Origin of the sequence: Micromonospora sp. A200 (genome assembly GCF_029893845.1) — a bacterium.
In the GTDB taxonomy this organism is placed as follows: domain Bacteria; phylum Actinomycetota; class Actinomycetes; order Mycobacteriales; family Micromonosporaceae; genus Micromonospora; species Micromonospora purpureochromogenes.
Window position 1 is genome coordinate 1 of record NZ_JARXXY010000004.1, and the last position, 113,152, is coordinate 113,152.

The 113,152-nt window shown below is 72.7% G+C and carries 106 protein-coding genes and 1 pseudogene (1 of these 107 cut by a window edge); 54 read left to right on the forward strand and 53 right to left on the reverse strand.

What is annotated here, in order from left to right; all coding sequences use genetic code 11:
• The first annotated feature begins 458 nt into the window (after nt 1-458).
• The 9 genes from M2302_RS05135 to M2302_RS05175 all read left to right on the forward strand — a co-directional run bounded on the left by M2302_RS05135 (nt 459) and on the right by M2302_RS05175 (nt 5,335).
• Entirely contained in the window at nt 459-1,118 is a 660-nt protein-coding gene (locus tag M2302_RS05135) for a hypothetical protein (RefSeq protein WP_280836827.1), read from the forward strand.
• Nucleotides 1,119-1,192: 74 nt separating this feature from the next.
• Nucleotides 1,193-1,399, forward strand: coding sequence for a hypothetical protein (locus tag M2302_RS05140; RefSeq protein WP_280836828.1), 207 nt, complete (start codon nt 1,193-1,195; stop codon nt 1,397-1,399).
• On the forward strand, nt 1,396-1,569 hold the full coding sequence (locus M2302_RS05145) for a hypothetical protein (RefSeq protein WP_280836829.1): 174 nt from the start codon (nt 1,396-1,398) through the stop codon (nt 1,567-1,569). Before M2302_RS05140 ends, M2302_RS05145 begins: the two co-directional genes overlap by 4 nt.
• A complete protein-coding gene (locus M2302_RS05150; RefSeq protein ID WP_280836830.1) occupies nt 1,566-1,802 on the forward strand; it encodes a hypothetical protein in 237 nt (78 codons plus the stop codon). Before M2302_RS05145 ends, M2302_RS05150 begins: the two co-directional genes overlap by 4 nt.
• Nucleotides 1,799-2,581 (forward strand): ABC transporter permease, encoded by a 783-nt coding sequence (locus M2302_RS05155; RefSeq protein WP_280836831.1) that lies wholly within the window; start codon nt 1,799-1,801, stop codon nt 2,579-2,581. Before M2302_RS05150 ends, M2302_RS05155 begins: the two co-directional genes overlap by 4 nt.
• The gene (locus tag M2302_RS05160) at nt 2,578-2,727 is read left to right on the forward strand and encodes a hypothetical protein (RefSeq protein ID WP_280836832.1); all 150 of its coding nucleotides are present in this window, start codon (nt 2,578-2,580) and stop codon (nt 2,725-2,727) included. The genes M2302_RS05155 and M2302_RS05160 overlap by 4 nt, the downstream gene beginning before the upstream one ends.
• The gene (locus tag M2302_RS05165) at nt 2,720-2,914 is read left to right on the forward strand and encodes a hypothetical protein (RefSeq protein WP_280836833.1); all 195 of its coding nucleotides are present in this window, start codon (nt 2,720-2,722) and stop codon (nt 2,912-2,914) included. The genes M2302_RS05160 and M2302_RS05165 overlap by 8 nt, the downstream gene beginning before the upstream one ends.
• A gap of 2 nt (nt 2,915-2,916) precedes the next feature.
• Nucleotides 2,917-4,932 carry an FtsK/SpoIIIE domain-containing protein gene (locus tag M2302_RS05170; RefSeq protein ID WP_280836834.1) on the forward strand — a complete coding sequence of 672 codons (2,016 nt, stop codon included), beginning with the start codon at nt 2,917-2,919 and terminating at the stop codon, nt 4,930-4,932.
• Between the two features lie 142 nt (nt 4,933-5,074).
• Nucleotides 5,075-5,335 carry a hypothetical protein gene (locus M2302_RS05175; RefSeq protein WP_280836835.1) on the forward strand — a complete coding sequence of 87 codons (261 nt, stop codon included), beginning with the start codon at nt 5,075-5,077 and terminating at the stop codon, nt 5,333-5,335.
• 262 nt (nt 5,336-5,597) lie between these two features.
• Here the strand turns inward: M2302_RS05175 and M2302_RS05180 are convergent, their stop codons facing one another.
• The 11 genes from M2302_RS05180 to M2302_RS05230 all read right to left on the reverse strand — a co-directional run bounded on the left by M2302_RS05180 (nt 5,598) and on the right by M2302_RS05230 (nt 15,307).
• Nucleotides 5,598-8,429: a hypothetical protein gene (locus tag M2302_RS05180; RefSeq protein ID WP_280836836.1), complete on the reverse strand. Its 2,832-nt coding sequence runs from the start codon at nt 8,427-8,429 to the stop codon at nt 5,598-5,600.
• A gap of 322 nt (nt 8,430-8,751) precedes the next feature.
• A complete protein-coding gene (locus tag M2302_RS05185; RefSeq protein ID WP_280836837.1) occupies nt 8,752-9,123 on the reverse strand; it encodes a hypothetical protein in 372 nt (123 codons plus the stop codon).
• 142 nt (nt 9,124-9,265) lie between these two features.
• Nucleotides 9,266-9,907 carry a hypothetical protein gene (locus M2302_RS05190; protein WP_280836838.1) on the reverse strand — a complete coding sequence of 214 codons (642 nt, stop codon included), beginning with the start codon at nt 9,905-9,907 and terminating at the stop codon, nt 9,266-9,268.
• Nucleotides 9,908-9,925: 18 nt separating this feature from the next.
• The gene (locus tag M2302_RS05195; protein ID WP_280836839.1) at nt 9,926-10,549 is read right to left on the reverse strand and encodes a hypothetical protein; all 624 of its coding nucleotides are present in this window, start codon (nt 10,547-10,549) and stop codon (nt 9,926-9,928) included.
• A gap of 17 nt (nt 10,550-10,566) precedes the next feature.
• Nucleotides 10,567-10,992, reverse strand: coding sequence for a helix-turn-helix domain-containing protein (locus M2302_RS05200; RefSeq protein WP_280836840.1), 426 nt, complete (start codon nt 10,990-10,992; stop codon nt 10,567-10,569).
• Nucleotides 10,989-11,222, reverse strand: a complete 234-nt coding sequence (locus M2302_RS05205; protein ID WP_280836841.1) for a hypothetical protein — start codon at nt 11,220-11,222, stop codon at nt 10,989-10,991. Before M2302_RS05205 ends, M2302_RS05200 begins: the two co-directional genes overlap by 4 nt.
• Nucleotides 11,219-11,854 (reverse strand): hypothetical protein, encoded by a 636-nt coding sequence (locus M2302_RS05210; RefSeq protein WP_280836842.1) that lies wholly within the window; start codon nt 11,852-11,854, stop codon nt 11,219-11,221. The genes M2302_RS05205 and M2302_RS05210 overlap by 4 nt, the downstream gene beginning before the upstream one ends.
• Nucleotides 11,851-12,057, reverse strand: a complete 207-nt coding sequence (locus M2302_RS05215) for a hypothetical protein (protein WP_280836843.1) — start codon at nt 12,055-12,057, stop codon at nt 11,851-11,853. Before M2302_RS05215 ends, M2302_RS05210 begins: the two co-directional genes overlap by 4 nt.
• Nucleotides 12,054-12,527 (reverse strand): hypothetical protein, encoded by a 474-nt coding sequence (locus M2302_RS05220; RefSeq protein ID WP_280836844.1) that lies wholly within the window; start codon nt 12,525-12,527, stop codon nt 12,054-12,056. The genes M2302_RS05215 and M2302_RS05220 overlap by 4 nt, the downstream gene beginning before the upstream one ends.
• Nucleotides 12,524-14,872, reverse strand: coding sequence for an AAA family ATPase (locus tag M2302_RS05225; protein WP_280836845.1), 2,349 nt, complete (start codon nt 14,870-14,872; stop codon nt 12,524-12,526). The genes M2302_RS05220 and M2302_RS05225 overlap by 4 nt, the downstream gene beginning before the upstream one ends.
• A 249-nt stretch (nt 14,873-15,121) precedes the next feature.
• Nucleotides 15,122-15,307, reverse strand: a complete 186-nt coding sequence (locus tag M2302_RS05230; RefSeq protein ID WP_280836846.1) for a helix-turn-helix domain-containing protein — start codon at nt 15,305-15,307, stop codon at nt 15,122-15,124.
• 106 nt (nt 15,308-15,413) lie between these two features.
• Between M2302_RS05230 and M2302_RS05235 the strand changes: the two genes are divergently transcribed.
• Nucleotides 15,414-15,869: a helix-turn-helix transcriptional regulator gene (locus M2302_RS05235; RefSeq protein WP_280836847.1), complete on the forward strand. Its 456-nt coding sequence runs from the start codon at nt 15,414-15,416 to the stop codon at nt 15,867-15,869.
• Nucleotides 15,862-17,001 carry a site-specific integrase gene (locus M2302_RS05240; protein WP_280836848.1) on the forward strand — a complete coding sequence of 380 codons (1,140 nt, stop codon included), beginning with the start codon at nt 15,862-15,864 and terminating at the stop codon, nt 16,999-17,001. Before M2302_RS05235 ends, M2302_RS05240 begins: the two co-directional genes overlap by 8 nt.
• On the opposite strand, the gene ychF is transcribed toward M2302_RS05240, so the two are convergent.
• Nucleotides 16,991-18,076, reverse strand: a complete 1,086-nt coding sequence (gene ychF / locus M2302_RS05245) for a redox-regulated ATPase YchF (RefSeq protein WP_280836849.1) — start codon at nt 18,074-18,076, stop codon at nt 16,991-16,993. The two genes, M2302_RS05240 and ychF, sit on opposite strands and share 11 nt — an antisense overlap.
• Nucleotides 18,077-18,180: 104 nt before the next feature.
• Between ychF and M2302_RS05250 the strand changes: the two genes are divergently transcribed.
• Nucleotides 18,181-18,765 carry an exonuclease gene (locus tag M2302_RS05250; protein ID WP_280836850.1) on the forward strand — a complete coding sequence of 195 codons (585 nt, stop codon included), beginning with the start codon at nt 18,181-18,183 and terminating at the stop codon, nt 18,763-18,765.
• Between the two features lie 46 nt (nt 18,766-18,811).
• On the opposite strand, the gene M2302_RS05255 is transcribed toward M2302_RS05250, so the two are convergent.
• The gene (locus M2302_RS05255; protein WP_280836852.1) at nt 18,812-19,546 is read right to left on the reverse strand and encodes a peptidase E; all 735 of its coding nucleotides are present in this window, start codon (nt 19,544-19,546) and stop codon (nt 18,812-18,814) included.
• Nucleotides 19,547-19,614: 68 nt separating this feature from the next.
• On the reverse strand, nt 19,615-20,154 hold the full coding sequence (locus M2302_RS05260) for a MarR family transcriptional regulator (protein ID WP_280836853.1): 540 nt from the start codon (nt 20,152-20,154) through the stop codon (nt 19,615-19,617).
• A 52-nt stretch (nt 20,155-20,206) separates the two neighbouring features.
• On the opposite strand from M2302_RS05260, the pseudogene M2302_RS05265 reads away from it, so the two are divergent.
• A pseudogene (locus M2302_RS05265) lies at nt 20,207-21,028 on the forward strand (EamA family transporter); the annotation flags it as partial.
• Nucleotides 21,029-21,105: 77 nt separating this feature from the next.
• Here the strand turns inward: M2302_RS05265 and M2302_RS05270 are convergent.
• Complete coding sequence (locus M2302_RS05270) at nt 21,106-21,555, reverse strand: hypothetical protein (RefSeq protein ID WP_280836854.1); 450 nt, start codon at nt 21,553-21,555, stop codon at nt 21,106-21,108.
• A 174-nt stretch (nt 21,556-21,729) separates the two neighbouring features.
• On the opposite strand from M2302_RS05270, the gene M2302_RS05275 reads away from it, so the two are divergent.
• The 8 genes from M2302_RS05275 (at nt 21,730) to valS (ending at nt 32,945) form a co-directional block, all read left to right on the forward strand.
• Nucleotides 21,730-22,239 (forward strand): SigE family RNA polymerase sigma factor, encoded by a 510-nt coding sequence (locus M2302_RS05275; RefSeq protein WP_280836855.1) that lies wholly within the window; start codon nt 21,730-21,732, stop codon nt 22,237-22,239.
• A complete protein-coding gene (locus tag M2302_RS05280) occupies nt 22,236-22,715 on the forward strand; it encodes a hypothetical protein (protein WP_280836856.1) in 480 nt (159 codons plus the stop codon). The genes M2302_RS05275 and M2302_RS05280 overlap by 4 nt, the downstream gene beginning before the upstream one ends.
• Before the next feature lie 156 nt (nt 22,716-22,871).
• Nucleotides 22,872-24,365, forward strand: coding sequence for an AlkA N-terminal domain-containing protein (locus tag M2302_RS05285; RefSeq protein ID WP_280836857.1), 1,494 nt, complete (start codon nt 22,872-22,874; stop codon nt 24,363-24,365).
• Nucleotides 24,362-24,871 (forward strand): methylated-DNA--[protein]-cysteine S-methyltransferase, encoded by a 510-nt coding sequence (locus tag M2302_RS05290; protein ID WP_280836858.1) that lies wholly within the window; start codon nt 24,362-24,364, stop codon nt 24,869-24,871. The genes M2302_RS05285 and M2302_RS05290 overlap by 4 nt, the downstream gene beginning before the upstream one ends.
• A gap of 37 nt (nt 24,872-24,908) precedes the next feature.
• Nucleotides 24,909-26,714 (forward strand): ABC transporter ATP-binding protein, encoded by a 1,806-nt coding sequence (locus M2302_RS05295; RefSeq protein WP_280836859.1) that lies wholly within the window; start codon nt 24,909-24,911, stop codon nt 26,712-26,714.
• Nucleotides 26,711-28,585 carry an ABC transporter ATP-binding protein gene (locus M2302_RS05300; protein WP_280836860.1) on the forward strand — a complete coding sequence of 625 codons (1,875 nt, stop codon included), beginning with the start codon at nt 26,711-26,713 and terminating at the stop codon, nt 28,583-28,585. Before M2302_RS05295 ends, M2302_RS05300 begins: the two co-directional genes overlap by 4 nt.
• A gap of 192 nt (nt 28,586-28,777) precedes the next feature.
• Nucleotides 28,778-30,325 carry a trypsin-like serine protease gene (locus tag M2302_RS05305; protein WP_280836861.1) on the forward strand — a complete coding sequence of 516 codons (1,548 nt, stop codon included), beginning with the start codon at nt 28,778-28,780 and terminating at the stop codon, nt 30,323-30,325.
• A gap of 55 nt (nt 30,326-30,380) precedes the next feature.
• Complete coding sequence (gene valS, locus M2302_RS05310) at nt 30,381-32,945, forward strand: valine--tRNA ligase (RefSeq protein ID WP_280836862.1); 2,565 nt, start codon at nt 30,381-30,383, stop codon at nt 32,943-32,945.
• Between the two features lie 116 nt (nt 32,946-33,061).
• Here valS and M2302_RS05315 read toward each other — a convergent pair whose 3' ends face one another.
• From M2302_RS05315 to M2302_RS05330, 4 genes are read right to left on the reverse strand one after another with little or no spacing between them, the layout of a single operon-like run.
• On the reverse strand, nt 33,062-33,772 hold the full coding sequence (locus M2302_RS05315; RefSeq protein WP_280836863.1) for an ABC transporter permease subunit: 711 nt from the start codon (nt 33,770-33,772) through the stop codon (nt 33,062-33,064).
• Nucleotides 33,772-34,731: an ABC transporter ATP-binding protein gene (locus tag M2302_RS05320; RefSeq protein ID WP_280836864.1), complete on the reverse strand. Its 960-nt coding sequence runs from the start codon at nt 34,729-34,731 to the stop codon at nt 33,772-33,774. Before M2302_RS05320 ends, M2302_RS05315 begins: the two co-directional genes overlap by 1 nt.
• Complete coding sequence (locus M2302_RS05325; protein WP_280836865.1) at nt 34,728-35,609, reverse strand: ABC transporter permease subunit; 882 nt, start codon at nt 35,607-35,609, stop codon at nt 34,728-34,730. The genes M2302_RS05320 and M2302_RS05325 overlap by 4 nt, the downstream gene beginning before the upstream one ends.
• Nucleotides 35,602-36,516, reverse strand: coding sequence for an ABC transporter ATP-binding protein (locus tag M2302_RS05330; RefSeq protein WP_280836866.1), 915 nt, complete (start codon nt 36,514-36,516; stop codon nt 35,602-35,604). Before M2302_RS05330 ends, M2302_RS05325 begins: the two co-directional genes overlap by 8 nt.
• 177 nt (nt 36,517-36,693) lie before the next feature.
• Between M2302_RS05330 and M2302_RS05335 the strand changes: the two genes are divergently transcribed.
• The 4 genes from M2302_RS05335 to galT all read left to right on the forward strand — a co-directional run bounded on the left by M2302_RS05335 (nt 36,694) and on the right by galT (nt 40,888).
• A complete protein-coding gene (locus M2302_RS05335; protein ID WP_280836867.1) occupies nt 36,694-37,272 on the forward strand; it encodes a DM13 domain-containing protein in 579 nt (192 codons plus the stop codon).
• Between the two features lie 97 nt (nt 37,273-37,369).
• The gene (gene cysC, locus M2302_RS05340; protein WP_280836868.1) at nt 37,370-38,899 is read left to right on the forward strand and encodes an adenylyl-sulfate kinase; all 1,530 of its coding nucleotides are present in this window, start codon (nt 37,370-37,372) and stop codon (nt 38,897-38,899) included.
• Between the two features lie 109 nt (nt 38,900-39,008).
• The gene (locus M2302_RS05345; protein WP_280836869.1) at nt 39,009-39,815 is read left to right on the forward strand and encodes a DeoR/GlpR family DNA-binding transcription regulator; all 807 of its coding nucleotides are present in this window, start codon (nt 39,009-39,011) and stop codon (nt 39,813-39,815) included.
• The gene (gene galT / locus M2302_RS05350; protein ID WP_154942079.1) at nt 39,812-40,888 is read left to right on the forward strand and encodes a galactose-1-phosphate uridylyltransferase; all 1,077 of its coding nucleotides are present in this window, start codon (nt 39,812-39,814) and stop codon (nt 40,886-40,888) included. The genes M2302_RS05345 and galT overlap by 4 nt, the downstream gene beginning before the upstream one ends.
• Nucleotides 40,889-41,278: 390 nt before the next feature.
• On the opposite strand, the gene M2302_RS05355 is transcribed toward galT, so the two are convergent.
• Nucleotides 41,279-42,496 carry an NADP-dependent isocitrate dehydrogenase gene (locus M2302_RS05355; RefSeq protein ID WP_280836870.1) on the reverse strand — a complete coding sequence of 406 codons (1,218 nt, stop codon included), beginning with the start codon at nt 42,494-42,496 and terminating at the stop codon, nt 41,279-41,281.
• 135 nt (nt 42,497-42,631) lie between these two features.
• On the opposite strand from M2302_RS05355, the gene M2302_RS05360 reads away from it, so the two are divergent.
• Nucleotides 42,632-43,459 (forward strand): MBL fold metallo-hydrolase, encoded by an 828-nt coding sequence (locus tag M2302_RS05360; RefSeq protein WP_280836871.1) that lies wholly within the window; start codon nt 42,632-42,634, stop codon nt 43,457-43,459.
• Nucleotides 43,460-43,498: 39 nt separating this feature from the next.
• Here M2302_RS05360 and M2302_RS05365 read toward each other — a convergent pair whose 3' ends face one another.
• The 3 genes from M2302_RS05365 to M2302_RS05375 form a co-directional block, all read right to left on the reverse strand.
• Nucleotides 43,499-44,566 (reverse strand): FUSC family protein, encoded by a 1,068-nt coding sequence (locus M2302_RS05365; protein WP_280836872.1) that lies wholly within the window; start codon nt 44,564-44,566, stop codon nt 43,499-43,501.
• 247 nt (nt 44,567-44,813) lie between these two features.
• The gene (gene mdh / locus M2302_RS05370) at nt 44,814-45,764 is read right to left on the reverse strand and encodes a malate dehydrogenase (protein ID WP_280836873.1); all 951 of its coding nucleotides are present in this window, start codon (nt 45,762-45,764) and stop codon (nt 44,814-44,816) included.
• A gap of 101 nt (nt 45,765-45,865) precedes the next feature.
• Entirely contained in the window at nt 45,866-46,726 is an 861-nt protein-coding gene (locus M2302_RS05375; RefSeq protein ID WP_280836874.1) for a bifunctional methylenetetrahydrofolate dehydrogenase/methenyltetrahydrofolate cyclohydrolase, read from the reverse strand.
• A 414-nt stretch (nt 46,727-47,140) separates the two neighbouring features.
• Between M2302_RS05375 and M2302_RS05380 the strand changes: the two genes are divergently transcribed.
• The 5 genes from M2302_RS05380 to M2302_RS05400 all read left to right on the forward strand — a co-directional run bounded on the left by M2302_RS05380 (nt 47,141) and on the right by M2302_RS05400 (nt 52,772).
• Nucleotides 47,141-48,745 carry an ABC transporter substrate-binding protein gene (locus tag M2302_RS05380; RefSeq protein ID WP_280836875.1) on the forward strand — a complete coding sequence of 535 codons (1,605 nt, stop codon included), beginning with the start codon at nt 47,141-47,143 and terminating at the stop codon, nt 48,743-48,745.
• A gap of 79 nt (nt 48,746-48,824) precedes the next feature.
• Nucleotides 48,825-49,763, forward strand: a complete 939-nt coding sequence (locus M2302_RS05385; RefSeq protein ID WP_154941917.1) for an ABC transporter permease — start codon at nt 48,825-48,827, stop codon at nt 49,761-49,763.
• A complete protein-coding gene (locus M2302_RS05390) occupies nt 49,756-50,712 on the forward strand; it encodes an ABC transporter permease (protein WP_210779652.1) in 957 nt (318 codons plus the stop codon). The genes M2302_RS05385 and M2302_RS05390 overlap by 8 nt, the downstream gene beginning before the upstream one ends.
• Nucleotides 50,713-50,719: 7 nt before the next feature.
• Entirely contained in the window at nt 50,720-51,757 is a 1,038-nt protein-coding gene (locus tag M2302_RS05395) for an ABC transporter ATP-binding protein (protein WP_210779651.1), read from the forward strand.
• A complete protein-coding gene (locus M2302_RS05400; protein WP_280836876.1) occupies nt 51,741-52,772 on the forward strand; it encodes a dipeptide ABC transporter ATP-binding protein in 1,032 nt (343 codons plus the stop codon). Before M2302_RS05395 ends, M2302_RS05400 begins: the two co-directional genes overlap by 17 nt.
• Before the next feature lie 154 nt (nt 52,773-52,926).
• Here the strand turns inward: M2302_RS05400 and purH are convergent, their stop codons facing one another.
• Together purH and purN are read right to left on the reverse strand one after the other, a co-directional pair.
• Complete coding sequence (purH, locus tag M2302_RS05405; protein ID WP_280836877.1) at nt 52,927-54,498, reverse strand: bifunctional phosphoribosylaminoimidazolecarboxamide formyltransferase/IMP cyclohydrolase; 1,572 nt, start codon at nt 54,496-54,498, stop codon at nt 52,927-52,929.
• On the reverse strand, nt 54,495-55,115 hold the full coding sequence (purN, locus tag M2302_RS05410; RefSeq protein ID WP_280836878.1) for a phosphoribosylglycinamide formyltransferase: 621 nt from the start codon (nt 55,113-55,115) through the stop codon (nt 54,495-54,497). The genes purH and purN overlap by 4 nt, the downstream gene beginning before the upstream one ends.
• A gap of 178 nt (nt 55,116-55,293) precedes the next feature.
• Between purN and M2302_RS05415 the strand changes: the two genes are divergently transcribed.
• Together M2302_RS05415 and M2302_RS05420 are read left to right on the forward strand one after the other, a co-directional pair.
• On the forward strand, nt 55,294-55,599 hold the full coding sequence (locus M2302_RS05415) for a CD225/dispanin family protein (RefSeq protein ID WP_280836879.1): 306 nt from the start codon (nt 55,294-55,296) through the stop codon (nt 55,597-55,599).
• A 26-nt stretch (nt 55,600-55,625) separates the two neighbouring features.
• Nucleotides 55,626-56,261: a DUF4190 domain-containing protein gene (locus M2302_RS05420; RefSeq protein ID WP_280836880.1), complete on the forward strand. Its 636-nt coding sequence runs from the start codon at nt 55,626-55,628 to the stop codon at nt 56,259-56,261.
• Nucleotides 56,262-56,521: 260 nt separating this feature from the next.
• Here M2302_RS05420 and M2302_RS05425 read toward each other — a convergent pair whose 3' ends face one another.
• Nucleotides 56,522-57,988 carry a DUF6350 family protein gene (locus tag M2302_RS05425; RefSeq protein ID WP_348529404.1) on the reverse strand — a complete coding sequence of 489 codons (1,467 nt, stop codon included), beginning with the start codon at nt 57,986-57,988 and terminating at the stop codon, nt 56,522-56,524.
• A 156-nt stretch (nt 57,989-58,144) separates the two neighbouring features.
• On the opposite strand from M2302_RS05425, the gene M2302_RS05430 reads away from it, so the two are divergent.
• Nucleotides 58,145-58,408, forward strand: a complete 264-nt coding sequence (locus M2302_RS05430; protein WP_154941910.1) for a DUF4190 domain-containing protein — start codon at nt 58,145-58,147, stop codon at nt 58,406-58,408.
• Nucleotides 58,409-58,516: 108 nt separating this feature from the next.
• On the opposite strand, the gene sucD is transcribed toward M2302_RS05430, so the two are convergent.
• The 3 genes from sucD to M2302_RS05445 all read right to left on the reverse strand — a co-directional run bounded on the left by sucD (nt 58,517) and on the right by M2302_RS05445 (nt 61,529).
• Nucleotides 58,517-59,404, reverse strand: coding sequence for a succinate--CoA ligase subunit alpha (sucD, locus tag M2302_RS05435; RefSeq protein ID WP_280836881.1), 888 nt, complete (start codon nt 59,402-59,404; stop codon nt 58,517-58,519).
• A gap of 2 nt (nt 59,405-59,406) precedes the next feature.
• Nucleotides 59,407-60,585: an ADP-forming succinate--CoA ligase subunit beta gene (sucC, locus tag M2302_RS05440; protein ID WP_210778428.1), complete on the reverse strand. Its 1,179-nt coding sequence runs from the start codon at nt 60,583-60,585 to the stop codon at nt 59,407-59,409.
• Between the two features lie 539 nt (nt 60,586-61,124).
• Nucleotides 61,125-61,529 carry a cobalamin B12-binding domain-containing protein gene (locus M2302_RS05445; protein ID WP_154941907.1) on the reverse strand — a complete coding sequence of 135 codons (405 nt, stop codon included), beginning with the start codon at nt 61,527-61,529 and terminating at the stop codon, nt 61,125-61,127.
• A gap of 387 nt (nt 61,530-61,916) precedes the next feature.
• Here M2302_RS05445 and M2302_RS05450 point away from each other — a divergent pair, with 387 nt between their 5' ends.
• The 3 genes from M2302_RS05450 (at nt 61,917) to M2302_RS05460 (ending at nt 64,533) form a co-directional block, all read left to right on the forward strand.
• A complete protein-coding gene (locus M2302_RS05450; protein WP_280836882.1) occupies nt 61,917-62,633 on the forward strand; it encodes a M23 family metallopeptidase in 717 nt (238 codons plus the stop codon).
• A 262-nt stretch (nt 62,634-62,895) separates the two neighbouring features.
• Nucleotides 62,896-63,669 carry a M23 family metallopeptidase gene (locus M2302_RS05455; RefSeq protein ID WP_280836883.1) on the forward strand — a complete coding sequence of 258 codons (774 nt, stop codon included), beginning with the start codon at nt 62,896-62,898 and terminating at the stop codon, nt 63,667-63,669.
• 117 nt (nt 63,670-63,786) lie between these two features.
• Nucleotides 63,787-64,533, forward strand: a complete 747-nt coding sequence (locus M2302_RS05460; RefSeq protein WP_280836884.1) for a hypothetical protein — start codon at nt 63,787-63,789, stop codon at nt 64,531-64,533.
• 255 nt (nt 64,534-64,788) lie between these two features.
• Here M2302_RS05460 and pcrA read toward each other — a convergent pair whose 3' ends face one another.
• Nucleotides 64,789-67,194, reverse strand: a complete 2,406-nt coding sequence (gene pcrA, locus M2302_RS05465; protein ID WP_280836885.1) for a DNA helicase PcrA — start codon at nt 67,192-67,194, stop codon at nt 64,789-64,791.
• A 201-nt stretch (nt 67,195-67,395) separates the two neighbouring features.
• Here pcrA and M2302_RS05470 point away from each other — a divergent pair, with 201 nt between their 5' ends.
• Complete coding sequence (locus tag M2302_RS05470; RefSeq protein WP_280836886.1) at nt 67,396-69,249, forward strand: bifunctional metallophosphatase/5'-nucleotidase; 1,854 nt, start codon at nt 67,396-67,398, stop codon at nt 69,247-69,249.
• A gap of 261 nt (nt 69,250-69,510) precedes the next feature.
• Nucleotides 69,511-69,852 (forward strand): chorismate mutase, encoded by a 342-nt coding sequence (locus M2302_RS05475; RefSeq protein WP_280836887.1) that lies wholly within the window; start codon nt 69,511-69,513, stop codon nt 69,850-69,852.
• Between the two features lie 188 nt (nt 69,853-70,040).
• Here the strand turns inward: M2302_RS05475 and M2302_RS05480 are convergent, their stop codons facing one another.
• From M2302_RS05480 to M2302_RS05515, 8 genes are all read right to left on the reverse strand, one after another.
• Nucleotides 70,041-71,054, reverse strand: coding sequence for a dipeptide ABC transporter ATP-binding protein (locus M2302_RS05480; protein WP_280836888.1), 1,014 nt, complete (start codon nt 71,052-71,054; stop codon nt 70,041-70,043).
• Nucleotides 71,047-72,075 carry an ABC transporter ATP-binding protein gene (locus M2302_RS05485; RefSeq protein WP_280837041.1) on the reverse strand — a complete coding sequence of 343 codons (1,029 nt, stop codon included), beginning with the start codon at nt 72,073-72,075 and terminating at the stop codon, nt 71,047-71,049. Before M2302_RS05485 ends, M2302_RS05480 begins: the two co-directional genes overlap by 8 nt.
• Before the next feature lie 26 nt (nt 72,076-72,101).
• Nucleotides 72,102-73,079, reverse strand: coding sequence for an ABC transporter permease (locus M2302_RS05490; RefSeq protein ID WP_210778421.1), 978 nt, complete (start codon nt 73,077-73,079; stop codon nt 72,102-72,104).
• A gap of 72 nt (nt 73,080-73,151) precedes the next feature.
• Entirely contained in the window at nt 73,152-74,078 is a 927-nt protein-coding gene (locus M2302_RS05495; RefSeq protein ID WP_210778420.1) for an ABC transporter permease, read from the reverse strand.
• Between the two features lie 143 nt (nt 74,079-74,221).
• Nucleotides 74,222-75,862 carry an ABC transporter substrate-binding protein gene (locus M2302_RS05500; RefSeq protein ID WP_210778419.1) on the reverse strand — a complete coding sequence of 547 codons (1,641 nt, stop codon included), beginning with the start codon at nt 75,860-75,862 and terminating at the stop codon, nt 74,222-74,224.
• A gap of 723 nt (nt 75,863-76,585) precedes the next feature.
• A complete protein-coding gene (locus tag M2302_RS05505) occupies nt 76,586-77,758 on the reverse strand; it encodes a thioester domain-containing protein (protein WP_280836889.1) in 1,173 nt (390 codons plus the stop codon).
• Between the two features lie 184 nt (nt 77,759-77,942).
• Nucleotides 77,943-78,629: a response regulator transcription factor gene (locus tag M2302_RS05510; RefSeq protein ID WP_210778416.1), complete on the reverse strand. Its 687-nt coding sequence runs from the start codon at nt 78,627-78,629 to the stop codon at nt 77,943-77,945.
• A gap of 2 nt (nt 78,630-78,631) precedes the next feature.
• Nucleotides 78,632-79,870 (reverse strand): ATP-binding protein, encoded by a 1,239-nt coding sequence (locus tag M2302_RS05515; protein ID WP_280836890.1) that lies wholly within the window; start codon nt 79,868-79,870, stop codon nt 78,632-78,634.
• Between the two features lie 198 nt (nt 79,871-80,068).
• Here M2302_RS05515 and M2302_RS05520 point away from each other — a divergent pair, with 198 nt between their 5' ends.
• The 3 genes from M2302_RS05520 to M2302_RS05530 all read left to right on the forward strand — a co-directional run bounded on the left by M2302_RS05520 (nt 80,069) and on the right by M2302_RS05530 (nt 83,990).
• Nucleotides 80,069-81,667: a PspC domain-containing protein gene (locus tag M2302_RS05520; protein WP_280836892.1), complete on the forward strand. Its 1,599-nt coding sequence runs from the start codon at nt 80,069-80,071 to the stop codon at nt 81,665-81,667.
• Nucleotides 81,664-82,470, forward strand: a complete 807-nt coding sequence (locus tag M2302_RS05525) for a hypothetical protein (RefSeq protein WP_280837055.1) — start codon at nt 81,664-81,666, stop codon at nt 82,468-82,470. The genes M2302_RS05520 and M2302_RS05525 overlap by 4 nt, the downstream gene beginning before the upstream one ends.
• A 272-nt stretch (nt 82,471-82,742) precedes the next feature.
• Nucleotides 82,743-83,990 (forward strand): phosphatidylserine decarboxylase, encoded by a 1,248-nt coding sequence (locus M2302_RS05530; RefSeq protein WP_280836893.1) that lies wholly within the window; start codon nt 82,743-82,745, stop codon nt 83,988-83,990.
• 142 nt (nt 83,991-84,132) lie between these two features.
• Here the strand turns inward: M2302_RS05530 and M2302_RS05535 are convergent, their stop codons facing one another.
• The 3 genes from M2302_RS05535 to M2302_RS05545 all read right to left on the reverse strand — a co-directional run bounded on the left by M2302_RS05535 (nt 84,133) and on the right by M2302_RS05545 (nt 87,369).
• Nucleotides 84,133-85,050 (reverse strand): CDP-alcohol phosphatidyltransferase family protein, encoded by a 918-nt coding sequence (locus M2302_RS05535; RefSeq protein WP_280836894.1) that lies wholly within the window; start codon nt 85,048-85,050, stop codon nt 84,133-84,135.
• A 349-nt stretch (nt 85,051-85,399) separates the two neighbouring features.
• Entirely contained in the window at nt 85,400-86,311 is a 912-nt protein-coding gene (locus tag M2302_RS05540) for an NUDIX hydrolase (protein WP_280837042.1), read from the reverse strand.
• 110 nt (nt 86,312-86,421) lie between these two features.
• On the reverse strand, nt 86,422-87,369 hold the full coding sequence (locus M2302_RS05545) for an NUDIX hydrolase (protein WP_154941892.1): 948 nt from the start codon (nt 87,367-87,369) through the stop codon (nt 86,422-86,424).
• A gap of 144 nt (nt 87,370-87,513) precedes the next feature.
• Here M2302_RS05545 and M2302_RS05550 point away from each other — a divergent pair, with 144 nt between their 5' ends.
• Complete coding sequence (locus tag M2302_RS05550) at nt 87,514-87,882, forward strand: PspC domain-containing protein (RefSeq protein WP_280836895.1); 369 nt, start codon at nt 87,514-87,516, stop codon at nt 87,880-87,882.
• Nucleotides 87,883-87,892: 10 nt separating this feature from the next.
• Here the strand turns inward: M2302_RS05550 and guaA are convergent, their stop codons facing one another.
• Together guaA and M2302_RS05560 are read right to left on the reverse strand one after the other, a co-directional pair.
• Nucleotides 87,893-89,449 (reverse strand): glutamine-hydrolyzing GMP synthase, encoded by a 1,557-nt coding sequence (gene guaA / locus M2302_RS05555; RefSeq protein ID WP_280836896.1) that lies wholly within the window; start codon nt 89,447-89,449, stop codon nt 87,893-87,895.
• Between the two features lie 155 nt (nt 89,450-89,604).
• Nucleotides 89,605-91,302 carry a GMC family oxidoreductase gene (locus tag M2302_RS05560; protein ID WP_280836897.1) on the reverse strand — a complete coding sequence of 566 codons (1,698 nt, stop codon included), beginning with the start codon at nt 91,300-91,302 and terminating at the stop codon, nt 89,605-89,607.
• Between the two features lie 138 nt (nt 91,303-91,440).
• Here M2302_RS05560 and M2302_RS05565 point away from each other — a divergent pair, with 138 nt between their 5' ends.
• Nucleotides 91,441-92,565 carry an LCP family protein gene (locus tag M2302_RS05565; RefSeq protein ID WP_280836898.1) on the forward strand — a complete coding sequence of 375 codons (1,125 nt, stop codon included), beginning with the start codon at nt 91,441-91,443 and terminating at the stop codon, nt 92,563-92,565.
• On the opposite strand, the gene M2302_RS05570 is transcribed toward M2302_RS05565, so the two are convergent.
• The 4 genes from M2302_RS05570 to guaB all read right to left on the reverse strand — a co-directional run bounded on the left by M2302_RS05570 (nt 92,562) and on the right by guaB (nt 98,241).
• Complete coding sequence (locus tag M2302_RS05570) at nt 92,562-94,010, reverse strand: M1 family metallopeptidase (RefSeq protein ID WP_280837043.1); 1,449 nt, start codon at nt 94,008-94,010, stop codon at nt 92,562-92,564. The genes M2302_RS05565 and M2302_RS05570 overlap by 4 nt on opposite strands.
• A gap of 61 nt (nt 94,011-94,071) precedes the next feature.
• The gene (locus M2302_RS05575; RefSeq protein ID WP_280837044.1) at nt 94,072-95,442 is read right to left on the reverse strand and encodes a M1 family metallopeptidase; all 1,371 of its coding nucleotides are present in this window, start codon (nt 95,440-95,442) and stop codon (nt 94,072-94,074) included.
• An 89-nt stretch (nt 95,443-95,531) separates the two neighbouring features.
• Entirely contained in the window at nt 95,532-96,650 is a 1,119-nt protein-coding gene (locus M2302_RS05580; protein WP_088960331.1) for a GuaB3 family IMP dehydrogenase-related protein, read from the reverse strand.
• A gap of 28 nt (nt 96,651-96,678) precedes the next feature.
• A complete protein-coding gene (gene guaB, locus M2302_RS05585; protein ID WP_280836899.1) occupies nt 96,679-98,241 on the reverse strand; it encodes an IMP dehydrogenase in 1,563 nt (520 codons plus the stop codon).
• Between the two features lie 196 nt (nt 98,242-98,437).
• On the opposite strand from guaB, the gene M2302_RS05590 reads away from it, so the two are divergent.
• Entirely contained in the window at nt 98,438-98,848 is a 411-nt protein-coding gene (locus M2302_RS05590) for a DUF5319 domain-containing protein (protein WP_154941884.1), read from the forward strand.
• Nucleotides 98,849-98,883: 35 nt separating this feature from the next.
• On the opposite strand, the gene M2302_RS05595 is transcribed toward M2302_RS05590, so the two are convergent.
• Nucleotides 98,884-99,708: a helix-turn-helix transcriptional regulator gene (locus tag M2302_RS05595; protein ID WP_280836900.1), complete on the reverse strand. Its 825-nt coding sequence runs from the start codon at nt 99,706-99,708 to the stop codon at nt 98,884-98,886.
• Nucleotides 99,709-99,962: 254 nt separating this feature from the next.
• Here M2302_RS05595 and M2302_RS05600 point away from each other — a divergent pair, with 254 nt between their 5' ends.
• Nucleotides 99,963-100,346: a WhiB family transcriptional regulator gene (locus M2302_RS05600; RefSeq protein WP_280836901.1), complete on the forward strand. Its 384-nt coding sequence runs from the start codon at nt 99,963-99,965 to the stop codon at nt 100,344-100,346.
• A 216-nt stretch (nt 100,347-100,562) separates the two neighbouring features.
• On the opposite strand, the gene M2302_RS05605 is transcribed toward M2302_RS05600, so the two are convergent.
• The 3 genes from M2302_RS05605 to groES form a co-directional block, all read right to left on the reverse strand.
• Nucleotides 100,563-102,212, reverse strand: a complete 1,650-nt coding sequence (locus M2302_RS05605) for a molybdopterin-dependent oxidoreductase (protein ID WP_280836902.1) — start codon at nt 102,210-102,212, stop codon at nt 100,563-100,565.
• A 128-nt stretch (nt 102,213-102,340) separates the two neighbouring features.
• Nucleotides 102,341-103,981, reverse strand: coding sequence for a chaperonin GroEL (gene groL / locus M2302_RS05610; RefSeq protein ID WP_280836903.1), 1,641 nt, complete (start codon nt 103,979-103,981; stop codon nt 102,341-102,343).
• A 70-nt stretch (nt 103,982-104,051) separates the two neighbouring features.
• A complete protein-coding gene (gene groES, locus M2302_RS05615) occupies nt 104,052-104,366 on the reverse strand; it encodes a co-chaperone GroES (RefSeq protein WP_088960325.1) in 315 nt (104 codons plus the stop codon).
• 287 nt (nt 104,367-104,653) lie between these two features.
• Here groES and M2302_RS05620 point away from each other — a divergent pair, with 287 nt between their 5' ends.
• From M2302_RS05620 to M2302_RS05655, 8 genes are all read left to right on the forward strand, one after another.
• Nucleotides 104,654-105,841: a methyltransferase domain-containing protein gene (locus tag M2302_RS05620; RefSeq protein WP_280836904.1), complete on the forward strand. Its 1,188-nt coding sequence runs from the start codon at nt 104,654-104,656 to the stop codon at nt 105,839-105,841.
• 29 nt (nt 105,842-105,870) lie between these two features.
• Nucleotides 105,871-106,350, forward strand: coding sequence for a Cys-tRNA(Pro) deacylase (gene ybaK / locus M2302_RS05625; protein WP_280836905.1), 480 nt, complete (start codon nt 105,871-105,873; stop codon nt 106,348-106,350).
• 245 nt (nt 106,351-106,595) lie between these two features.
• Complete coding sequence (locus tag M2302_RS05630) at nt 106,596-107,693, forward strand: substrate-binding domain-containing protein (protein ID WP_280836906.1); 1,098 nt, start codon at nt 106,596-106,598, stop codon at nt 107,691-107,693.
• A gap of 33 nt (nt 107,694-107,726) precedes the next feature.
• On the forward strand, nt 107,727-108,551 hold the full coding sequence (locus M2302_RS05635; RefSeq protein WP_280836907.1) for an ATP-binding cassette domain-containing protein: 825 nt from the start codon (nt 107,727-107,729) through the stop codon (nt 108,549-108,551).
• Nucleotides 108,548-109,807, forward strand: a complete 1,260-nt coding sequence (locus M2302_RS05640) for an ABC transporter permease (RefSeq protein WP_280836908.1) — start codon at nt 108,548-108,550, stop codon at nt 109,805-109,807. The genes M2302_RS05635 and M2302_RS05640 overlap by 4 nt, the downstream gene beginning before the upstream one ends.
• A gap of 19 nt (nt 109,808-109,826) precedes the next feature.
• Entirely contained in the window at nt 109,827-111,008 is a 1,182-nt protein-coding gene (locus tag M2302_RS05645; protein WP_154941874.1) for an ROK family protein, read from the forward strand.
• Between the two features lie 44 nt (nt 111,009-111,052).
• On the forward strand, nt 111,053-111,349 hold the full coding sequence (locus M2302_RS05650; RefSeq protein ID WP_280836909.1) for a DUF1707 domain-containing protein: 297 nt from the start codon (nt 111,053-111,055) through the stop codon (nt 111,347-111,349).
• A gap of 135 nt (nt 111,350-111,484) precedes the next feature.
• The gene (locus M2302_RS05655; protein ID WP_280836910.1) at nt 111,485-112,222 is read left to right on the forward strand and encodes a DUF4142 domain-containing protein; all 738 of its coding nucleotides are present in this window, start codon (nt 111,485-111,487) and stop codon (nt 112,220-112,222) included.
• 58 nt (nt 112,223-112,280) lie between these two features.
• On the opposite strand, the gene M2302_RS05660 is transcribed toward M2302_RS05655, so the two are convergent.
• Both M2302_RS05660 and tsaD read right to left on the reverse strand, forming a co-directional pair.
• The gene (locus M2302_RS05660) at nt 112,281-112,535 is read right to left on the reverse strand and encodes a hypothetical protein (protein WP_280837045.1); all 255 of its coding nucleotides are present in this window, start codon (nt 112,533-112,535) and stop codon (nt 112,281-112,283) included.
• A gap of 23 nt (nt 112,536-112,558) precedes the next feature.
• Nucleotides 112,559-113,152: the 3' portion of a tRNA (adenosine(37)-N6)-threonylcarbamoyltransferase complex transferase subunit TsaD gene (tsaD, locus tag M2302_RS05665; protein ID WP_280836911.1), read on the reverse strand. It continues 453 nt past the right edge of the window; the window shows 594 of its 1,047 coding nt (coding positions 454-1,047); its start codon lies off the right edge, out of view; its stop codon occupies nt 112,559-112,561.

The following is a 113,152-nucleotide window of genomic DNA, read 5'->3' on the forward strand; positions in this document are numbered from 1 at the left end:
GCGCAGGGCAGCAGCGGAACGGTCACCTCGTTGGCCATGCCCCCCTTCCTACGCAGGTCGGGGTGCCGGTCGCACATGGAAATAGCCGTTCGCCCTGCCCAGCCACCTGATCGTCCGAGGTGCCAGTGTGCGGGCCAGTGTGACCCAGAGCGACGGCCCAACCGCCTGACCTGCCAGAACGGGCCGCAATCAGACGTTGAAGCGGAACTCCGTACGTCGGATTTGTGAGCTGCTGTGATGGTTCTGCACCCGCTCTGACCTGTGCTTGTTCTGCTTGGTCGAGTTGGCTCGCGTTGGTCATCTGCGGAGAACTTGCGGACTTTCTGCGGACCGATGCCCGGAAAGCATTGCAACTTATGCGCCTGTCGCATAGAGTCAACGTATTCAACAAAGACGGGCCGGGCAGGAGCGCCAACTCCTGTTACCCCGGCCCTTGATCGCCTAGTAGGAGGCGACCCGTGGGAATCATCGCATCCGTCCCCGTCCCCGCCGGTAACCGGCTCATCGACGCCGACACCGCCGACCTGGCCGCTATCCGCAGGGCGGACAACGTCGGCCGCTTCCCGACCAATCAGCCGTACACCGGCCGCGCCGCCGTGCTGGTCGAGCCGCCGGCCGCGGTGATGGAGCTGGCCCGCAAGGTCGACCGGCTGGTCGTCGGAACCGACCTCACCGACGACGAGGTGGCCGCCCGGTTGGGCGTGACCGCCGACGCGGCGTTCGACGCCTACGAGGCGTTCGACAAGTACCGCCAGGCCTTCCGCCCGGCCGGCTGCCCGCCGTACTGCTCGGAGGACCACCGCGGCGAGGTGACCGAGGTCGACGGGTTCACCATCGGCCTGGTCCACGAGCGGATCCTGGCCGAGCTGACCGGGCAGGACCCCGGCTGGCACCGCGACCACCCGGCCACGGCCGTGGTGCGGGTCGAGAGCACCAGCGAGGCCAGCGTGGTCACCACCCCGACCCGTGTGGTCCTGTCCGTCTCCGAGGGCGACGAGGGCGCGTACGACGGCGAGGACACGCAGGCGTGGACTGGCACCGTCGAGCAGGCCGAGCAGCTCGCCCAGGCCCTGCTCGCCGCCGTCAGCATCACCCGCACCGCCGGCGGCACCCGGTGACCGCCCCGACCGAGCACCCGCGCTGGTGCGACCGGAGGGACTGCGAGCGTCGCGCTGAGCACCGTTCGCCGGCGGTGCACGTCGACACCAACCGGCCCGAGGCGTCGGTGGTGGACGTGGCGCTGATCCAGGGGCTGCACCCGCTCGCCGAGCCGATGGTGTCGCTGACCTCGATCGGGGGACCGGCGGCCGAGCACATCGTCATGAGCACCAGCCAGGCCCGGGTGCTGACGTACAAGGTGCGCCAGCTGCTCGACGGCGCGAAGGGTGGTGCCCGATGAACGACGCCGCCCTGTTCAACCTGCTGCTGGCCATGTTCGGCCTGCCCGTCGTCGTCCTGGTCGTCTTCCTGGTCGCCCGCGCCCTGGTCTACCGGCACGCCGACGAGTACGCCCTCGCTGCCCGCCGCGAGCTGGCCGCCATCAACCGCCGTAAGGAGCTGACCCGATGACCACCCACGGGGAGCGTCCGGCCGAGCCGGGCGAGGTGTGCACCTGCGGGCGACCCGCGGTGAAGGTGTTCACCGGCGGCCCGTGGGGCGACACCGGCTACTGCGGGCTGCCGGTCGGCGGCCAGAGCGGCCCGTGCGCGTTCTGCGGCGGCCCGCGTCACGAGAGCGAGCGGTGCCCGAGCTACCAGGTGCGGCCGTCCGCCGCCGAGCAGACCGGAGGTAACCCCCGATGACCGCCCCGACCATCAACGGCACCCGCTACCCGCAGCCCGTCGACGAGCTGCTGCCGGCCGCGCGGACGCTCGCCGACCAGCTCGGCGAGGTCCCGTCCCGTAACCGGCTCATGCGGGAGTTCCGCATCGGTGCGCCGAAGGCTGACGAGCTGCGCGCCCGGCTCGTCGACGAGCCGCCGGCGGACCCGTGGCAGTACGCCGAGGCGATCGGCCCGGATCCGCTGCCGGCCCCGGTCGTACCCGAGTCTGTGCCGCTGGTGCAGCCGGCCCCGGTCGAGCGGCCCGCTGAGCCGTCCACCGAGGTCACGCCGGCCGGTCACCTGGGTACGTCCACCCCGGCCGAGCCGGGCCGCCGGGCGGTCGCCTGGCCGGTGATCCTGCTGGCGCTGCCGGCGTTCGTGGCCATCTGGTCCGGTTGGGTCGGGCTCGGCGGACTCACCGGGTTCGGGGTGGTGCACCCCCTGCCGGGCATCGCCGACTCGGTGAGCCTGAACACCGCCATCACGCTGCCGGTCGGCGTCGAGACGTACGGCGCGTACGCCCTCTACGTGTGGCTGTCCGGTCGGGTGCCGGCCCGCGCCAAGCGGTTCGCCAAGTGGTCCGCCATCGGGTCGCTGGTCGTCGGCGCGCTGGGCCAGGTCGCCTACCACCTGCTCGTCGCTGCCGGCGTCGAGTCGGCCCCGTGGTGGATCACCACGCTCGTTTCCTGCCTGCCCGTCGCCGTGCTCGGCATGGGCGCCGCCCTCGCCCACCTCGTACGAGAGGACGTGACCAAGTGAGCGCCATCGCAGCGATCCTCGCGGCCGTGTCCGTGGCCGCCAACCTGACCGGACACCCGGCCGTCGCCATCGTCACCGGCTTCGCCGCCGCGGCGGCCGGTGTCGCCTACCACGTACGTCGCCGCCGGGAGCAGACCCGTGGCTGACGCCGATTGCACGTACTGCCCGACGTTGCAGGCGCGGCTAGCCGGTGTTGCCGGCGGGCTGCGCGCCCTGGCCGCGCTCATCGAGCGCGAGCTGACCGAAGAAACCACCATGTCCCGCCGGGAGCTGCTCGACGTGGCCGCTGTGCGGGTGTCCAACCTCGCCGACCAGGCGCAAGGGGGGTACTGACCATGACCACGCTTCCGATCGAGTACGACGACGAGCGGCACATCATCGAGGCTGACAAGGTGGGCGGCGCTGTCGACCCGGCCGACCGGCGGGCCACGTTCGCCGACGTCGTGTCGCGCACCGACCAGCGGCGCCCGATCGTGCCGGCCGTGCTCCGCTCCCCCGACGCCCGCCGGGCGCTGGTCCGCTGGTCCGCCGGCTACGGCGGACACACCGCCCTCTACCACCTGACCCGCACGCCGAAGTACGCCGCGAAGGTCAGCCTGTACGCGCCCCGCGGGGCGTGGCGGGCCTCGGCGGCGGTGGTGTGGTGGGCGGTCGGCGGGCGGGAGAACTTCCACCTGCGGCAGGAAGCGGCCAGCAAGAACGACCCGCACACGTGGCAGCAGCTCGACCGCCGGCGGGAGAAGGCGTCCGGCGCCCGCTGGTGGGCGGTCGGTGCCGGCGTCGCCCTGGTGCTGCTGCTGGTCGCCGCCGCGGTGGTGTCGGACATGCCGCCGGTCGGCTGGTATGCGCTGGTGGCCGCGCTGGTGCTGGTCGCCGCCCGGCACGGACGGCCCGCCGATCGGCCGATCGTCGACCGGGTGACCACCCGGGCGGCGTTCACCAAGCTCACCGGCGAGATGGTCCGCGCCGCGGTCGTCGCGCTGGGCATCGGCGTCAAGGAGCCGGGGCAGATCACGTTCCCACCGCCCGGTATCCACAAGGACGGGCCGGGCTGGCTGGCCCGCTTCAACCTGCCCGGCGCGATCGTCGCGACGAAGGTTCTCGAGAACCGCGACGGCCTCGCGGCGGCGCTGCGGCTGCCCGTCGACCAGGTGTGGCCGGAGGTTGGCCCCGACCACCCGGGGCAGGTCGACCTGTGGGTGGGCTACCAGCCGTCGTCCAAGATGGGCCAGCCGCGGTGGACGCTGGCCAGCGACACGGCGCGGACCAGCATCTTCGAGCCGCAGCCGTTCGGCACCGACGCCCGGCAGCGGCCGGTGTCCACGGTGCTGTTTGAGCGGAACGTGCTCATCGGTGGGCAGCCGGGCTCCGGCAAGTCCTACGCCGCGCGCACCCTTGCGACCATCGCCGCCCTCGACCCGACGTGCGAGCTGAAGATCGCCGAATTCAAGGGCACCGGCGACTTCCTCGACATGGCCGACCTGTGCAGCACCTACGCCTGCGGCGTCGACGACGAGGCGCTGTCGACCGGGCGGGACATCATCGCGTGGGCACTGGCCGAGTGCGAGCGGCGCGGCGAGCGGATCAAGCGGGCACGGGAGCGCGGCGAGGCACCGCTAGGGAAGGTGACGCCGGAGCTGGCCGCGAAGCGCGGCAGCGGCCTGCACCCGGTGTTCGTCCTGCTCGACGAGGTGCACGAGCTGTTCCTGGCCTACCCGGACGCCGCCGACATGGCCGAGCGGGTCGCCAAGCGGGGCCGGGCGCTGGGCATCATCCTCGCGCTGGCGACGCAGATCGCCGACCGGGACAGCGTCCCGCCGAACATCACCCGCTGCGTGGTCACCCGCTGGTGCCTGTCGGTCGGTGGCCAGGTCGAGAACGACATGATCCTCGGCACCGGGGCGTACAAGAAGGGCCTGACTGCCACCGTCTACCAGCCCGGCACCGACGCCGGGTGGGGCGTCATCACCGGCAACGGGCGGCCCGGGTCGGTGCGGTCGTTCTTCCCGGACCCGAAGACGGCTGCGGCGATCGTGGCCCGCGCCGCCCAGCTGCGCGGCCAGGTCATCGGCGAGGACGTCGAGCGGGTCGAGGCACGCGACATGCTCGCCGACGCCCGCGCGGTGCTCCGGCCCGGTGAGTCGGGTCTGCCGTGGGCGGTGCTCGCCGCCCGGCTGGCCGAGCAGTGGCCGGAGATGTACGCCGGCGTGACGGCCGACATGGTGCGGGAGTCCCTGGCCCGGTACGGCGTCGACAGCCAGGACGTGAAGGTCGGCCGGAAGAACATCAAGGGCGCCCGGAGCACGGCGCTCGACGCCGCCCAGCAGCGCCGCGAGATCGAAGCCGAGTAGGTCGCGCGGCTGGTCGCGGGTGTGCCCCTGGTCGCGGAAGTGCGACCAGGGGTGCGACCAGCCCCCACCAGCACAGACGCCCGTTGGTCGCATGGTCGCGGCACCCGCGACCAGCCCCCGAAACCGCCCCAGGAGGCACCTGATGAGAGGCACCCTCACCGCGACCGGCATCGTCCTGGTCGTCGCCCTGGTCTACGCCAGCTCGTGCATCATCCGGCCGTTCCGCGACTGCTGGTTGTGCGACGGGAAGGGCCACCACCGCAGCAAGCGGAAGTCGAAGTTGTCCCGCCCGTGCCGCTGGTGCAACCACACCGGGAAGCGGCTGCGGATCGGCCGGCGACTGTGGAACCGAGCCCGGCGGGTACACCGAGATGCCGCGGCCGGTGCGAAGATCGCCCGGTGAGAAGCCTCTACGGATACCCGGGCTACCCGCCTCCCCGGAAGCCCGGCCGCACGCGTCGAATCGTGCTCGCCATCGCCCTCCTCGTCCTGATCGGCCTGTGGCTCGCCGACCGGTAGCCTCCACCCATGCACCCGCTGACAGAGGGCGTCACCGGTCGTGGTGACGCCCTCTGCGCGTTGGGTCGGCCTGGCCGCCCGTCGCGGTGCCTGCCTCGACGAGCTGGCCGCCCGGGACGCGCGGCACAAGCTCGGACGCGGTTCAGCTACCGGCTCCTCCCGAACCTGGCCCGCAGCGCCTGCCGGTGCAGTGCCGCCTCAACCTCGGCGACCGTCGCCCGGGTGTCGTAGAGGTTGACCGTGGGCGAGCTCTGGGCCGCGGCCAGCGCCGCGATGTCCGCCGGGTGAATGCGCATCGCCCCGCCGTTCGGCACCACCGTCTCCGGGCCCCGCTCGGCGAAGGAGTAGGTGCGGCCACTCGCCCCGACACCGAACACCGGCTCCGGGATCACCCCGCCGTTGGCCATGGCGAAGTGGTCGTGGGCGTTGCCGCCGCTCCAGTTGTGCTGCCGCCACACGGCGCCGGTGAAGGTGTGGTCACGCCCGTTCAGCACGTTGTACTGCGGGAACGGGGTGATCGCTTCCTTCAACCGACCCTTGTAGTTCTGGTACATGTACCGCGCCAGCTCCCGGCTCGGCGCGTAGTCCACCGCCCGGTTCAGGGCGTGATACGACTGGCCGCCGCTGAGCGTCGTGGCGCCCGGCCGGTATCCCGAGATCAGGCTCAGCGCGGGGAACGCCTGCTTGATGAGGGCCACCATCCACGGCGCGGTCGCACCGCCCGCCGGCGGCGCCGCAACCACTCGCTTCGCCGCGTCGGACTTGGACATGACGTGCGTCTCGGTGAGGTCGATGGGGTACCGCATCCGGTCGCCCCAGTTCTTCCCGGCCAGCTGGCCGATCGCGCCGCCCGTGGCGTGCTTCGCCGCACCGGCGAACGCCCCGTCGAGGGCGGCGCGGCGTAGCTCCATCATCGCGCCGTGGCCGCCGGCGGCCTGCACCTCGCGGGCGGTCCACATGTGCTCGCCGGACGACGCCCAGATCGGCACCGAGTCCGACGTGCCCGTCCCCGGGCCGGTGATCTCACCACCGGTCGCCTTGAACGCCCTAGGGGAACCCGCATACCCGCCGAACAGGTCGCTGCGGACCTGCGCCAGCGTGCGGCCCGTCGCCAAGCTGCGCTGGAAGATGTACAGGTCGGTGAGGGCCTTGCCGATCTCCTTGAACCCGTCCAGGAACAGATCCGTGCCCTTCTTGGGCGGAATCTGCCCGTACGTGTCGATCAGCTTCTGCGTCTCAACCTTGTTCAGGCCGAGCCGCCGCGCTTCCTCCTTGACCGCCTTGATCCGGTCCTCGTGCTTCTTGGTGGCGCCCTCGATCGAGGTGCCGGTCTCGATCTCGGCGTAGAACAGCTCACCCGTGCTCTTGAGCAGGGCTTGCAGCATGTCTCGGTTGTTGCGTCCCTTGGCGTTCTGGTCGCTCAGGCTGCGGCCGTTCTTCTCGACCGCCCCGGACAGGTTGTCCCACGACGCCTCGTAGCCCTCGTTGGCCTCTGAGGCGTTGATGGCGGCGCCGTACATCTTCTCGTGCGCATCCCGCAGCAGGTCCGCCATGGCCCGCTGGGCGTCCATTGCACCCGTCACAGCCCCGGTGCGGGTCAGCAACGCGTCCATCTGCTGCCCGGCAACCGACTGCACCTCGCCCAGCAGCGCCGTGCGCTCGTTGAGTTTGTCGGCCGCGGTGGTCGTGTCGGTGTAGTACGTCGCCGCGTCACCCAGCACCCCGTTGACCTCGTCGAGGCGCGACATGTAGGTGCCCGAGGCGTCCGCGCCGGCGATCTCCGCGTCGGTCAGGCCAGCGGCCTTCAACGTCGCGAAGTCAGCCGCCTCCGCGGTGCCGATGGTGGCCTTGCGGAACGCCTCGGCTTCCTTGCTGCCGTAGGCGAACCCATCCGCCGTAAGGTCCAGCGCCGGTCCAATTTGCCTCAGGTCTTCAAGCCAGTACCGGCCCTTGTCGAGCGCCACGTCGAGGCTGTCGGAGTACCCCTTCACCGCAGCCCCGGCGTGGATGATCCCGCCACTCACCCGGATGAAGTTCGACACCGCCAGGGACATGTCGTCGATCGCCGATGCGCCCTCGTCGGCGTCCTCCGCCAACGTCGAGAACACGTCACCGGCGGCGTCACCCACCCGGTCCATGGCGGCAGCGAACGCCCCGATCACCGGGTCGGCCTTGTCCACCGCGTCAGCGAGACCGGCGATCAGCTTCCGACCGCCCGACACCGCCCCAGCGACCAGCGGATCCACGAACCGCGACGACCCGAAGATCCGATCCAGGTCAGGACCAAGGTCACGCCACCCGGCGCGGATGTCGTCGATACCGCCCAGCACGGCCGGGACGAAGTCCGCGGCCCGGCCCTCCAGGTCGCCGACGATGAACGCGCCCAGGTCCGCGCCGGCGGCCTTGACCCGGTCGTCGCGGGCCGCCAGGAGCACGCCGCCGATGACACCGCCAACACCGACGCCGCCGACCACCGCGCCGGAGATCCCAGCGGCGAGGGTGGGCGCGAGGGCCGCCGCCAGCACGCCAGCGCCGACCCCCACCGCCGCGGGCGGCGCCTTGAACGACGTGCTCAGCGACGCGAAGAACCCCTGGGAGGTGGAAACGCCGAGGGTGGTGCCGAGGTCAGGGCCGAAGTCGCCGAGCGTCTTCCGGAACCGGCCCAGGTCGCCCAGCGCCTTGTTCGCCTGCAGGCGCAGCTCAATGTTGTCCGCGTCGTCGCGGAGCTCCTCCAGCTTGCGGCTGGTCGACTCGATGGCCTTGATGGCGTCCTTCGGGTCGCCCTTGAGTTCCAGCTTCGGCAGGTCGAACGCCTTCAGCTCCCGGTCGATGCGCCGGGTCAGACTCGACGAGAACTCTTTGCCGACCTTGTCACCCTCGGGCTTGGTGTCGGTCTTCTTGAGCTTGTCCTTCAGTTCCTTGTCGAACGTCGAGGTGTCGGGAGCGACCTTGACGAATGCCTTTCTCAGGATCGCCATCAGGCGCCGCCTCCCGCCCTATCCAGCCCCACCGTCACCGCTCGTCTCATGCCCTACCCCTCTCCCTGTTCCGCCGGGCCGCCCGCCTTCTGGCAGGCCTCCGGCACCGTGCCGAACACCTCGCGGCATGTCTTCGTCCCTTGCCGGTGGCAGCCGTTCTCGGCGCACCAGCGGGCCCTCTCCCGCCTTAGGTAGGGCCACAGGTCCTCCAGGCCACGCTTCCCCGTCATCTCCTGGGCGTGCCGCAGGCCAGCGGTCAGGTTCTGCACCCACAGCGGCGTCGCACCGGCCACCCTCGCCGGCCGCGGCGCTTCCCGGCGCCTCACGAAGCCACCACGCCGCGGATGCCGTGCACACCGCGCACCCCGGTACGCCGCTGCGGCCGGCGGCCCTGCACCTGGTCGCCCTCGTCACCCGACGGCATCCGCAGCGCGGCCAGGATCCGCGCCAGCGCTATCCGCTGCTGCCGGGCCTCCACCGCCGCCGGGTGCGCCTTCATGCCCTGCGGGCTGTTGATGACCGCGCCGTCCTGCCGGATGCGCCGCTCCAGCTCGTCGAGCAGGTCAACGGTGCGGGTCGCCTCGACCAGCAGCGCCAGCTCGTGCTCGTCGAGGTCGTAGTCAGCCGTGATCGCGTGCCACAGCCGGCGACCCGGGTCGCGCAGGTCGATCGGTGGTGTCACCGTCTCCGACATCGCTCACTCTCCGTTACGGACGGTCGATAGGTCGACTTGTTCCAGGGCGGCCGACCAGCGAGCCACCTCACCGGCGGTCCTGCTCAGTGCCTCCATGGGGGTCACCCCCCACCCCGTCACGCTTCGTCACCTCGACGGACGGTCACGCTGCGTCATCAGCGAAAGCGAGCCTGAGCCGGGCCTGCGGGCTCGGTCGTACCGCGTACTCCTGCGCGGCGGTGAGCCTGGCCCGCTGGGCGTCGATGTCGGCGCGGATGCGTGCGGCCTCGCCGAGCTGGTCGGGCAGGGCGGGCGCCATCGTGGTGTCGACGGTGAGCAGCATCCGGCGGGTGTGCTCAGCGGCCAGGGCCTGCTCACCAACGGGCAGGGTGGCGGCGATCCACGCGGGTACCTCGTCGCGCAGCGCCTGGTAGGCGTCCACGTCGCCGCTGGCGGCGAACACCTCGGCGGCTTCGGCGGGGTTCTTCCCGGCGTCGAGCAGGCGGGTGACGCGGCCGGCGGCGCGGTGCTTGCGGTTCTCCTGCTCGGTGTCGCTGCGGTCGCCGGCGAGGATCCGGGCGGCGCGCTGGTCGGCCTGGTCGAGCTTGTCGTTGACCTTGGCTGACAGGTCGCGTACCTGGGCGTGGAACTGGTCGGCGGCGGCCCGGGCTCGGTCGCGCTTGGCCTCGGCGGTGTAGATCTGCGACGCGTTGATCTGCTCGACGGTCTGCCGGTGGGCCTCGGTGGCCTCGGACAGTTCGTTGATGTGCCGCTTGGCGGCGCTGTAGAAGATGTCTGCGGTCATGGTGTGTCTCCCTACTGGTCAGGCGGCCTGGGTGAGTTCGCGGCCGTCGGCGACGGCCAGCAGGTGCATGTCGTCGACGTCGGCCAGCTCGGCCGGCTTGGTGACGGGGTAGTTCATCTCGCGGCGCATCCGCTCAACGCCGGCCTGCGTGGGGTTCTTGTCGGTGGGCATCTGCCACAGCTCGGCCAGGTCGGGGTCGAGGTGGGGGCGGGCGTCGCTGTAGGCGTCGACCACTGCGGTGTCGCGCTTCTCGTATCCCCACTGGACGATCGCGCGGGCGAGCTGCTCGTCGCCGGAGGTGAGGGCGCGGCGCAGCAGGGCCAGGGCGTCGTCGGTGCTGGTGATGCGGGCGGCGCGGTCCATGGCGTCGCGGTGGCCGATCATCATGGTGGCCGGGTCGCTGGCCAGGCCGGTGAGCTTCGGCATGCCGAACAGTCGGCGCTCCAGCTCGCGGCGCCGGTCGGCGCGCTGGGTGTCCTCGCTGGCGAAGATGGCGTCCATGCGCTGCCGGGTGTTGAGGTAGGTGCGGGCGAGGTCGGCGCGCTTGCCCTCACGGCTGGCGGCCTTGTTCCCGCGGATCCGCTCGACGGTCTCGCTGTACTCGGTGAACAGCTTCTGTGCCTGTTCCTGCGCGGTGGCCATAGGTGCTCCCTGACGTGTCAGGCGGCCCGTCCTGCCCGGAAGTGCTCCAGGTCTTCCCGGTCGATCAACCACTGGTCGCCTACGCGTTGCGCGTTCAGGCGTTGTGCCGCGATTGCCGCGCGCACGCCCCGGTCGGTGATGCCGAGTCGGTGGGCCGCTTGTGTTGTTGTCAGGGGTGATCCTGTCTCGGTTTCCGGCTGTTTCCGCTGGTCAGTGCCGTGATCGGAACTGATGCCGGCCTGTTGGCGCCAGATGGCGGCGGCGGTGGCGAGGGCGACTAGGACGGAGTCGACCTCGGGGTCGGCGCCGCGGTGGCGGGTGCGCAGTTCCCACAGGTTGCCGGTGCGCTCCAGCCAGGCGGCGACGCGGGCGGGTACGACGACGGTGGGCCCGTCGAGCCCGTGGACGTAGGCGGCGGGTGGGCGCCACTCCCGGCCGGTCACTCGATCACGCCGCCGGCGAGCAGGGCGTGCACGTACGCCAGGTCGGCGTACACCTGGGCAATTGCGGTCGGGTTGAGTTGGCCGTCGGTGATGGCCGTGTCGATCCGGTCGAGGATCGGCTCGACGACTGCGGTCAGGTCGGGGTTGCCCACGGTGCGGAGCACGCGGCGCAGCCAGGCGGACTGTTCGGCCACGCGGTACAGCAGCTCGTCGCCGGCGGTGGCGGTCACCGCTGGCCGCCCTTCCCGCGGCTGCGGCCTCGCCTGGTGCGCGGTTGGACCCTGCCCGTACCCCTCGGCGTGCCCTGTTCGGCCGGCAGCGGGCCGCTCAGCGGGTTTCCGCTGGCGATGGTGGGTCGGCAGTCGCCGCAGGTTCCGTACTGGTAGATCAGCGGTCCGAGCTGGACCATGCCGGGGTAGATGCCGTCGTCGTGCTCGACTCCGGCGCACTGCCGGCCGCAGCTGTCGCAGACCGCGTCGGCGACCGGGTCGTGCTTGAGGCTGAGCAGGTGCGCGCAGCCAGGGCAGACGACCATGCCGGGTCGCCACGCGGCGGCGAGCACCGGCCGGGGCCGGGTCGCGTCGGGGTTGTGCCGGCAGGTGGTGGCCCGGCCGGCGGCGAACGCGCTGAGGGTGTCCAGCAAGCCGAGGCGCAGCCACCCGGGCAGGTCGCCGGCGGACATGCCCTTGCCCTTGCCGTCCGCGAGACGCACGGCGGCATCGGCGAGGATCGCGTGGGCCTCGGTGGCGGCGGCGTCGGCCTGGTCGACGAGCCCGACCGGCATGACGGTGCGGGCGTACTCGACGAACCGGTCATAGGCCGGGTGGAGCATCAGCCGCTCCAGCGCCAGGGCGGGGGTCATCGGTTGGCCTCCGGGTCGATGGGCCGAAGCTTCGCGGTGATGGCCTCGACAAGCTCGTCGGTGTGCGCGTTGAGCCAGGCGGTGATGGCCCGCTCGGCGGCGTCCTCGATGACCTGGGGCACGGTCACGTTGTGCTGGCTGAGCCAGAAGTCGAACGCTTCCGCTACGCCGGCGCGGGTCTGGTCGGTGCGCTTGTCGGTCACGGTCGCGCTCCTTCTGTGGTCTGGTCGGCCTGCTCGGCGCAGACCTTGTGACAAGGTCGGCCCTCGCCGTCGCGCATGAGGGCTGGGCGGCGACAGATGCGGCACGGCGCCGGGTCGCCGGTGGCGTGGCTCGACCACACGAGCCCGCTGCCCGTGCGCTCAGGCTGGGCGGTGGCCGGTGCGGCTGTCTGCTGGGGCGGTGCCGGGCTGGGCGGCTGGTCACGCCAGTACGTCGGCGAGGTGGGGCAGAGCTGGCAGGCGTTGACCAGTGGGGCGCCGGCGGTGCCGGTCGCCCGCTGGCCGCAGCAGGTGGCGCCGGTGAGGTGGCTGATCACCTCGGGACGGCGGGCCAGCAGTGCGCGGGCGAGATCGCCGGCTTCGCGCGGGCCGCGAATGGTGAGCTGACCGCCCTGCATCTCCAGCCGGAGACCGGCGGCGCGCCCACGCCCGATGAGTTGACCGATGGTCATGACCAGACCTCCTCAGCGTCCGAAGGGAGCGAAGGGAGCGAAGAGTGCGGCTCCTGGGAATCCGCTCCCTTCTCTGCTCCCTTCGTCGTGCCGGGGTCCGAAGGGAGCGCGAAGGGTGCGGTTCCTAGGGCGTCTGCTCCCTTGCTCCCTTCGCTCCCTTCGCGCTCTTCGGGGGCGTCCTTGAAGCGCCACATCCACCCGGCGTCCATGCCGGTCTTCTCGGACTTCACCCCGGCCGGCTTCTTGGCCCGCTTGAGCGCGTCCTTGCTGAAGCCGACCTTCTCGCCGGCCTTGAAGACGTCGACGGCGGCGGCCTCACCGCCGTTGTCGGTGAGGTAGCCCTTGAGCCACTCGGCGGCGTCCTTGCGCTCCTCCTGGTCCTCGGCGTCGCCGCGCTCGTTGAGGATGTCGGTGACCGACCTGTCGGAGTGGCCGAGCCAGACCAGGCGGCCGACGTGCGCGGGACCATGCCGGGTCGGCACGTCGGTGCCCTCGATCTGGTAGCTGAGCGACGGCAGGTCGAGGCGGCCGAGGCTGTTCTTGGTCTGGGTCATGACCCGGTCGCCGTCACCGTCCTTGGCGAAGCCGAACACCGACCGGGGCACGTTCTTGAAGGCACCCGACCCGGTGATGAGCGACGACGGGTCGGTGCCGGAGCCCTTGTTGAAGTGCGCGATGCCGAGCACCACGCACCGGGACCGGTCGGCGAGTCGGGCCAGCGGGTCGAGGGCGACCCGGACGTCCCGCTCCCGGTGGGTGTCGATCCCCGCGCCGATGGTCGACATGAGCGGGTCGAGCACCAGCAGCGCCGCCCCGACCCGCTTGATCTCGCGCTCGAGCAGCGAGTTGTCGGTCGGCAGGGACAGGGTGACGCCGTCGGCTTCGTCCTCGACGACCTCGACCCGGAACACCTTGTTGAGGTCCGCGCCGGCCGCCATGAGGCGGGGCACCAGTGTGTGCTTCCAGGAGTCCTCGACGGCGGCGTAGATGACCGCCATGGGTCGGCCGTACAGGGCGCCGGGCAGTTCCCCCCGCGTGATCTTCGCGGCGAGCCAGATGCCGAAGCTGCTCTTGCCGGTCCCCTCCCGGCCCGCGGACACGGACAGGGAGCCGAGCGGGATGCGGCCGCTGTTGGGCGTCAGCCCGTCCGGGTCGTCCTCCCACGCCCAGACCACCGGCTCGGGCTCGATGTCGGACGCCGGGGTGAGCACCAGCCGCCGGCGGCTGGCCTTCTCTTCCGGCCCACCGTCGGTGGTGGCCATGGTGGCGCTCCTGTCTCGCCCGCCGGTGAGCTCCGCGATGGCGGCACGCTGGTCGGCGGCGTGGTTGCTGGTCGGCGTGCCGTAGCCCTGCCGGGCGAGATCCCGGGCGGCGGCCGAGTGGTCGCCGCCGTGGTTGAGCAGGGCGTACGCGCCGAACTTGGAGTAGGACTGCTCGGCGTCGAACGGGTGCGCCGAGGTGGAGAAGTTGTGGAACCGGTCGGTGCCGCGGGCGTTGGTGGTGGCCGAGATTCCGACCGCCTTGTCCGGCCGCCGCCAGTAGCGGACCTGGCCGCCGCCGGGCCGGTGAACCTCGGTCCAGCCGTGGGGCTCCAGCACCTCGGGCCAGTCGACCTGGGCGGCGAACGCGTCGCCGGGGCTGGTCGACCCGTCAACCCGGGGCCGGGGCACGCGCGGAGCGTCGACCTGGCGCTCAGGCTCCGGCATCCGGTCGAGACACCGGAACACCCGGTGCAGTTGCTCCCGCTCGGCAGCGGTGACGGTCGGCACCTGGCCAGCGCGGCCGATGGTGACCTCCCACGGCAACCCGGTCGGGTGGGTCGGGCCGTGGGACGGGGCCACCACCACGTAGCCGCCCTCGCCGCGCGTCTCGGCCAGCACCTTGATTCGCTCACGCGGCGCCGTGGCGAGTTCCGCCTCGGTGGCGGGCCGCCGGGCCAGCGCTGTATTCCCGGGGACCGGCGCGTCGGTGATCCGGTACAGGATGTGCAGCCCGCCGGACGGGGTCCGCTCGATGTACGCGCCCGGGTCGGCGGTGAGGCGGAGCCACAGCCCGGTGAGGCCGGCGGCGGTCACGAGGTCGTCGAGTTGCGCGAGAGCGCCCTCGGCGACGGCGCGACCCTCAAGCTCCAGCATCTCCAGCCCGCCGGAGACGGCGCCGCACACGAGCCCGATGCCGGGGACGTTGACGCCGGCCAGGCTGGTCCGGGGGTACTGCTCGTGCTGGTACTGCGTCCAGGAGCCGACGCCGGGCCGCTTGCTGCCGTCCGCCGCGGTGGGCAGGACGCAATACCCGGCGTCGTGCCAGGCCAGCGCGGCAGCCCTGATCGCGTCGAGGTTCGTCACGCGGCCACCGCCAGGATGTATTCGCGCTGGCCGCAGCCGGCGGTGCGGGTGGCGCCGTCGAGGCGCAGGCCGCGGTGCAGGTGGGGGCGACGGCAGAACGGGCAGCGGGTAACGATGGCGACCGCGAGGCGCCGTCGACCAGCAGGCGGAAGGACAGACGCCGGTGCTACCGTGAGTTCGGTCGCCGTGACCTTTGATGACCCCCCGGATGCCTGCCCAGCGCCGGGGGTTCGTCGTATCTGCGTCATCTCAGGCGGCCACCTTGGTCTCGTCGTCCTCGGCGAGCCAGGCGGCGACGTCGCTCTCGGCGTACAGGACCCGCTTCCCGCGCTTCACTCCGCGCGGGCCCTTGCCGATGTGCCGCCAGTACCGCACGGTGCTCGGCGTGCTGCGGGTGATGGCGGCGACCTCTTCGGTGGTCAGGTACTTCTCCATGACGACTCCAATGCGTCTGCCGCATGAGCGGCGATGCGTTCTGCTCATGAACTCAAGCACGACCAACGCTTGCCGTCAAGCTGACGGCGCATCTAGAGTCATGCGCGTGACGCATACCGACACTTCATCAGCAGAGCAGCGCTTCGGCGCACAGGTCCGCGAGGCACGCGAGGTGCGAGGCTGGAGCCAGGAGGCTCTAGCGCGGCACCTGCGGGAGTCAGCAGGGATCGAGCTCCACCAGACCGCCGTTGCGCGGTTGGAGCGCGGCGAGCGGACGATCCGGTTCAACGAGGTAGCCGCGCTGGCCAAACTGCTCGGGCTCGACCTCCAGGCCTACTCGGCCGAGCTGCCCACCCTGACCGATGACGAGTACGAGCACGCCAAGGAATCCCTTGAGCGGACCCGCGCCCAGGAAGAACAGGCGACCCGTGACCTGCTGCGCGTACAAGACCAACTCACGGCGGAGATGCGCGACCTCACGCAGGAACGGCGGACACTCGTCGAGCAGCGGCAGGCGTTGGAAGCAATGATCCGGGCGTACGAAGAGCGCCGGGATGGGTAACGTCGCCAAGCGGCCCGATGGGAAGTACCGGGCCAGGTGGCGCGACCTGTCCGGCAAGGAGCACGCCAAGCACTTCACCAAGAAACGCGACGCAGACGCCTGGCTGGCCATCGTGGAGGGCGACAAGCTGCGCGGTCAGTACGTTGACCCGACCGACCGCACGACCGTGGCACAGTACGCCCGCCGGTGGGCTGCCGCCCGGCCCCACAACCCCCGCACCGCCAAGCGGGTCGACTCGCTGATCCGTACGCACATCGAGGGCACCAGCATTGGGTCTCGCCGACTCGTTCAGGTGCTGCCGTCCGACGCTCAGGCGTGGGTGACGGAACGCGCCCAGGTGCTCTCACCCTCGACGCTGCGGCTCCTGGTGTCGCTGGTCCGCTCGGTGTACGCCAGCGCGCAGCATGACCGTCTGGTCGGGTCCTCTCCGTTCGCGGCCCGACTGACCATGCCGGAGGCGCATCAGGAGCGGATCATCCCGCTGACCGTCGACCAGGTGCACCAGCTCGCCGACGCGATGCCGACGCGGAACCGCGCGATGGTGCTCACTCAGGCGGGGCTCGGGCTCCGAATCGGGGAGCTGCTGGCGCTGCGCCTGGTCGACGTCGACTTCCTGCGCCGGACCGTCCGGGTGGAGACGCAGATAGCGCCGGGTGAGCGGACCCGGACGGCGCCGAAAACGAGCTGGTCACGGCGTACGGTGCCGCTACCGGCACCGGTGGCGGAAGCGCTCGCTGCGCACATCGAGGGCTTTCCGCCGCCGGCGGACGGCACCCTGTTCACCACGCGGTTCGGCAAGCCGTACCGGCACGACTACTACGGCACGCGGATCTTCCAGGCCGCAGTGGCGGCGGCTGGGCTCCCGTCCAGCACGACACCGCACGACCTTCGCCACCACTACGCGAGCATCCTGCTGCACGCTGGCGAGTCGGTCGTTGCGGTCGCCGAACGGCTCGGGCACAAGAACGCCAAGCTGGTCCTGTCGACGTACGGACACCTCATGCCAGACTCCGAAGAGCGGACCCGGAAGGCTGTCGAGAATGCTTGGCGGAAGGGAGGCGCGGACTCTGCGCGGACCAGCGCTCGCGTAGAGAGCCGTAACCGCAGGTCACGGCGTTTCGTCAGACGTTGAAGCGGAACTCCACCACGTCGCCGTCCTGCATGACGTACTCCTTGCCCTCGATCCGGACCTTGCCGGCGGCCTTGGCCGCCGCCATCGATCCGGCCTCGACCAGGTCGGCGTAGGAGACGACCTCGGCCTTGATGAAGCCGCGCTGGAAGTCGCTGTGGATGACGCCCGCGGCCTCCGGCGCGGTCGCGCCGACCGGGACGGTCCAGGCGCGCGCCTCCTTGGGGCCCGCCGTCAGGTACGTCTGCAGCCCGAGCGTGCGGAAGCCGACCCGGACGAGCTGGTTGAGGCCGGGCTCGTTCTGCCCGATCGACTCCAGCAGCTCGCGGGCCTCCTCCTCGGGCAGGTCCACCAGCTCGGACTCGATCTTCGCGTCCATGAAGACCGCCTCGGCGGGCGCGACCAGCGCGCGCAGCTCGTCGAGGAACTCGGCGTTGGCCAGCTCGGCCTCGTCGACGTTGAAGACGTACAGGAAGGGCTTGGTGGTGAGCAGGTGCAGCTCGCGCAGGTGCTCCAGCTCGATCTTCGCGGCGGCGGCGCCGGCGTAGAGGGTGGTACCGCCGTCGAGCACGTCGACGGCGGCCTTGGCGGCGGCGACCGCGGCGGCCCGGTCCTTGCGGAGCTTGGCCTCCTTCTCCAGCCGCGGCAGCGCCTTCTCCAGGGTCTGGAGGTCGGCGAGGATCAGCTCGGTGTTGATCGTCTCGATGTCGTCGGCCGGGGAGATCTTCCCGTCGACATGCACCACGTTCGGGTCGGAGAACGCGCGCACCACCTGGCAGATCGCCGAGGCGTCGCGGATGTTGGCCAGGAAGGCGTTGCCCCGGCCCTGCCCCTTGGAGGCGCCCCGCACCAGGCCGGCGATGTCGACGAACGACACCGGCGCCGGCAGCACCTTCTGCGAGGAGAAGATCTCCGCGAGCGTGGCCAGCCGCTCGTCCGGCAGCCCGACGACGCCGACGTTGGGCTCGATCGTGGCGAACGGGTAGTTCGCGGCGAGCACGTCGTTCTTGGTGAGCGCGTTGAACAGGGTGCTCTTGCCGACGTTGGGCAGGCCGACGATGCCGATGGAGAGACTCACGACGAGCCAGCTTACGCCGGTGTCCGCCGACACCCGGCAGGTAGGCCCACCAGCCCGGCGAAAAGACGTCCCGGGTACGCCCACAGCGTTGCTAGCCTGCCCCGATGACGAACGGGGCGGACGAGCGGCTGCCGGAGCTCTACGTGGCGGTGGACGTCGAGGCGGACGGCCCGATCCCCGGCCCGTACAGCATGATCTCGCTGGGCATGACGGTGGCCTGGCGACCGGACCTCACCTTCTACACCGAGCTGAAGCCGATCTCCGAGGAGTTCGTGCCGGCCGCCCTCGCGGTCTCCGGGCTCGACCGGGACCGGCTGCTCCGGGAGGCGCCCACCGCCGAGGAGGCGATGGGCGCGGCCGCGAGCTGGGTCAACGGGCTGCGCCGGATCGGCCGGCCGGTCTTCCTGGCCGCGCCCGCCGTGTGGGACGGCATGTTCGTGCACTGGTACTTCGTCCGGTTCACCGGCCGCAGCCCGTTCGGCGCGACCGGCTCCGGCGTGGACCTGCGTAGCTGGTGGATGGGGCGGACCGGCTGCGAGTGGGTGCGGACCCGCAAGGGGATCATCAAGCACGAGCTGGGCCTGACCGACGTGCCGCACACCCACCACGCCGGGGAGGACGCGGCCGAGCTGGCCCAGGTCTTCGCCGCCGCGCTCCGGCACCGCCCCGGGCGGGCCGAGGCGGGCTGAACCGGGCCGCACCGTCCGCGTACCCGAAGGGGCCGGCGACCGGCGCTCAGGCGGTGAGCAGCCGGGGTTCGATCCGGGTCTCCCGGGCGCCGCCCGCGCCGTCCGGGGTCAGCTCGTACGCGGCGACGCCCTCGCGGTCGGCGACCGCCTCGGCCAGCCGGGTACCCCGGTAGACCAGCCCCACCCCGTCGTCGGTGCAGTGGCTGACCGGCAGGGTGCCGTCGCCGACCAGCCGGTGCATCAGCGGGCGGCGCTGCTCCTCGCTGTCGTAGTGCACCCCGTTGCCGTACGGCAGCCACCCGAGCCCGTCGGTGAAGGCGCGCAGCGTGCGGCCGAAGCTGTCGGTGGCACCGCCGACGTGCCAGCAGATCGAACCGGCGGAGACGCCGCCGAGCACCATGCCGGCCTCCCAGCACTCGCGCAGGATCTCCGGCAGGCCGTGCACCCGCCAGACGGCGCAGAGGTTGGCGACGCTGCCGCCACCGACCCAGATGATGTCCTGGGCGAGCAGGTGGGCGCGGATGTCGTCGACGGTCGGCATCGGGAACAGCGCCAGGTGGGAGGGGCGGAACCGGGTGCCGGCGAAGGCGCCGTAGAAGACGGTGAACGCGGTCGGCTGGTCGCCGACCGCCTGGTTGAGGTAGCAGATCTTCGGCTCGTCGGCCCCGGCCAGCTCGGCCATCAGGTCGAAGACCGGCCCGGGCTTCGCGTCCCAGGGGCCACGGTCCCGGCTGCTGAAGCCCATGCTGGTCGCGACGATGGTGGGTTCGCTGGCGGGCACGGATGATCCTTCCGTCGGGCGGGTGACGCCCCCATCCTGCGTCATCGCCGGCCCGGCCGTCGGCCCGGTCAGCCCGCTTCGGCGGCGGCGAGCAGCGCGCGCAGCAGGTCGCCCAGGCGGGTCTGGTCCGCCGGGGGCAGCGCGTCGAGGATCCGTCGCTGCACCGCCAGGCCCGCCTCGGCGGCCTCCTCGACCGCGCGCCGGCCGCTGTCGGTCAGGGTCACCCGCAGGCCCCGCCGGTCGGCGGGGTCGGGCGCGCGGCGCAGCAGCCCGGCCCGTTCCAGCCGGTCGAGTCGGCCGGTCATCCCGCCCGAGGTGAGCATCAGCGCGGCGGCCAGCTCCTTCGGCGCCAGCGTGTACGGCTCGCCGCTGCGGCGCAGCGCGGCCAGCACGTCGAACTCGCCCCGGCCGATGCCCCAGTCGGCGTAGACCCGCTCCTGCGCGTCGCCGACGATCCGGGCCAGCCGGTAGATCCGGCCGAAGACCGCCATCGGCTCGGGCCGCATCCCGGCGCGCTCGCGGCGCCACTGCTCGACGATGAGGTCGACGTCGTCCCGGTCGGTCACCCCCGGATTGTGCCCCACGTCGCCCTTCCGCTTTTCGCTCACGGGTGATTAGCTTAGTACTAAGCTACTTACTGCAAAGGGAATCGAGTGCCCGATGAGCCGTCGCCGCACCGACATCGCGTTGACCGCCCTCGCGCCCACCGTCTGGGGCACCACCTACCTGGTCACGTCCGAGCTGCTGCCGCCGGACCGGCCGCTCTGGTCCGGCGCGCTGCGGGCCCTGCCCGCCGGGCTGCTGCTGCTCGCGTTGACCCGCCGCCGGCCGCACGGCTCCTGGTGGTGGCGGGCCGCCCTGCTCGGGGCGCTGAACATCGGCGCGTTCTTTCCGCTGCTCTTCCTCGCGGCGTACCGGCTGCCGGGCGGCACCGCCGCCGTGCTCGGCGCCGCCCAGCCGCTGCTCGTCGCCGGCCTCACCGTGCTGGTGCTGCGGGACCGGCCGCACCGGCTCGCCCTGCTGGCCGCCGTGGCCGCCCCGCTGGGCGTCGCGCTGGTCGTGCTCCGGCCGGACGCCGGCACCGACCCGCTCGGCGTGGCCGCCGGCCTGGCCGGCACCGCCGCGATGGCCACCGGGCTGGTGCTCACCCGCCGCTGGGGCCGCCCGGCCGGGATCAGCACCCTCGCCGCGACGAGCTGGCAGCTCACCGCCGGCGGCCTGCTGGTCACGCCGGTCGCCGTCGCGGTCGAGGGCGCGCCGCCGGCCCCGGACGGCCCGGCCCTGCTCGGGTACGCCTGGCTCGGGCTGGTCGGCACCGCGCTGGCGTACGTGCTGTGGTTCCGGGGCGCGGCGCGGCTGCCGTTGACGCAGGTCTCCGTGCTCGGCGCGCTGAGCCCGCTGACCGCCGCCGCCTTGGGCTGGATCGTGCTGGACCAGGCGCTGAGCCCGACCCAGCTCACCGGCTTCGCGCTGGCGGTGGCGGCGATGGTGGTGGCGCAACTGCCCGCCCGCCCTGGTGGCGCGGCGCCCGGACCCGTCGGCCGCCTCGGCGGGGCGGGTCAGCCGGCCAGGCGCCAGTCCGCCCCGAGGGCGTCGGCCTCCGGCAGCGCCCCGGTGGGCAGCTCGGCCGCCGCGGCCAGCGGCAGGGTGAACCGGTGCGCGGCGGACGGGCCGGCCGCGTACGACTCGCCGAGCATCCAGCGCACCTCGTCGGCCGTCCAGCCCAGCCCGCGCCGGCCGGCGATCTCGCGAACCAGCCGCAGCCCCGGGCGGGTGTCGTCGTCGTAGAAGCGCATGCACCAGTGGTGCGCCCACATGCCCAGCGCCCGCACGCCGGCCGGATCCAGCGACGCGGCGAGCCGGCCGCACGCCGTCTCCCAGAAGGGGCGCCCCGGCTCACCGACCCGGTCCCGCTCGATCGCCCCGTACGCCGCCGGCGCCACCGCCCGCATCCGGTCGTAGAAGCCCTGCACCACCGCGCGGTCGAGCCGTGCCCGCCCCGACCGCATCAGCGGGCACCCCGCCCGGCCACGCTCGCCATCGCCCCCGCACCCTTCTTGAGTTGGTGGCCGGACCTTACCGACCACTACCGACAATTTCTCGCGTGCGATTCCTTGCCACGCAACGGATAGCTGGCCCGAGCTGCGGCGTCTGTATCGGTAGGAGCGGACCGGGGAGGATGCGTGGACGAGGACGAACGGGCCCGGCTGGCCGAGTTCGTGGCGAGCCGTACGCCGGCGCTGATGCGGGTCGCGTACCTGCTCACCGGCGACCGGCACGCGGCGGAGGATCTGGTCCAGTCGGCGCTGGCGCGGACGATCCCGCGCTGGCGGACGCTGCGCAACGCCGACCCCGAGGGCTACCTGCGCGCGGTCATGTACCGGGAGCAGGTGAGCTGGTGGCGGCGGCTGCGCCGGTACCGGGAGTCGCTGCTCACCGGCGCGCACGAGGTGCCCGCCGCCGATCCCAGCGGCGGCACCGACCTGCGGCTGGCGATGCGGGCGGCGCTGCGGCACCTGCCGCCGGCGCAGCGGACCGTGGTGGTCCTGCGCTACTACGAGGACCTCACCGAGACCCAGGTGGCCCAGGTGCTGGGCTGCTCGGTCGGCACCGTCCGCAGCCGTACCCATCGCGCCGTCTCCCGGCTGCGCGAGCTCCTGCCGGATGTCGAACTCCTGGAGGTACGGCGATGACGTCCCCCCTCGAAGACCTGATCCGCGACACCCTGACCGACCTTGCCGAGGAGGCCCCGACAGTGCAGGACCAGTTGCCGCCGGCGGAACGACGAGCCCGGACCCGACGCCGCGCCACGGTGACCATGGGCGCGGTGGGCACGCTCGCCGCCGTCCTGATCGCCGCCCCGCTCGCCATCGCCCAGGCCGGCTCGGACGCCCCGCGCCCGGCCGCTCCCACCGCCCCGACCCCGTCACCGCGCTCGGCCGAGCCGGTCCCCTCCCCCAGCTCCGACCCGACACCCGCGCCCCGGCCACCGCTGCCCAGCCCGACCGCTCCGCAGACGCCCCCGCCGCCGGGCGTCCCCAGCCCCGCCAGAGCCGTGCCGTCGGAACCGCCGGCGGCCAGCCCGGCGCACCCCGGCGCGCCCCAACCGCCGGGGGTGCCGAGCCCGATCGGCACCCGGACGCCGGGCCCCACCCCGTCCCCGCGCTGACCCCCCGCGAGTGCGCTCCCGGTCGAACCTGCGCCGGGGGCGCGAACGGGATGCGCCATGCGCCCCGGCCGACTCCCGGCCGGGGTGTCGGGCGTCGCCACGCCCAGGTCCGATTCCCGCGAGCCATCGGCCTGACCAGCGGGCATCATCGGTGGCGTGGAGTTGGACTTCGAACGGTGCTACCGGGCCGTGGACAGCCGTGACCAGCGCTTCGACGGCTGGTTCTACACCGGCGTCACGTCGACCGGGATCTACTGCCGGCCGTCCTGCCCGGCGATGACGCCGAAGCGGCAGAACGTCCGGTTCTTCCCGTCGGCCGCAGCCGCGCAGGGCGCCGGACTGCGCGCCTGCCGCCGCTGCCGCCCGGACGCGGCGCCCGGCTCGCCGCAGTGGGACGTCCGGGCCGACGTGGTGGGCCGCGCCGTCCGGCTGATCGCCGACGGGGTGGTCGACCGGGACGGCGTACCGGGGCTGGCCACCCGGCTCGGCTACACCGAGCGGCACCTGCACCGGATGCTCCGCGCCGAGTTGGGCGCCGGCCCGCTGGCGCTGGCCCGGGCCCAGCGGGCGCAGACCGCCCGCACCCTGATCGAGACGACCGGGCTGGGCATGGCGGAGATCGCCTTCGCGGCCGGGTTCGGCAGCGTCCGGCAGTTCAACGACACGGTCCGCGAGGTCTTCGGCACCGCCCCGTCGGAGCTGCGGGTGGCGCGGGGCGGCCGGCCGGTGGCGGGCGGCGCGGGGACGATCACGCTGCGGCTGGCGTACCGGCCACCGCTGCACGCCGCCGCGCTGCTGGACTTCCTCGCGGTCCGCGCGCTGCCGGGCGTGGAGGAGGTACGCGACGGGACGTACCGCCGGGGGTTGCGACTGCCGCACGGCGCCGCGGAGGTGGCGCTGACCCCGGCGGCCGGTCACGTCTCGGCGACCCTGCGCCTGGCCGACATGCGCGACCTGGCCCCCGCGGTGGCCCGCTGCCGCCGGCTGCTCGACCTCGACGCGGACCCGCAGGCCATCGACGAGACCCTGGCCGCCGACCCGGCCCTGGCCGCCGCGGTGGCGGCTGAGCCCGGCATCCGCCTGCCCCGCGCGGTGGACGGCTTCGAGGCGGCCCTGCGCGCCGTGATCGGCCAGCAGGTCTCCGTCCGCTCCGCCCGCACCACCCTCACCCGCCTCCTCACCGCCGCCCCCGTCCCGCAGCCCTCCGTCGATCACGAGGTCGACGGTGATGTGGAGTTCCAGAACCCCGGTCCACCTCATGATCGGCCGGGGCTGCGGGGGTTCCTCCGGGCGGAGGAGGTGGCGGGGTTGCCGGACTCGGCGTTCGGGATGCCGGCGGGGCGGCGGGAGACGGTGCGGGCGCTGGCCCGGGCCGTCGCCTCCGGCGAGATCGACCTCGACCCGGGCGGGGACCGGGAGGAGGTGGTCCGGCGACTGACCGCCGTGCCCGGGATCGGGCCGTGGACCGCCGGCTACGTGGCCATGCGCGCCCTCGGCGACCCGGACGTCCTGCTCCCCACCGACCTGGCGGTACGCCGGGGCGCCGCCGCCCTCGGCCTGCCCACCGACCCGAAGACCCTCGACACCCACGCCGAACGCTGGCGCCCCTGGCGCTCGTACGCGGTGATCCGACTCTGGAGAGCAGCATGAGCATCGACAGCACCGTCATCGACACCCCGGCCGGCCCGCTGAGCATCCTGGCCGGCCCGGACGGGGCCGTCCGGGCGGCCGGCTTCACCCCGGCCCCGGAGAACCTGCTCCCGCTGGTGCACCCGAGCCTGCGCGGGGCGCTGCGGCACCGCGCCGACCTCGGCCCCGTCACCGTCGCCGTCCGGTCCTACCTGGACGGCGACCTGGCGGCCATCGACGGGGTGCCGGTGCGGCAGCACAGCGGCGGGGCGTTCATGACCCACGCCTGGGACGTGCTGCGCGAGGTGAAGCCGGGCGAACCGGTGACGTACACCGGGTTCGCCGGGCTCGCCGGCCGGCCGGCCGCCGTACGGGCGGCGGCCGCCGCCTGCGCCCGCAACGCCGCGGCCCTCTTCGTCCCCTGCCACCGGGTGCTGCGCACCGACGGGACCCTCGGCGGCTACCGCTGGGGGCTGGACGTGAAGAAGTGGCTTCTCGGGCATGAGCGGGGGTTGACGGCAAGCTGACACCGGCACCGCTCCCATTTGACGCTACGGTCGGGTAGTGCCTGCGCAGCGTGACGGCGACCCCGCCACACCGGTGCAGGTCCACCCGCGCCCGCTGCACAACCTCCGGCGACTGAGCCCCTACCTGCGCCCGTACGCGGGCGAGTACTGCTGGCTGCTGCTCGCGGCGCTGGCCGCCACCGCGGCCAGCCTGGCGGTGCCGCTGGTGGTGCAGCGGGTGGTCGACGGCCCGATCGCCCGGCACGACGCCGACGGGCTGCTCCGCCTCGGCGGCCTGGCCCTGCTGCTCGGGCTCGCCGAGGCGGTGCTGATCTTCATCCGGCGGTGGACCCAGTCCTCCTCCTCGGTGGGCATGGAGTCGGCCATCCGCGCCGACCTCTACGCCCACCTGCAACGGCTCCCGGCCAGCTTCCACGACCGGTGGCAGTCCGGCCAGCTGCTCTCCCGGATCACCAGCGACCTGTCGGTGATCCGCCGGTTCCTCTCCTTCGGCCTGCTCTTCCTGGTGCTCAACCTGGTCACCTACCTCGCGGTGGTGGCCCTGCTGATCCGGCTGCACGGCCCGCTGGGCCTGCTGGTGGCGGCCAGCGCGGTGCCGCTGTTTTTGATCAGTCGCCGGTTCGCCCGGCACTACCACGCCGCGTCCCGCCGGATGCAGGACCAGCAGGGCGACGTGGCCACCCTGGTCGAGGAGACCGCGCAGGGCCTGCGCACCATGAAGGCGTACGGGCGGGGGCCGGAACTGGCTGCCCGGTTCGGCGAGCGGGCCCGCGCGCTGCACGACACCGGCGTCGACAAGGCCCGGCTGCTGGCCCGTACCTCCGCGCTGTTCGACCTGGTGCCCAACCTGACCCTCGGCGTGGTGCTGGTCTGCGGGGCGGCGCTCGCCGCCCGGGGCACCCTCACCATCGGCGAGCTGGTCGCCTTCGTCAGCCTGCAACTGATGCTGATCTGGCCGGTGCAGTCGCTGGGCTGGATCATCGCGAACGCGCAGGAGGCGGCGACCGCGGCCGACCGGATCCAGGAGGTGCTGGACATCCCGCCGTCCATCGTGGACGCGCCGCACGCGGTCACGCTCGCCCCGGCGGCGGTGCGGGGCCGGCTGTGCTTCGAGGGCGTCTCGTTCCACTATCCCGGCGCCCCCGAGCCGGTGTTGCGGGAGATCGAGCTGACCGTGGAGCCGGGCGAGACGCTGGCGCTGGTGGGCGCGACCGGCACCGGCAAGAGCACCCTGCTCTCCCTGGTGCCCCGGCTGCACGAGGTGACCGGCGGGCGGATCACGCTGGACGGGCACGACCTGCGCGACCTGCGGCTGGCCTCGCTGCGCCGGCTGGTCGGGGTGGCCTTCGAGGAGCCGACGCTCTTCTCCATGTCGGTCTGGGAGAACCTCACCCTGGGCCGCCCGGACGCCGACGAGGAGGAGGTCCGGGCCGCGCTGGCGCTGGCCCAGGCCGACTTCGCGTACGACCTGCCGTGGGGGCTGGCGACCCGGGTCGGCGAGCAGGGACTGTCGCTCTCCGGCGGGCAGCGGCAACGGCTCGCGCTGGCCCGGGCGGTGCTCGGCCGGCCCGCGCTGCTCGTGCTGGACGACCCGCTCTCCGCCCTGGACGTGCACACCGAGGCGCTGGTCGAGGCGGCGCTGAGACGGGTGCTGCGGGACACCACGGCGCTGCTGGTGGTGCACCGCCCGTCGACCGTCGCGCTGGCCGACCGGGTGGCGCTGCTCGACGGGGGCCGGATCGCCGCGGTGGGCCGGCACTCCGAGCTGCTCGCCACCGTGCCGGCGTACCGGGCGGTGCTCTCCGCGGAGCCGAACTCCGCGCCCGGTCTGGTGCACTCATGACACTCCGGCTGCCCCGGCAGCGGGCCGAGCCACCCGAGGAGTCCCGCTGGCGGGGGCTGGCCACCGACCCGGACGCCGACCGCAGCCGCGCCGAGGACACCGCACCCGAGGCGGTGGCCCGGCTGCGCGCCCGCAGCCGGGTGCTGCTGGGCGAGCTGCTGCGCCCGCACCGCGGCCGGCTGGGCCTGGCGGTGGGCCTGCTGCTGGCGCAGAACGCGGCCGCCATGTCCGGGCCGTACCTGGTCATGCTCGGCATCGACCGGGCCATCACGCCGCTGCGGGCCGGCGACGCGCGCCCGCTGGCCGCCGTCGCCGGTGCCTTCGTGGTCGCGGCCCTGACCGAGTACGCGGCCCGGCGCGGCTTCCTCACCCTCTCCGCGCGGATCGGCCAGGCCGTCCTGCTGGAGCTGCGCCGGCGGGTGTACGGGCACTTCCTGCGCCTCTCCGTCGGCTTCCACGAGCGCTACACCTCCGGCCGGGTGGTGTCCCGGCTGACCAGCGACCTGGAGTCCATCGCCGAGTTGGTCGACGGCGGCGTCGACAGCCTGGTGACCGCCGCCCTGACGGTGCTCTCCGTGGCCGCCATCCTGCTCTGGCTGGACCTGCCGCTGGCCGCGGTCACCCTGCTCGCCTTCCCGTTCCTCTACCTGCTGTCGCGCTGGTTCGCCCGCGCGTCGGCCGACGCGTACCGGCGCAGCCGGGAGGCGGTGGCGCTGGTCATCGTGCACTTCGTGGAGTCGCTGCGGGGCATCCGCGCCGTGCAGGCGTACCGCCGGGAACCGCGCAACCAGCAGATCTTCGGGGCGGTCAACGACGGGTACCGGCGGGCCAACCTGCGGGCGTTCCGGCTGATCGCCACGTACTCGCCGGGGATCAAGGTGATCGGCAACGTCAGCGTCGCGGTGGTGCTCGGGTACGGCGGCTGGCGAGTGCTCGGCGGCGCGACGGAGGTGGGGGTGCTCGCCGCCTTCCTGCTCTACCTGCGCCGCTTCTTCGAGCCGATGCAGGAGCTGAGCCAGTTCTACAACTCGTTGCAGTCGGCGACGGCGGCGCTGGAGAAGCTGGCCGGGGTGCTCGACGAGCGGCCCGGCGTACCCGAACCGGCGCAGCCGGTGCCGTTGCCCACCGGGTCGGGACGCGGGGCGGTGGCGTTCCGGTCGGTCTCCTTCGGCTACCGGCCGGGCACGCCGATCCTGGTCGGCCTGGACCTGCGGGTGCCGGCCGGGCAGACGGTCGCGCTGATCGGGCCGACCGGGGCGGGCAAGTCCACCGTCGCCAAGCTGCTGGCCCGCTTCCACGACCCGGACAGCGGGAGCGTGGAGCTGGACGGGATCGACCTGCGCGACCTGGCCGACCCGGAACTGCGCCGCGCGGTGGTGCTGGTGACCCAGGAGAACCACTTGTTCAACGGCACGGTGGCGGAGAACATCCGGTTCGGCCGCCCCGGCGCCGACGACGCGGCGGTGCAGGCCGCCGCGCGGGCGATCGGCGCGCACGACTTCATCGCCGCGCTCCCCGACGGGTACGCCACCGAGGTGCACCGGCGCGGCGGCCGGCTCTCCGCCGGGCAGCGGCAGCTCGTCGCGTTCGCCCGGGCGTTCCTGGCCGACCCGCGGGTGCTGATCCTCGACGAGGCGACCTCGTCGCTGGACGTGCCGACCGAGCGGCTGGTGCAGCGGGCGCTCGCCACCGTGCTGCGCGACCGCACCGCGCTGGTGATCGCGCACCGGCTCTCCACGGTCGAGACCGCCGACCGGGTGCTGGTCCTCGACGGGTGTCGGGTGGTGGAGGACGGACCGCCCGCGCGGCTCGCCGCCGCCGGTGGCCGGTACGCCGCCCTGCACCGGCAGTGGCGCGACTCGCTGGTCTGAACCGCCGGTCCCCGGGCGCTGTCGCGACGACGCGGGCAACCCGGGTACTCGTCGCCCGGCTAGACTGCCGGGCGTCGATCGGCCCGGCGATCGCCCGAGGGCGACGTCCGGTGGGACCGGTCAGGCACAGCCGACACACGGGGAGGTTGCGGCGTGCGGATCCGACGACGAGTGGTTGTCGCGGCGGCATTGGTGATCAGCACGGTGGGCGCGGGGACTGTCGCGCTGACCAGGGAGGGCGACGCCGGTGCCACACCGACCGCCGTCTCGGCGGCCGGCGACCTGTCGGCGACGACCGGGGCCGCCCCGGCGGACACGCCGCCCAGCGCGGACAGCGGCATCGGCAGCCGGGCCGGGGCGACGCGCTCCACGTCGGACGCCCGGCCGGTCACCGCGGTCGGGCGGCCCGCCGTTGAGGTGGCGAAGGACGCGCCGGCCTCGGTGGCCTACCTGAGCGACCGCTACCGGGTCAGCCAGGACGAGGCGGCCCGCCGGGTCGCCCTCCAGGAGCTTTCCGCGCCGCTCGCGACCACGCTCGCCGCGAGCTACCCCGCCGAGTACGCCGGCATGTGGCTGGACCAGGCCGGCGGCGGCGTCCTGACCATCGCGGCCACCGACCCGGCCCCGGTCGCGAAGGCGGTCGCCGGGGTGCCGGACGCCACCCACGTAAAGGTCGTCCCGGTGCGCCACTCGCTGCGCGAGCTCACCGAGGCGGCGGCCCGCGTGGCCGGCGCGCTCGGCGTGACCGCCGGCACCGACGTGGTGGTCGACGAGCAGGCCAACGAGGTCCTGGTCCTCACCGGCGGCGCGGTCGCGGCGGACGACGCCCGGCTGGCCGGCGCGCTTGAGTCCGCCGGGGTGCCGGCCCGGACCCGGCAGCTTCCGCCCTCGATCCAGAAGTCGTGCGACCCGCGCTACTGCGCCCAGGCGCCGATGCGTGGCGGCATCCGGCTGGACGTGCCCCGGGACGACGACACGGTCGGCGGCTGCACCAGCGGCTTCAACCTGCGGGCGCGGTCCGGGCGGTACTACGTGCTGACCGCCGGGCACTGCGTGGTCGGCGGGCGGCACCAGGAGGTCGACCGGACCTGGCACCAGTTCCTCGGGCCCAAGGTGCCGGTCGGCGTGGAGTCCACCAGCCCGGTGCTCGCCGAGAACACCCCCACCTACGACTACGCGGTGATCCCGTACCAGGACGGCGCGATCAACCGGTGGGCGTACCCGCGGCGGAGCGGCGGTGACCAGGCCAGCCTGGTCAACTACTGGTGCGTGACGGGCAACCCGGCCCCGGCCTGCGCCACCAAGGGCAGCCACGACGTGAAGATCACCGGGTACACCGCCTACAGCGCGGTGCAGATCGGTTGGGTCGTCTGCGCGACCGGATCGGCGTACACGCCGAAGGCGGGCGAGGTGTACGTCGACTCGGGAGCGGGCGCCGGTTACGTCCCGGGCACCCGCTGCGGCACGGTCACCAGCAAGACCAACGGCCGTATCAACGTGCGGGTCTGCGCCCGCCCCGGTGACAGCGGCGGCCCGCTCTTCACCGAGTCCGACGGCCGGGCGCTCGGCATCCTGAACGACGGGGACCCGGGCAGCGGCGCCTGCACGAACCCGAACGAGCAGAACTACTACATGCCGGTCTCCACCATCCTGGACCGGGTGAACGCCAACACCGGCCTCGGCATCCAGCTCGCCACCCGCGGCCCGCTGCTCAACCCGATCGGCTCCTCGAACCGTTAGGCGACACCCCGGATAAGCCGTGGGCAGGTCGACGTGGGCTGCCTACGATCGACCGATGACTGATACGGCGAGGACGGCCCGCGCCGGCGTCCCCGAGCGTCCGACCCTGGACGGGCTCGAGGAGACCTGGGCGCGCCACTGGCAGGAGGAGGGCACGTACGCGTTCGACCGCTCAAAAGAGCGGTCGGACGTGTACGCGATCGACACGCCGCCGCCGACCGTATCGGGCGAGCTGCACATGGGGCACGTCTTCTCGTACACGCACACCGACATGGTGGCCCGCTTCCAGCGGATGCGCGGCCGGACGGTCTTCTACCCGATGGGCTGGGACGACAACGGCCTGCCCACCGAGCGCCGGGTGCAGAACGTGTACGGGGTGCGCTGCGACCCGTCGCTGCCGTACGACCCGCACTGGCAACCGCCGGCGACGCCGGTGAGCGAGGAGCGGCGGAAGGACCCGACGCCGATCGACCGGCGCAACTTCGTGGCGCTGTGCGAGCGGCTGACCGCCGCCGACGAGCAGATCTTCGAGGCGCTGTGGCGGCGGCTCGGGCTGTCGGTGGACTGGTCGCTGACGTACACGACGATCGGGCGGGTGGCGCGGGCGACGAGCCAGCGGGCGTTCCTGCGCAACCTGGCCCGGGGCGAGGCGTACCAAGCGGAGGCGCCGACGCTCTGGGACGTCGGCTTCGCCACCGCGGTGGCCCAGGCGGAACTGGAGGACCGGGAGCGGCCCGGGGCGTACCACCGGCTCCGGTTCACCGGGCCGGGCGGGCGCGAGGTGCTGATCGACACCACCCGGCCGGAGCTGCTGCCGGCCTGCGTGGCGCTGGTCTGCCACCCCGACGACGAGCGGTACGCGGACCTGGTGGGCCGCTCGGTGCGCAGCCCGCTCTTCGCGGTCGAGGTGCCGGTGCGCGCCCACCCGCTGGCGGACCCGGCCAAGGGCACTGGCATCGCCATGGTCTGCACCTTTGGCGACCTGACGGACGTGACCTGGTGGCGGGAGCTGCAGCTGGACACCCGGGTGGTGATCGGCCGGGACGGCCGGCTGCTGCCGGAGCCGCCGCAGGGGGTGCCGGCCGAGCCGTACGCCGCCCTGGCCGGGCAGACCGTCAACGGGGCCCGGCGGACGATGGTGCAGCTGCTGGCCGACGCCGGTGACCTGGTCGGCGAGCCGCGCGCGATCACCCACCCGGTGAAGTTCTACGAGCGCGGCGACCGGCCACTGGAGATCGTCTCGACCCGCCAGTGGTACCTGCGCAACGGCGGACGGGACGCCGGCCTGCGGGAGCAGCTGCTGGCCCGGGGCGGCGAGCTGCGCTGGGTGCCGGAGCACATGAAGCACCGGTACGACCACTGGGTGGGCGGGCTGACCGGTGATTGGCTGGTCAGTCGGCAGCGCTTCTTCGGGGTGCCGGTGCCGGTGTGGTACCGGCTCGACGACGTTGGCGAGCCGGACTTGTCCCACCCTCTCACACCGGACGAGGCGATGTTGCCGGTCGATCCGTCCAGCGATCCGGCCCCCGGTTTCGAGGAGTCGCAGCGCGGGCTGCCGGGCGGCTTCGTCGGCGACCCGGACGTGCTGGACACCTGGGCGACCTCCTCGCTGACCCCGCAGATCGTCGGCGGGTGGGAGACCGACCCGGACCTGTTCAGCCGGGTCTTCCCGATGGACCTGCGCCCGCAGGGGCAGGAGATCATCCGGACCTGGCTCTTCTCCACGGTGGTCCGTGCCCACCTGGAGCACGGCGTGCTGCCCTGGCGGGACGCGGTGCTCTCCGGCTGGATCCTCGACCCGGACCGGAAGAAGATGTCCAAGTCCAAGGGGAACGTGGTCACCCCGATGGCGCTGCTGGAGCAGCACGGCTCCGACGCGGTGCGGTACTGGGCGGCCAACGGCAAGCCCGGCATGGACCTGGCCTTCGACCCGGCGCAGATCAAGGTGGGCCGGCGGCTCGCCACCAAGCTGCTCAACGCCTCCCGGTTCGCCCTGGGGCTGGGCGCCGCGGACGCGTTGCGCGCCCCGGCGACCGCTCCGCTGGACACCGCCATGCTCGCCGAACTCTCCGGCGTGGTCGCCGCCGCGACGTCCGCCTTCGACTCGTACGACCACACGGCGGCGCTCCAGGTCACCGAGGCGTTCTTCTGGCGGTTCTGCGACGACTACATCGAGTTGGTGAAGGAGCGCGCCTACGGCTCCGGGCCGGGTGCCGAGTCGGCACGGGCGGCGCTGGCCACCGCGCTGTCGGTGCAGTTGCGGCTCTTCGCCCCGGTCCTGCCGTACGTGGCCGAGGAGGTCTGGTCCTGGTGGCGGTACGGCTCGGTGCACCGGGCCACCTGGCCGACCACGTACGAGGTGGGGCGGGCGGTCGAGGGCACCGCCGACCCGCACCTGCTGCGGCTGGCCGGGGACGCGCTCGGCCAGGTGCGCCGGGCCAAGTCGGAACGGAAGCTGTCGATGAAGGCGGAGGTGCCGCTGGCCGAGGCGCTCGGCCCCGCCGCCCTGCTGGAGCAGCTCACCCTCATCGCCGACGACCTCCGCGCCGCCGGCCGCATCGCCAAACTCGACCTCCTCCCCGACCGCACCCCCGAACTCGTCATCGCCTGCGCCTTCTAACCCCCACCCCCACCCCCGAGATGCGCGCAGTTTCAGAGAAAGAGTGGCCATTCAGCGCGCTGAGGCCACTCTTTCTCTGAAACTGCATCCCGGGGTGGGCGTGGGGGTGGGTGGGGTCAGCTGGTTTCGCCGGCCATGGAGAAGGAGCGGAGGCGGTCGATCGCCAGGACGGTGAAGCCGACCGCGACGACCCCGGTCAGCACCGCCGCGACGGGGACGGAGACGGTGGTCGACAGCAGGTCGGTGGGGGCCATCCGGTCGGCCATGGCGACCACCCACTGCTGCACCGAGAGCACCTTCGTGCCGCTGACGAAGTTGCCCAGCAGCCCCTCCCAGATCAGCACGTAGACCAGCCCGAGCAGGACGGGCCGCCGGGTGATCAGGCTCAACGCCAGGAACAGCGCCGAGTACGCCAGCGCGCCGAGCGCCGAGGCGGCGGCGAGGGCCAGCCCGAGGCGTACCGAATCGGCGAGCACGCCCGCGACGAAGAGCGGCACGGCGACGGTGGTCGCGCTGACCACGGTGGCCACCGCGAGCTTCGGCAGCACGATCTGCCAGCGCGGCAGCGGCTTGGTGAGGATGTGCACCACGGTGCCGTCGTCGATCTCGGCGCCCAGCACGCCGGTGCCCACGATCAGGGCGACCACCGGCAGCACCACCGCCAGGCCGAGGCCGACCAGCACCGGCGGACCCCAGTCAGCCGGCTCCACCCCGAGCGACCGGCAGAGCATCGCCAGCCCGAGCAGCAGGAGCGGCAACGGCAGCAGGATCAGGAAACGACGCCGGCCGAACAGCCCGCGCGCGGTGATCCAGGAAACGGTCGACATCAGGCCTCCACCAGGTAGGAGAAGACGCTCTCCAGGGACTCGTCCTCGGGCAGCAACTGCCGGACCCGGACGCCGTGGGCCAGCGCGATCTTCGGCAGCGCCCGGGTGAAGGCGCCGTACTCGCCGGCCTTGACGGTCAGGCCGGTGCGGTCCAGCTCGACGCCGGTGACCGAGGGCTCGGCCATCAGCGCGACCGCCAACGCCCGGTCGTCGGTGGAGCGGACGGTGAACACGTGCGGCCGGTTGGTCATCAGCCGGCGGATGGTCCGGAAGTCCCCGGAGGCGGCCAGCCGGCCGGCCACCATCACCTGCACGGTGCCGGAGACCTGCTCGACCTCCTCCAGGATGTGCGAGCTGAACAGGATCGTCCGGCCCGCGTCGCCGAGGGAGTGCAGCAACCCCATCATGTGCAGCCGCTGGCGCGGGTCCATCCCGTTGAACGGCTCGTCGAGCAGCAGCACCTGCGGGTCGTGCACCAGCGCCGCGGCGACCCGGGCGCGCTGCCGCATGCCCTTGGAGTATGTCCCGATCCGCCGGTCCTGAGCCCCCTCCAGCTCGACCAGGGCGATCGCCCGTCGGGCTGCCGCCGCCGGGTCGGGCAGCCGGTGCAGCTTCGCGCTGGCCAGCACGAACTCGTACGCGGTCAGGAAGGTGTACACCGCCTCCCGCTCGCTGACCAGCCCGAGCCGGCGGTAGACCTCCGGGTGGCGCCAGGTCGGCTTGCCGTCCAGGGTCACCGCGCCCCGGGACGGGGCGAGGAAGCCGGCCATCATGTGCAGCAGGGTCGTCTTGCCGGCGCCGTTCGGGCCGAGCAGGCCGGTGACCCCGGGGCCCAGCCGCATGGTGATGTCGTTGACCGCCACCACGTTGCCGTACCAGCGGGACACCCCGGCCAGGTCGAGGGTGCTGGTGGCGGTGGTCGGGACGCTCGCCGTGGGATCGGCGCTGATCGTGGTCATCGGGCGGCCACCTTCCGGTATCGCAGCAGCAGCAGGGCGACGCAGCCGGCGACCAGCAGCACGGCGGCGAGGGCATAGACCGGGCCGAAGCCGCCGATGTCCGGTCCACCCTGGTCCTCGGAGACCAGCAGGTCGCCCAGCGACCAGATGCCCACCCCCTGCACGATCGTCGACGGCGAGCCGAGCCCGGCCAGCTCGTTGACGGTGCGGGAGGGCAGGATGGACAGGGTGCCGACGATCGGGGTGGTCATCAGGAAGACCGCCACGATCCCGCCGGCCGCGAACGCCCGCTTGCCGGTGAGCGAGGCGACCAGCAGGCCGACCGAGGCGAAGACGACCGCCCAGAGGCCCGCGTAGAGCAGCCCCGGCAGCAGGTCGAGCAGCTCGTTCCAGACGCCGCGCATCCCGTCCCCGGTGGTGAACGCCGCGCCGAGGAACATCACCAGCTGCGGCGCGCCGAGCAGCAGCCAGAGCGCGCTGACCAGGGCCAGCAGCTTGGCCAGGGCGTAGTCGCCGCGCGGCAGCGGCCGGGAGAAGTACAGCGGCAGCACGCCACTGCGCAGGTCGCGGGAGACCAGCTCCGGCGCCGCCACCGCGGCGAAGAAGATGACCAGCCAGCTCATCGAGTCGGCGAACTGGGCGTACGTCATCACCACCTCGCCGATCTGGCTGCGGACCGCGGTGGCGCCGGCGGCCACCATGGTCACGATGCCGACCACCAGCCAGGGGAAGATCTTGGCCTTGGCGCTGCGGCCCAGCCCGAAGGCGGTCCGCACGCCGTGCAGGTAGAGCGCGCCGAAGACGTGCCGGCGGCCGAGGCGGGGGCCGGTGTAGCGCTGGTAGCCGATGTCGTGGATGACGCCGGTCGGCTCAGACATGGCTGGGCTCCCTCGTGGCGAAGAGTTCGGCCACCCGGTGCCGCCGCTGGTCGAGCCGGTGCAGCGGCAGGTCCAGCTCGGCGACCGCGCCGAGGATCAGGTCGTAGGTGGCCTCGTCGGCGAGCGGGACGAGCAGCATCCGCCCGTCCCGGCTGACCGGCAGGTCGAGCGCGGCGAGCCGGCTGGCCAGTTCGTCCGTACCCTCGCTGACCTCGACGGCGAGCACGTCGGTGGCGGAGGTCATGGCGGCGATCGGGCCGGCCCGCAGCAGCCGCCCGCCGTCGATGGCGACCAGCGTGTCGCAGATCCGCTCCACCTCGCCGAGCAGGTGCGAGCAGACCAGCACCGAGATGCCGAACTCGGTGCCGATCCGGTGCACCAGCGCGAGCATGTCGTCCCGGCCGGCCGGGTCGAGGCCGTTGGTCGGCTCGTCGAGCAGCAGCAGGTCCGGATCGTGCACCAGGGCCTGGGCCAGTTTGACCCGCTGCTTCATGCCGGTCGAGTAGCCGCCGACCGGCCGGTAGCGCTCCTCGTAGAGGCCGACGTGCCGCAGCGCCTCGGACGCCCGCTCGCGGGCGGTCGTCCGGGGCAGGCCGCTGATCCGGCCGAGGTGGGTGACCAGCTCGGCGGCGGTGAGGTCGGGCGGCAGCGCGTCGTGCTCGGGCATGTAACCCACCCGGGCCCGTACGGCCGCCGGGTCGGTGGTCGGGTCGAGGCCGAGCACGGAGACCCGGCCGCTGGTCGGGGCGAGCAGGCCCAGCAGGATCTTGATCAGGGTCGACTTGCCGGCGCCGTTCGCGCCCACCAGACCGATGATCCCGGGCTCCACCGCGACGGTCAGGTCGGCCAACGCGGTGATCCGACCCCCGTACGTCTTGGTCAGCGACTCGGTCGCTATGAGTGTCACGCCCGTCAGCGTAGGAAGCCGACGCCCGTGGGGGTATCAGGAATCGCCCGGGGTCGTCCCTGAGAACCCGTCCGGGGGACACGCCAGATTCCGCGCCCCGGGCGCGAGCGGCCGGTAAGGGTTTCGTAACCCGGCGGCGCGATGACCGGGGCGGCCCGGCCCGGCAGACTGGACGACGTGGTCACTCGCCTGCTGCGTACTCCGCTGACCTGGGCCGTCGTCGTCGTGCTCGCCGCCGGGGCGGCCGTCGGGCTGTGGTGGTTCCAGCCCTGGAAGGCGGTCACCGACACCCGGGTCGCCGAGCGGCTGTCCGACGTGGACGTGGCCGCCACGCCGTCGGTCGGTCCCACGCCCACGGGGGGCGCGGGACCGACCGGGCCGACGCCGACCCCGGCGGGGCCGACGCTGCTCAGCCGGGGAGAGTTCGTCACCCACGAGCACGACACCTCAGGCACCGCCCGGGTCGTCCGCGCCGGCGACGGGCGGCACCGGCTGGAACTGGTGGGCCTGGCCACCTCCAACGGCCCCGACCTGCGGGTCTGGCTGACCGATCAGCCGGTACGCGCCGGCCCCGCCGGCTGGGACGTCTTCGACGACGGCCGGTGGGTCGAGCTGGGCCGGCTCAAGGGCAACCGTGGCGACCAGGCGTACGACATCCCGCCGGGCACCGATCTGGCCGGGCTGACCAGCGTGTCCATCTGGTGCAAGCGGTTCGCGGTCTCGTTCGGGGCCGCCCCGCTCACCCCGACCGGTTGAGCCGTTCCCAACCGCCCGGGCCGCAGTGGAGTGGCGCTCTCGACCGATCGCCGGTCGGCTGCGAAACTGTGTGCCGGTCAGCGAGTGAGGGGTACGGATGAGCAACGGGTGGGTGCTGCCCGACGAGGTGCTTCGGGACGCGCCGGCGTACACGCCGCGCCCGGGTGAGCTGGCCGATCTGGAGCTGTTGCTGACCGGGGCGTACGCGCCGCTGGTCGGCTTCATGACCCGCGCCGACCTGGCCTCGCTGCAGCGTCGCGGTCGGCTCGCCGACGGCACGCCGTGGCCGGTGCCGGTGACCCTCCAGGTGCCGGCGACGCTGGCCGCCGGGCTGGACCCGGCCGACCCGGGACGCCGCACGCTGGTGCTCAGCGACGGCGAGGGCGCACCGGTCGCCGCGCTGGAGGTCGCCGACGTCTGGGCGGCCCGCGAGGGCGTGGCCGGGGTGGGCGGCCCGGTCCGCCGGCTCGGCGACGGCGGGCACGGCCCGTTCCAGCGGCTGCGCCGCAACCCGGAGGAGGTTCGGGCGCTGCTGCCTCCGGGCCGGGTGCTCGGCGTGATCGCCGACCGGCCCCTGCACCGGCCGCAGCTGGCGCAGATCGCGCACGCCGCCCGTACCCTGGGCGCCCATCTGCTGGTGATGATCCCGGTGGGTGAGGGCGGTTCCGGCGGCGTGCCGCCGGAGGCCCTGGTGCGCAGCGTCTTCGCCGCCCGCGACCGGATGCCCCCGGCGACCCTGGTCGCGGTGCCGATGCCGCGCGGCCGCGACGAGATCGGCGACGCCCTGCTGCGGGCCCGGATCTCCGCCGCGTACGGGGTGACCCACCTGCTCTCCACCGGCGAGATGCTCTCCGGCGCCGGCCTGCGGGTGCTGGTCCCCCGCGAGCTGGCCTACGACAACCGGGACGGGCAGTGGCGCTGGCGGGAGGACATCCCGCCGCGCAACCGGCGGCTGGCGCTGCGCCAGGAGGAGATCGACGACCTGCTGGACCGGGGCTTCCCGCTGCCCGAGTGGCACACCCCGCCGGCCGTGGCGAAGGAGCTGAGCCGGGCCCGCCCACCACGGCGGCACCGGGGCCTGGTGGTCTTCCTGACCGGCCTGTCCGGCTCCGGCAAGTCGACCATCGCCCGCGGGCTGGCGGACGTGCTGCGGGAGCAGGGCGATCGGACGGTGACCCTGCTCGACGGCGACGTGGTGCGCCGGGAACTGTCGGCGGGGCTCGGTTTCAGCCGGGCGGACCGGGACGCCAACGTCCGCCGGATCGGCTGGGTTGCCGCCGAGGTCGCCCGGCACCGGGGGGTGGGCATCTGCTGCCCGATCGCCCCGTACGCCCAGGCGCGGGCGACCGCCCGGGAGATGGCGCTGGCGGCGGGGGCCGGTTTCGTGCTGGTCCACGTGGCCACCCCGCTGGAGGTCTGCGAGCGGCGGGACCGCAAGGGCCTGTACGCCCGGGCCCGGGCCGGCCTGCTCACCGGGATGACCGGCGTCGACGACCCGTACGAGGAGCCGACCGATGCCGAGATCGTGGTCGACACCACCGACCTGACCGTCGACGAGGCGGTCCTGTCGGTGATGCACCACCTCACCGAGACCGGCTGGGTGGAGCCCCGCCTCCAGTCCACCTGATTCCCGCCAGGGTCACCTTCCGTCGCTGCCCCCTGCGCGCTAGTGTTCATCTTTGTTGGAACACGTTTGAGCGCGTGTGAGAGTGCGCGGAAGTCGGAGGTACGGACGGATGCTGGCGCGGCAGCGGCAGGCGGCCATCCTCGACCGGGTCCGCACCACCGGCGGCGTCCGCGTCACCGAGCTGGCGGCGGAGTTCGGCGTCTCCGACATGACCATCCGGCGTGACCTGGAGACCCTGCACGAGCAGGGCCTGCTGGCCAAGGTGCATGGCGGCGCCACCGTCCCCGGCCCCAGCTCCACCGACGAGCCGGGCTTCCACGCCAAGTCGGTGCGGCAGCTCGCGGAGAAGGCCGCCATCGCCGGCCGGGCCGCCGAGCTGGTCCGCCCCGGCGCGGCGGTCGCGCTGTCGGCCGGCACCACCACCGCCGAGCTGGCCCGCCGCCTGGTCGACGTGCCCGGGCTGACCGTGGTGACCAACTCGCTGCCGGTGGCCGAGATCCTGCACGCGCAGGGCCGCACCGACCAGACCGTGGTGCTCACCGGCGGGGTGCGCACCCCGTCCGACGCGCTGGTCGGCCCACTTGCCGTGGAGGCGATCCGCTCGCTGCACCTGGACCTGCTCTTCCTCGGCGTACACGGGATCACCGAGCGGGCCGGCTTCACCACGCCGAACCTCATGGAGGCGGAGACCGACCGGGCCCTGGTGGCCGCCGCCGACCGGTTGGTGGTGCTGGCCGACCACACCAAGTGGGGCACCGTGGGCATCTCCTCGATCGTCGGCCTCGGCGCGGCCGACGTGCTGGTCACCGACGACCGGCTGGCTCCCGAGGCGCGCCGGGTACTGGACGAGAAGGTGGGAGAGCTGGTGGTCGTGGCGAGGGCGAGCCGGGCGACGACGGAGAGGGCGGCGCGGTGAAGCGTACGGCGATCGAACTGGCGGACGGCCGCGAGCTGATCTACTTCGACGAACGGGACGACGCGGTCCGCGACCAGCTCGACCGGCGCGAGCTGCCCCCTCCCCCGCCCGCCTCCCAGCTGCGGTACGACCCGCTCACCGACGAGTGGGTGGCGGTGGCGGTGCACCGGCAGACCCGCACCTTCCTCCCCCCGGCCGACCAGTGCCCGCTCTGCCCCACCCGGGGCGACCGGCTCAGCGAGATCCCGGCCCCCGACTACGACGTGGCCGTGTTCGAGAACCGGTTCCCCTCACTGAGCCAGCGGGTGGCCGACGAGCCGGCCGAGATCACCCCGTTCACCCCGGTACGCCCGGGCCGGGGCCGTTGCGAGGTGGTCTGCTTCACCGACGACCACAACGCCTCGTTCGCCGGCCTGCCGCCGCGCCGGGTGCGCACCGTGCTGGACGCGCTCGCCGACCGGACCGTGGCGCTCGCCGAGCTGCCCGGCGTCGAGCAGGTGTTCTGCTTCGAGAACCGGGGCGTGGAGATCGGGGTCACCCTGCACCACCCGCACGGGCAGATCTACGCGTACCCCTTCGTCACGCCGCGGACCCGGTCGCTGCTGGCCGCCGCCCGCCGGCACGCCGAGCGCACCGGCGGGGGCAACCTCTACGCCGACGTGCTCGCCGCCGAGCGGGCCGCCGGCGACCGGGTGGTCACCAGCAACGAGCACTGGACGGCATACGTCCCGGCGGCGGCCCGCTGGCCGTTCGAGGTGCACGTGGCGCCGCACCGGCCGGTGCCCGACATCCCGGCGTTGACCGACGCCGAGCGGGACGCGTTCGGCCCGCTCTACCTGGACGTGCTGCGTCGCTTCGACGGGCTCTTCGACCTGCCGATGCCGTACATCGCGGCCTGGCACCAGGCGCCGGTGCGGATCGACCGGGAGCTGGGTCACCTGCACCTTCAGCTGTTCAGCATCCGGCGGGCCAAGGACAAGCTGAAGTACCTGGCCGGCTCGGAGTCCGGCATGGGTGTCTTCATCAACGACATCGCGCCCGAGCGGGCCGCGGAGCTGCTCCGCGCCGCCTGATCCCGGCCCTCGTCCGGGCGGCGAGTGCGGCAGCGCCCGGGGAACAGGGCGCGGGGGGCCCGGGACAGGGCCCCCCGCAGGGAAGGGACGGCTGGCTGTGCGCGACAGCCGGGAAGGTTGGCTGATCGGCACTCGTGCCGCGAGGCGACCGCGGTCAACCTTCCTGGACGAGACTGGCATCACGTCCACCCACTTCAACGACCCACGCCCACCCCGGTGACGCCGGGGGCGGCGACCACGGATTGATCACCACCGGTCGCGGCGTGTCGCGCGATCCGCTCGCTCGCTCCAGCACCGCGACTCGCCGCGAACCGCGCGACGGCCGGGCCCCGGGTACGACGGAGCCCGCCGGCGGAGGCCGGCGGGCTCGGTCGGTGACGCGTACGAGGATCAGGCGGAGAGCTTGCGCGCGAGGTTCTCGTCGAGCGCGTTCATGAACTCGTCGGTGGTCAGCCACGGGGCGTCCCGCGAGATGAGCAGCGAGAGGTCCTTGGTCATCTGGCCGCCCTCGACGGTGTCCACGATGACCTGCTCCAGGGTGTTGGCGAACTCGGTGACCGCCGGGGTGCCGTCCAGCTTGCCCCGGTGGGCCAGGCCCCGGGTCCAGGCGTAGATCGACGCGATCGGGTTGGTCGAGGTCTTCTCGCCCTTCTGCCACTGCCGGTAGTGCCGGGTGACCGTGCCGTGCGCGGCCTCGGCCTCGACGGTGCGGCCGTCCGGGGAGAGCAGGACCGAGGTCATCAGGCCGAGCGAGCCGAAGCCCTGCGCGACGGTGTCCGACTGCACGTCACCGTCGTAGTTCTTGCAGGCCCAGACGTAGCCGCCCTCCCACTTGAGCGCGGCGGCGACCATGTCGTCGATCAGCCGGTGCTCGTAGGTGATGCCGGCGGCGTCGAACTCGGCCTTGAACTCGTTCTCGAACACCTCGGCGAAGATGTCCTTGAAGCGGCCGTCATACGCCTTGAGGATGGTGTTCTTGGTGGACAGGTAGACCGGGTAGTTGCGGTCCAGGCCGTACCGGAACGAGGCCCGGGCGAAGTCCCGGATCGACTCGTCGAAGTTGTACATGCCCATGGCGATGCCGCCGCCGGGGAAGTTGGCGACCTCCATCTCCATCGGGGCGCCGCCGTCGGCCGGGGTGTAGGTGATGGTCACCGTGCCCGGGCCGGGGACGACGAAGTCGGTGGCCTTGTACTGGTCACCGTGGGCGTGCCGGCCGATGATGATCGGCTTGGTCCAGCCGGGGACGAGCCGCGGCACGTTGGACATGATGATCGGCTCGCGGAAGACGACGCCGCCGAGGATGTTGCGGATGGTGCCGTTCGGCGACCGCCACATCTTCTTCAGGCCGAACTCCTCCACCCGGGCCTCGTCCGGGGTGATGGTCGCGCACTTGACGCCGACGCCGTGCTCCTTGATGGCGTTGGCGGCGTCGACGGTGACCTGGTCGTTCGTCTCGTCGCGGTGCTGGATCGAGAGGTCGTAGTAGTGCAGGTCGACGTCGAGGTAGGGCAGGATCAGCTGCTCACGGATCTGCTTCCAGATGATCCGGGTCATCTCGTCGCCGTCGAGCTCCACGACCGGGTTGTTTACCTTGATCTTCGCCATCGACCGGCGCTCCTCTCGGGGGACACGTGCTCAAGCAGTACGAGCGTACTGGAAACGGGCCGGCACCCCCCAGCCGGCCTCGGTCGGCCGGATAACCGGATGCCCGGCACGGGAGATCACTGGCACCATCGCCCGATGCCACTGAGCCGCACCCTCGGGTCTATCACGGTCACCGCGCTCACCGACGGCGAGGGGGCGTTCTTCCAGCCCCGCACCGAGGCGTTCCCCGACGCCACCGCGGCGCACTGGCGCGAGGCGGACCGGCGCGACCCCACCTCGGTCACCGCGGACGGCCGCTGGTGGCTGCCGTTCCGCAGCTTCGCCGTGCGCGTCGGCGACGGGCCGGTCACGCTGGTCGACGCCGGCATCGGACCGGCCGGCTCGCCCGCCGCGAGCTGGGCGCCGGTGCCGGGGCGACTCCCCGCCGAACTGGCCGCCGCCGGCATCGACCCCGCCGACGTGCGCACCGTCGTCCTCACCCACCTGCACAGCGACCACATCGGCTGGGCGGTCACCGGCACGCCCGGCCGCCCGTACTTTCCGCACGCCGACTACCTGGTGCAGCGGGCCGAGCTGGACGCGATGGAGACGATCAACCCCGGGCTGCCGGCCGGCCTGGTCGCGCCGTTGCGCGCCGCCGGCCAGCTCCGGGTGGTCGACGGCGAGACCACCCTCACCCCCGCGGTACGACTGCTGCCGACCCCGGGGCACACCGCCGGGCACCAGTCGGTGCTGCTCGAGGCGGCCGACGAGCGCCTCCTGCTCACCGGCGACCTGCTGGTCCACGTCGTGCAACTGGTCGACCCGGAGCTCGCGTACGCCCACGAGGAGGACCCGGCGACGGCCCGAGCCTCCCGCACCACCCTGCTACGCGCCCTGTCCACCGGCGTCCCCACCCTGCTTGCCGCCCCCCACCTCGGCACCCCCTTCACTCCCCTGGTCCCCGTCGAGCTAGTGCCTTGACCACGACTTCATGGTGGTCCGCTGCTGGGCGGCGTCCAGTCATTCGGACCGGCGATCTGCCTGGACGGAATCCTCGCCGTGCTGCATTGCGTTCCGTACCTCCTGATTCGCCGGCGTCGGGTCGCAGCCGGTTGCTCGGAGCAGGTCGCTCGCGGCGGTGCGTAGCTGGGTCACCACCGCATCTCCGAAGTCCTTGACGCCCAGCGCTCGGGCTCGGCCGGCGTCCTGCACGGCGTCGCGGATCTTCTGGTGTGTTCTTTCGGTGGGCCGCCCGGCACGGTGCTCATGGCGCAGGAGCTCGACGGCATCGGCGAGGTGGCCAACGCCGGCGGACAGGTCGCGGGGAATCGGCTCGTCGTACTGCAGCGCCATCGCGGACCTGCGGGCCAACCCTCGACTGTGTTCGATGACTCGTTCCATGTACACGGTCGCGTGGGCGAAGCGCTCCACGTCCTGGCGGCGCCGCCAGCGAGCGGGCGCCAGGCTGACCACCTCTTCGGCGCCGCTGAGCGCTTGGTGCATCCGTTCGAGGTCGGGTCCCATGCCGCGTAACGTGTCCAGCGCCCGCACCGCCCGCTGCTGATCACGTGTTGCCAGTGCTGCGGAGATCTCTCTGAGCTGACCGGCGAGGCATTGGTAGATCGGGGCTGCGTCGCGGTCGAGGATTCGCATCGGATTTATCGGTAGCAGCAACGCCACTACCACGAGTCCGACGACACCGCCGACCGCCGCCTCGACGATCCGCGGCCATTCCAGGTCCTTCTGGGCCGGAGCCAGGGTCGCGAGTAGCACTGCCGTGCCGCCGGCCTGCCCAACGGCTGCCCCGCTGCGGCCGAACAGCACGAGCGTGGCCAGAATGGCGCATCCGACGACGAAGCCGGTCTGCCAGAACCCGGTACCCAGAAGCGTCAGCAGGAAGTCGGTGGTGGCAATGCCCAGTCCCACTCCGAGCAGCAGTTCGACGGTGCGACGGGCACGCTGGCCGAGCGCGGCGACGATCGTACCCACCGCAGCGGAGGGCGCGAAGACCGGCGAGGGGTTGCCCAGTACATCGTGTCCGATCGACCAGGCCAGAGCTGCGGCGAGTCCAGCCTGCAGGGCGATCACCAGAGCGACTTCAAGCTGATGCAGCCGCAGTCGACCGGCCTGGCCACTTCGACCTCGAATCCGGGCCGCGCCGGCCTTCACGTGCTCGGCGCCACGATCGCGCCGTGACCGGTTGACGCCTGGTCGGCGGTCATCAGCACTCACTGAGCACTCGTACCACGCACCCGCCGATCGAATCCGGCCAACCACCATCAACCACCACGAAGCGATGCACTGGGTGGGACGGAATGGAGGAGGGGCGGTGCGCTCACATGCTGGAGATGTCGCCCTGCTTGGCGCGGACGGCCTCGGCGGCCTCCTTCAGGCTGGCCAGCTCGTCGGCGTCCAGGTCGGTCTCGACGACCCGCTTGACGCCCTCGGCGCCGATCTCGGCCTCGACGCCCAGGTAGACGCCGGAGATGCCGTACTCGCCGTCGACCCAGGCGCAGACCGGCATGACCTCGCCGGAGTCCTGCGCGACGGCCTTGGCCATCCGGGCGGCGGCGGCCGACGGGGCGTAGTACGCCGAGCCGGTCTTCAGCAGCGCCACGACCTCGGCGCCACCGTTGCGGGTCTTGACGACCAACTCCTCGATCTGCTCGGCCGGCATCGCGTCGCGCAGCGGCTTGCCGTTCACCGTGCTCTTCGACGGCACCGGGACCATGGTGTCGCCGTGCGAGCCGAGGGTCAGGGTCTTGACCGACTTCACCGGCACCTGGAGGGCCTCGGCGACGAAGTTGGTGAACCGGGCGGTGTCGAGCATGCCGGCCTGGCCGAGCACCCGGTTCTTCGGGAACTGGGTGGCGAGCTGGGCCAGCGCGGTCATCTCGTCCAGCGGGTTGGAGACCACGATGACGACCGCGTTCGGGGCGTACTTGGCGACGTTCTCGGATACCTGACGGACGATCTTGGCGTTCGTCTCCAGCAGGTCCATCCGGCTCATGCCCGGCTTGCGCGGGAGGCCGGCGGTGATGACGACGACGTCCGAGCCCTCGATGGCCTCGTAGCCCTCGCCGTTCGGGCCGGTGGTGACGCCGACTACCTTGGTCTCGAAGCCCTCGACCGCGCGCGACTGGTTGAGGTCCAGCGCGAGACCCGCCGGCTTGCCCTCCACGATGTCGGTGATCACGACGGTGTCGAAGACGTCGTACTCGGCCAGGCGCTGTGCGGTGGTGGAGCCGTAGAAGCCGGCCCCGACGACAGTGACCTTCTTACCCATGGTCGTCCCACTCCCTGCTACCAGTCGGTTTTCCGGACCGTATCAGCCATCGTGGCACCGATCAGGGCAGGGGCGGACACTTATGACACCGATGGGCGCCGTCAGCCCCGCTCAGCCCGTTCCACCACGTTGGTGAGCAGCATGGCGCGGGTCATCGGCCCGACACCGCCGGGCATCGGGACCACCTTGCCGGCCGCCTCGGCCACCTCCGGGTCCACGTCGCCGGTGTAGCGGCCCTTGCCGTCAGCTCCGATCACCCGGGTGATGCCGACGTCGACCACGGTCGCGCCCGGGGTGATCATGTCGGCGGTGAGCAGCCCGGGTACGCCCGCGGCGACGATCACGATCTCGGCGGCGCGGGTGTGCGCGGCGAGGTCGAGGGTGCCGGTGTGGCACAGGGTCACGGTGGCGTTCTCGCTGCGCCGGGTGAGCAGCAGGCCCAGCGGGCGGCCGACGGTGTTGCCCCGGCCGACCACGGCGACCGTCGCGCCGCGCAGCGGCACGTCGTGCCGGCGGAGCAGCTCGACGATCCCGCGCGGGGTGCAGGGCAGCGGAGCGTCGTAGCCGAGCACCAGCCGGCCGAGGTTGACCGGGTGCAGGCCGTCGGCGTCCTTGTCCGGGTCGATCATCTCCAGCACGCGCTGGGTGTCCAGGTGGGCCGGGAGCGGCAGCTGGACGATGTAGCCGTGGCAGGCCGGGTCGGCGTTCAGCTCGGCGAGGACCGCGTCGACCTGCTGCTGGGTGGCGTCGGCGGGCAGCTCGCGGCGGATGGAGGCGATCCCGACCTCGGCGCAGTCCCGGTGCTTGCCGTTGACGTACGCCTGGGAGCCCGGGTCGGCCCCGACCAGGACGGTGCCGAGGCCCGGGGTGATGCCCCGCTCCGCGAGTGCCTTGACCCGCGTCCGCAACTCGTCCTTGATCTCCGCCGCGGTCGCCTTGCCGTCCAGGATCGTCGCCGTCACGTCCAGATCGTCTCACGGCGACAGCCGCACGTTGGAACGACGACCAACCGTGACTTTCCGTTAGGTGGGCCTAATCACCCAGAGTGACCATATGTGGAGTCGAACACAGTTCGGGACGGACAGCCGAGCGTAAAGCCGCGCAGAGCGGACGGCGGGCCGGCAACCACGCAGGGCGATCCGGGGCGCGCCTCCGGGCGCGGGACGCCGGCCTCGAAGCCGACATTGAGCAGCGGCTTCACCGCACCGCTCATAACAGAGTGGCGGAGGGACGACAAGACGGGGGCGGGCTTTCCGTTACTGGTTCGCAACGCCCTCGTTGCCGAACAGCGTGCCGCGACCTACCGTTGCCCAACGTTGCGCAGCGTTACCCAACGCCGGGCCAGACTGCGCAGCGTGAGGAGATGAGGAGTCTCAATGCGAGTTCGTAGGCTTGCCGCCTGGACCGCTCTCCCGCTCGCGGTGACGCTTGGCCTGGTGGCCTGCGGCTCGGGCGGCGACGGCGGATCAGGGCAGAGCGACCCCAACGCGGCCGTGCGGATCGAGATCGCCGAGCCGCAGCACCTGGTGCCCACCAACACCAATGAGACCAGTGGTTCGCAGGTGCTCGCCGCCCTGTTCAGCCCGCTGGTCGACTACGACGAGGCCAACAAGCCGTACGAGGTGGCGGCCGAGTCGGTGACGTCGTCGGACAACAAGGTCTGGACGATCAAGCTGAAGGACGGCTACACCTTCCACAACGGCGAGAAGGTCACGGCCGAGAACTACATCGACGCCTGGAACTACGGCGCGTACGCCCCCAACGGCCAGAACTCGAGCTACTTCTTCGAGAAGGTCGCCGGCTACGAGGACCTGCAGGGCGAGAAGCCGGCCGCGAAGACGCTGTCCGGGCTGAAGAAGGTCGACGACCTCACCTTCACCGTGACGCTGGCCGAGCCGTACAGCGAGTTCAAGACGATGCTCGGCTACACGGCCTTCTACCCGCTGCCGAAGGCGGCCTTCTCCGCCCCGGGCGTGCTGGCCGAGGGCTACGAGCAGGCGCCGGTCGGTCAGGGCCCGTTCAAGATCAAGGGCACCTGGCAGCACGACGCCAAGGTCGAGGTCGAGAAGTACGACGCCTTCCCCGGCCAGCAGCCGAAGGTGGCCGGCGTCGAGTTCCGGATCTACCAGCAGCCGACCGCGGCCTACGCGGACGTGCTGTCGGACAACCTGGACGTCATCAAGACCCTCCCGACCGAGAGCCTGTCGACGGCCGCCACCGACCTCGGTGACCGGTTCCAGCAGAGCCCGGCCTCGTCGCTGCAGGTGCTGGCGTTCCCGACGTTCCAGAAGGAATTCAGCAAGCCGGAGGTCCGCAAGGCGATCTCCATGGCGATCGACCGGGACGAGATCACCAAGTCGATCTTCAAGGACTCGCAGCAGCCGGCCCGTTCCTTCGTCTCGCCGGTCGTGGCCGGCTACCGGGAGAACACCATCGGCGCGGCGGGCGAGTTCGACCCGGCCAAGGCCAAGGCGATGTACCAGGCCGCGGGTGGCCCGTCCAAGATCGAGCTGTCGTACAACGGTGACGGCGGCCACAAGGACTGGATCGACGCGACCTGCAACCAGCTCAAGGCCAACCTGGGCGTGGAGTGCGTCGGCACCGCCGAGCCCAAGTTCGCGGACCTGCTGACCAAGCTCAAGGCGAAGCAGCCGGTCGGCCTGTTCCGGATGGGCTGGGTCATGGACTACCCGTCCATGGAGAACTACCTGGGCCCGCTGTACAGCACCAACGGTTCCTCGAACTACTACGGCTACAGCAACCCGGAGTTCGACAGGCTGCTGGCCGAGGGCGCCAAGGCGCCGAACGAGGAAGAGGCGATCAAGAAGTACCAGGCGGCGGAGGACCTCCTGGCCGAGGACCTGCCGGTGATCCCGCTGCGGTACGGCCAGAACAACTTCGGGCACTCGACCAAGGTCAAGAACGTGGAGATGGATCTCTTCGACCGGGTCGACCTGCTGAAGATCGAGGCCGTCAAGTAACAGCGCTGGTCGGGTCGGGTCACCGCGAGGTGGCCCGACCCCCCACGCCCTTCGCCCCTTTTCAGAGAGACTTCACCGTATGTTCCGCTTTATTCTGCGGCGACTGCTCCAGATGGTCCTCGCCTTCTTCGGGACCACGCTGATCGTCTACGCACTGATGTTCGCCGGTCAGGGCGACCCGATCCAGGCGCTCGCCGGCGAGCGCCCGGTCACCGCCGCCCAGCGGGCATACCTGACGGAAAAGTTCCACCTCGACCAGACCGGGGTGGGCGGCTTCTTCTACCGCTACTTCGACTACATCAAGAACCTGCTCCAGGGTGACCTCGGGCAGTCGCTGACCGGCCGCCAGATCGGCGACATCCTCGCCGCCGCCTGGCCGGTGACCGTCAAGCTGGCCCTCATCGCGATGGCCGTGACGATCCTGTTCGGCGTCACCGCGGGCGTGCTCGCCGGCATCCGCCGGGCCAGCATCTTCGACAACTCGACGCTGGTGCTGACCCTGCTGGTGCTCGGCATCCCGACCATCGTGCTGGCCCCGCTGGCGCAGTACCTCCTCGGCGTCAAGTGGCAGCTCTTCCCGCCCACCGCCGGCGCCGAGCCCGACCTGTACGCGCTGCTGCTCCCCGGCATCGTGCTCGGCTCGCTCTCGCTGGCCACCGCGCTGCGGCTGACCCGGACCTCGGTGGCGGAGAACCTGCGCGCCGACTACGTCCGGACGGCCCGCTCGAAGGGCCTGGTCAAGCGGCGGATCGTCAGCGTGCACGTGCTGCGCAACTCGCTCATCCCGGTGGTCACCTTCCTCGGCGTCGAGCTGGGCAACCTGATGAGCGGCGCGATCATCACCGAGGGCGTGTTCAACATCCCCGGCGTCGGCTTCAACCTCTTCCGCGGCATCCGCACCGAGGACGGCCCGCTGGTGGTGGGCATCGTCAGCGTGCTCGTCGTGGTCTACCTCCTGTCCAACCTGGTGGTGGACGTCCTGTACGCCGTACTCGACCCGAGGATCCGCTATGAGTGACTTCGAGACCGTGGCGGCCACGGAGAACCAGGCCGCGCGGCGGGGCGTGTCCGGCGAACCCGGAGCGCCCAACCAGATCGGCGCGCCGCAGAAGGCCCGCAGCCTGGCCGGTGACGCCTGGCGCGACCTGCGCCGCAACCCGATCTTCTGGATCAGCCTCACCCTGGTCGTGGTGGTCGCCGCGATGGCCGCCGTACCCTCGCTCTTCACCGCCAACGACCCGCGCGACTGCCTGCTCTCCCGGCAGCACGACGGGGCGTCCGGCGGGGCCATCTTCGGGTACGACTTCCAGGGCTGCGACACGTACGCCCGGGCGGTCTACGGCGCCCGCGCCTCGCTGCTGGTCGGCGCGCTCTCCGCGCTGATCACCGGCATCATCGCGCTGGTCATCGGCATGCTGGCCGGCTACTTCGGCCGCTGGGTCGACGCGGTGCTCTCCCGCGTGATCGACATCGTGCTCGGCATCCCGCTGCTGCTCGCCGCGATCGTGCTGCTCAAGCGGGTGAGCACCAGCAGCGACAACGTCCGGCTGTTCGCGGTGATCTTCGTGCTGGCGGTGCTCGGCTGGACCACCGCGGCCCGGGTGGTCCGCTCCTCGGTGATCACCGCCAAGGAGCAGGACTACGTGGCGGCGGCCCGGATGCTCGGCGCCGGCAACGGCCGGATCATGTGGCGGCACATCCTGCCGAACGCGCTCGCCCCGGCGATCGTGGTGCTCACCATCGCGCTCGGCTCGTTCATCGCCGCCGAGGCGACGCTGAGCTTCCTCGGCATCGGCCTCAAGGCCCCGACCATCTCGTGGGGCATCGACATCGACGCCGGCCGGGTGCACATGCGCGAGTCGGCTACGCCGCTGGTCGTCCCGTCCGCCTTCCTCGCGCTGACCGTCCTCGCCTTCATCATGCTGGGCGACGCCATCCGCGACGCCTTCGACCCGAAGCTCCGGTGAGAACCTCATGACCCAGTCCGCTGTCCACCCGACGCCGGCCTCCCCCACGCCCGAGGGCGGCCACCTGCTCGACATCCGGGACCTGCACGTCGAGTTCCGGACGAGCGAGGGCGTCGCCAAGGTGATCAACGGCGTCTCCTACCACCTGGACGCCGGCGAGACCCTCGCGGTGCTCGGCGAGTCCGGCTCCGGCAAGTCGGTCACCGCCCAGGCGATCATGGGCATCCTCGACACGCCGCCGGCGGTGATCCGCTCCGGTCAGATCCTCTACCAGGGTCGGGACCTGCTCAAGCAGTCGGAGGAGCAGCGCCGCCAGGTGCGGGGCAAGGAAATCGCAATGATCTTCCAGGACGCCCTCTCCGCGCTGAACCCGGTCTTCGGAGTCGGCTGGCAGATCGGCGAGACGCTGCGCCAGCGCGAGGGGATGTCCAAGGCGGACGCCCGCCGGCGCGCCGTCGAGCTGATGGACCTGGTCCGGATCCCGGCCGCGGCGAAGCGCCTCGGCGACTACCCGCACCAGTTCTCCGGCGGCATGCGGCAGCGCGTCATGATCGCGATGGCGCTGGCGATGAATCCAAAGGTGCTGATCGCCGACGAGCCCACCACGGCGCTGGACGTCACCGTGCAGGCCCAGATCATGGACCTGCTGGCCGACCTGCGCCGGGACCTGAACATGGCGATGATCCTGATCACCCACGACCTCGGCGTGGTCGCCGGCGTCGCCGACCGGATCGCGGTCATGTACGCCGGCCGGATCGTCGAGCACGCCGATGTCCGCTCGCTGTACCGGTCGCCCGCCCACCCGTACACCAAGGGCCTGCTGGAGTCGATCCCGCGCATGGACGTGCGCGGCCAGGAGTTGTCGACGATCAAGGGGCTGCCGCCGAACCTGATGCGGATCCCCTCCGGCTGCCCGTTCCACCCCCGGTGCCCGTACGTGCAGCAGGTCTGCGTGGACGTAGTGCCACACGACCTGGTCCTCGGCGACGGCCGGACCAGCGCGTGCCACTTCGCGCAGGAGGTCCGAGATGACAGCGCCCGCTAGCCCGACCAAGGTCCGCGGCGAGACCATTCTCTCCGTCGACAACCTGGTCAAGCACTTCCCGATCACCCAGGGCGTGCTCTTCCAGAAGCAGACCGGCGCGGTCCGGGCCGTCGACGGGGTGAGCTTCGAGCTGCGCCGGGGCGAGACCCTGGGCATCGTGGGCGAGTCCGGCTGCGGCAAGTCCACGCTGGCCCGACTGCTGATGCGGCTGGAGACGCCCACCTCCGGCGGGGCCACCCTGGAGGGGAAGGACCTGTTCAAGGCCTCCGGGGCCGAGCTGCGCCGGCTGCGGCGCAACATGCAGATGGTGATGCAGGACCCGTACACCTCGCTCAACCCTCGAATGACGGTCGGCGACATCATCGGCGAGCCGTTCGACATCCACCCGGAGGCGGCGCCGAAGGGCAGCAAGCAGCGGCGGGTGCAGGAGCTGCTGGACGTGGTCGGGCTGAACCCGGAGCACGTCAACCGCTACCCGCACCAGTTCTCCGGCGGCCAGCGCCAGCGCATCGGCATCGCCCGGGCGCTCGCCCTGCGGCCCGAGGTGATCGTCTGCGACGAGCCGGTCTCCGCGCTGGACGTCTCGATCCAGGCGCAGGTGATCAACCTGCTGGAGCAGCTCCAGGACGAGTTCGGGCTCTCGTACATCTTCATCGCGCACGACCTGTCGGTGGTCCGGCACATCTCGGACCGGGTCGCGGTGATGTACCTCGGCAAGATCGTGGAGATCGGCACCGAGGACGAGATCTACGAGCGGGCCACCCACCCGTACACCCAGGCGCTGCTCTCGGCGGTGCCGGTGCCGGACCCGGACGTCCGCAACGACCGGACCATCATCCGGCTCACCGGCGATGTGCCGAGCCCGGCCGATCCGCCGTCCGGATGCCGCTTCCGTACCCGGTGCTGGAAGGCCCAGGAGGTCTGCGCCCGCGAGGAACCCCTGTCGGTCGCCCGCGCCGCCGACCCCCACCCCTCCGCCTGCCACTTCGCCGAACTCCGCCCGTCCCTCCCCTGACCCACCCACGGTTCCCGCCGTCGATCATGAAGTTGTTGTCTCGACACGCCGCGGTACCGGGCAACAACTTCATGATCGATAGGTTCAGGGCGGGGGCGGCGGACCGCCCCGCGGGGGACCGCCGGGGGCGCGTGGCCCCCGGCGGGGGCGGCGGTCAGTGGAAGAAGTGCCGCGTGCCGGTGAGGTACATGGTCACGCCGGCCTCCTTGCAGGCGGCGATGACCTCCTCGTCGCGGATGGAGCCGCCGGGCTGCACGATCGCGCGTACCCCCGCCTCGATGAGGATCTTCGGGCCGTCGGCGAACGGGAAGAACGCGTCCGAGGCGCAGACCGCGCCGCGGGCCCGCTCGGCGCCGGCCCGGTCGACCGCCAACCGTGCCGAGTCCACCCGGTTGACCTGCCCCATGCCGACCCCGACGGTGGCGCCGTCCTTCGCCAGCAGGATCGCGTTGCTCTTCACCGCGCGGACCGCCCGCCAGGCAAAGGCCAGGTCCCGCAGGGTGGCCTCGTCAGCCGGGTCGCCGGTGGCCAGCCGCCAGTTCGCCGGATCGTCACCCTCGGCGTCGACCTTGTCCCGCAGCTGCACCAGGACACCGCCGGTGACCTGCCGCCACTCCGCCGGCAGCGGGTCGAAGGCCGGGGCGTGCAGCAGCCGGATGTTCTTCTTGGCCTGCAGGATCTCCGCCGCGCCGTCGTCGTACCCGGGGGCGACCACGACCTCGGTGAAGATCTCGGCCACCTGCCGGGCCATCTCCATGCTGACCGGCCGGTTGACGGCGATCACCCCGCCGTACGCCGACACCGGGTCGCAGGCGTGCGCCCGGCGGTGCGCCTCGGCCACGTCCGCGCCCACCGCGATGCCGCACGGGTTGGCGTGCTTGATGATCGCCACCGCCGGCTGGTCGGTGAAGTCGTTCGCGGCCCGCCAGGCCGCGTCGGCGTCGACGTAGTTGTTGTAGGACATCTCCTTGCCGTGCAGCTGCTCGGCCTGGGCCAGGCCGGCGGGGCTGGACGGGTCGGCGTAGACGGCCGCCGCCTGGTGCGGGTTCTCCCCGTAGCGCAGCACCGCCCGGCGGCGCAGGCTCAGCCCGGCGAACTGCGGCCACCCGTCGGCAGCCGGGGCCAGGGTGGTGGCGAACCACTCGGCCACGGCGACGTCGTAGTCGGCGATGTCGGCGAAGGCGCGGGCGGCGAGCGCCCGACGCTGCGCCAGCGTGAAGCCGCCGTCGACGAGGGCGGCCACCAGGGCCGGGTACGCCGCCGGGTCGGTCACCACCGCGACCGACGCGTGGTTCTTGGCGGCGGCCCGGACCATCGCCGGCCCACCGATGTCGATCTGCTCCACGCACTCGTCCTGGCTCGCGCCGGAGGCGACCGTGGCCTGGAACGGGTAGAGGTTGGAGACCAGCAGGTCGATCCCGGCGATGCCGTGCTCGTCGAGCTGGGCGGCGTGGGTGTCCTTGCGGAGGTCGGCCAGGAGGCCCCCGTGGATCTTCGGGTGCAGGGTCTTCACCCGGCCGTCGAGGATCTCCGGGAAGCCGGTCACCTGCTCGACCGGGGTCACCGGCACTCCCGCGCCCGAGATGGTGGACGCGGTGCTGCCGGTCGAGACGATCTCCACCCCGGCGTCGTGCAGGGCCCGGGCCAGCTCGACCAGGCCGCTCTTGTCGTAGACGCTGACCAGTGCCCGCCTGATCGGGCGACGCTCGTCCTGAGTGGAACTCACGGGACCGTGACCTTTCTTCCGGTGATCGTCCAACCTTCGCGGACCAGCCGACCGACCTGCTCGACGAGCTGGCGCCGCTCGGCCTCCTTGATGCGCTCGGTGAGCGTCTCCACGTCGTCGTCGTCGCGTACCGGCACGGCGACCTGCGCGACGATCGGGCCGGTGTCCATCCCGGCGTCGACGAAGAAGAGCGTGGCCCCGGTGACCTTGACGCCGTAGGCGAGCGCGTCCCGGGGGCCGTGGATGCCGGGGAACGCCGGCAGCAGGGTGTTGTGCGTGTTCAGGTAGCGGTCACCGAAGGCGGCCAGGAAGTGCGGCCCGACCAGCTTCAGGAAGCCGGCCGAGATCACCAGGTCGGGTCGGTGCTCGGCGACGTGCGCGGTGAGCGCGAGGTCCCAGTCCTCCCGGGACGGGTGGTCCTTGACCCGGTCGACGAAGGTCGGCACCCCGGCGGCGGCGGCCCGGTCCAGGCCGGCGATCCCGTCGCGGTCCGCGCCGACGGCCACCACCCGGGCCCCGTACGCGGGGTCGGTGGTGGCGTCGAGCAGCGCCTGGAGGTTGCTGCCGGAGCCGGAGACGAGGACGACGAGGCGGGCGACGGGCGCGGGCTCGGTCACGCGGCCACCCTATCGGGCAGGTCAGGACTCCCAACGATCGGGCAGCGGCGATTCGGGTGATCACGCGAGTGGCACGTACGCGATACGCTGCCCGTCGCTCGGTGGCTGCCGTCCGGCCCGCCGCCGCACCCTTCACACAAGATCAGGCACGGACAGTGCCGACGGAGCGAGGAGCACCATGCAGCCCGGTTACCCCAACCCTGCGCAGCAGCCGCCGATCAACAACAACATGACGATGTCCATCGTGGCCATCTTCTTCTTCTGGCCGCTGGCCATCCCGGCCATCATCAACGCCTCCAAGGTCAACCCGCTGCTCCAGCAGGGTGACTACGCGGGCGCCCAGGCGGCGGCGAACGAGTCGAAGAAGTGGTCGAAGTGGGCCATCATCATCGGCGTCGTCTGGCTCGTGATCGTCCTGCTGTGCTGCCTCGCCGGTGGTCTGGCCGGGATCATGGGCTCCGACACCAGCGCCAGCAGCTACTGACGATCACCGACTGAGGAGCATCCGCCATGCAGCCCGGACCCCCCGGTCAGGACCCGTACGGCCAGCAGCCCCCGCACGACCCGTACGGCCAGCCCACCTCCGGGCAGCCCTACGGGCAGCCGTACGGGCAGCCGCAGGACCCGTACGCACAGCCCCCGCAGGCGCCGTACGGGCAGCAGCCGCACGATCCGTACGCCCCGCCGCCGCAGGCCCCGTACGGCCAGCCCACCTCGGGCCAGCCGTACGGGCAGCCGGTCTCCGGTGACCCCTACGGCCAGCCCACCTCGGGCCAGCCCTACGGGGCGCCGGGCCAGCCGTACGGGCAGCAGCCCTACCAGGATCCGTACGGCCAGCAGCCCTACGGCATGCCGGCGTACCCGAACGCGGGCTACCCGCAGGCCCAGGGCCAGCAGAACACGCTGGGCCTGGTGTCGATGATCCTGGGCATCGTCTCCATCCCGATGGTCTGCTGCTACCTCGGCATCCCGCTGGGCATCGCCGCGGTGGTCACCGGATGGCTGGGCCGGCAGAAGGCGGCCCAGGGGCTGGCCAACAACGGCGGTCAGGCCCTCGCGGGTCTGATCTGCGGCGGAATCGGTCTGGCGCTCGGGCTGCTGCAGATCGTGGCGCTCGCCGCCAACATCTCCTTGCCGAACTCCTGAGCCGACACCTGGAAGGGGCGTCCCGGATCTCCGGGGCGCCCCTTCCGTCGTCCCGGCCCCGCGCGCGCCGGTCGCTGTGGGGACACGTCGCACCCAGCCGGGTGCGCGGCCCAAGCGCGGGTGCGCAGCCCAAGCGCGGGTGAGCGGCCGACGCGCGGGTGAGCGGCCCGGGCGCGGGTCAGCGGGTCAGGCGCGGGGTGCCGGGCGGGTCGGGCGTGGCGGCGCGGCCAGCAGCCGGGTGAGCGGGCCGGGTCGGCGGGTCAGGCGCGGGGTGCCGGGCGGGCGAGCACCCGGGCGGCGGCGGCCCCGAGCAGCGCGCCGGCCGTGACCACCGCGGTGGAGACGGCGGCCACCTGCCAGGGGACCGGGCCGATCTCGGCCAGCCGGCCGCCGCCGAGCGGGCCGCCGGAGGCCGCGGCGGCGAGACCGGCGAGCAGGCCGACCACCGGGCCGGCGAGCGCCGCCGGACCGAGCAGGGCACCCCACTCCGGCGCCGCGCGCTCGTCCGCGTCGCGGAGCAGCCGCCGGGCGAGCAGCCAGCCCGCGGCCATCCCGGCCAGCACCGGCACCGCGAGCAGCGCCGCCCCGAACCCGTCGACCGGGCCGCTGGGCAGCCCGGCGAGCAGGGGTACGGCCGGCAGCGCGCCCACCGAGACCTCGCTGGTGCGTACCGCCGTGCCGGCGCCGACGGCGAAGCCGGGCCCGAGCAGGTACGCGGTCGACCAGATCGTGGCGTTCGGCGCGTAGGCGAGGCTGACCAGGGTGATGCCGGCCTGCCCGGCCACCCCGGTCCGGTACGCGCCGATCATGTCGGCGGCGTCACCCCCGCCGGTCGCCACCGCCAACCCGGCCGCGCCGGCCCCCGCGCCGAGCAGCAGCAGCCCGGCGACCAACCCGGTGCGCACCCCGTCGCGCAGCGCCGCCGGCGCGCGCTCGGCGAGCAGGCCGGCCACGCCGGTGGTGCGCAGCGCCCCGACCAGCGCGGCGAGCGCGCCGAAGACCGCGTACGTGACGCCGGCGCGGACCGGGGAGACCCGCAGGTCGTCGGTGCTCACCAGCACTGCGGCGAGGGCGCCGAGCAGCCCGTACCCGAGGCCGACCGCGACCGCGGCGGTGAGTGCCTGGCGGGGCGAACGCCCGCCCCGCGCGCCCATGGCCCGGCTGGTGTGCACGCCGGCCCGGGTCAGCCGCCAGAACGCGAGCCCGGAGAGCAGCAGCGGGACCAGGCCGAGCGGGCCGGCGGTGGTCTGCAGCGGCACCCCGTGGCCGAGCAGCCAGCCGGACAGCCCGACGCGCAGCGCACCGGCGACGGAGCCGGCGTCCTCGCTGAACTGGGCCAGCGCCAGCACCAGGGCGACCGGCAGGTACGACGTGAGCGCCGCCCAGCCCGCGGCGACCCCAGCGGCGACGACGAGCGGCGCCCGCCCCCGGCCCGACTCCGGCCGGCGGGGCGCGGGCACCCGGCCACCCGACGCGGGCCGGCCCCCGGGCCGGTCGTGCTCCCGGCGGCCGTCCTCTCGGCGGGCGTCCTCCCGGGCGCCGTGCTCCCGGCGGCCGTGCTCCCGGCGGGCGTCCTCCCGGCGGCCGTCGTCGGTCCGGCGGGCGTCGTCGGTCCGGCGGGCGTCGTCGGTCCGGCCGGCGGCGGCCGGGCGGGCATCGTCCCGGCGGGCGTCGGCGCGGACGCCGGCGGCGGGACGGCGAGGCTGATCAGGGGTGACCGAGGACATCGGGTCTACTCTGGCACGCCGCGCGGGCGGCGGCTGCCCGGCGGCCCCACCTGGCCCCGGCGAGTTCCGTGATCCACCGGTTTCCGGACCGGAATCCGGTCTAGCCTCGGCGCAGGACGCGACTGCAGTCGCGGCAGGAAGCGCTGGGAGGAAGCCGTGAACGCTCCGTACCCGCCGCCCCCACCGCCGCCGGCGGCCGGCAAGGACCGCACCACGCTGTGGGGCGTGCTCGGCATCGTCCTGGGCCTGATCTGCTGCGGCATCCTCGGCATCGTCTTCGGTTACCTGTCGATCCGCGACGCGAAGCGCTACGGCCAGTCCCCGGTGCTCGGCTACCTGGCGATCGCCTTCGGCGTGCTCAACATCATCGGTACCGCGATCTGGCGGGCCAGCGGGACGTACCCGCTCTGGGACGACTGAGGGGGCCGACCGTCGCCGGCCGACCCCCTCGGTGTCTCACCCGTCCGCCCAGCGGCGGACGGTGCTGCCACCGGCCGCTCAGCGGCCCACGGTGCTGCTACCGGCCGCTCAGCGGCCGGCCATGATCTCCCGCATCAGCTTGGCGGTCTCGGTCGGCGTCTTGCCGACCTTGACGCCGACGGCCTCCAGGGCCGCCTGCTTCGCCTCGGCGGTGCCCGCCGAGCCGGAGATGATCGCGCCGGCGTGCCCCATGGTCTTGCCGGGGGGCGCGGTGAAGCCGGCGATGTAGCCGACCACCGGCTTGGTGACGTTGGCCTTGATGAACTCGGCGGCCCGCTCCTCGGCGTCGCCGCCGATCTCACCGATCATCACGATGGCGTCGGTCTCCGGGTCGGCCTCGAACGCGGCGAGGGCGTCGATGTGGGTGGTCCCGATGATCGGGTCACCGCCGATGCCGACGCAGGTCGAGAAGCCGATGTCGCGCAGCTCGTACATCATCTGGTAGGTCAGCGTGCCGCTCTTGCTGACCAGGCCGATCCGGCCGGAGCCGGTGATGTCGGCCGGGATGATGCCGGCGTTGGAGGCGCCCGGCGAGGCGATGCCCGGGCAGTTCGGCCCGATGATCCGGGTCCGCTCGCCCTTGCTGACGTTGTACGCCCAGAAGGCGGCGGTGTCGTGCACCGGGACGCCCTCGGTGATCACCACGGCCAGCGGGATCTCGGCGTCGATCGCCTCGACCACGGCGCCCTTGGTGAACTGCGGCGGCACGAAGATGACCGTGACGTCGGCCCCGGTCTCCTTCATCGCGTCCGCGACGGAGGCGAAGACCGGCAGCTCGGTGCCGTCGAAGTCGACCGTCTGGCCCGCCTTGCGCGGGTTGACGCCGCCGACCACGTTGGTGCCCGCGGCGAGCATCCGCCGGGTGTGCTTGGAACCCTCGGAACCGGTCATCCCCTGGACGATGACCTTCGAGTCCTTGGTCAGCCAGATAGCCATGATCAGACCCCCGCAGCTGCCAGCTCGGCGGCCCGCTCGGCCGCGCCGTCCATGGTGTCGACCCGCTGGATCAGCGGGTTGTTCGCGCCGTCGAGAATCGCCCGACCGGCCTCGGCGTTGTTGCCGTCGAGGCGGACGACGAGCGGCTTGGTGGCCTTCTCGCCCCGCTGCTCCAGCAGGGCCAGCGCCTGCACGATGCCGTTGGCGACCGCGTCGCAGGCGGTGATGCCGCCGAAGACGTTGACGAAGACGCTCTTCACCGACGGGTCGGAGAGCACGATCTCCAGGCCGTTCGCCATCACCTCGGCGCTCGCGCCACCGCCGATGTCGAGGAAGTTCGCCGGCTTGACGTTGCCGTGCCGCTCGCCCGCGTAGGCGACCACGTCGAGCGTGGACATGACCAGGCCCGCGCCGTTGCCGATGATGCCGACCTCGCCGTCGAGCTTGACGTAGTTGAGGTCCTTCTCCTTGGCGGCCTGCTCCAGCGGGTCCACCGCGGCCTGGTCGACCAGGGCCTCGTGGTCCGGGTGCCGGAACCCGGCGTTCTCGTCGAGGGTGATCTTGGCGTCGAGCAGCAGCAGCTTGCCCTCGCCCGTCTTGGCCAGCGGGTTCACCTCGACCAGCGTGGCGTCCTCGGCGACGAAGGCCTTCCACAGGCCCACCGCGACCTCGACGACCTGGTCGGCGACCTCGGCCGGGAAGCCGGCGGCGTCGACGATCTCGCGGGCCTTCGCCTCGTCCACGCCCTTGACGGCGTCGATCGGGGCCTTGACCACCTTGTCGGGGGTCTCCGCGGCGACCTGCTCGATGTCCATGCCGCCGGCGACGCTGGCGATGCAGAGGAAGGTGCGGTTCGCCCGGTCGAGCAGGTACGAGAAGTAGTACTCCTCGGCCACGTCCGCGGTCACGGTGATCATGACCTTGTGGACGGTGTGACCCTTGATGTCCATGCCGAGGATGTCGGTGGCGCGGGCCACCGTCTCCTCGGCGCCCTCGGCCAGCTTGACGCCGCCGGCCTTGCCTCGGCCGCCGACCTTCACCTGCGCCTTGACGACCACCCGACCGCCGAGGCGTTCGGCGATCGCGCGGGCCTCCTCCGGGGTAGTGGCGACGCCGCCGGCGAGCACGGGCAACCCGTGCCGCTCGAACAGGTCCCGCCCCTGGTACTCGTACAGGTCCACGATTGCGCGTCCCGTCCCGTCTCCGCGGCGCGCCCTCGCGCCGCCACCAGCGTTGTGGAAACTCCGTTGACGCCCGTCATCAGTTGAAACGGGCCATCGGCCGCAGCCTAGCGAGATGAGCACCAGCGGCAACCGAGCGGGTGCGCGGTGTGCGGTAATGCACAGCGCGCCGCCCGCGACTCGCCGGTACGCGGACCCGGCCGGCAACCGCCGCGAAGGATGTCGCCGACGACGCGTAACCCCCTGGTGGGGGCGTCGTTGAGTCTGATGTCGGAGCGCTGATTCAGCGCGAGGACGGGAACGGCCGATGCCCTGTCGGTCGAGGGGTGGCGGCGGGGCATCGTGCATAGAAGGGCCGGGCGTGTGAGGGGTGCGTCCGGCCCTTCCCCCGTGCCCGCATCCGGCCGGCCCTCCCCAGCGTCGCCGGCAGCTCCCGACCCACTCCAGGTAACGACTCCGGCGGCATCCACCGGATGCCGCCACGTGCGCGAGACGGAGTCGACCAGGGTGCCGGGCGCGGCCCGGCGGTTGCGCAGTCGTCAGGCGACGGACTGGGCCACGTTCCCCCGGACCCACTCGACGATCGACTGGGTCGTCGCGCCCGGGGTGAAGATCTTCGCCACGCCCAGCTGCTGGAGCTCGGGGATGTCGGCGTCCGGGATGATGCCGCCGCCGAAGACGACGATGTCCCGGGCGTCCCGCTCGGCGAGCAGCTCCAGCACCCGCCGGAAGAGCGTCATGTGCGCCCCGGAGAGTACGGAGAGGCCGACCGCGTCGGCGTCCTCCTGGATGGCGGTCTCCACGATCTGCTCCGGCGTCTGGTGCAGGCCGGTGTAGATGACCTCCATGCCGGCGTCGCGCAGGGCACGCGCGACCACCTTGGCCCCACGGTCGTGGCCGTCGAGGCCCGGCTTCGCGACGACGACCCGGATACGAGAGCTCATCAGCGCACACCTTTCACGGGCTCCGCGGCTATCACCTGAACGAACGGTAACCCGCCCGGTCGGGGGCGGGAAATCCGGGCCGCACCCCTACCGTCCGGCCGGCCCCCGAGAAAGCCGGACGCCTCCGCCGAACGGTCACTCTGCGCGACGAATGGGCAGTAACGGGGACGGCCATCCGGCGTACCGAGCTATGACAATGATGGACGGAAAGGGACAGAAAGACTCAGCGATTCGGCGGTTCCGCTTGTGACCGGCGCGGCGGAGGGCTAACGTGTCCACGGTTGTCATCAGGTCCACGGACGGGTGACGACGCGACCAACGGACGTTCGACCGAGCTTCACCGAACGGCCGGAGATCGCATCGGATCCCCGACAACGGAGGGTGTGCGTGCGCCAGCGCCTGTCGTCTGAGCCCGATAGATATCGCGGCCGCCGTCGCGTACCCACTCCCCCGCGCAGCCGCTACGCGGCAGTCGTCACCACCGCGTTCGTCGGTGCCGGCATCGTCGCGCTGGGCGCGAACGCGCTCCCCGACGCCAAGAGCGTGAGTCCGTCGGTCCTCGACGAGCTCAAGCAGGCCTCGATCACCAGCCAGGACGCGGCAGCCCGCGCCGACGCCGCCGACCGCGCCTCCCGCGACACCAACCGCGACGCCGAGGTCAACGCCGGCGACCAGGACCCGTGGCTGCTGCCCCTGCAGGGCTACGACTTCAACTCCCCGTACGGGATGCGCTGGGGCAAGCTGCACACCGGCATCGACCTGGTCGCCGCCGAGGGCACCCCCTACGTCGCCATCCACTCCGGCAGCGTCACCAAGGCCGGCTGGTTCGGCGGGTACGGCTACGCCGTGATCGTCCAGCACGCCGACGGCAGCGAGGCCATCTACGGCCACTCCTCCTCCGTGAACGTCAAGGAGGGGCAGCAGGTCAAGGCGGGCGACCAGCTCGGCCTGGTCGGCAACACCGGCCACTCGTACGGCTCCCACCTGCACCTGGAGATCCATGTCAAGGGCGAGCCGCGGGACCCGGTGCCGTGGCTCCAGGAGCGCGGAGTGGACATCAAGCTGCAAGTCGAAGCTTATTACAGCGAGGTAGCGGCTTCCTGACGCTCCGTATCGCCTGATGACCGCCCGGATCACCCGATCCGGGCGGTTTTTCGTGCGCGGAAGTCTGCTGGGTCACAGTCAGGACTGTGAGCGACGCCACCGTCACCCAAGATCAGGGATCGGGGTAGAGGCGGTCATTCCGCCACGATGGCGGACAGTTGCCCCGGCGGTCGCCGGCGACCCTGCGGTACCCGTACCCACCGCGGACCCGGTCGACACCCAGGATGGGTTGGTCCCAGCCCCCTGAGTGTGAAGGTCAGCCGTGCAGGAAGACACCCCCGCCCAGAACGAGAAGACCGTGGCCGCTCCGGGCCGGCACCGGCTGCGGAAGCGGCGCGGTGGGCACGCTCTCGTCGTCGGCGCGGTCGCGCTGGTCGGGCTCGGCCTCGCCGGCGCCTCCACCATCGCGTTCGACCGCGACGACGCCCCCGCCCCCACCGCCGTCTCGCTGGACGCCGCGTCCCGCGCCGAGGACGCCGCCCGCGCCGACCGTTCCGCCCGCGAGTCCGCCTCCCCGGCCACCCCGTCGGCCAGCCCGACCACCGCCGGCCCGACCGTCAGCCCGTCGGCCACGCCGACGAGGAAGGCGACCCCGAAGCCGAAGCCCACGCCGACGAGGACGGCGAAGCCGAAGCCGTCCTGGGTCATCCCGATGAAGGGCGCGGAGATCACGTCCTGCTACGGGCAGCGGTGGGGCACCCTGCACGCCGGCATCGACTTCGCGATGCCCGCCGGCACGCCGGTCCGTGCCGCCTTCGGCGGCACCGTGGAGAAGGCCGGCGACGTCGGCGACGGCTACGGCATCTCGGTCGTGGTCAACCACGGCAACGGCTACCTGACCCACTACGCGCACCTGAGCAGCGCGAAGGTCGGCGTCGGCGAGAAGGTCGGCGCCGGGGAGACCCTCGGCCTGGAAGGCTCCACCGGCGACTCCACCGGCCCGCACCTGCATTTCGAGGTGCACCAGGGTCAGATGTGGAACCAGATCGACCCGGCGCCGTTCCTGCGCGCCCGGGGCATCGACGTGGGCTGCTGAACCGCTGTAGTCGCCAGGTGGTGGGGACGGTCACCGGCAGTCGGCCCCGCCGGGCCTCCGTTCACACTGGTCGCCGGAGAACCGTCAGAGCTCGCAAGCGGCTGCTACCTTCGCGCCATGTCGGAGCAGCAGCCTCGGGTGCCGTCGGCCGTGGAGGCCCCGGGTGACAGTGCCCGTCCGACCGGGTGGCGGCCGCGCGCGGTCAGGCTCACCATGGCCATCCGCCGCGCGCTGCCGCTGGTGGGCGTCCTCACCGCAGGCATGCTGGTGGGGGCCGTGGCCGGCAGCGCACTGCTGAATCCGGACTGGTTCCTGCTGGGCTTCCTCGGCGGCATGTTCGTCTCGCTGGGCGGCATCTATGTGATCGACGGCCGCGACCTGCGGTTCGGCTGGGGATTCACCGCTGTGGGTCTCGCGATCCTGGTCAACGTCGCGTTCCTGCAGGGCGCCTCGAAGGTGGTCCTCGAGCTTCGGGGCGAGCCGATCCGCGCGACGGTGGCCGCGGTGCGCGACGGATTCGAAGGCAAGGGCGAGCCCACCCGCCGGTTCCGGCTGTTGGGGGCCGGTGGTGTCCCGATCCGGGGCGAGCTGACGTTGTCGCGCGACGTCGAGCTGGGGGTGGGCGACGAGGTGCGCGTGCTGCGGGACGCCGCTGGCCTGGCGCACCCCGTCCCGGCCGACGAGCAGGTGGCGGGCAGTACCGGCGCGCTGGTGTTCTTCTGGCTGCTGGTGGCAGTGCCGGCCCTGATCTCGGGGCGGCCGCCGCGGCATCCGTCGGACGCCGCCGCCAATCCCGGCCAGAGCCGGGTTGTCGAGACGGCCCGCCGCCGCAAGCGCGACCGCCCGCGCTCCAAGCGGCGATGACCCCGCAACACGGCCACGTCCGCCGATCGCCTCGCCGCCCGCCAGTGATCGTCACCGCCCCGGGTACGGCAACCCGACCCGGATCAGGATCGCTGCGCGGCCCGTGAGAGAAGTCGGGCGACCCGCCGACGAGAATGGCCGGGCGAGTTCCTGGTCAGCGCCCGGACCGCCGACATCTCGCCGAAGACCCACAGCCGCGGACGACGCGAGCAGGGGCCGGACCCGGGCGGTGCGCCGGGTCGGGCCCCTTCGTCGTCAGAGCTTGTCGATCGGGGCGTGCCGCAGCACCAGCCACATCGTCTGGTCACCGAAGTCGATCTGCGCCCGGGCGCCCGGCCCGTGCCCCTCCACGGCGAGCACCCGACCGAGGCCGTAGCGCTGGTGGTTGACCCGGTCCCCCGCCGCCACCTTGGGCCCCTGCGGCAACTCGCTGGCGGTGGCCAGCCGACTGCCGTCCACCCCGAGCCGCTTCGCCAGCTCCGCCGCCTTCGGCGTACCCCCGGCGAAGCCGCCGCGCGCGCCGGGCGCGCGGTCCGCGCGGCCACCGACGCCGCCGCCCCCGCCGGCCCACGAGGTGTACGACCCCTCGGTGCGCTCCCAGCGGACCAGCTCCGGCGGCAGCTCCTCCAGGAACCGCGACGGCGGGTTGTAGGCCGGCTGCCCCCAGGCCGAGCGGGTGACCGCCCGGGAGAGGTAGAGCCGCTGCCGGGCCCGGGTGATGCCCACGTACGCCAGCCGGCGCTCCTCCTCCAGCTCCCGGCTGTCGCCCAGCGAGCGCAGGTGCGGGAAGACGCCGTCCTCCAGGCCGGTCAGGAAGACCACCGGGAACTCCAGACCCTTGGCCGTGTGCAGCGTCATCAGGGTGACCACGCCCTGGTGGTCCGGGTCGTCGGAGGGGATCTGGTCGGCGTCGGCGACCAGCGCCACCTGCTCCAGGAACCCGGCCACCGTGGCCCGCTCGCCCTCGGCGCCCAGCGCCTCGATCCGCTCGGTGTACTCCCGGGCGACGCTGACCAGTTCCTGGAGGTTGTCCACCCGGCCGGCGTCCTGCGGGTCGAGGCTCTCCTCCAGCTCGGTGAGGTAGCCCGAGCGGGTCAGCAGCGCCTCCAGCACCTCCTCCGGGGTGCCGGTCTCGGCCAGCTCCCGCGCGCCGTCGAGCAGCGCGACGAAGTCGGCGATGCCGTTGGCCGCGCGGGTGGAGATGCCCGGTGCCTCCCGGGCCCGGCGCAGCGCGGCGCCGAAGGAGATCCGGTCGCGGCTGGAGAGCGCCTCCACGCACGCCTCGGCGCGGTCGCCGATGCCCCGGCGCGGGGTGTTGAGCACCCGGCGCAGGCTGACCGTGTCGTCGTCGTTGACCACCGCGCGCAGGTAGGCCAGCGCGTCGCGGACCTCCTTGCGCTCGTAGAAGCGCACCCCGCCGACCACCTTGTAGGGCAGGCCGGCCCGGATGAACACCTCTTCGAAGACCCGGGACTGGGCGTTGGTGCGGTAGAAGACGGCGACGTCGCCGGGGCGGGTGTCGCCGGCGTCGACCAGCCGGTCGACCTCCCGGCCCACCCAGTCCGCCTCGGCGTGCTCGGTGTCGGCGACGTAGCCGACGATCTGCTCGCCGGCCCCGGCGTCGCTCCACAGCCGCTTGGGCTTGCGGGAGGTGTTCCGGTCGATGACCGCGTTGGCGGCGTTGAGGATGGTCTGGGTGGAGCGGTAGTTCTGCTCCAGCAGGATCGTCCGGGCGTCGGTGAAGTCCCGCTCGAACTCCAGGATGTTGCGGATGGTCGCGCCCCGGAACGCGTAGATCGACTGGTCGGCGTCGCCCACCACGCAGAGCTCGGCCGGCTCGATCCCCTCGGTGCCGGAGACCAGCTCCTTGATCAGCGTGTACTGCGCGTGGTTGGTGTCCTGGTACTCGTCGACCAGGACGTGCCGGAACCGGCGGCGGTAGCTCTCGGCGACGTGCGGGTGCGACTGGAGCAGGTGCACCGTCGTCATGATCAGGTCGTCGAAGTCCAGTGCGTGGGCCTCGCGCAGCCGGCGCTGGTAGAGCGTGTACGCCTCGGCCAGCGCCCGCTCGTTGGGGCCCTTGGCCCGGGCCGCGAACGCCTCCGGATCGACCAGCTCGTTCTTCAGGTTGGACACCTGGGCGGCCAGCCCACGCGCCGGGTAACGCTTGGGGTCGAGGTCCAGCTCCCGGGTGACCAGCTGCATCAGTCGGCGCGAGTCGTCGGCGTCGTAGATCGAGAAGGTGGACTTGAGCCCGGCGTGCTCGTGCTCGGCGCGCAGGATCCGCACGCAGGCGGAGTGGAACGTCGACACCCACATCAGCCGGGCCCGCGGGCCGACCAGATGGGAGACCCGCTCCTTCATCTCGCCGGCGGCCTTGTTGGTGAACGTGATCGCGATGATCTCGCCGGGGTGCACGTCCCGCGCGGCGAGCAGGTACGCGATCCGGTGGGTGAGCACCCGGGTCTTGCCGGAGCCGGCGCCGGCCACGATCAGCAGCGGGGAGCCGGCGTGGGTCACCGCGTCCCGCTGGGGGCCGTTGAGCCCCTCGACCAGGGCCTGCGGATCGAGGTGCGCGGCGGAGGACCCGGGCCGGCGCGCCGGCGGGCGGGCCGGCTCGGGCGCGGGCGGGGACGCGGGGATGTCGAAGAGAGGATGCATCGCAGGGCGAGTCTATGCCGCCCGCCGGACACTTCCCGCCCGCGCACGCCCCGGCGTCACGGGGTGGCCACCGGGGCCCGGCCGGTCTGCGCGGTGAGACGAACCTGCCGCGGCGTCACCCCTGGCGCCTTCGTCCCCGAAGCGCAACGATGACCGTGAAAACCCCGACTACTCCCCCGTACCCGACTTGGGAGAACAACCATGACTCCACCGCGCTCGCGCGGTCGGGCCCTGCTGCGTCACCTCGCCGCACCGGCCCTCGCGCTGGCCGTCGTGGCCAGCCTGCCCGCCACCGGACGGCCCGGACCGCAACCGGCCGCCACCGACCCGACGGCCGGGCTGGCCCCGGTCGCCGTCTCCTACGCCACGCCCACCGGCGGCGAGGTCAAGGGCAACTTCCTGAGCTACAACGACTTCCACGGCGCCATCGACCCGCCCGTCGGCAGCGGGGCCGCGGTCAACGGCACTCCAGCCGGCGGCGTGGAATACCTGGCGACCTGGCTGAAGAAGCTGCGCGCCGACGCCGCGGCCGAGGGCCGCCGCACCACCACCGTCGGCGCGGGCGACCTGATCGGCGCCACGCCGCTGGTCAGCGCGGCCTTCCACGACGAGCCGACCATCGAGCTGATGGACGAGGTCGGGCTGGAGATCAGCTCGGTCGGCAACCACGAGTTCGACGAGGGCGTCGCCGAGCTGATCCGGATCAACAAGGGCGGTTGCCACCCGGTCGACGGCTGCCAGGACTCGGACGGCTTCGCCGGCGCGAAGTTCACCTACCTCGCCGCCAACACGCTCGACCGGAAGACCGGCCTGCCGATCCTGCCCCCGGTGGACGTGAAGTTCGTCGACGGCGTGCCGGTCGGCTTCGTCGGCGTGACCCTGGAGGGCACTCCGGGCATCGTGAACCCGGCCGGCATCGCCTCGGTGCGGTTCGCCGACGAGGTCCGGACCGCCAACAAGTGGGGCGGGCTGCTCAAGCTCTTCGGCATCCGGGCGATGGTGCTGCTGGTGCACGAGGGCGGCGCCCAGTCCCCGCCGCCGGCCACCCCGGGCGTCTCGGACTGCGCCAACTTCTCCGGCCCGATCGTCGACATCGTCCGCGGCCTGCGGCCGGAGTTCGGCCTGGTGGTCTCCGGGCACACCCACCGCTTCTACTCCTGCTCGCTGCCGAACTCCTCGGGCGCGCAGAGCGTGGTCACCAGCGCCGGCAGCAACGGGCAGCTGATCACCGACATCGACTACTCGCTGGACCGGCGCACCGGCCGGTTCACCGGCATCTCCGCCCGCAACGTGGTGGTGGAGAACGGCGTCCGCAACCCGGACGGCAGCTGGCAGCAGAGCGCCCCCGGCGTCTACGTCCGCAACCCGGAGCTGGTCGACGCGGGTGCCAAGGCGCTGGCCGACAAGTACCGGTCCGCGGTCGCCCCGATCGCCAACCGGGTGGTGGGCAGGATCAGCGCGGACATCGTCCGGGACGCCAGGCCCAACGGCGAGAGCCCGCTCGGTGACGTGATCGCCGACGGGCAGCTCGCGTACACCAAGGGCGACGGGGCGCAACTGGCGCTGATGAACCCCGGCGGCGTCCGGGCCTCCCTGTCGTACGCGGCCTCCGCCGGGGGCGAGGCACCGGGCGAGGTGACCTACGGCGAGGCGTTCACCGTCCAGCCGTTCAACAACCTGGTGGTCACCCAGACGCTGACCGGCGCGCAGCTCAAGGGCGTGCTGGAGCAGCAGTTCGTCGGCTACCAGGGGCAGACCACCCAGCGGATCTTCCAGGTCTCCGCCGGGCTGACCTACGCCTACGACAGCACCGCCCCGGCCGGCTCGCGGGTCAGCGCGCTGGCGCTGAACGGCGTCCCGGTCGATCCGGCGGCCAGCTACCGGGTCACCACCAACGACTTCCTCGCCAACGGCGGGGACGGGTTCACCGCGCTGACGGCGGGCACCGGCCGCACCACCGCCCCCGGCTTCGACGTGGACGCGCTGGTGGCCTACCTGGGCGCGGGCGCGCCGGTGGGCCCGGGCCCGGCCGACCGGATCACCCGGCTGGGCTGAGCGGTCGTCGCCCGGCCCCGGCGTCGGGGCCGGGCGACCTTCCCAACTGTTGGCGGAATCCTTGCGCGGCCGTACCCGCGGTCGGCATACTCGATTCCGTGTTCGGTCAGCGCTTCTACTTTTACTACGGCACCGGGAGTCCGGCAGCCGTGGGTCGCGCCTGATCAACCAGACCTACGAAAAGCCCCGGGCTCCTGGAGTCCGGGGCTTTTCGCGTTCCGGGTTCCCGACACCGGGCACGACGTCAGAGAGGTACGACCGATGATGACAGACGTGGCGGAACAGAGCGGCAACACGGCACGCTCCCGGGCGGGCGACGGCCGGAACGCAACCCCCGGGTTCGGCACCGACGAGCCCGCGGCGGCGGCCCGGATCGCGAGCATCCGGGAGCGCATCGACGAGATCGACCGGACGCTGATCGGGCTCTGGCAGGAGCGGGCCGAGCTCTCCCAGCAGGTCGGCGCCACCCGGATGGCCTCCGGCGGCACCCGACTGGTGCTGTCCCGGGAGCGGGAGATCCTGGAACGGTTCCGGCAGGCGCTCGGCGCCGACGGCACCCAGTTGGCCCTGCTGCTGCTGCGCGCCGGCCGCGGACCGCTGTGACGGGTGCCGCCGGTCCGGGAGCCGGGCGGGACGCCCGGACCGCCGTCCTGCGGCGTACCCGCTGGCGGCCCTGACCGACAGCACGGCCCGGGCGGTTCGCGGGCGCCCGGCCCGGCGGCGGTCGGGCCCGGATACGACGAACCGCCTGCCGGCGTCACGCGGACGCCGGCAGGCGGTTCGGAGCAGTCTCACACCTCGTGGGTGGCGACGATCTCCCGCTTCTCGGCGAAGTGGCAGGCGCTCGGGTGGTCCGAGCCCTGCCGGATCTGCAGCAGCGGCGGCTGCTCGGCGCAGATGTCCTGCGCCTTCCAGCACCGGGTGCGGAACCGGCAGCCCGAGGGCGGGCTGATCGGCGAGGGGACGTCACCGGTGAGCCGGATGATCGCCTTGTTGTCCCGCAGCGTCGGATCCGGCACCGGCACCGCCGACAGCAGCGCCTGGGTGTACGGGTGGGTCGGCCCCTCGTAGATCTCGTCCTCGGTGCCGATCTCGACGATCTTGCCGAGGTACATCACCGCGACCCGGTCGGAGAGGTGACGCACGACCGACAGGTCGTGGGCGATGAACACGTAGGACAGGCCGAGCTCGTTCTGGAGCTTCTCCAGCAGGTTCATCACCTGCGCCTGAATCGAGACGTCCAGGGCCGAGACGGGCTCGTCACAGATGATGATCTCGGGCCGCAGGGCGAGCGCCCGGGCGATGCCGATGCGCTGACGCTGACCGCCGGAGAACTGGTGCGGGTACCGGTTGATGTGCTCCGGGTTGAGGCCGACCAGGTCGAGCAGTTCCTTGACCTTGTCCCGACGGCTGCCCTTCGGCGCCACCTCCGGGTGGATCTCGAACGGCTCGCCGATCAGGTCACCGACCGTCATCCGCGGGTTCAGCGAGGTGTACGGGTCCTGCATCACCAGCTGGATCTGCCGGCGCAGCCGACGCAGCGCGCCGCCGGACAGCTTGGAGATGTCCTGGCCCTTGTAGAGCACGTGGCCGGCGGTCGGCTTCTCCAGGTTCATCAGCACCCGGCTGAGCGTCGACTTGCCGCAGCCGGACTCGCCGACCACGCCCAGGGTCTCACCGGCCCGCAGGTCGAAGGAGACGCCGTCGACGGCCTTGACGTGACCGATGGTCTTCTTGAACACCACACCGCGGGTGACGGGGTAGTGCTTGACCAGGTCGCGTACCTCGAGGATGTTCTCAGACACGGTTCACCAGCTCCTCGGCGAAGTGGCAGGCGCTGGCCCGACCGGCGCCGATCTGCAGCAACGGGGGGAGCTTCTCGCGGCACACCGGCTGCGCCATCGGGCAGCGCGGGTTGAACGGGCAGCCCGGCGGGATGTTCATCAGGTTCGGCGGGAGGCCCTTGATCGTGCGGAGCTGCTGGCCCTTCTCGTCCAGGCGGGGGATCGAGTCGAGCAGCCCGAGGGTGTACGGGTGCGCCGGCTTGGCGTACAGGTCGTACACGTCGGCTTCCTCGACGATCCGACCGGCGTACATGACCGCGATCCGGTCCGCGACGTCGGCGACCACGCCGAGGTCGTGGGTGATCAGGATCATGCCCATCCGCCGCTCCCGCTGGAGCTCGCCGAGCAGGTCCATGATCTGGGCCTGCACGGTCACGTCCAGCGCGGTGGTCGGCTCGTCGGCGATCAGCACCTCCGGGTCGAGCGCCAGCGACATCGCGATCATCGCGCGCTGCCGCATACCGCCGGAGAACTGGTGCGGGTAGTTGCTGAACCGGCCCTTGGCGTTCGGGATCTTGACCTGGTCGAGCATCTCGATCGCGCGCTTCTTGGCGTCCGAGCGGCTCATGCCGCGACGGATGCGGAACTGCTCGGCGATCTGGAACCCGACGGTGAAGACGGGGTTCAGCGCGGAGAGCGAGTCCTGGAAGATCATCGCGATGCCCTCGCCGCGGATGCGGCGACGCTCCTCGGCGGACATCCGGAGCATGTCCTTGCCGTGGAAGCGGACCTGACCACCGGTCACGTACCCCGGCGGCATGTCCAGGATGCCCATGATGGTCTGCGCGGTGACGCTCTTACCGGAGCCGGACTCGCCGAGCACGGCGAGGGTCTCCCCCGCGTCGACGTGGTAGGTGACCCCGTTGATGACCTTGGCGACGCCGTCCCGGGTGCGGAACTCCACCCGCAGGTCGTCGACCTCGAGCAGCCGGCCCGAGGGGCGGCCGGATCCGTCGGCGCCCGGCGCGGTCTGCTCGGACACGAGAATGTCGGACAACTCAGTCTCCCCTAGCGGAGTTTCGGATCGAGGGCCTCGCGGACGGCCTCACCGAGCATGACGAAGCTCAGCACGGCGGTCACGAGGAACGCGGAGGGGAAGAAGAGCAGGAACGGCGAAGGCCGCAGGTAGTTCTGCGCTTCGTTGATCATGATTCCCCAGGAGACCACCGGGCTCTTCAGGCCGATGCCCAGGAAGGAGAGCGTGGCCTCGGCGCCGATGAACGAACCGATCATGATCGTCCCGTACACCAGCAGCGGCGCCAGGCAGTTCGGCAGCAGGTGCTTGAGGATGATCCGGCCGCTGCCGGCGCCCATGGCGCGGGCCGCGACGATGTAGTCGGCCTCCTTGGTGGCCAGCACCGAGGAGCGCATCAGCCGCATGACCACCGGCCAGCCCAGCAGGACCAGGGACGCGATGACCAGGCCCTTGATCTGCCACTCGCTGTTGTCGCTGCCCGCACCGTTGAAGGTGGTCAGGATGACGATGGCGCCGAGCACGAACGGCAGGCCGAAGAAGATGTCGGCGATCCGGGAGAGCAGCGCGTCGATCCAGCCGCCCTTGTAACCGGCGATGATGCCCATCGTCCCGCCGATCAGCATGGTGCCCATCACCGACAGCAGCGAGACCACGATCGAAGCGTTGGCGCCGTAGATGACGCGGGCGTAGACGTCGCGGCCCTGCACGTCGTAGCCGAACCAGGCGTCGCCCGAGGGCTCCACCCGGCTGCGGGACAGCGCGCCGTCCGTCGGGTCGGCCGAGGTGAACAGCGACGGGAAGATCGACATCACCACGAAGAGCAGAATGAACGAGCCGGCGATCCAGAACAGCGGCTTGCGCCGCAGGTCGCGCCAGGCGTCACCGAGCAGGCCGCGGGGCTTCTCCTTGCGGGCGCCCTCCGGCTGACCGGCGCTGATCGGCGCACCCACCTCGGCCGGCTGCTCCGGTCGGGGGGTGCTGACGATGGATGCGGTACTCGGGTCACTCATGCCCGCACCTCCCTCTGCTCGGCGCGGGCCTGGTTGCCCACGCGCGTGGCGGTGATGATTCGTTCGCGGCGCTCACTCATAGCGGATCCTCGGGTCCAGGGCGGCGTAGAGCAGGTCCACCAGGAGGTTCATCAGGAGATAGACGAGCACCAGGACGACCACGATGGAGACAACCGTAGCGCTTTCCTTGGTGACGATCGCCCGGAGAACCTGGCGGCCGATGCCGTTGATGCCGAAGATGCCCTCGGTGATGATCGCGCCACCCATCAGGGCGCCGAGGTCGGTGCCGAGCAGCGTCACCACCGGGATCAGGGAGTTGCGCAGCAGGTGGATGCCGACCACCCGGCGCATGGGCAGACCCTTGGCGATGGCGGTCCGCACGTAGTCGGCCCGGCGGTTCTCCGCGATGCTGGTGCGCGCCACCCGGGCGATGTACGCCATCGATGCGCTACCCAGCACGAAGCCTGGGAGGATCAGTTCGGAGATCCGCATCTCGTTCGACACCGTCGGCGTGACGATGCCCCACTTGACGCCGAAGAGCCACTGGAGCACGAAGCCGACGACGAAGACCGGCAGCGCGATCAGGAAGAGCGTGGAGATCAGGACCAGGTTGTCCAGGAAGCCGTTGCGCCGCAGACCGGTGAGCACACCGGCGCTGAGACCGATGAGCGCCTCGATGAGCAGGGCGACCGCAGCCAGCTTCAGGGTGTTGGGGTACGACGTCGCGATGATGTCGTTGACCGAGCGCCCGGACCAGGTCGAGCCGAAGTCCCCCTGGAAGAGGTTCTTCATGTAGACGGCGTACTGCACGAAAAACGGCTCGTCGAGGTGATACTTCTCGGTCATCATGGCGATGTAGTTCTCCGGGCAGCCCCGATCACCGCACTTGCCGGCGAACGGATCACCGGGAACCGCCCAGACGAGCGCGTAGATCATTAACGTCGTCCCGATGAAGACGGGGACGAGTTGGAGCAGCCGTCTCAACAGATAACGGCCCATGGGGTGGTCCTCCAGACAGGGGGCGCGTCGGACGGCCGACACGAGTGACAACGTGGCGAGGGAATGTTGTACACCCCCTCGCGGAACGGCCCCGGGTCGGGCTCACCGGTAGGCGAGCCCGACCCGGGGTCAGACCGTTCGGATCAGAGCTCGACCGAGGTGATGTCAAGCTCGCCGACGTTGGTCAGCTCCATCTTCTTGATCTTCTCCGAGTGACCGGACTGCTGGCCACCGAAGTAGACCGGAACAGTCGGGACGTCGGCGTCGATCTTCGCCACGGCCTGCTCGAACAGCCCGTGCGAGGCCTCGAGGCTCGGGGCACCGCTGGCCTGCTTGGCCAGGGCGTCGACCTCGGGGTTGCTGTACAGACCGTCGTTCGAGGAACCACCGGTCACGTAGAGCGGGTTGACCCAGTTCTCGACGTCCGGGTAGTCCTGCTGCCAGCCGGCGCGGTACATGCCGTCCATCTTGTGGGCGTTGATGTTCTGGCGGAACACCGCGAAGGTCGGCACGCCGACGGCGACGGCGTCGATCTTCAGGGTGGTCTTGATCTGCTGCGCGACGGCCTCCATCCACTCCTTGTGGCTGGCGTCCGCGTTGTAGTAGAGCTTCAGCTGGCCCTTGAAGCCGCCAGCCTTGGCGAGCAGCTGGTTGGCCTGCTCCGGGTCGAACTTGCAGGCGGTGCAGTTGCCCGGCTTGGCGCCCGGGGTCAGCGGGTTGGCCCAGCTGTCGGCCGGCTTGCGGTTACCGAAGAAGATCTTGTCGCTGATCTCCTGGCGGTTGATCGACAGCGAGATCGCCTTACGCAGGTCCGCGTTCTTGAAGCGGGCGTCGTAGATCGGGAAGGCGATGATGCCGGTCACCGGGGTGGTGGAAGAGATGGCCCGGTCGCCCAGGTCGTTCTTCCAGTTGTCACCCGCGAGGGAGGAGACCGGAACCTGCTGCTGGAAGTCCAGGTTGCCGGAGACCAGGTCGTTGTAGGCCGCCGTGTCGTCCTGGTAGATCTTGACGGTGACGTCCTTGATCTTCATCTTGTCGCGCAGGGAGTAGTCGTCGAACCGCGTCAGCTTGATCGCGACGTTGTTCTCCCACGAGACGAAGCTGACCGGGCCGTTACCGATCGGCTTCTTGCCGAAGTCCTCCGCCTTGCCGGCGAAGAAGGCGTCCGGCAGCGGCATGAAGGTGCTGTAGCCGAGCTTGGTCGGGAACACGGCGGTCGGCGCGGCGAGCGTGACCTCGAAGTTCCAGTCGTCGACGACCTTCAGGCCGGACATGGTCTTCGACTTGGGCTCGGGGGCCTTCTTCGGGCCGTCCTCGTCCGGGTCGGTGGTGTTGACGTCCGCGAAGCCCGCGATGTCGGCGAAGAAGCTGGAGTTCTGCGCGCCGTTCGGCGAGTAGGCGCCCCAGTTCCAGGCGTCCACGAAGTTCTTGGCCTTGACGACGGTGCCGTCGTGGAACTTCGTGTTCTGCTTGATCTTGATCTTGTAGACCTTGGAGTCGGTCGTCTCGATCGACTCGGCCAGCGCGTTCTGCGGCGCGCCACCGTTGTTCGGGTACTCGACCAGGCCGGTGAACAGCCAGTCGATGATCTTGCCGCCACCGGTCTCGGTGGTGTTGGACGGAACCAGGGGGTTCTCCGGCTCCGTGCCGTCGACGACGATGCTGCCGTCAGAGCTCTTGGCGGCGCTGCCGCCGTCGTCGTCGTTGGTGGAGCAGCCGGACGCGATGAGCGCGAATGCCGCGCCCACGGCGATGGCGCCGCTCGCCCGCTTCGAGACTCTCATTCCGAGGGGCCTCCTCTTTCGTAACCTGGTTCCGTCGTGGGTTTCACGCACGCATGGGGGTGACGCCGCCGGTGACCCCGTGTCGCAGGTCACCGGTACTACCGCAGAGAAATCGGGACACCCCAGGGGGACCGATCCGCCGGGCCACCGCACCACTGGAGCTCGACACCGCGCAGGCTCGACGGCCACGAACCGCACTGGTGGGCGGTGCCGTGGTCGACGGGGCGTACGGGGTGCCTCACGCCAGGGGTGAGGTGCTGCCACTGTGACACTCACCGGCCCATTACGTGAAGGTGCCGTTATCAAGCCGTTAGTTGCCCGCCACGTTGCCGATACTTGAGAAAAGATCATGAAGTGCCCTGGTCGTACCGCTCTGAGCAGGTAAGACAGCAAGGCACCGCATCTCCGCACCACCCGTGGGCTCGAGGCTTGTGAGCTTCCCCGCCTCCGCTCCGGCGCTCTCCGACGTCCACCGAGCGCTGGCCGTTTTTGCCCATCCGGATGATGTCGACTTCGGCTGTGCGGGCACCATAGCAGGGCTGGGTGGAGGACGGCGTAGCGGTGCCGTACCTGTTTCGTCACCCGCGGCGATGCCGGCGGCTTCGACGCCACCGCCCGCGAGCGGATGCCCCGGTGGCGCGAGGCCGAGCCGCGCGCCCCGGCCGACCGGAACGGACTCCGGCCCCGGCACCACAGGGTGCCGGGGCCGGAGGGGGTGGTTAGTCAGGCGGTGAAGCGCACCCTGCGGCGGCGGACCACCAGCAGGGCGACCGCACCGACGGCCAGCAGCAGCACGCCGGCGGCGGCCGCGGCCGCGATCGGCGAACCGGTCAGCGGCAGGTCGCCGCCGTTGCCGGCCGGCGAGGTGGAGGGCGCCGGGCTCTCCCCCGGGGTCGACGGCGAGGGCGACTCGACCGGGGTCGACGGCGAGGGCGACGCCGACGGGGTGGTCGGGGACGCCGACGGGCTGGCGGGGGCGGCGGCGAAGCTCGCCGCGGCGTCGGCGGTCACGGTGGCGCCGGCGCTGCCGCCGAGGATCAGCTTCTGCTTCTCGTCCTTGCCGCCGGAGAAGAGGAAGACCCGGCCGAAGGAGACCGAGTCCTGGGCGGAAACGGTCACGGTGACCGAACCGGGATCGGTCGCGGTCAGCCAGAAGGCCCCGCCGTTGGTGGTCGTGGTGACCGGCTTGCCCTCGGCGTCGACGGCGGTGCCGCCGGAGACCTTCAGCGCGATCTCGCCGGCCGGGCCCTTGACGGTGAACGGGCCGGCCTTGCCGCCGACGGTGGCGGTGGCCTTCGCCGGGTCGATGGTCAGCTCGGCCTTCGGCTCCGGCTGGTCGGTCGCGTTCGCCACCAGGTAGTCGTAGATCTTCTTGATCACGCCGTACTCGGCGGCGTCGGTCAGGCCCCGCTCCCAGTCACCCAGCTTGACGCCGTCACTGAAGTGCCAGACGGCGGTCTGGGTGCCGAAGTAGAGCAGGGTGTCCCGCCGCTTGTCGCCCAGCCCGGCCGGCAGTTCCGCGCCGGCCGCCTTGAGCAGCGCCGGCACCTCGGCGTTCGGGTAGCCGTGGGTGAGCACCCACTGCACCTTGCCGAGGTTCTCGACCTCCGACTGGCCCCAGGTGCCCTCGGTGTACTCACCGTCGCGGGCCACCGGCGTGTGGAAGTCGATGCAGAAGACCGGCACCGTGCCGTCCTTGAGCTCCAGCGCGAGCGCCGAGGTCGACAGCTTCCGCTTGTCGAGCTTCAGCACGACGCCGGTGTCCTTCACCGCGCGCGCCACGCCGGTCGCCGGCGCCTCGGCGGCGGCCGGAGCGGCCGAGCCGAGCACCATCGCGCTGCCGGCGACGAGCGCCGTGGCGATTCCGGCCCAGCGTCGTCCCAGTTGTCCGAACATCAAAGTCGTACACCTCTCCCCAGGGGTGGGCCCGCATCCGGCGGGCCTGCACAGGTCGCCGTTCTCGCGGGGTTTCGCACCACCCGCACGCGAGAAGAACGCGACGGGGAATTATGCGACATGAGTGGATCTCTTGTCAGCCCCTGGGGTCGTTCGGTCCGATTGTTCCTAATCGGCCCTGCCGTCACACCAGCCGGCGGTCCGCCGCCCAGCGGGACAGCTCGTACCGGTTGGACATCTGGAGCTTGCGCAGCACGTTGGACACGTGCGTCTCGACCGTCTTGATCGAGATGAACAGCTCCTTGGCGATCTCCTTGTACGCGTACCCCCGGGCCAGCAGGCGCAGCACCTCCCGCTCCCGGTTGGTGAGCTGGTCCAGCTCCGGGTCGGCGACCGGCGCGTCCGGGCGGGCCGCGAAGGCGTCCAGCACGAACCCGGCCAGCCGAGGGCTGAACACGGCGTCGCCGTCGGCCACCCGACGGATCGCGGCGGTCAGCTCGTCCGGCGAGATGGTCTTGGTGACGTAGCCCCGGGCACCCGCCCGGATCAACCCGATCACGTCCTCGGCCGCGTCCGACACGCTCAGCGCCAGGAACTTGACCTGCGGATGGGTACGCCGCATCGCGTCCAGCACCGCCCGGCCGCCGCCGTCGGGCATGTGCACGTCCAGCAGCACCACGTCGGGCTGGGTCGCGGCGATCCGGGTGAGCGCCTCGGCCACCGTGCTCGCCTCCCCGACCACCTCGACGTGCGCGCCCAGCTCGGCCCGTACGCCCGCCCGGAACATGGCGTGGTCGTCGACGAGGAAGACCCGCAGCCGCTCCACCCGGGCGTCCGCGCCCTCGACCGGTTCCATCGACTGCTCCGCCATGATCATTTGTCCCTCTCCGCCGTGGAGCCGTTGCCGGTGATCGGCAGGATCAACCGGACCTCGGTTCCCTCTCCCGGCCCGGACCGGATCTCCGCCCGGCCGCCGTGCCGCTTCATCCGCCCGACGATCGATCCTCGTACGCCGTGCCGGTGATCCTCCACCGTATCCGGGTCGAAGCCCTTGCCCCGGTCCCGCACGAAGACGCTCACCTGCTCCGGCTCGACCTCGGCGTAGAGCGACACGGTCTGCACCCCGGCGTGCCGGGCCGCGTTGACCAGCGCCTCCCGGGCCGCCGCCACCAGCGCGCCGACCCGCTCGTCGGTCTCCCGGTCGCCCACCACCACCGCCTCGACGGTGATCGCGAAGGTGTCCTCCACCTCGGCGGCGGCCTGCTCCAGCGCGGCGGCGAAGCGTTCGGTGGGCGAGCCGGTGGGCTTGTAGAGCCAGTTGCGCAGCGAGCGCTCCTGGCCCCGCGCCAGCCGCTGCACCGTCTTGACGTCGGTGGCGTTGCGCTGGATCAGGGCCAGGGTGTGCAGCACCTGGTCGTGGACCATGGCGGCCAGCTCGGCGCGTTCCTGCTCGCGGATGCGCCCCTCCCGCTCCGAGCGGAGCTGGTTGTACGTCCGCCACAGCACCGGCGCCGCGACCACACCGACGCCGGCCAGCCCGACCAGCGCGAAGATCACGCCGTTGACCACCGCGTCGAAGTTCTGCACCGGGGAGTAGACCGCCGCCACGCCGATGATGCCGACCGCGACCAGCACCCCGCCGCCGACGAAGCGGAGCACGAACGCCCGCCGGTCGCTCTCCTCGACCACCGCGCCGAGCCAGGGCACCGGGGAGTCGCCCCACTGCCGGCGGCGCTCCGGCGCGGACTGGTGCCAGATCACGCCGGCGCCCACCGCGATGATCGCAACCAGCCAACCGGCGGTGCCGGTCGCGCCCACCGAGTCGAAGACCAGCACCTGCATCAGCAGCACGCCCAGCCCGATCAGCACGAACGGCAGCAGCTGCGACAGGTCCCGGCGGGGCGGGGCGGCGGTGTCGCCGGGACGCAGCGGGACCACCGCCCAGAAGGCGGCGTAGAGCAGCAGCCCCAGGCCGCTGAGGCCGAGCAGGACCATGAAGGCGACCCGTACCCGCAGCACCGGGATGCCGAGGTGGTCGGCGATGCCGGCGGCCACGCCGGCGGCCATCCGGTGCTCGGGTGCCCGGTAGAGGCGGGGCGGTGGGGTCGTCACGGTGCTGATCGGAGGCTCCCCTGTTCAGGCCCGGTGCGGCGCAGGTGCCGGGGTCGTCCGGCTCCGGTCCGATCGTCACACGGGGCGACGCCCGGCGACCACGGGGACGCCCCGGACATTCCCGCCCCCGGGATCTCAGGGTGGGGTCAGGGTCGGGTCCGGAGGACGCTCGGGCGTCCGGCGCAGCAGGATCGGAGCATGACCGAGGAAGCTGCCCCGCCGCCCCGCCCGTGGGCGACCGAGCCGGAGAGTCCGCCGCCCACCACCACCGGCGCGCCGGGCCCGTGGGCGTCCGCCCACGGCGGCCAGACGCCACCCCCCGGGGGGTACACTCCGCCGCCGTTCGGCGGCGCCGGCTTCACCTCTCGGTACGGGCTGGTCCGGCCACGGGAGGGCCGCTACCTGGCCGGGGTCTGCGCGGCGATCGGCCGGGCCACCAACACCGACCCGGTGCTCTGGCGGGTGATCCTCGCCGTGCTCGGCTTCTTCGGCGGCGTCGGCATCCTGCTCTACGTCGCGGCCCTGCTGGTCATCCCCGGCGAGGGCGACAGCGCCTCCCCGGTGGAGTCGATGCTCGGCCGGGGCCGGTCCAGCATGTCGCCGGTCACCGTCATCGTGCTGAGCATCCTGGTCGCGGTGAGCTTCGGCTTCATCGTCACGGACGCGTTCCGGGCCGTCCTGCTCGGCGCGGCGATCCTCATCGGCGGCGCGCTGCTGCTCAACCGGGACGGCCGCACCCCGCCCGCCGCCGTCCCCACCGAGCCACCGGCCCCGGCCAGCGCCCCACCCGGCCCGGTGCCACCGGTCAGCTACCCCGCGCCCGGCCTCTTCACCCCGGCGCCGCCGGCCCCGACCGGTCCGCTCGCCTCGACCGCACCGCTACCGGTCACCGTGCCGGCGGAGCGCACCGCCGAGCAGGCCGCCTGGTCACCCGCGCCGCCGCCCGCACCGCCCGGTGCCCGGCCGGACGCCCGCACCGCCGCCTGGCCGGCCGTGCCGGGAACGGCCGAGCCCCCGCCGGCCACCTGGCCGCCGGTCGCCGAGCCGACCGTCCCGGCGGCACCGGTGGGCGCAGCGGTGCCCGCCGGTGGCTACCGCCCGCCGTTCGCGCCGCGCGGGCCGTACGCCGGGCAGCTTTCGCCGCCCCCGCCCCCGCCGCCCCGGGTGAAGCCGCCGAAGCGGCCGCGCGAGCGGTCGGCGCTCGGCGCGGTGACCTTCTCGCTGATCTTCCTCGCCCTGGGCGTGGTGGCCATCCTGGACCTGCTGGGCGTCTTCCCGGTCGGCGCCGCGGCCTACTTCGCGGCGGCGCTGGCCACCATGGGCCTCGGGCTGCTGGTGGGCACCTGGTTCGGTCGGGCCCGCTGGCTGATCGCGCTGGGGCTGGTGACCGCGGCGGCGCTGGGGGTGGCCACGGTGGCCGAGTCCTACGACCGGATCCGCGGCGTGGACGGCAACGTCACCTGGGCCCCCACGGACGTCCGCGACCTGGCCACCCGCTACGAGAACAGCTTCGGCGACACCACGCTGGACCTGCGGGGGATCAACTTCGACAAGCGGACCACCGAGGTCACCGTCGTGGTCAACTTCGGTGAGGCGACGATCGTGGTGCCGCCGAACGTCGACGTCACCACCGTGACCGACGTCAACGCCGGGGACGCCACGGTCTTCGGCCGGCGCTCGGGCGGGCTGGACGGCCGTTCGCGGGAGAGCACCGACCTCGGCCCGGACGGGGCCGGCGGCGGCACGCTGCGCCTCAACGTCCACGTCAACGCCGGCAACCTGGAGGTGACCCGGTGAGGGTGCACCGCACGGACCTCGTCTCGCTCGCCTTCGGGCTGCTCTTCCTCGGGCTCTCCGTCTGGTGGCTGCTCGCCCAGATCCTCGGCCTCGCCCTGCCCCCGGTGGGTTGGTTCCTGGCCGGCGCGCTGGTGGTGATCGGGCTGCTCGGCCTGGTCGGCGCGCTGCGGTCGGGCCGGCACGACCGGGAGGCCCCGCCGGCGGCCGGGCCGGAGCCGACCGAGCCCGACCCGTCCGCCGCCGGCTGGCCGGCGCCGCCCGCCGGGCCGCGGGACGCCGCCGACGGGTTCCCCGGGCCGGCCGACACCGCGATCGCGGACCGGGAGCCGGCGCCGGTCCCCTTCGAGCCGGCCGACCTCCGGTACCCGCGGGACGACGAGGCGGCCCCCACCCGCTGGGAGACCACCGAGACCCCGGGCGCCGAGCGGGAGACGGCCGAGATCCACTTCACCGACGCGGGAACGGACGAGGACGCGCCCACCCGCCCGCAGGTGACAGGGCAGGAGACGGCGGCGCTCGAAACGGCCGGAGAGCAGACCGCCGAGGTCCTGTTCGCCGGTCCGGACGACGCCACCGCCCCGGTGTGGGGACCGGACGGGACCGGTGACCGCTTCACCGAGCCGCGGACCCGGGCGATCGGGTCGGCCGGCGAGGCGGACGAGTGGCCCACGGCGGCGATCAGCGACCGGCCCGCCGAGGCGGTCGAGGACCGGGCGGCCGACGCGCCGGACGACCGGCCCCGCTGGTCGCCCGCCGCGCCGGTCAGCGGCCCGCCGGCCGGGGAACGCCGCGCGCCGGACTAGGGCTGGTGTCAAAGCCGCTTCGCCGGCCTGCGGCGGGCCCAGACGACGACGGAGGACTTTGACACAGCCCCAACCGCGGCGCTGCGATCGCCGTCGACGGACTCGTATGCTGGCCGGTGGAGATCCCGCCTCCGCCGGCCGGCCGCGCCGGCGGGCCTCGTCCGCGGCCGAGCGGTCCGGTCAGCGGTCCCGTCCGGGGCCGAGCGGACCAGGTCGCCCGTGGCGGTCCCGCCGCGACAGCCCGCCTCTACCTCGTCAGGAGCCCGTCCGACATGACCCAGTCCCCCGCCGAGCGCACCCCCGGCCGGTCCGGTCCGGTCCGCATCGGCGAGCGCGCCGCCCGTACCCTCGTCACCGAGCTGGCCCGGCGTAACGACCCGAAGGCCGCCCTCCTGGTCGACGCGTCCCCGGAGTCCGCGGTGCTCGCCGCGGCGATCGACGCGCTGCTGCCCGGTGACACGCTCACCGTCGTGCCGGCCGAGCCGGCCGGCGCCGGCGCGCTGCGCCAGCACGTGACGGCCCAGGGTCGCTGGGTCGCCGACCGGGTACGCGTCGTCGACTCCCTCGCCGAGGCGGACGCTGCCGAGGTGGTCATCGCCGCCGAGCCGCTGACCGGCACCGCGGAGCAGGCCCGGACGACCGTCGACGGCCTGGTCAAGTACCTCAGCGAGGGCTCGGTGCTCAGCGTGGCCGCGCCGGTGTTCCGTACCGAGGGCGCCGCCGCCGAGCTGGACCGCCAGGGCGTGCTGCACGGGGTCGGCACCGACCTGGTGCTGCGCAACTCCCCGCCGGTACGCGTGCACCACCTGCGCTTCACCCCGGCCAGCCCCGCGCTCGCCGCCCGGCTGGCCCCCGCCCACCGGCCCTCCAGCGTGCCGCTGACCCGCGGCATGCACATCGACTCCAACGGCGTCGCCGCGGCCGGCATCGCCCTCGGGCTGGCCGCCGTGGCCCGCGTGGTACGCCCGAAGTCCAAGCTCTGGCTGCTGCCGGCGCTGGCCGCCGGCCCGGTGGCCGCCTTCTTCCGGGACCCGGAGCGGGACGTCCCGGAGGACCCGTCGGCCGTGGTCGCGGCCGCCGACGGTCAGGTCCTCTCCGTGCAGCGGCTGCACGACGAGCGGTTCGGCGACGGCGAGTGGCTGCGGATCGCCGTCTTCCTGTCGGTGCTGGACGTGCACGTCAACCGCGCGCCGGTGCCCGGCAAGGTGGTGGACTACTTCGTCGCCGACGGTGGCTTCGTCAACGCGATGAAGCCGGACGCCGAGCACAACGTGGCCGCGTACACGGTGCTGGACACCGACCACGGCACGGTGGTGGTGGCGCAGCGCACCGGGCTGATCGCCCGGCGGATCGTGCAGCGGGCGCCGATCGGCGCGCTGCTGGCCCGGGGCGAGCGCTTCGGCCTGATCCGGTTCGGCTCGCGCACCGACGTCTACCTGCCGGCCGACGCGGCGGAGCCGCTGGTCGGGCCGGGCGACAAGGTGGTCGGCGGGTCCACGGTCATCGCCCGCTGGCGCTGACCGAACGCGAGAAGGGGCGGGGGGGGGGGGGGGGCGCCGCGGGGGGGGGGGGGGCCCCCCCCCCCCCGCCCGGGCCCCCCCCCCCCCGGCGGGGGGGGGGCGCGGGCGCGCCCCCCCCCTTCTGCGTACCTCTGCGGGTGGATCAGGCGGTTCGGCGCTGGTGCAGCCAGAGCAGCGGGCCGCTGACCAGGTAGCCCACCACCACGAGGGCGAAGGTGAGCCGGATGTCGACCAGTGCGCCGATCACCGGGGCCAGCCACAGCCACGGCGGCAGCTTGAGCAGCCGGGCGAGCTTCGCGTACGGGAAGCTGGAGACCATCGCGAAGGCCAGCAGCGCCACCCCGGCGATCTGCACCACGGCGGGCAGCGGCAGGCCGATCGCGACCGTGAGGGCGAGCACCGCCGCCGCCATGGTCGTCGGCACCCCGCAGAAGAACCGGCCGTCCTTCGGCGAGACGTTGAACCGGGCCAGTCGGATCGCGGCGCAGGCCGCGACGAGGGCCGCGGCCACCGCGGCGGCCGCCGTGGGGGCCGACCCGGCCAGCGAGGCGTAGACCACCACGGGGGCGGCCAGGCCGAACGAGCACATGTCGGCCAGCGAGTCCATCTGGGCGCCGAACGGGCTGGCCACGCCGAGCTTGCGGGCGAGCGCGCCGTCGAGGCCGTCGAAGACGACGCAGGCGATGAGCAGGAGCGCCGCGACCCGGGCCTCCCCGGCCATGGCCACGAAGATGGCGTTGATGCCGAGCATCAGGCTGGCCAGGGTGCAGGCGTTGACCAGCGCGAACTTCATCCGGCGCGACGCGGTGCGCTCGCCGGGGAGCAGCGGGATCGACATCGCCGACGAGTCGTCGTCCACCGACGGAGCGGGGGCGAGGGCCGGGCTGACCGGCATGACCGCCTCGATCTCCGCCCGGCGGGCGCGGTCGAAGCCGTACCGGCGGGGCCGGTCGACGAGGTGCTCGGGGACCACCAGCTCGGCGCCGATACGCGGGTCGCCGTCACGGCGGCCCACCCGAACCAGCAGCACCTGCCGGGCGAACGTGCTGCTGCGGCGCAACCGGCCCGCCCAGCGACGCCCAGCGGGGCGCGGACTGTCAGTCGTACGACGCCGGCGCCACAGGGCTCTCGGCACGTTTTCCTCCATCACCGGATCGACTGGCCGCCCACGGGGGCGGGTGTCCGGCTGTCTCGTGCCGGACCGCTCTTGGCCCGGCAGCCCGTTCAAGCGGAGTACACCATTGCACAGGGAAGTGGCGGTTGGCGATAGCTGCCGGCGGTACTTATATCTCCGTTAAACCGCGCGAACCGCTGCCTTGTTCCCATCTCGGGCTTCATCGCCCGTTTTCTCCGCCAACCTCACTTACGACTGTACCGGAGCACCCTCGCAACGGCCCGGCGAGCGAGGGCTATCGCCCCCGACGTCCGGTTGCCAGGGCGGCGACCTCGGTCAGCGACAGCTTCGCCACCTGCGCGGACGTGAACCAGCCCGCCTCCGCGGTCGATCCGCCGGCCAGCTCGGTCACCTCCGGCTCGGTGGGCGCGGAGACCAGCACCCGGTAGACCACCCGGACGGCGTGCCAGTCCAGCGGGCGCCCCTCTGGCCCGAGCGCCGCGGGGTTGTGCAGATTGTCGACGGTCAACAGGTCGACAACGGTCCCGAGCTGCCCGGACTCCTCCACCAGCTCGCGCAGCAGCCCGGCGGCCGGCTGCTCGCCGTGATCCGTGCCACCGCCGGGCAGGTGCCACCGGCCCGCGCCCGGGTAGCCCGGTGCGATCCGGGTCAGCAGGATCCGGTCCGCGCGGTCGGTGACCAGCCCGTACGCGGCGAACCGCTGGCGTCGGTCGGCGGGCGGGGCGGCCCGCCCGGCCGGCAGCGCGCCGGGCAGGCCGGCCGGCAGGGGCGTGACGGGCAGGCCGAGCAGCTCGGCGGTGAACGGCATCAGCGGCAGCGCGGCGGCCTCGTCCGGCGTGCACCAGGCCAGCTCGTCGCTGCCGCCGGCCGGCTCCGGGCGCAGCTCGCCGCCGTGCTGCTCGACGTCGAAGACCAGCCGGTCGGTGTGCACGGCGACGCCCTCGGCGCGGAACGTGGTGACGTCGGCCAGGGCGGCCCGCACCCCGGTCACCTCGACGGCCAGCCCCGTCTCCTCGGCGAACTCGCGGACCACCGCCCGCGCCGGGTGCTCCGCGTGCTCGACGCCGCCCCCCGGCACCTGCCACACGCCCGGAAACGGACAACGGGCGGCTCCCCGGGCCAGCAACACCCGCCCCGAGGCGTCCCGCAGCACCCCGTACGCCCCGACCCTGCGCCGCTGTTCCACGCCCACCACGCTCCCCCGCCGCCCGGCCACCCGGCCGTCGATCATGAGGTTAGCGGGAGCCGGGAGCGGTATCAGGCGGTCGACGCCCAGGATCGACGGCGGACCGAGAGTCAGGTGAGGCGGGCGGCCTGGACGGCTTCGGCGGTCACCTCGGTGAGCCGGTCGGTGGGGAGGGCGCCCAGCTCCTCGCGGGCGAACCAGCGGGCCTCGCAGGTGGAGCCGCCGACGTCGGCGACGGTGGGCGGGGCGGGCTGGTCGACCACCACCCGGTAGAAGGCGCGCACCCCGTGCCAGTCGATCGGGTAACCCTCGGGGCCGAGCGAGGCGGCGTCCCGGTGGCTGGCCACGCCGAGCAGCTCGACCAGGCGGCCGGTCTGGCCGGTCTCCTCCACCAGCTCCCGGATCAGCGCGGCGCCGGGCTGCTCGCCGTAGTCGGTGCCGCCGCCGGGCAGGTGCCAGCAGCCGGCCCCCGGGTACCCGTCGGAGACCCGGGTCAGCAGCACCCGGTCGTCCGGGTCGGTCACCACCGCGTACGCGGCGAAGCGCTGCGCCCGGTGCAGGCCGTCCGGGCCGGGGACGGCGTAGAAGGAGGGGAACTCCGGCGGCTCGTCCGGGACGACGTCGGCGGAGGAGGCGGGCAGGCCCAGGGCACGCGCGGTGAACGAGCGCAGCGGAAGCGCGCGGGCCTCGTCGAGGGTGTACCAGCGGGCCAGGTCGGTGGGACGCTCCACCCGGTCGGTCAGGGTGCCACCGCGCACCGAGACCCGGTAGAGCAGGCGGTCGGTGTGGATGGTGATGCCCCGCTCCGGCAGGGCCCGCATGTCGGCGAGGACGTCCTCCAGCCCGGAGACGGCGACCGAGAGCCCGGTCTCGGCGGCGGTCTCCCGGACGACGGTGTGCTTCGGGTCCTCACCGTGGTCGACCGCCCCGCCGGGCAGGGACCACACGCCGGGGGTGCCGGAGCGCTCCGATGCGCGGACCAGCAACACTCGGCCGACTGAATCAGCACAGACTGCGTATGCCGCGATCCTGCGGAGCGGCTCCAGCAAGGTGGTCACGGAGCCAAATTCTCCCCGCCCACGGTTACCTGGATCGAAAAGAGTCAGATTCCTGACTCATCACTGGCAGGTCAGGGATCGGTCAGGGTAGGGATCCGGGCGGTCACCGAGGTCGCCCGGCCGCCCCGCGCGGAACGTGGAGACATGACCTCGACGAGCACCCCCCAGGCCCCGTACAAGCAGCTCCGCCGACCCACCACCGACCGGATGGTGGCCGGCGTCGCCAGCGGCCTCGGCCGCTACTTCGCCGTCGATCCCACCCTGGTCCGGGTGGTCTTCGCCGTGGCGACCCTGCTCACCGGCGGGTTCGCCGCGCTGGCGTACCCGATCATGTGGTTCCTGATGCCGGAGGAGCCGGCGGGAGCGCCCGCCTGGCCGCACCCGACGGGCGCCGCGCCGCACGGCACGCCGCCCACCCCGGGGTACGTCCCGCCGCCGGCCCCGACCACGCGGCCCGAGCCGCCGACGGTCGCGCAGCCGACCTACCCGCCGCAGCAGCCGCCGACGGCGTGAGCCGACCGGCTCACTCCCACTCGATGGTGCCCGGCGGCTTGCTGGTCACGTCCAGGACCACCCGGTTGACCTCGGCGACCTCGTTGGTGATCCGGGTGGAGATCCGAGCGACCACCTCGTAGGGCAGCCGGGACCAGTCGGCGGTCATCGCGTCCTCGCTGGAGACCGGGCGCAGCACCACGGGATGCCCGTAGCTGCGCCCGTCACCCTGCACGCCGACGCTGCGCACGTCGGCCAGGAGGACCACCGGGAACTGCCAGACGCCCCGGTCCAGGCCGGCGGCGGAAAGCTCCTCGCGGGCGATCAGGTCCGCCTGCCGGAGCAGGTCCAGCCGCTCCTGGTCGACCGCGCCGATGATCCGGATGGCCAGGCCCGGGCCCGGGAACGGGTGCCGCCACACCATCGCCTCGGGCAGGCCGAGCTGGAGGCCGAGCGCCCGGACCTCGTCCTTGAACAAGGTGCGCAGCGGCTCGACCAGAGCGAACTTCAGGTCCTCCGGCAGGCCGCCGACGTTGTGGTGGCTCTTGATGTTGGCGGTGCCGGTGCCGCCGCCGGACTCCACCACGTCCGGGTAGAGGGTGCCCTGCACCAGGAACTCGACGTCGCCGTGCGAGGCGATCTCGCGGGCGGCGGCCTCGAAGACCCGGATGAACTCCCGACCGATGATCTTGCGCTTCTGCTCCGGGTCGGTGACGCCGGCCAGCGCGCCGAGGAACCGCTCCTGCGCGTCGACCACCTTCAGCTTGATGCCGGTCGCCGCGACGTAGTCCTTCTCCACCTGCTCGGCCTCGCCGGCCCGCAGCAGGCCGTGGTCGACGAAGACGCAGGTGAGCTGGTCACCGACCGCCTTGTGCACCAGCGCCGCGGCGACCGCGGAGTCCACGCCGCCGCTCAGGCCGCAGATGACCTCCTTGTCGCCGACCTGCTCGCGGATCCGGGCGACCTGCTCGTCGATGATGTTCTCGGGCGTCCAGGTCGGCTCGATGCCGGCGATGTCGTACAGGAAGCGGGTCAGCATCTCCTGGCCGTGCGCGGTGTGCCCGACCTCCGGGTGGAACTGCACGCCGGCCCGGCGGCCGGCCAGGTCCTCGAAGGCGGCGACCGGGGCGCCGGCCGACTCGGCGGTCACCGTGAAGCCCTCGGGGGCCTCGGTCACGCAGTCGCCGTGGCTCATCCAGACCGGCAGGTCGGCCGGCAGATCGCGGAGCAGCACCCCGGGGTCGAGGAGGCGGGGGCGCAGCGGGGTGCCGCCGTACTCGCGGTTGCCGGTCTTCGCGACCGTGCCGCCGAGCGCCTGGGCCATCGCCTGGAAGCCGTAGCAGATGCCGAAGACCGGCACGCCGGAGTCGAACATCCCGGCGTCGATCTGCGGGGCGTCGGGCGCGTAGACGCTGGACGGGCCGCCGGACAGGATGATCGCGGCCGGGTCCTTCGCCAGCATCTCGGCGACCGGCATCGAATGCGGGACGATCTCCGAGTAGACCTTCGCCTCGCGCACCCGGCGCGCGATGAGCTGGGCGTACTGGGCTCCGAAGTCCACCACCAGGACGGGGCGAGGCGTGCTCATGTGCAGAAAGCCTACCGACAGTCACCCCCGGCCCGGGCAGGGGCCGGGCTACGGGCGTGCCGCATCACGTCCCCGCCGGTCAACCGGCTGCCCGCTCCACCGCCGGCGAGCCACCGGCGGGCCGCCCGCTCGGTGCCCGCGGTCCGGCCGGGCGGTCAGCCGCGCAGCGCGGCCGGGGCGTCCGCCGGCACCACCGGGCGCCGCGGGGGTACGGGCGCCACCCGCCGGTACGCCTCGCCGAGCGGCGGACGGGGATCGTCCTCGCCCTTGTTCGGCCAGAAGGACATCGCCCGCTCCGCCTGGGCGGTGATCGTCAGCGACGGGTTCACGCCGAGGTTCGCCGAGACCGCCGCCCCGTCCACCACGTGCAGCCCCGGGTGGCCGTAGATCCGGTGCCACGGGTCGATGACCCCGTCGGCCGGGGACGCCCCGATCACCGCCCCGCCGAGGATGTGCGCGGTCATCGGGATGTTGAACGGCTCGGTGAGCGCGCCGCCCGGCGTACCGCCGATCTCCTCGGCGAGCAGCCGGACCGCCTGGTTGCCGGCCGGGATCCAGGTCGGGTTGGGCGCGCCGTGACCCGGCCCGGTGACCAGTCGCCGGCCGAAGAGGCCGCGCCGGAACCGGGTGGTCAGCGAGTTGTCCACCGACTGCATCACCAGGGCGATCACCGTCCGCTCCGACCAGCCGCGCACCGACAGCATCCGGGCCGCCAGCCCGGGTTGCCGGACGATGCTGCCCAGCCAGCGTCGGACCCGGTGCGGGCCGCCGTCGACCAGCAGCGACTGGAGCAGCCCCATCGCGTTCGAGCCGCGGCCGTAGCGCACCGGCTCGATGTGGGTCTGCGGGTCGGGGTGGAAGGAGCTGGTGATCGCCACCCCCTCGGTGAAGTCCACCCCCTCGGCGCGGGCCCGCGCGCGGGGCACCGAGGCGCCGAGGATCGCCTCGGAGTTGGTGCGGGTCAGCTCGCCGAGCCGGTCGGAGAGGCCGGGCAGCGCCCCGGTCGCCTTCATCTCGTGCAGCAGCCGCTGGGTGCCCAGCGCCCCGGCGGCGAGGACCACCTGGTCGGCGTGGATCACCTGCCGGCGCCGCCGCAGCCAGGCGCCCGTCCGCTCGGTGTGCACCTCGTACCCGCCGTCGGGAGCCGGCCGGACGGCGGTCACCGTGGTCAGCGGGTGGACCTCGACGCCGAGCCGCTCGGCCAGCCAGAGGTAGTTCTTGACCAGGGTGTTCTTCGCGCCGTGCCGACAGCCGGTCATGCAGGAGCCGCAGTGCGTGCAGCCGGTGCGCTCCGGACCGACGCCACCGAAGTACGGGTCGGGCACCCGTTGGCCGGGGCGGCCGATGTGCACGCCCACCGGGGTGGCGTGGAAGGTCCGGCCGACCCCCATCCGCTCGGCGACGGCGCGCATCGCCCGGTCCGCACCGGTGTCGACCGGATACGTGGTGACGCCGAGCATCCGCTTCGCCTGGTCGTAGTGGCGGGCCAGTTCGTCGCGCCAGTCGGTGATGCCGCGCCACTGGGGGTCGTCGTAGAAGGCGTCCAGCGGCTCGTAGAGGGTGTTGGCGTAGACCAGCGAGCCGCCGCCCACCCCCGCCCCGGAGAGCACCATGACCCCGCCGCCGGCCTTGCGGTCGGCGGGGCGGAGCAGCGTGATCCGTTGCAGGCCGTAGCAGCCGAGCTTCGGCGCCCAGAGGAAGCGCCGGGCCCGCCAGGAGGTCTGCGGGAACTCGTCGTCGGCGAACCGCCGACCGGCCTCCAGCACGCCGACCGTGTAACCCTTCTCGGCCAGCCGGAGCGCGGTGACGCTGCCGCCGAAACCGGACCCGATGACGACCACGTCGTACCGCATGAACGCATCATTACCGCTGAGTAGCCATCGCGCCAGCGGCAGTTTTCGCGCGATCATGATCGCGTCCACCGATCCGTCAGGCCACGCCCGCAACTCGGGGCCCTCGTCGGAGCGTTTGTCCCAACGGGGGTGTCGAGCATGGCTCACGAGACAGGGGCGCGACGACCGCGCCGGGCGCTGCTGCTGGCCGCCCTCGCCGCGGTGATCCTGGTCGCCGGGGGCGCCCTGGTGGTGAACCGGCTGGTCAGCGACGACGGGCCGCAGCGCCGGCCCGGCCCGGTCGCCACCACCGCCACCGCCACACCGGGCACCGCCCCGGAGCCCAGCCCGACCGCCCCGCCCGGGGCCGGCATCACCGGGCCGCTCAACCTGCTGCTGGTCGGGGTGGACACCCGGGTCAGCGTCCCCGGGTGGGAGCCGCACAGCGACGCGGTGCTGGTACTGCACGTGCCGGCCGGGCTGGACCGGGCGTACCTCTTCTCGCTCCCCCGCGACCTGCTGGTGGACATCCCGGCCTTCCCCGCCGCGGGCTACCGGGGCGGGAAGACCAAGCTCACCCACGCGATGAGCTACGGCAGCCGGGTGCCGGGCAAGCCCAAGGAGCACCGCGTCGCCCAGGGGTACGAGCTGCTGCGCAGCACGGTCAGCGGATACACCGGGCTGCGGTTCGACGCCGGCGCGGTGATCACCTTCAACGGCTTCGACAAGCTGGTGGACACCCTGGGCGGGGTGGACATCTACGTCGACGAGCGGGTGGTCTCGCTGCACCGCCGGCCGGACGGCAAGCACCGCGACCCGGCGCCCTCCGGCGGCGGCTACGTCGGGCCGCAGATGGTCTACGAGAAGGGCCAGCGACACCTCAACGGCTGGCAGGCGCTGGACTACGCCCGCCAGCGCTACATCACCGGCGGCGACTACGCCCGGCAGCGCCACCAGCAGCAGCTCCTCCGGGCGCTGACCGCCAAGATCCTCGACGAGAACCTGGCCCGCCAGCCGGACCGGGTCCAGCAGGTGGTCGACGCGCTCGGCGACACCCTGATCTACGCCGGTGGTCCCCGCATCGTCGACCTCGCGTACGCCCTCGGCGGGCTGAGCGCCGACCGGTTCACCCCGGTCGCGCTCCCCGGCAGCGGGGTGGGCAAGGGCCGGGCGTATCGGGGTGAGGAGCTCAAGCCGGTCGGCCGACAGTTCCTCACCGCGCTCAAGGCCGGCGACGCCGAGAAGTTCCTCGCCGCCCACCCCGAGCTGCGGGTGAAGAACTAGAGACGCTTCGGGGCCGGCGGCCGCTCGGTGCCGTGCAGCCAGGCGGCGAAGAGCTTGTCCAGTTGCTTGCCGGAGACCCGCTCGGCGACCGCGACGAACTCGTCGGTGGTGGCGTTGCCGTTGCGCTTCTCCGCCGCCCAGGTCTTGAGGATCTTGAAGAACGCCGGGTCGCCGACCGCCACCCGCAGCGCGTGCACGGTCATCCCGCCGCGCTGGTAGACCGACTCGCTGAACAGGTTCTGCCGACCGGGCTCGGCCGGCGGCGTCTGCCAGAGGCGGCTGGACGAACCGGCGTACCGCCGGTCGAAGGCCGCCTGGGCGGTGCCGGTGCCCCGGTGCTCGGCCCAGAGCCACTCGGCGTAGGTGGCCAGCCCCTCGTTGAGCCAGATGTCCTGCCACTTCGCCAGCGAGACGCTGTTGCCGAACCACTGGTGGGCCAGCTCGTGGGCGACCACGCCGGTGTTCTCACCGCCCCGGAAGAAGCCCGCGCCGTAGACCGGGCGGCTCTGCGTCTCCAGCGCGTACCGGATCCGCTCGTCGGCGACCACCACCCCGCCGTACGCGGCGAACGGGTACGGCCCGAAGACGCTCTCCAGGTAGTCGGCGACCTCGGTGGTGCGGGCCATCGACGCGTCGGCGGCCCCCTTGCCGAGCTTGGTGCTGACCGCGCTGAACACCGGCCGTCCCTTGTGCTCGCCGGTCTCGACCCGGTAGTCGCCGATCACCACGGTGCTCAGGTAGCTGGCCATCGGGGCGGCCTCGGACCACTTCCAGGTGGTCCAGCCGTCGGCGTCCGAGCGCCCCTTCGGCACCCCGTTGCTGACCGCGGTCAGCCCCTTCGGGACGGTGATCTCGACGTCGTAGGTCGCCTTGTCCGAGGGGTGGTCGTTGACCGGGAACCAGGTGCTCGCCGACTCCGGCTGGCCGAGCGCGATCGCGCCGTCGGTGGTGTGCAGCCAGCCGCCCTCGCCGAGCACCTCGTTGGCCAGCGGCTCCGGCTTTCCCGCGTAGCTGATCTCGGCGGTGAAACCGTTGCCGGCGGTGAGCCCGGCGGCCGGGGTGACCACCAGCTCGTCGGCCTCCCGCGCGTGCCGGGCCGGCGCGCCGTCCACGGTCACCTTCCGCACCGTCAGCCCGGCCAGGTCCAGGTGGAACGCGGACAGGTCGGTGGTGGCCGTCGCCTGCACGGTGGCGGTGCCGGTGAGCCGGTCGGTGGCCGGGTCGTAGCGGACCTTGACGGTGTACCGCCCGACGTCGTACCCGCCGTTGCCGTAGCTCGGGAAGTAGGCATCGCCGACGCCGGCCGCGCCCGGCGCGAACTGGCGCCCTGCCGTCGGGGCCGGTGCCGTGGCCGGCGCCGGCCGCGGCTCCGGGTCGGACCCGCACCCGGCGAGCCCGAGAGCCGCCACCGTCACCAGACCGACGCCCCGCCGCATCCGCGCCATGGCCACCCGGCACCTCCCCGTGTCGTCGGCGGCAGCCTACCGACCGGCGGTCACCCGCGGGTCACGGAAGGGCGGGCGCGACGCCGCCGGCCAGCCAGGCGTCCAGCAGGGGGCGCAGCGGACGGCCGGCGACCCGCTCGGCGTACCCGGCGAAGTCGGCGGTGCTGGCGACGCCGCCGCGCCGCTCCTCGGTCCAGCCGCTCAGCAGGCGGAAGAACGTCTCGTCGCCGACGGTCCGGCGCAGCGCGTGCACCGCCAGGGCACCCCGCTGGTAGACCCCGTCGCCGAACATCGCCGCCCGGCCGGGATCGACCGCCGGCTGGGACCAGTCGGTGACGGCGTGCCGCAGCTCGAAGGCGCGCTGCGCGGTCCGGCCGCCGTCGTGCTCCGCCCACAGCCATTCCGCGTACGTGGCGAAGCCCTCGTTGAGCCAGATGTCCTGCCAGCTCGCCAGCGAGACGTTGTTGCCGAACCACTGGTGGGCCAGCTCGTGGACCACCACCGACGGGTTGGGCCGGCCGCCGGAGAAGAAACCCGGCCCGTAGACCGGGCGGGACTGGGTCTCCAACGCGTACCCGATCCGGCTGTCGGTCACCACGATGCCGCCGTAGGAGTCGAACGGGTACGGCCCGAACCGACTGGCGAGGAAGTCCGCTATCTCGCCGGTACGGGCCAGCGAGGCCGCCTCGGGTCCGGTCGCCGGCAGGGCGGCCGGCACCGCCGTGACCATCGGTCGGCCGCCGTGCGTGCCGGTCTCGACCCGGTAGTCGCCGATCACCAGGGTGGTCAGGTAGCTGGCCATCGGCGCGCGCTCGGCCCACCGCCAGGTGGTCCAGCCGCCGGTGCTGCTCCGCTCCCCCGGCACCCCGTTGCTCAGCGCGGCCAGCCCGTCGGGGACCGTCACCTCGACGTCGTAGGTGGCCTTGTCGGACGGGTGGTCGTTGACCGGGAACCAGGTGGCCGCCGACTCGGGCTGGCCGAGCACGATCGCCCCGTCGGCGGTGTGCAGGAACCCGCCGCTGCCCAGCTCGCCGTCAGGGACGGCGGTCGGCACCCCGGCGTAGTCGACGTCGACGGTGAACCGGGTGCCGCGGGGCAGCCCCCGCGGCGGCGTGATCACCAGCTCGCTGCCGTCGCGGCGGTGCCGGGCCGCCGCCCCGGAGACGGTCACCCGCGAGACGTCCAGCCCGATCAGGTCCAGGTTGAACCGGGAGAGGTTGCCGGTGGCGGTCGCGGTGACGGTGGCCCGGCCGGTCAACCGGTCGGTCGCCGGGTCGTACCGCACCCGCAGCCGGTAGCCGGAGACGTCGTAGCCGCCGTTGCCCCGACCCGGGACGTACGGGTCACCGGCGTCGGCGGCGCCGGGCCGGAACTCGCTGCGATCCTCGCGGTCGGGCGTACAGCCCGCGGTCGCCAGCGTCGTCACCGCCACGACGGCGGCGAGCAGAAACCGGGACCGGATACGACGCACCGGCCGAGCCTAATCGGCGCGACCGGTGCGTCGGGGTGGTTTTGTCCGGGTCAGCGGTCCAGGACCAGGCCGACCTTCTGGAACTCCTTGAGGTCGCGGTAGCCGCACTTGGCCATCGCGCGGCGCAGCCCGCCGAAGAGGTTGAGCTGGCCGTCCGGCTCGTCGGCCGGGCCGAAGAGCAGCTGTTCCATCGAGCCCAGCGGCTCGCCGGCGATCTCGAACGCGCCGCGCGGCAGCGACGGGTGGCTGGCGGCCGAGTGCCACCAGGCGCCACCGGCCGGCGCCTCCGCGCAGAGCGACAGCGCCTCGCCGAGCATCACCGCGTCCGCGCCGCAGCCCAGCGCCTTGGCGATGTCGCCGGAGGTCTGGATGTCGCCGTCGGCGATCAGGTGCACGTACCGGCCGCCGGTCTCGTCCAGGTAGTCGCGGCGGGCCGCGGCGGCGTCGGCGATCGCGGTCGCCATCGGCACCCGGATGCCCAGCACCGACTCGGTGGTCGACCAGTCGTCGCCGCCGATACCGACGATCACGCCGGCCGCGCCCGTCCGCATCAGGTGCAGCGCCGTCTTGTAGTCGGTGCAGCCGCCCACCACGACCGGCAGGTCGAGGTCGGCGATGAACTCCTTGAGGTTCAGCGGCTCGTCGGTGGTCGAGACGTGCTCGGCCGAGACGATGGTGCCCTGGATGACCAGGATGTCGACGCCGGCGTCGAGGATCACCGGGGCCAGCGCCAGGGTGTGCTGCGGGGAGACCCGGACGGCGACCGTGCCGCCGCCGGCGCGCAGCTCGCGCACCCGCTCGGCGATCAGGTCGGGGCGGATCGGCTCGGAGTAGACCTCCTGGAGCCGCTTGGTCGCCCGGGCGTCCTCGCCGAGACCGGCCAGCTCCTCCAGGACCTTGGTCGGGTTCTCGTACCGGGTCCACAAGCCCTCGACGTTGAGCACGCCGAGCCCGCCGAGCTGGCCGAGCCGGACGGCGGTGGCCGGGCTCATCGTGGCGTCCGACGGGTGCCCGACGCAGGGAATGCCGAACTGGTACGCGTCGAGCTGCCAACTGGTGGAGACGTCGTCGACGTCCCGGGTCCGGCGGCTCGGCACGATGGCGATGTCGTCCAGGTGGTAGCCGCGCTGCGCGGTCTTGCCCAGCCCGATCTCGACCACGTCACGCATGGGGACTCCAGGTGGTTGGGGGTGATGGTCAGCGGGAGTGGTAGTTGGGCGCCTCGACGGTCATCTGGATGTCGTGCGGGTGGCTCTCCTTGAGCCCGGCCGCCGTGATCCGGATGAGCTGGCCGCGGCGGTGCAGCTCGGGGATGCTCTCCGCGCCGACGTACCCCATCGCGGCGCGCAGCCCACCGATGAGCTGGTGGGCGACCGCGGAGAGCGGCCCCCGGTAGGGCACCTGGCCCTCGACGCCCTCGGGGACGAGCTTGTCCTCGGCGAGCACGTCCTGCTGGAAGTAGCGGTCCTTGGAGTAGGACTTGCCCTGGCCGCGGGACTGCATCGCGCCGAGCGAGCCCATCCCCCGGTACGCCTTGTACTGCTTGCCGTTGATGAAGATCAGCTCGCCGGGGCTCTCCTCGCAGCCGGCCAGCAGGCTGCCGAGCATCACCGTGTCGGCGCCGGCGACCAGCGCCTTGGCGATGTCCCCGGAGTACTGGATGCCGCCGTCGCCGATCACCGGAACACCGGCCGGGCGGGCGGCCCGGCCGGCCTCCATGATCGCGGTGATCTGCGGTACGCCCACCCCGGCGACGATCCGGGTGGTGCAGATCGCACCTGGGCCGACCCCCACCTTGACGCCGTCGGCGCCCGCGTCGACCAGCGCCTTCGCCCCGGCGTACGTGGCGATGTTGCCGCCGACGATGTCGATGCCGACGTCCTTCTTGAGCTGGCGGACCATGTCCAGCACCGCCCGCTGGTGGCCGTGCGCGGTGTCCACGATGATCACGTCGACGCCGGCGTCCACCAGCGTCCGGGCCCGCTTGTACGCGTCGTCGCCCACGCCGACCGCCGCGGCGACCCGGAGCCGGCCCGCCTCGTCCTTGGTGGCGTTCGGGTACTGCTCGCTCTTGGTGAAGTCCTTGACGGTGATCAGCCCGCGCAGCCGGCCCGAGTCGTCCACGATCGGCAGCTTCTCCACCTTGTGCCGGCGGAGCAGGTCGAGGGCCTCGTCCTTGCTCACCCCGACCGGAGCGGTGATCAGCGGGGTGCGGGTCATGATCTCGTGGACCGGGGTCTCCGGCGCGGAGACGAACCGCATGTCCCGGTTGGTGACGATGCCGACCAGCTGCCCGTTGCCGTCGACCACCGGCACGCCGGAGATGCGGTAGCGGCCGCAGAGCTCGTCGACCTCGCGGAGGGTGTCGTCCGGGCTGGCGGTCACCGGGTTGGTGATCATGCCGGACTCGGAGCGCTTGACCAGGTCGACCTGGAGCGCCTGGTCCTCCAGCGAGAGGTTGCGGTGCAGCACCCCGATGCCGCCCTGGCGGGCCATCGCGATCGCCATCCGCGCCTCGGTGACCGTGTCCATCGCGCTGGACAGCAGCGGCACGGTCAGCTCGATGTTGCGGGTGAGCCGGGTGCGGGTGTTGACCCGGCTGGGCACCACGTCCGACTCGCCCGGCTGGAGCAGCACGTCGTCGAAGGTCAGACCGAGCGGCACCACCCGTGCCGAGCCGGCCGGCAGCTCCGGCAGGTGACCACCCGGCTCGCCGTCGCCGACGCCGCCGGGAAGATCAGTGCTGGGCGAATTCTCCACGATTGCTCTCCTGAGCTGCTTGGACGGGCTTCAGCGAGGTGGCGCGCGCGGGCACCGGCGCACGCCGAGGTGACGGCGCGTCGTTTCATCGTACCCATTGAGCTGGGCCGGCCCCGGCGGTGCCGGCGCGGGTCGGCGAGGCGACCGGGGTGGCCGGGGGGACGCGTCCGGCGAGCGTTGGGACTACGGTGAGGGGGTGCACGACGAGCCCATCGACCCGTTCAACGGCGACCCGGCCGATCCGGCTGCTGGCCTGCACGATCCCCGTGAGGACGACCCGCTCGACCCGCTGACGGAGGTCGAGCGCCAGGACGTCCTGGAGGACCTGGCCGACCTGGAGATCTACCAGGCCCTGCTGTCGCCGATCGGGGTGCGCGGGCTGGTGATCGAGTGCGAGGACTGCCGGGAGCCGCACTACTTCGACTGGGATCTGCTCCGGGGCAACCTGCGCCACCTGCTCAGCTCCGGCCGGCCGCGGGTGCACGAGCCGGCCTACGACCCCGACCCCGACCACTACGTCACCTGGGACTACGCCCGCGGCTACGCCGACGGGGTGCACGACACGCTGACCGAGGCGGCCGAGGAGGAGTCCCCCTCCGACGACTGAGCCCGGACGACTGATCCCGACCGCGGGCGGCCGGCTCAGGCGACCAGGCCGGCGCGGAAACCGGCGGCCACCGCGTGCGCGCGGTCCCGGGCACCGAGCTTGCGGAACAGCCGTCGGGCGTGCGTCTTGACGGTGTCCTCCGAGACGAACAGCTCCCGCCCGATCTCGGCGTTGCTCTTCCCCTCGGCCATCCCGAGCAGCACCTGGAGCTCCCGCTCGGTCAGTCCGACGGCGCCGCGCCCGCTGCGCGCGCCGGGCGCGCCCCGCCGGCCGGTGGGCGCGGGCACCTCCGGCTCGGCGGCGGCCTCCGGCTCTGCTTCGTCGTCGCCGCGCTGCACCGGCACCACCGACGGCCCCCCGGGCCCCTCCGTCGGTCCGGCGGGCCAGCCCGGGCCCGGCGTGCCCGGGGTACGCCCGGCCGAGGGCCGGGGCGGCGCGCCGACCGCGGCGGTGTCCCGGGCCGGGTCGGTGACCCGGTTCCGGGTCGTCCGGCCAGGGGCGGAGAGCAGCAGCAGGGCCTTGGCCACCGCGCTGGTCAGGTCGTGGTCGGTGCCCTGGATCAGTCCCCGGGCCCCGGCGTTGATCGTCGCCGCGGCCGCCTCGGACTCCTCGGCGCCGAGCAGCAGCACGGCGGCCTGCGGCGCGCGGGCGAGCACCCGGCGGACGAAGCCGGCACTGTCGGGTCGGGTGAGCGCGGTGTCGGCGAGCACGACGTCGACGGGGCGCTCGGCCAGCCGCAGCATCACCTCGGGATCGGAGACGGCGGTCCGCACGACCGCGGCCAGGCCGAGCCGGGCGGCGGCCGAGGTCAACTGCTGCGCGGCGAGCGGTGTCCGGACGCAGACGAGAACGGTACGCACGGTGGTCTCCTCTCCGCAGAGAGCAGACCATGGCCGGCTGGGCCGGGGTGGAGGTTCCCGGCAATCCTCCGAACTTTTCCGACATCCAGGGCATATGCCGCGACTCGTCCGAGGTTTTCGATCACAGAAGTGTGAGTCGGGGAAAGGTCGGGTACCGAGACGCCAGGCCGGAAACGGTGCGCCAGCGCGGACCGCCGCCCGGACACCGGATGCGAACGAGACCTCCGCGGTGCCGCGCGGGAGGAGGGGTGCTGATGTCGAACGTACGTAGACTGCCCGGACCCATCGTCGACCTGTGGGACTGGCAGCGGCTCGGTGCCTGCCGGGGCCGCGACAGCGCCCAGTTCTTCCACCCCGACGGCGAGCGCGGCTCCTCACGGCTGCGCCGCGAGTCCGGCGCCAAGGCCGTCTGCCGGGCCTGCCCGGTCCGGGCCGAGTGCGCCGCCCACGCGCTGTCCGTCCGCGAGCCGTACGGCGTCTGGGGCGGCTTCAGCGAGTCCGAGCGGCTGCGGCTGCTCGCGCTGGGCTGGGAGGACCTGGCCGACCGCCGGCAGACCCGGGTCGACATCGCCCGGCTGGAGGCCCGCCTGGGCCGCCCCCACAAGTCCACCGTGCCGGACCAGCGCAAGGTCGCCTGACCCCGGCCGAGAGACCCCGACCGACGCCGCGCTCCGCAACCGGAGCGCGGCGTCGGCGCGTTCCCGGCCTGCGGCGCGCCCGGTCCGGCCACTGCGACCCCCGATTGCGGCGTGTCGCGGTGTCGCAGCCGTCGGACACCGCGACACACCGCAAACGGCGAACTCGAGTGGACGAACCGATCAGGACCGGCGCACCTGGGGTGGGCCGGGTCGGGGTCAGCGGACGGTGACCTTTACCGTGTGCCAGCCGGTGGCACCGTCCGGCTCGACCGGCTGTTCCCGGCCGGTCTGCGTCTCGCCGGTGGCATCGGTCGCCCGCACCTGGAGGGTGTGCTCGCCCGGGGTGGCGTCCCAGCGCCAGGACCACTGCACCCAGGTGTCCACCGACACCGTCGGGGCGAGCGCCGCCTCCCGCCACGGGCCGCCGTCGACGCGTACCTCCACCCGGCTGATTCCCCGGTGCTGGGCCCAGGCCACCCCGGCCACCATCACCGGGCCGGTGGTGAGCCGGTTGCGCGGGCGGGGCGTGTCGATCCGGGACTGCGTCTTGACCGGTCCCTGCGCCGACCAGCCCCGCGGCACCCAGTACGCGTCGAAGTCGGCGAAGCTGGTCAGCTCCAGCTCGGTCACCCACTTGCACGCCGAGACGTAGCCGTACAGGCCGGGCACCACCATGCGGACCGGGAAGCCGTGCTCGACCGGCAGCGGCTCGCCGTTCATCCCGACCGCCAGCAGGGCGTCCCGCCCGTCCCGCAGCACCGCCGTCGGGGTGCCACAGGTCCAGCCGTCGACCGAGCGCCCCACCACCTGGTCCGCGCCCTCCTCCGGGTCCGCCTCGTCCAGCAACTCCTTGAGGGGTACGCCCAACCACCGGGCGTTGCCGATCAGGTCCCCGCCCACCTCGTTGGAGACGCAGGCCAGGGTCACGTACCGCTCCACCATCGGCCGGGCGAGCAGGTCGGCGAAGCTCAGCTCGATCGGGTTGCGGACCCGTCCGTGGATCCGCAGCCGCCAGGTCTCCGGGTCGACCTGCGGCACCACCAGGGCGGTGTCGATCCGGTAGAACCCGCTGGTCGGGGTGACGTAGGGGGCGAGCTGCGCCAGGGACAGATCGGCGCCGGCCGGTACCGCGGGCGCCGCCGCCGACGGGGCGGGCAGCGTGACCGCCTGCCGGGCCGCCGACACGCCCCGGCGGCCGGCGAGCCAGTGCCCGCCCAGCCCGGCCACGGCGGCCGCGCCGGCCAGCACGCCCGCCCCGCGCAGGAAACGGCGCCGCGACTCCGGGTCGCTGCTCTCCAACGGCTCCCACCCGGCCGGTGGGCGGCTCGCCGGACCCGGGCCGGGTGTGGCCTCCACGCCGGCGGCCGGGTCGGGCGCGGCGGGCGTCGACGGGCCGGGCGGGGGTGTCGGCGGGGTCCAGGGCCACGGGTCGACCTCCAGCGGGCCGGCGAGGAAGGCCCAGAGCACCAACCCGCCCAGCCCCGCCCCGACCAGCGAGGGCAGCGCGTCGGCGGCGTCCGCGCCGGCCCGGGTCAGGGCGGCGGCCACGCCGAGACCGGCGAAGGCCGCGATGCCGGTCAGGCCGATCCACAGCCGGCGGACCGCCAGCAGCCCGAGCAGCGCGGCGAACGCGGCGAGCAGCAGCGCCGTCCCGACCAGCAGGGCGATCTTGTCGTACGTGCCGAACAGGGTGATGGCGAACTGCTTCAACGGCTCGGGTACGACGTCCACGACCAGCCCGCCGACCGCGATCAGCGGGGCGGACCGGGGGCCGGTGAGGACCGCGACCGGCTCGGCGACGCCGATGGCCACGGCGGCGGCCGTGATCCCGGCGAGCGCGGCGAGGCCGCGGGGCGTGGTGCTCATCGGACCAGTGTTGTCGATCAACCGGACCGACCGCCAACCACGTCAGCGTTCCGTAATGCCCGCCGCGGAACGCGTCAGGGCGCACCGTCTCCGAAGACGGTGCGCCCCGAGTCGGCGTACGCCGTGGGTCAGAAACCCGGGCCGTGCTGGTGGCCGTGACCGTGGCCGTGCCCACCGGCGGCGGCCGGCTCGGCCTTCTCCGGCTTCTCCACCACGAGGCTCTCCGTGGTGAGCAGCAGGCCGGCGATCGAGGCGGCGTTGGTGACCGCGTTGCGGGTCACCTTCACCGGGTCGATGATGCCGGACTTCACCAGGTCGACGTACTGGCCGGTGGCGGCGTCGAGGCCGTTGCCCCACTCCTTGCCGGCGACCTTCTGCACCACCACGTAGCCGTCGTGGCCGGCGTTCTGGGCGATCCAGCGCAGCGGCTCGACCAGCGCCTTGCGGACGATCGAGACGCCGGTCTTCTCGTCACCGGTCAGGCCCAGGTCGTCGGCGAGCACCGGCAGGATCTGCGCCAGGGCGGCACCACCACCGGGCACCGTGCCCTCCTCGACGGCGGCCTTGGTCGCGGCGATGGCGTCCTCGATGCGGTGCTTGCGCTCCTTCATCTCGACCTCGGTCGCCGCGCCCACCTTGATGACCGCGATGCCACCGGAGAGCTTCGCCAGCCGCTCGGCCAGCTTCTCCCGGTCCCACTCGGAGTCCGAGGCCTCGATCTCCTTGCGGATCTGCGCGACCCGGTCGGCCACCTCGGAGGACTGGCCGCCACCGTCCACGACGGTGGTGGTCTCCTTGTCGACCACGACGCGCCGGGCGGTGCCGAGCACCTCCAGGCCGACCTGGTCGAGCTTGTAGCCCAGCTCCGGGGCGACCAGCTCGGCGCCGGTCAGGATCGCCATGTCCTGGAGCATCGCCTTGCGGCGGTCGCCGAAGCCGGGGGCCTTCACCGCGCAGACCTTGAGGGTCTTGCGGATCGAGTTGACCACCAGGGTCGACAGCGCCTGACCCTCGACGTCCTCGGCGATGATCAGCAGCGGCTTGCTGTTCTGGAGGACCTTCTCCAGCAGCGGCAGCAGCTCCTCGATCGCCGAGATCTTCTGCGTGGTGATCAGGATGTACGGGTCCTCCAGGACCGACTCCTGCGACTCCACGTCGGTGACGAAGTTCGGCGAGATGAAGCCCTTGTCGAACTGCAGACCCTCGGTCACCTCCAGCTCGGTGGTGAGCGCGGAGCCCTCCTCGACGGTGATGACACCGTCGCGGCCGACCTTCTCCATCGCCTCGGCGATCAGCTCGCCGATGGTGGCGTCCTGCGCGGAGATGGTCGCGACGTTCGCGACCGCCTCCTTGCTGGACACCTCGACGGCCCGGTCGAGCAGCGCCTCGGAGACCTTGGCCGCCGCCGCGTCGATGCCCCGCTTGAGACCGGACGGGTTGGCCCCGGCGGTCACGTTGCGCAGGCCCTCGCGGACCATGGCCTGGGCCAGCACGGTCGCGGTGGTGGTCCCGTCGCCGGCGACGTCGTTGGTCTTGGTCGCCACCTCCTTGACCAGCTGCGCGCCGAGGTTCTCGTAGGGGTTGGTGAGCTCGATCTCCTTGGCGATGGTCACGCCGTCGTTGGTGATCGTGGGCGCACCGAATTTCTTGTCCAGGACGACGTTGCGCCCGCGCGGGCCGAGGGTGACCTTGACCGTGTCCGCGAGGGCGTTGACACCGTGCTCGAGCAGGTGTCGGGCGTCGTCCGAGAAGCTCAGGATCTTCGCCATGAATGTCCCTTCGAAGCGCCGTTGCCCCGGCCCGGCGAGCCGGACCGGGGCAACGACACTGATCGGTTGCTTACTTCTCGATGACCGCGAGGACGTCGCGGGCGGAGAGCACCAGGTACTCCTCGCCGGCGTACTTGACCTCGGTGCCGCCGTACTTCGAGTAGATGACGGTGTCGCCGACGTTCACGTCAACCGGGATCCGGTTGCCCTTGTCGTCGATGCGGCCCGGGCCGACAGCGAGGACGGTGCCCTCCTGCGGCTTCTCCTTGGCGGTGTCGGGGATCACGATGCCCGACGCCGTGGTGGTCTCAGCCTCGTTCGCCTGGACCAGGATCCGGTCCTCGAGCGGCTTGATCGCAACCTTGGTCGCGGTAGTCACGGGCATACCCTCCTGGGGTACTGGTTTCGTTGCCGGTCGACCGGGGCCGACCAGCGTCAATCTGCCACATGCCACCGGGCGGGGCCGTCGTCGCGGGTGCCGGTCCGCCTGGCGTTCAGCGCCCGCGCCGGATGGCCCGGGAGCTGGCACCCTCGGGGTGAGAGTGCTAATCGCAGGTTATTCCTCGGCTAGCACTCCGTCAAGGAGAGTGCCAGCGCGTCGCGCCCGAACGGCCGCGATCGACGCGGCAGGGGCCGGTCGGACGGCGCGCGGCGGGTCGGGAGAATGGGCGGGTGGACATCGACCAGCTCGCCGCGCTGCGTACCCCCGAGGGGTCGGCCGCGCTCGCCGCGGCGGCCGAGCTGGCCGGCGGTGACCCGCTGGCCTCGGCCGCCGCGCTGCGCGCCGCCGGGGTGCCGGCCGGGCTGGCCGCCGGCGCGCTGACCCAGGCCGAGCTGCGCCGCCGGGCGGTGGCCAAGTTCGGGCCCGAGGCCGCCGGCATGTTTTTCACCCGGGCCGGGCTGGAGCAGGCCACCCGTCGGCCGGTCGCGGACCGGCGCGCCGCGCGGCTGCGCGCCGCCGGCGTGCGCACCCTCGCCGACCTCGGGTGCGGCCTCGGCGCCGACGCGCTCGCCGCCGCCCGCGCCGGCATCCGGGTGTACGGGGTGGAGGCCGACCCGGTGACCGCCGCGATGGCCGCCGCGAACGCCGAGGCGGCCGGGCTGGCCGAGGAGTTCACCGTGGAGTGCGGCGACGCGACGGCGTTCGACGTGACCCGGGTGGACGGGGTGTTCTGCGACCCGGCACGACGCCGGGCGGGCACCGGCCGGCGGATCTTCGACCCGAACGCATACTCCCCACCCTGGGACTTCGTCATCCGGCTCGCCGAGCGGGTGCCGTACACGGTGGTGAAGGTGGCCCCGGGCATCGACCACGCGCTGATCCCGGCGGGCGCCGAGGCGGAGTGGGTGAGCGTGGACGGCGACCTGGTCGAGGCGGCGCTCTGGTGCGGTCGGCTGGCCGAGGTGCCCCGCCGGGCCACCGTGCTGCGCGGCGACGTGGCGCACCGGCTCACCGGTTCGGGTGCGGCGGAGGCGGCCGTCGGCCCCACCCGCCGCTTCCTGTACGACCCGGATCCGGCCGTGGTCCGCGCGCACCTGGTCGCCGAGCTGGCCGACACCCTCGGCGCGACGATCGCCGACCCGAGCATCGCCTACCTGTACGCGGACACCCCGACCGCGACCCCGTTCGCCCGCTGCCTGGAGGTCACCGACGTGCTGCCGTTCTCGCTCAAGCGGCTGCGCGCGCTGCTGCGGGAGCGCCGGGTCGGCCGGGTGGAGATCCTCAAGCGCGGCTCGGCGCTGGAGCCGGAGAAGCTGCGCCGGGACCTGAGGCTGGCGGGCGACGCGCCGGCCAGCCTGGTGCTCACCCGGGTCGCGGGGGCGCCGACCGTGCTGGTCTGCCGACCCGTCGCGAGCTGACATCCGGCGTCCCGGTTAGCGTGACCGGCATGGCGGGACAGGGCACTCCGGCGACGGCGCTGCTGGCGAAGCGGAAGATCCGGCACAGCACCCACCCGTACGACGTCTCCCCCGACGCGCCGAACTACGGCGCGCTGGTCGCCGAGGCGCTCGGGGTGCCGCCGGAGCGGGTGTTCAAGTCGCTGGTCACCGAGGTGGACAGGGGGCTGACGGTGGCCGTCGTCCCGGTCACCGGCGAACTGGACCTCAAGGCGCTGGCCGCGGCCGTCGGCGGCAAGCGGGCGACGATGGCCGACCGGGCGGCCGCCGAGCGGGCCACCGGTTACGTCCGGGGCGGGATCAGCCCGCTCGGCCAGCGCAGGCGGCTGCCCACGGTGCTCGACTCCTCGGCGCTGGCGTACGACACCATCTACGTCTCGGCCGGCCGTCGCGGCCTCCAGCTCCAACTGGCCCCGGCCGATCTGGTCGCGCTGACCGACGCCACCACCGCCGCCCTCGCCGCCCACTGATCAGTTCCGGCCGCCGGAAAAGGAAACGGCACCGGTGTGGAAACGATTTCTCCACGCCGAAACTCGTCGAGCGGCAGAGCGGATCGGACCTGCGGAGATCGCGCCTTTTCCCGCGTTACGGGATCGTTACGGCGGTCCGCCAAACTCGTGAGCTCGGCAGTCTTGCGCCGCCGACACGGGTGGCAATACGTTGCCGCTCACAACAAACCAGCCTGCCACCACCCACCCCGAAAGGACCCGTGCAGATGCGCAAGGGCCTCCTCGCACTCACCGTCGTCGGCCTGCTGGCCGCCAACGGCGTGGCCGGTTGCGGCGACCAGCTCACCAGCGGCAGCGCGGCCGACGGCGCCAGGAAACCGAAGATCGGCGTGATCCTGCCCGACAGCAGGACCTCCGCCCGCTGGGAGGGCGCGGACCGCCGATTTCTCGAGGAGGCGTTCGACGCCGCCGGAATCGACTCCGACATCCAGAACGCGCAGGGTGACAAGAGCCAGTTCTCCAACATCGCCGAGCAGATGATCACCAATGGCGCGACCGTCCTGATGATCGTCAATCTCGATTCCGGCACCGGCAAGGCGGTGCTGGAGAAGGCGCGGTCGCAGGGCATCGCCACCATCGACTACGACCGGCTCACCCTCGGCGGCTCGGCGCAGTACTACGTCAGCTTCGACAACGAGGCGGTGGGCAAGCTCCAGGGCCAGGGCCTGGCCCGGTGCCTGACCGAGCAGGGCGCCCGGAAGCCGGTCGTCGCCTTCCTCAACGGTTCACCGACGGACAACAACGCCACCCTGTTCAAGAGCGGCTACGACGCGGTCCTCAAGCCGAAGTTCGACGCCGGGGAGTTCCGCCGCGGCCCGGACCAGTCGGTGCCGGACTGGGACAACGCCCAGGCCGGGGTCATCTTCGAGCAGATGCTCACCCAGACCGAGGGCCGGATCGACGGCGTCCTCGCGGCCAACGACGGCCTCGGCAACGCGGCCATCTCGGTGCTGAAGAAGAACAAGCTCAACGGCAGGATCCCGGTGACCGGCCAGGACGCCACCACCCAGGGGCTGCGGAACATCCTCGCCGGCGACCAGTGCATGACCGTCTACAAGGCGATCAAGGACGAGGCGAAGGCCGCCGCCGACCTGGCCATCGCGCTGGCCAACGGGGAGCGGAAGGAGACCGGCCAGACGGTCCGGGATCCGGAGAGCGGTCGCGCCGTGGACGCCATCCTGCTCACCCCCAGGGCCATCTACGCCGACGACGTCAAGGACGTGATCGCCGACGGCTTCGTCACCAAGGACGAGGTCTGCTCGGGGGAGTACGCCCCGCTCTGCGCCGCCGCCGGCGTCAACTGACGGCACCCCTGCCGACGCGCAAAGGAGAACCCCGTGTCCGCGACCCCCCTGCTGGAACTGCGCGGGATCGACAAGAGCTTCGGTCCCGTGCAGGTCCTGCGTGACGTCGCTCTCTCCGTTCACCCGGGCGAGGTGACCGCGCTGGTCGGCGACAACGGCGCCGGAAAGTCCACCCTGGTCAAGTGCATCAGCGGGATCCACCCGACGGACTCCGGCGAGTTCCTCTTCGAGGGCCGCCCGGTCACCGTCAGCAGCCCCCGCGACGCCGCCGCGCTCGGCATCGACGTCGTCTACCAGGACCTCGCGCTCTGCGACAACCTCGACATCGTGCAGAACATGTTCCTCGGGCGGGAGAAGCGCCGCGGGATCGTGCTCGACGAACCCACCATGGAGCAGATGGCCGCCGAGACGCTCGCCGGGCTGGGCGTGCGGAACGTCAAGTCGCTGCGCCAGCACATCTCCAGCCTCTCCGGCGGCCAGCGACAGACGGTCGCGATCGCCAAGGCCGTGCTCTGGAACAGCCGGCTGGTCATCCTCGACGAGCCGACCGCCGCGCTCGGCCTCGCGCAGACCGCCCAGGTCCTGGAGATAGTCCGCCGGCTGGCGGACAACGGCCTGGCCGTGGTGCTCATCTCGCACAACATGAACGACGTCTTCGCCATCTCCGACCGGATCGCCGCGCTCTACCTCGGCCAGCTGGTCGCCCAGGTGAGGACCACCGACATCACCCACTCGCAGGTCGTCGAGCTGATCACCACCGGCCGCTCCCGCCACCTCGGCCTGGGCGCCGGGCCGGACGCCGGCGGCACGCGCGACGGCAGCGAGCCAGCCCACCTGACCCCGGGAGCAGTCCGATGACCAGCACCCTCCTGCCGCGGGACGGGCTCGGGGCCGGCACCCCGGCGCCGACCGTCGGCGACCACGTCCGCGACTACCTCGCCCGGGTACGCGGGGGCGACCTCGGCTCGCTGCCGGCCGTCATCGGCCTCACCGTGCTCTGCCTGGCCTTCGCGACCGTCCGGCCGGTCTTCTTCTCGGCGGCCAACTTCGCGAACCTGTTCACCCAGGGCGCCGCCGTCACCGTGATCGCGATGGGTCTGATCTTCGTGCTGCTGCTCGGCGAGATCGACCTCTCCGCCGGCTTCGCCAGCGGCGTCTGCGCCACCGTGCTGGCCAACGTGCTCAGCGTGCTCGGCTACCCCTGGTACGTCGCGGTCCTCGCGGCCATCGGCACCGGTGTCCTCATCGGCCTGACCATCGGCTTCCTGGTGGCCAAGGTCGGCATCCCGTCCTTCCTGGTCAGCCTGGCCGGCTTCCTCGCCTTCCAGGGCATCGTGCTGCTCCTGATGAAGGAGGGCACCAACATCTCGATCGACGACCAGGTGATCATCGCGATCGAGAACAACTACGTGCCGCCCGTGATCGGGTGGCTGCTGGCCGGCGTCGCCGTCGCCGGGTACGGCACCGTGCAGTTCCTGCGCCACCGCAACCGGGTCACCCGGGGCCTGGTCACCGAGCCGGTCGCCGTGGTGGCCGCCCGGGTCGCCGGGCTGGCCCTCCTGCTCGGCTGCGCCGTCCACGTCCTCAACCAGGAACGCAGCATCAACACGGCGATCAGCTCGACCAGGGGGATGCCCGTGGTCGTACCGCTGATCGGGGCCCTGCTGGTCTTCTGGACCTTCGTACTCAACCGCACCGCGTACGGCCGGCACCTGTACGCGGTGGGCGGCAACCCGGAGGCCGCCCGGCGGGCCGGGATCAACGTGGACCGCCTGAAGATCTCCGCCTTCGTCATCTGCTCCAGCATGGCGGCCGTCGGCGGCATCATCGCCGCCAGCAAGGACCGCTCGGTCGACCCGAACACCGGTGGCAGCAACGTCCTGCTCTACGCGGTCGGCGCGGCGGTCATCGGCGGCACCAGCCTCTTCGGCGGCAAGGGGCGGATGATCCACGCGGTACTCGGCGGCGCGGTGGTGGCTGTCATCATCAATGGAATGGGCCTGCTGGACCTCAGCTCCGGCCTCAAGTACACCTCGACCGGACTGGTGCTGCTGCTGGCCGCGGGCGTCGACGCGCTGTCGCGGCGCCGTTCCGTCGCCACCGGCACGCGCTGACCACGGAGTACCAGGAACGATGCGGGTAGGACCGAGCCAGGACGAGATCCGGCGGCAGAACCTCGGGGCTCTGCTGCGGCACGTGCACGTCCACGGCGCGACCTCCCGCGCGGAACTGACCACCACCCTCGGACTCAACCGCAGCACCATCGGCGCGCTCACCGCCGACCTGGCCGGCGCCGGGCTGGTCAGCGAGGGAACGCCGAAGGAAACCGGTCGCGCCGGCCGGCCGTCGCTGGTCGTCCGGCCCGAGTCGGCCCGGGTCTACGCGTACGCGTACAGCATCGAGGTGGACCGGCTGCGGGCCGCGCGGGTCGGTCTCGGCGGTGAGGTGCTCGACCGCCGGGACCTGGACCGGCCGCGCGGCCTGGACGCCGGGGAGACCGCGCCGCTGCTGGCCGGCGCGCTCAAGGAGATGCACCAGCACGTGGCGCCCGGCTCGCTCTGCGTCGGCGCCGGGGTGGCGGTGTGCGGGATGGTCCGCCGCGACGACGGGCTGGTCCGGCTCGGCCCGGCCACCGGCTGGGTGGACGAGCCGATCGGCACGGTGCTCGCCACCGAGCTGGGCATCGACGTACCCGTCACGGTGGGCAACGTGGCGGACATGGCCGCCTTCGCCGAGCACGCCCGGGGCGTCGCCGCCGGCTGCGACAACGTCATCTACCTGTACGGCGACGTCGGCGTCGGCGCCGGCATCATCGCCGGCGGGCGGCGGCTCACCGGCCACGGCGGGTACGGCGGCGAGGTCGGACACATGGTGGTGGTCCGCGACGGCGCCCCCTGCGAGTGCGGCTCCCGAGGCTGCTGGGAGACCGAGATCGGCGAGCACGGGCTGCTCCGCGCCGCCGGCCGCTCGGACGCCCGCGGCCGCGACGCGCTGCTGGCCGTCTTCGACGCCGCCGACCGGGGCGACGCCCGGGCCCAGACGGCGGTACGTCGGGCCGGCGACTGGCTGGGCTTCGGGGTGGCGAACCTGGTCAACATCTTCAACCCGGAGATGGTCATCTTCGGCGGCACCATGCGCGACCTCTACCTGGCCGCCGCCGCCCAGGTCCGCAGCCGGCTCAACTCGATGGGGCTGCCCGCCTGCCTGGAGCACGTCCGGCTGCGCACCCCCAAGCTCGGCGCGGACGCGGCGCTGATCGGCGCGGCGGAGCTGGCCTTCGAGCGGCTCCTCGCCGACCCGCTCGACGCCGGCTGACCGGCGGCTCCCGCCGACGCCCCGCCCTGCGTACCCTGTCGCACGTGGACGTCCAGCTGCGCGCCTCCGACGACGACCGGCACCGGGTGGTCGCCGAGCTGCAACGGCACACCGGCGCGGGGCGGCTCACCCTGGACGAGTTCTCCGATCGCGTCGCCGCGGTCTGGACGGCGCGCACCCTGGGCGAGCTGGCCGACCTGACCCGCGACCTGCCCACGGCACCCGCGCCGGCCGCCGCGGGCGACACCACGGGGCACGGCCGGCGCGAACTGCTGGTGCTCTTCGCGGTCGCCGCGGCCACCCTGCTGCTGCTCGGGATCTTCATGGCGCTGTCCCGCTGACCGGCATCCCGGGCTGACTTGTCGCTCAGCATCGGTGAACTGATCGGCTCGGTGGTCCGTACCAGTGGACGGACGGGCAGCCGGGTGCGCTGCCCGGCGTGACACGTACGGCCCGGACCGAGGAGGCACCGCAGGATGGCACCGCTGGAATCCGCACGTCGTCGGCCAGGGCACCGGACCCACCGGGTGGCGGTGCTGCTCATCGCGCTGGTGGCAGGGCTCGGCGTCCTGCCCGGCGTGGCCGTGGCCGCACCGGGCAACCAGATCAACGCCGCCGACATGACGCTGCTCAACGGGGTACGGCTGGCCGGGCTCTGGGAGATGCCGGCCGGGCAGATGGCCGCCGAGAAGGGGGTGTCCCCCCGGGTGCGGGAGATCGGGGCCGAGATCGCCCGCCAGCACGGGGTGCTCGACCAGTTGGTCGTCAACGCCGCCAACAAGCTGGGCACCACCCTGCCGACGGATCCCACCACCGAGCAGAAGGGGTGGCTGACCGAGATGCAGGAGGCGAACGGTAACCAGTTCGACCAGATCTTCGTCACCCGGCTCCGGGTGGCGCACGGCAAGATCTTCCCGGTGATCGGCGCGGTCCGGGCCAGCACCCGGGACGCCACCGTCCGTAGGCTCGCCGACGAGGCCAACAAGTTCGTCAACGACCACATGGCGATGCTGGAGAGCACCGGGCTGGTCCGCTGGCAGCAGATGCCGCCGGCCGCGCTGCCGCCCGCCCAGAGCGACTCGCTGATCGCCGCCGCCAAGGCCGGCGCCCCCGCCCCGTCGGTCGGGGTCAGCACCACCATCGTCTGGGCGGTCTTCCTGCTCGCCCTCGGCGTCGGAGGCTTCTCCACCTGGCGCATCCTGCGCCGCAGCTGACCAGCGGACCGCCGTCGGCGGCCGGGTTTCGTCAGAACCCGGCCGCCGACGGCGTTCCTCAGCGGTCGACCTGGGTGAAGTCCCAGGAGTGCGGGGGCCGGGCGACCAGCATGGCCGGCGGCTCAGGCAGCGGCCGGGGGCTGCTCCGCCACTTCGAGACGACCACCACCCGGTGGTCGGTGGAGGAGAAGACCTCGCTGGACAGGTGCAGCGGGTCGTGTTCCAGCTCCGGCAGGGCGGTGTCGCAGACCCAGGTGATCAGGTCGGCGAAGCCGAACGGCTCCGCGCGCGCCTCCCACATCCGCACGATCACGTCGGCGCTCCCCTTCCGTGCCGTCACACGCTGACCGTGGTCAGCGGCAGGGCCGAGTCGGCCGGCAGGTCCAGCCGGCTCGGCGTCACCCCCGCCGCGACCAGGTGCGAACCGAGCGCCGCGACCATGGCGCCGTTGTCGGTGCAGAGCTTCGGCCGGGGTACGCGCACCCGGATGCCGTGCTTCGCCGCGCGGTGCTCGGCCATCGCCCGCAGCCGCGAGTTGGCGGCCACTCCCCCGCCGATCACCAGCGTCTCGATCCCGTTGGCCCGGCAGGCGTCGAGCGCCTTGGCGGTCAGCACGTCGCAGACCGCCTCCTGGAAGGAAGCCGCCACGTCGGCCACCGGCACCGGCTCACCGGCCCGCTGGCGTGCCTCCACCCAGCGGGCGACGGCGGTCTTCAGGCCGGAGAAGGAGAAGTCGTACCGGTGGGCGGTGAGGTCCTTGGCGGCGGTGAGACCGCGCGGGAACCCGATCGCCGCCGGGTCGCCGGCCCGGGCCTCCCGGTCGATGTACGGTCCGCCGGGGAAGGGCAGTCCGAGCAGGCGGGCCACCTTGTCGAAGGCCTCCCCCGCCGCGTCGTCGATGGTCGCGCCGAGCGGGGTGACGCCACGGGC

Coding starts and splice junctions, on each gene's coding strand:
- groL (WP_280836903.1), bottom strand. CDS start 103,981: ATGGCGAAGATCCTGAGCTTCTCGGACGACGCCCGACACCTGCTCGAG.
- M2302_RS05230 (WP_280836846.1), bottom strand. CDS start 15,307: ATGGAGAAGTACCTGACCACCGAAGAGGTCGCCGCCATCACCCGCAGC.
- M2302_RS05210 (WP_280836842.1), bottom strand. CDS start 11,854: ATGACCCCCGCCCTGGCGCTGGAGCGGCTGATGCTCCACCCGGCCTAT.
- M2302_RS05645 (WP_154941874.1), top strand. CDS start 109,827: ATGCGGGTAGGACCGAGCCAGGACGAGATCCGGCGGCAGAACCTCGGG.
- M2302_RS05190 (WP_280836838.1), bottom strand. CDS start 9,907: ATGACCGCAGACATCTTCTACAGCGCCGCCAAGCGGCACATCAACGAA.
- M2302_RS05655 (WP_280836910.1), top strand. CDS start 111,485: ATGGCACCGCTGGAATCCGCACGTCGTCGGCCAGGGCACCGGACCCAC.
- M2302_RS05315 (WP_280836863.1), bottom strand. CDS start 33,772: ATGTCGACCGTTTCCTGGATCACCGCGCGCGGGCTGTTCGGCCGGCGT.
- M2302_RS05475 (WP_280836887.1), top strand. CDS start 69,511: ATGATGACAGACGTGGCGGAACAGAGCGGCAACACGGCACGCTCCCGG.
- M2302_RS05320 (WP_280836864.1), bottom strand. CDS start 34,731: ATGACCACGATCAGCGCCGATCCCACGGCGAGCGTCCCGACCACCGCC.
- M2302_RS05395 (WP_210779651.1), top strand. CDS start 50,720: ATGACCCAGTCCGCTGTCCACCCGACGCCGGCCTCCCCCACGCCCGAG.
- M2302_RS05380 (WP_280836875.1), top strand. CDS start 47,141: ATGCGAGTTCGTAGGCTTGCCGCCTGGACCGCTCTCCCGCTCGCGGTG.
- M2302_RS05300 (WP_280836860.1), top strand. CDS start 26,711: ATGACACTCCGGCTGCCCCGGCAGCGGGCCGAGCCACCCGAGGAGTCC.
- M2302_RS05520 (WP_280836892.1), top strand. CDS start 80,069: ATGACCGAGGAAGCTGCCCCGCCGCCCCGCCCGTGGGCGACCGAGCCG.
- M2302_RS05145 (WP_280836829.1), top strand. CDS start 1,396: ATGAACGACGCCGCCCTGTTCAACCTGCTGCTGGCCATGTTCGGCCTG.
- M2302_RS05155 (WP_280836831.1), top strand. CDS start 1,799: ATGACCGCCCCGACCATCAACGGCACCCGCTACCCGCAGCCCGTCGAC.
- M2302_RS05355 (WP_280836870.1), bottom strand. CDS start 42,496: ATGGCGAAGATCAAGGTAAACAACCCGGTCGTGGAGCTCGACGGCGAC.
- M2302_RS05325 (WP_280836865.1), bottom strand. CDS start 35,609: ATGTCTGAGCCGACCGGCGTCATCCACGACATCGGCTACCAGCGCTAC.
- cysC (WP_280836868.1), top strand. CDS start 37,370: ATGAGCAACGGGTGGGTGCTGCCCGACGAGGTGCTTCGGGACGCGCCG.
- M2302_RS05460 (WP_280836884.1), top strand. CDS start 63,787: ATGTCGGAGCAGCAGCCTCGGGTGCCGTCGGCCGTGGAGGCCCCGGGT.
- M2302_RS05185 (WP_280836837.1), bottom strand. CDS start 9,123: ATGTCGGAGACGGTGACACCACCGATCGACCTGCGCGACCCGGGTCGC.
- mdh (WP_280836873.1), bottom strand. CDS start 45,764: ATGGGTAAGAAGGTCACTGTCGTCGGGGCCGGCTTCTACGGCTCCACC.
- M2302_RS05415 (WP_280836879.1), top strand. CDS start 55,294: ATGCAGCCCGGTTACCCCAACCCTGCGCAGCAGCCGCCGATCAACAAC.
- M2302_RS05490 (WP_210778421.1), bottom strand. CDS start 73,079: ATGAGTGACCCGAGTACCGCATCCATCGTCAGCACCCCCCGACCGGAG.
- pcrA (WP_280836885.1), bottom strand. CDS start 67,194: ATGCATCCTCTCTTCGACATCCCCGCGTCCCCGCCCGCGCCCGAGCCG.
- M2302_RS05150 (WP_280836830.1), top strand. CDS start 1,566: ATGACCACCCACGGGGAGCGTCCGGCCGAGCCGGGCGAGGTGTGCACC.
- sucD (WP_280836881.1), bottom strand. CDS start 59,404: ATGGCTATCTGGCTGACCAAGGACTCGAAGGTCATCGTCCAGGGGATG.
- M2302_RS05250 (WP_280836850.1), top strand. CDS start 18,181: ATGACGAACGGGGCGGACGAGCGGCTGCCGGAGCTCTACGTGGCGGTG.
- M2302_RS05565 (WP_280836898.1), top strand. CDS start 91,441: ATGGCTCACGAGACAGGGGCGCGACGACCGCGCCGGGCGCTGCTGCTG.
- M2302_RS05400 (WP_280836876.1), top strand. CDS start 51,741: ATGACAGCGCCCGCTAGCCCGACCAAGGTCCGCGGCGAGACCATTCTC.
- M2302_RS05390 (WP_210779652.1), top strand. CDS start 49,756: ATGAGTGACTTCGAGACCGTGGCGGCCACGGAGAACCAGGCCGCGCGG.
- M2302_RS05500 (WP_210778419.1), bottom strand. CDS start 75,862: ATGAGAGTCTCGAAGCGGGCGAGCGGCGCCATCGCCGTGGGCGCGGCA.
- M2302_RS05605 (WP_280836902.1), bottom strand. CDS start 102,212: ATGAGCACCACGCCCCGCGGCCTCGCCGCGCTCGCCGGGATCACGGCC.
- M2302_RS05290 (WP_280836858.1), top strand. CDS start 24,362: ATGAGCATCGACAGCACCGTCATCGACACCCCGGCCGGCCCGCTGAGC.
- guaA (WP_280836896.1), bottom strand. CDS start 89,449: ATGAGCACGCCTCGCCCCGTCCTGGTGGTGGACTTCGGAGCCCAGTAC.
- M2302_RS05345 (WP_280836869.1), top strand. CDS start 39,009: ATGCTGGCGCGGCAGCGGCAGGCGGCCATCCTCGACCGGGTCCGCACC.
- M2302_RS05385 (WP_154941917.1), top strand. CDS start 48,825: ATGTTCCGCTTTATTCTGCGGCGACTGCTCCAGATGGTCCTCGCCTTC.
- M2302_RS05550 (WP_280836895.1), top strand. CDS start 87,514: ATGACCTCGACGAGCACCCCCCAGGCCCCGTACAAGCAGCTCCGCCGA.
- M2302_RS05360 (WP_280836871.1), top strand. CDS start 42,632: ATGCCACTGAGCCGCACCCTCGGGTCTATCACGGTCACCGCGCTCACC.
- M2302_RS05425 (WP_348529404.1), bottom strand. CDS start 57,988: ATGTCCTCGGTCACCCCTGATCAGCCTCGCCGTCCCGCCGCCGGCGTC.
- M2302_RS05600 (WP_280836901.1), top strand. CDS start 99,963: ATGTCGAACGTACGTAGACTGCCCGGACCCATCGTCGACCTGTGGGAC.
- M2302_RS05580 (WP_088960331.1), bottom strand. CDS start 96,650: ATGCGTGACGTGGTCGAGATCGGGCTGGGCAAGACCGCGCAGCGCGGC.
- M2302_RS05530 (WP_280836893.1), top strand. CDS start 82,743: ATGACCCAGTCCCCCGCCGAGCGCACCCCCGGCCGGTCCGGTCCGGTC.
- M2302_RS05640 (WP_280836908.1), top strand. CDS start 108,548: ATGACCAGCACCCTCCTGCCGCGGGACGGGCTCGGGGCCGGCACCCCG.
- M2302_RS05630 (WP_280836906.1), top strand. CDS start 106,596: ATGCGCAAGGGCCTCCTCGCACTCACCGTCGTCGGCCTGCTGGCCGCC.
- M2302_RS05420 (WP_280836880.1), top strand. CDS start 55,626: ATGCAGCCCGGACCCCCCGGTCAGGACCCGTACGGCCAGCAGCCCCCG.
- M2302_RS05280 (WP_280836856.1), top strand. CDS start 22,236: ATGACGTCCCCCCTCGAAGACCTGATCCGCGACACCCTGACCGACCTT.
- valS (WP_280836862.1), top strand. CDS start 30,381: ATGACTGATACGGCGAGGACGGCCCGCGCCGGCGTCCCCGAGCGTCCG.
- M2302_RS05470 (WP_280836886.1), top strand. CDS start 67,396: ATGACTCCACCGCGCTCGCGCGGTCGGGCCCTGCTGCGTCACCTCGCC.
- M2302_RS05180 (WP_280836836.1), bottom strand. CDS start 8,429: ATGGCGATCCTGAGAAAGGCATTCGTCAAGGTCGCTCCCGACACCTCG.
- M2302_RS05510 (WP_210778416.1), bottom strand. CDS start 78,629: ATGGCGGAGCAGTCGATGGAACCGGTCGAGGGCGCGGACGCCCGGGTG.
- M2302_RS05240 (WP_280836848.1), top strand. CDS start 15,862: ATGGGTAACGTCGCCAAGCGGCCCGATGGGAAGTACCGGGCCAGGTGG.
- groES (WP_088960325.1), bottom strand. CDS start 104,366: ATGCCCGTGACTACCGCGACCAAGGTTGCGATCAAGCCGCTCGAGGAC.
- M2302_RS05270 (WP_280836854.1), bottom strand. CDS start 21,555: ATGCGGTCGGGGCGGGCACGGCTCGACCGCGCGGTGGTGCAGGGCTTC.
- M2302_RS05170 (WP_280836834.1), top strand. CDS start 2,917: ATGACCACGCTTCCGATCGAGTACGACGACGAGCGGCACATCATCGAG.
- M2302_RS05570 (WP_280837043.1), bottom strand. CDS start 94,010: ATGGCGCGGATGCGGCGGGGCGTCGGTCTGGTGACGGTGGCGGCTCTC.
- ybaK (WP_280836905.1), top strand. CDS start 105,871: ATGGCGGGACAGGGCACTCCGGCGACGGCGCTGCTGGCGAAGCGGAAG.
- M2302_RS05505 (WP_280836889.1), bottom strand. CDS start 77,758: ATGTTCGGACAACTGGGACGACGCTGGGCCGGAATCGCCACGGCGCTC.
- M2302_RS05220 (WP_280836844.1), bottom strand. CDS start 12,527: ATGACCATCGGTCAACTCATCGGGCGTGGGCGCGCCGCCGGTCTCCGG.
- M2302_RS05445 (WP_154941907.1), bottom strand. CDS start 61,529: ATGAGCTCTCGTATCCGGGTCGTCGTCGCGAAGCCGGGCCTCGACGGC.
- M2302_RS05495 (WP_210778420.1), bottom strand. CDS start 74,078: ATGGGCCGTTATCTGTTGAGACGGCTGCTCCAACTCGTCCCCGTCTTC.
- M2302_RS05560 (WP_280836897.1), bottom strand. CDS start 91,302: ATGCGGTACGACGTGGTCGTCATCGGGTCCGGTTTCGGCGGCAGCGTC.
- M2302_RS05175 (WP_280836835.1), top strand. CDS start 5,075: ATGAGAGGCACCCTCACCGCGACCGGCATCGTCCTGGTCGTCGCCCTG.
- M2302_RS05195 (WP_280836839.1), bottom strand. CDS start 10,549: ATGGCCACCGCGCAGGAACAGGCACAGAAGCTGTTCACCGAGTACAGC.